Source organism: Pseudomonas sp. UMAB-08, from assembly GCF_900095225.1.
In the GTDB taxonomy this organism is placed as follows: Bacteria; Pseudomonadota; Gammaproteobacteria; order Pseudomonadales; family Pseudomonadaceae; genus Aquipseudomonas.
Genome location: NZ_LT607419.1, coordinates 256,552 through 351,492, shown reverse-complemented (window position 1 = coordinate 351,492; position 94,941 = coordinate 256,552). Strand labels below are relative to the sequence as shown.

The window sequence follows — 94,941 nt, the reverse complement described above, 5'->3', positions numbered from 1 at the left end:
TCCTCCCCCGATGATCAGTCGAGAACTATCGCTCGTTGAAAAGCGATAGTCGAGATACAAGGAGCTGACTCGTCAGCGAAGACCATTCAACGCGGTCTACCTGTCGCCCCTCGATCCAGATCATGGCTATAGGGTCAAACCCGAGCCTGTCGGAAGCCCGTGCCGGGCTTGTTCGCAGACAAGTCAGCTCCTACAAGGGATTAGTGCTTTTCTGATGTTGATAGGGCTGGCTCATAGCGTCAGATAACTCAACAAGCGGCTCAACAGGCCCAGACCAATCACTACGATCAGCACCACAGCAAGGAGCAGCCACGGCCTGAAAGGCCTGCGCTCGACGGTGTGCACGGGTGTTCGCAGGTACTCTTCGACGCGTTGTTGATCTTCAGGGTTCAGGCGGCTGGTCATTTGAGCCTCATTCGGTCGGTGAAAACACATGAATGGAAGTCTAGTCGTGAAAACCGGACTCTCTTGGCGTCAGGCACGAATGATCTAAAGGGGTTCGATGCACAGGGCGTCGTCCAGGCGAATGATCCCGCTTTGCAGCACCCGTGCAGTGATTCCGCCGTGGCCACGTAAGGCCTGGAAGGTGCCATGTCCCAAGCGCTGTTCAAGCCGGGCGCAGGGTTGGCACCAGCCGGTGGTTTCCAGAATCGCCTGGCCGACTTTGAAGCGCCGTCCCTTGAGGCTGAACAGATTGATGCCGCTGATCACCAGATTGCGCCGCAGGTCTTGCGGCACGATGGGGTTTTTCTCGGTGCGGCTCATTAACGAGCTGACCACCGCCAGATGTTCCCACTGGATCAGCGTCACCTGGCGTGCGTTACGCGGGCCTGGCCGCGAATGATCGCCCGTCAGGCCCGCCTCGCGGCGTGCTTCCACCGCTTCAAGCTCGATCATGTCGACACGGGATTCGGGGCGTACGCCGATCCAGCGTACCAAGCCCTGTTGAGGGACATCCGCCAGCAGTGCTTGCAGTGGGCTGGTCTGTAACGGGTTCATAAGCTGATTCCAACATCGAAAACGACACTGCGACCTAGATTGGTTCGCAGGAAATCCGGTGCATCCGGGTGCGCGAACAGTACGCGGGCGAAGGTCGGGCCGACCAATGATAACGAGCGCCAGCCTTGGCGCAGGTATTCCGTGGGCGGCGGAAAGTGACTGTTCAGGTCGAGCACTTCACGTTTGAGGCTGGCGAAAGCAATGATGTCCAGTTCGCCCAGATCCAACCCGCGTTCGCGGTAGTTGTGTGCTTTTTTACGCAAGGTGGGTGCAAGGCGCTGCAATAACTCATGGGCTGCGATGCGCTTGGGTTTCGCCTCACGCCGCACCAGTTGGCTCAACGAAAACGCACTGCGCCGTCGCTGTAACTCTTCGCGCCATTCGTCGTTAAGCCGACGGCCTTCATCGAGAACAAAAAACACTTCGAAACTCGCATCGCGAAACAGCACGTCTGGCGGTTCCTGCCCGGCCGGGGTGAAGTCTTCATTGCGGTGCGTGATATTCAGGCCTTGCAGCAAACGCTGGCAAACCCAACGCTCACGCTCCCACTTACGCGCATTGGAGAGGAACGTGTTGGCTTGTTCGGCCTGGATCGTAAGCAGGCGTAAATAATCTGAGTCATCCATGAACCAAGCTTAGCGTTCATTTAGGTCCTGAAAAATAGAGTCTTTCAGACTTTTTACTGAATAACCCCTACATGTGGCATCAGGTTCACGGCAAAGGTTTGAGGCTCATCCGCCTTCAGGGCCCGGATTCGGAGAGGTTGCTTGAGTGGATGGAGTGGAAAGTTGCATCTGTGAAATTTAAGTGGTAGTTTTTCATGAAATTATCAAATAATAATTTCACAGGCGCCTGCATGTTTCAGCAATCGACCCAGCACGTTGCCAGCTATTACGCACACAGTTGCGTTGATAGCCTGTCGACACGACCCGCGCTGGAAGGTGAACAAAGCACTGAGGTGCTGATCATTGGCGCCGGGTTCAGTGGTTTGCATACGGCCTTGCGCCTGGCCCTGGCGGGCAAGCGTGTGACGTTGCTGGAGGCCAGTCGGGTTGCCTGGGCGGCCTCGGGGCGCAATGGTGGTCAAGCGATTCTCGGTTGGTCCTGTGATATGCCGCCATTAGAGGCTGCGCTTGGCTATGAGCGTGCGCGGTGGCTGTGGGACAGCATGCGTTGGGCTGCGCAGGAGTTGCGTGAGTTACCCGCGCGCCATGACTTCGATTGCGATTACCGCGCTGGCCATTTGTGGACGTCGGTCCTGCCACGGCGGGTAAGCCTGCTGACCGAATGGCAGCGTGAGGCCAGCCACAAGTGGGGGCACGACGGTTTGCGATTCATTCCGCGAGCGGAGTTGTCGCAATGGGTCGCCAGCGAGCGTTATCAGGCGGGCTTGTTCGACCCCGAAGGCGGGCATCTGAATCCGCTGAAACTGGCGCTCGGTCTGGCCGCAGCCATAGAGCGTGCTGGCGGCTGCATCCATGAGCAAAGCAAAGCGTTGAGCTATCGCAAAGAAGGCAATCAGTACCTGGTGACCACTGAGCGCGGGCGCATTCGGGCGGATGTGCTGGTGCTGGCCTGCAATGCCTATCTCGATCAGCTTGATCCGCAGCTGGCCAGTCGTGTGTTGCCAGTAGGTACCTATCAGGTGGCCACCGTGCCGCTGACAGCGGAGCAGGCCACCGCGCTGTTACCGAGTAATGTCTGTGTCACCGATAACCAGTTCGTCCTCGATTATTTTCGTCGCACGCCGGATAACCGTCTGCTGTTCGGAGGTGGCTGCACCTATCTGGGCGGGATGCCGAAGGACATCGCAGCCGCGACCCGGCCTTATCTGCAGCGGGTCTTCCCGCAGCTTAAGGACGTCGGGTTGGAGTTTGCCTGGGGAGGGCATATTGACCTCACCCTCAAGCGCACCCCGGATATCGGACGGCGCGGTGACCTCTACTGGCTGCAGGGCTATTCAGGGCATGGTGTGCTCCCGACACTCGCAGGCGCCCGCGCCGTGTCCGACGCGATTCTTGGTCAGCCGGATGGCCTGGCCTTGTACCAAGGACTCAGTAATGGCAGCTTTCCCGGCGGTAAATACCTGGCAGCGCCCCTGGAGGCGATCGGCAAGGCCTGGTATCGACTGCGCGATAGCATTTGATGAGTCATTCTTTGGAGCGCCTGGCATGAACAAGCAAGAAGAAATCGCTGCCTTGGCGATCCTTATTCACGATTTACGCAAGCACAAGAAATACACCCTGAAAGAACTGGCAGACAAAATCGGCCGTTCCGTCGGCTTTCTCTCGCAAGTCGAGCGTGGTTTGTCACGGCCCACGGTGGCTGATTTGACGGCGATCAGTGAAACCTTAGGGGTACCGACCACCTATTTTTACAGTTTGCCAAAACTCAAGGAATTGCCTTGGGTTACCCGGCCGGATGAGCGACGCACGCTGTATTTCGCCAACGGGATTACCGACATTTTGGTCTCGCCGAAGATGAAGGCCGCCTTCTCCATGCTCGAAAGCCGACTGGAGGCGGGTGCCAGCAGTGGCGAGCGGCACTTGAGCGACAGCTCCGAGCAGGGTGGCTATGTCCTGGAAGGCGAATTGACGCTGTGGCTGAAGGATGAGGAGGAGCCGGTCACCTTGTACCCCGGCGACAGTTTTCAACTGGCCAGCCATGCCCATTGTCGCTACGGCAACCTCACGGATCAGCTCACCCGGGTTCTCTGGGTTTACACCTGACAACACCGACAAAAATCAAAGGAAGAACAACGATGGATGCTGCATGCTCTGATCTGCTGGCCGAGGTTCGTGCTTTTCGTCAACGCTACCCCGAGGTGCGTTACGTCGACCTGATTTCCCTGGACATTCCCGGGCATTTTTACGGCAAGCGATATCCGCTGGATATGCTTGAGAAAGTGGCTGCGGGCAGCGCCCTTAAACTGCCGCAGAACTGCGTGCTGCTGGGTGTCCAGGGCGGGCTGTTCAAGATTGGCGACTACTGCTTCAACGACGGCGACCCGGATGCCCGCCGCCGTCTGGTGCCCGGCACACTCAAGCCAGTGAGCTGGGAAGCACAACCCTTGGGGCAGATGTTGATTACCTCCGATGGCACCGAGGCGCCTATCGAGTTCGAACCGCGTGAAGTCCTGGCACAGGTGCTGGATCGCCTGCGCAGCAAGGGTATTCACCCTGTGGTGGCCTTCGAACTGGAGTTCTATTTGTTCGATAAACAGCTGCGCGATGGACAGCCACAGTTCCCACGCGATCTGTTGACGGACGATGCCGATGATCAGCCGAATATGCACATCGAACGCTTGTCGCGGTTTGCTCCGGTGCTCGATGACATGGTCGAGACGGCGCTGGCCCAGGGCATCGACACCACGGTGATCACGGCCGAGCTGGGGCCGGGTCAATTCGAGATCAATTTTGGTCACCTTGATGACGGTCTGCGTGCCGCCGACTGGGCGGCGCTGTTTTGCCGCAGCACTCGCGGTGTCGCCCTCAAGCATGGCTACCGCGCCAGCTTCATGGCCAAGCCGTATTTGCAGCACCCGGGCAGTGGCATGCACGTACATGTCAGCCTCTACGATGAGAAGGGCAATAACCTGCTGGCAGCCAACCAACAGCAAGCGCTGCGTCATGCGGTGGCCGGTTGCCTGGAGCTGCTACCCCATTGCATGCCGATCTTCGCACCTAACCAGAATGCCTTTCGCCGTCTGGGCGGCACAGTGAACGCAGCGACGCGGGCCAGCTGGGGTTTTGAGGATCGCGATGCCTGTGTGCGGATTCCCGAGTCGGACCCGCAGAACCTGCGAATCGAATACCGTCTGGCCAGCGCCGACGCCAACCCTTATCTGGTTCTGGCGGCGATCCTGATCGGGCTGGAGAACGGCTTGGCTAACGGCCATGAACCCATCGCGCCACTCAACGAAGACCGCAGCAGCGGCATCGACTTTCCGCTGGAAATACTCGACGCAGTGCGTGCCATGCAAGACGAACCACGGATCCGCGAGGGCCTGGGCGCGGAGTTTGTCGACGTCTACTGCGAGAATAAACGCCAGGACCACTTGGCCTTCATGCAAGAAATCAATGCGCGGGAATACCGCTGGTACCTGTAAACGACGGCTGACGGTTGTTGTGCGCTGACGGATAACTCTGCCGCCTGAAAGCCGGCAGGTTTTCAGCGGTTGCTCTTGTTGGCGAACGCCACCAACAGGTCTTCAACCAAACCAATATGACGGGGCAGGTGCAGCTACTCGAAGCCTGAGTACTTACTTGTGCCGTCCTATCAACTGCAGGAACTCTTGACGAGTCGTGCTGGACTCTCGGAATGCGCCCAGCATGACCGATGTGTTCATCACCGAGTTCTGCTTTTCCACCCCGCGCATCATCATGCACATGTGCTTGGCCTCGATCACCACCGCTACACCGGCGGCACGGGTGACCTCTTGAATGGCCTCGGCAATCTGCCGGGTCAGGTTTTCCTGGATCTGCAAACGCCGCGCATACATGTCAACGATGCGTGCGACTTTCGAGAGTCCCAGAACCTTGCCCGTGGGAATGTAGGCCACGTGTGCCTTGCCGATGAAAGGCAGTAGATGGTGCTCGCACAGCGAGTAGAGCTCGATGTCCTGGACGATCACCATTTCATCGCTTGAAGAACTGAAGAGTGCGCCGTTGACCACGGTCTCAAGGCTTTTGCCATAGCCGTTACACAGGTATTGCATGGCCTTGGCCGCACGCTTGGGGGTATCGCGCAAGCCTTCCCTCTCAGGGTTTTCGCCAATACTCGAGAGAATCTCGCGGTACTGATCAGGCAGTTGGTCATTCATTGAATGTAGTCCTTGCAGGCTTGGCCTTGGGTAAGCGTCTTTATAATGTTGAAAATTCATGAAGGGGGCTGGACTCGGAGGTGTCGGGGCTACGGTGGCGCCGCAGTCAGCGGGATGTTCGCTTGAGGTTGATGACAAGAGGAGGGCAGCGACGCAGTGCTGGGTACCTGACCAGTACGACACCTTGCCAACTGCCCTCTGGATAAAAACTTATACGAAAAATAGCACTACGTACAATTATTTGGCGTTAATCTCTCGATAATAGCGAATATACTTGTACATATTGATGGTTCGTTGATGGTCGTGTACAAGATTTTGCGGTGTGACAGTCGCGGTGCACCCCTGTGAATTATTGCCTGACGGCCTGTCGGTACAGATGAGGAGAGCTGTAATGAGGACTAAAGCATTTTGCGGGGCGCCGACTCTGCCACTGGCGCTCTATGTCGATGGGGATTGTCCGTTATGCGCTCGAGAGGTTGCCTGGCTGCGGCGTCATGCCGATCCGGCCCGGTTGATACTGATTGATATCAGCGCGCCTGAGTTCGACGCGAGCGGCCTTGATCGAGATGTAAACGCGTTGCGCAATCGGCTTCATGCGCGCACTGCCAACGGCACCTGGCTGACAGGTATCGACGCCACGTTATGGAGTTGGCGCGCCGCAGGCCTTGGTCGATGGGCTGCGCCCTTGGCCTGGCCTCTTTTGCGACCAGTACTTTTGATCGCCTATAAGCTATTCAGCGTATTGCGGCCACATCTTGCATGGTTACCTCACCCTGAAGGCGCCAGGCGCTGTAACTCCGCAGGTCAATGCAAAATACCTGACTGAGCGGTATGTTTGCGTTCAGGTCTACGAATGCATTGAGTTTGGCGCCACGGCGTCGGTGTAGACTGCGAGCAAGAATTAAACCGGTACCAGAGGAGAACGTCGGGTGAAATTTTGGCCAGTTTTAATGCTCTGTCTTTTGCCATTGGGTGCACAGGCGCTTGAAGTCGGGGAGCAGGTGGCCCCATGGACGCTGCTGGATCAGTTCGATCAGGCCTACACCTTGAATGACCAGGCGCAAACCTTGTTGGTTGCTCGGAGCATGGGCGCCGCCAAGCTGGTGAATGCCGCTTTGCAGGGCAAACCCAAGGGCTACTTGGAAGCGCGCAATACCGTGTTCGTTGCCGATATCGAGAAGATGCCAGCCTTGGTCGCCAAGCTGTTCGCGGTGCCCGCCATGCGCGCTTATTCCTACCGGGTCATGCTTGATCGCGAAGCGCGGGTCGTGCCGCGTTATACCGGTGACCCCGACAAAGTGCTGTGGCTGCAATTGCATAACGGGCGGCTGGTCAAAGAACAGCAATTCAGCACGGCTGATGAGTTGCGCAAGGCGCTTGATCAGCCATGATCAGCGCGCAGGTCCTGTCCACGGAAACCATGACCGTTGGCTGGCTACTCTATCTGCCTGTGCTGTTGTGGGCGGTATGGCGTTCGCCGTGGGTCGAGCTGTTTACCGACAGCCGCCGCCAACACCTGCTGTTCGGGACCGTCTTCGCGTTGTTTCTGCTATGGCTGGTGCGGCGTGATTTCGATACCGGTGTGTCGTACCACTTCATTGGCATGACTGCGGTGACCTTGCTGCTCGATTGGCCGCTGGCAATTGTCGGTGGGCTGGTGGCGCAACTGGGTTTGCTGGCGCTGGGGCGGCAGGATCTTGCGGCTCTGGGGGTGAATGGCCTGCTCCTGATTGTGTTGCCGGTGCTCGTGACCGAAACCTGCGCGGTAGTGGTGGAGCGGGCGCAACCGAAAAACCCTTTTGTGTACATCTTCTGCTCGGGTTTTTTTGCTGCGGCATTGTCGGCCTTGTTTTGCCTGCTGCTGGGGCTTGGTGTGCTGTGGTTCGACGGCCTGTTCGCCATGCCCGAGTGGCTGGAGGATTTTGCCGGCTACCTGTGGTTGATCATTTTCCCCGAGGCGTTCATCAACGGTATCGTGATCAGTGCGTTGGTTGTTTTTTGTCCCGAATGGCTCGAAACGTTCAATCGAACCCGTTACCTGCAAGCGCCGTGGAACGATGACGGGCCGCGCAAAGGCGACAGCTGATGGGGGTCATCAGCTGTCGCGCTTGATCAATGGTCGTGTGACGGCAAGTCGCCGGAAAACAGTTCGTCTTCGGCATCCGGGCTGACAGGGATCGCATTTTCTCCTGCAGCCCAAGCGCCCAGGTCGATCAGCTTGCAGCGATCAGAGCAGAAGGGGCGAAACGGGCTGGCAGTGCCCCATTCCACGGGCGCGCCGCAGGTTGGGCAGTCGATGGTCAAAGGTTTGCTCATGGTTGGCCTCCACGCAAGGTTAAATAAAAGTGATGCAGGCGCTCGACCTCGCTCTTCAGCCACGCGGGATCGCGGTCGTTGATCAGCACGTCATCGGCGTGACTCAGGCGCTGCTCGCGGCTGGCTTGAGCCTTGAGAATGGCTTGCACCTGTTCCTCGCTGGTGCTGTCGCGCTGCATCGTGCGCTGGATCTGCAACTGCTCCGGGGCATCAATGACCAGCACGCGCTGAGTCATCTTGTACTGACCAGACTCCACCAGCAGCGGTGACACCAGAATTGCATAGGGCGATTCGGCGCGTGCCAGGTAACTGATGATTTCCTGGCCTATCAGCGGATGGAGCAACGTTTCCAGCCAGCGGCGCTGCTCGGGGTCCTGAAAAATCAGCCTGCGCAATGCGCTGCGATCCAGCTCGCCATTGGCCTGCAGCACCTGGGCGCCGAAATGCTCGACGATCTTCGCCAGGGCTGGGCGGCCGGGTTCAACCACCCAGCGCGCGGCATTGTCGGCATCCACTAAATGAACGCCGAGGTCGATAAAGTGCTGCGCCGCAGCGCTTTTGCCGCTACCGATGCCGCCGGTAAGGCCAAGAATCCAGGGTTTGAAAGCAGGGTTGGTCATTTGAAACCGGCAAACTGCATGTAGGAGGCGGTTATTTGACCACCCCAGAGCAAAGCAATCCACCCTGCAATCGCCAGATAGGGACCAAAGGGGATCGGTGTGCTGGTCGTGGCATTGCGCAACCGCAGCATAATCAGGCCGAGCACCGCGCCCACCAGCGACGACAGGAGAATCGTCAACGGCAGAATCTGCCAGCCACCCCAGGCGCCCAGCATTGCCAGCAACTTGAAGTCACCGTAACCCATGCCTTCCTTGCCCGTGACCAGTTTGAACAGCCAAAACACCAGCCACAGGCTCATGTAACCGGCCACTGCGCCCCACAAGGCGTCATGCAGGCTTGTGAACAGCCCAAAGGCGTTCGCGATCAACCCCAGCCACAACAGCGGCAGCACCAGTGCATCGGGCAACAGTTGGTGATCCGCATCGATCAGGCTCATCGCCAGCAAGCCCCAGCTCAACACCAACATCGCCGCCGCCGGCCAGCCAAAGCCGAAATGCCAGGCGATAAACCCCGAGAGCACGCCACAGGTCAGCTCAACCAAGGGGTAACGCTTGCTGATCGGCGCCTTGCAGCCCGAGCATTTACCGCCCAAGAACAGATAGCTGATCACCGGCAGGTTTTCCCAGGCACGAATCGTGTGCGCGCACTGCGGGCACCGGGAGTGAGGCAGCATCAGGTTGAACGTTTCGCCGACGGGTTCCGCGGGTAACGCCAATACTTCCCGAGCCTGAATTTTCCAGTCGCGTTCGAGCATTTTTGGCAGGCGGTAGATGACGACGTTGAGAAAGCTACCGATCAGAAGGCCCAGAGTCAGGGTGGATAAAACAAAGGCCAGCGGTGAGCTGGCCAGGAAGTCGAGGAGGGGCATGTTTAGACCACAGAGCCGAGCTTGAAAATAGGAAGGTACATCGCGACGACCAGGCCGCCAACAACGACGCCGAGAACCACCATGATGAAGGGCTCCATCAGGCTGGTCATGTTGTCGACCATGTTGTCGACTTCCTCTTCGTAATAAGTCGCGACCTTGTCGAGCATGTTGTCCAGGGAGCCTGACTCTTCGCCGATAGCCGTCATCTGAATCGCCAAGGTGGGGAAAACGCCCGTGCTGCGCATGGAAAAATTCAATTGCATGCCCGTGGATACATCCTGTTTGACTTTGTTGACCGCGTTCTTGAATACAACATTACCTGTCGCGCCTGCGACTGAGTCCAGCGCTTCGACCAAGGGCACGCCAGCGGCAAATGTAGTGGACAGCGTGCGGGCGTATCGGGCGACCGACGATTTATAAATAAGTGGCCCAATGATCGGTAGTTTCAATAGGCCCCTGTCCAGCCCGTCGCGAAATTGCTGCGAGTGTTTAAAAGCATATTTGAAACCCAATATGGCTGCGACAACAGCGGCAATGACGATCCACCACCAATCCTGCAGGATCTGGGACAGGCCTATCACCATCAGAGTGAACGCCGGTAATTCTGCACCGAAACCAGCAAACACCGATTGAAACTGCGGCACCACTTTGATCAGTAGAATCGCCGATACCATCAAGGCTACGACCAATACTGCGATGGGGTAGGTCATGGCTTTTTTGATTTTGGCTTTCAGGGCTTCGGTTTTCTCTTTGTAGGTCGCGACCCTCTCCAACAAAGTCTCTAGCGCGCCTGCCTGCTCCCCTGCGTCAACAAGGCTGCAGTAAAGATCGTCGAAATATTGTGGTTTTTTGCGCAGCGCCGAGGCAAAACTGTTACCCGCAGCTACTTCCTGTTTCACCTCTTCCACCAGTTTTCGCATATTAGGGTTATCAAACCCCTCACCGATGATGTCGAAAGACTGCAGCAATGGAACACCGGCTTTCATCATGGTCGACATCTGTCGGGTAAACAGGGCGATATCCAGCGGTTTTATTTTTTTTCCGGCACTAAAAATCGAAGTGGATTTTTTGCGTACCTTGCTCGGGGTGATACCTTGTTTGCGCAATTGAGCCCTGATCAGCGCAGGGTTGTGCCCACTCAATTCGCCCTTCAGTTTGGTGCCTTTCCTGTCGATACCTTCCCAAGCGTAAACACTGACTTTGACTGCTGTTGTTGCCATGTTTAGTCCTTGGTCACGCGGTTGATTTCTTCAAGACTGGTGATGCCCTGCATGGCCTTCATCAGGCCGGAGGTGCGCAGATCATTAAAGCCATCTTTACGCATCTGGATTGCGATATCCATGGAGTTACCTTCCTCCATGATAATCCGTGACAGGGCTGGCGTGTTTTTAACCACTTCGTAAATCCCGATACGGCCCTTGTAACCGCCATTGCAGTGCTCGCAACCGACCGGTGCATAAATCTTGAAGCTGCCGATGCGTTCAGGAGGAAAGCCTTCCTTGATCAGGGTTTCACGCGGAATATCGATTTCTTTCTTGCAATGGGTACAGAGTTTACGGGCCAGGCGTTGAGCGATGATTAAGTTGATCGCGGTCGCGATATTGAACCCCGCTACACCCATATGCTGCAGGCGGGTCAGGGTTTCAGCTGCGCTGTTAGTGTGCAACGTGGACATGACCATGTGCCCGGTCTGCGAGGCCTTGATCGCAATTTCAGCCGTCTCTAGATCGCGGATTTCGCCGACCATGATCACGTCCGGGTCCTGACGCAGAAACGCACGCAACGCCTGGGCGAAATCCATCCCCTGTTTCGGGTTGACGTTGACCTGGTTGATGCCTTCCAGGTTGATCTCCACCGGGTCTTCCGCGGTGGAAATGTTGATGTCTTCGGTATTGAGGATGTTCAGACCGGTGTACAGCGAAACGGTTTTACCCGAGCCCGTGGGGCCAGTGACCAGAATCATGCCTTGTGGCTGTTTTAGCGCCTCCAGGTACAGTGCTTTTTGCTCGGGTTCGTAGCCAAGGGCGTCAATGCCCATTTGCGCGCTGGACGAGTCAAGGATTCGCATCACTACCTTTTCACCCCAGAGGGTCGGCAGGGTGTTGACCCGAAAGTCGATCGATTTGGTTTTTGAAATGCGCAGCTTGATCCGGCCATCCTGTGGCCTGCGCCGCTCGGAAATATCCAGCCCGGCCATCACCTTCAAGCGCGCTGCGATTCGGTTGGCCAAGTGGATCGGTGGCTTGGCCACTTCGTGGAGAATACCGTCGGTGCGCAGTCTTACCCGATAGGATTTTTCGTAGGGCTCGAAGTGCAAGTCTGATGAGCCCAGCTTGATGGCATCCAGCAGCATCTTATTGACGAAGCGCACCACGGGCGCATCGTCGGCATCTTGGCCTGCTATAGAGTCCTGCTTTTTATCGTCAGCAACCCCAACGTCTAATCCTTCGAGATCGACATCGGCCAGGTCGCTCATCCCGGAGGACTGGCTGTCAAAAAATTTGTCGATGGCGTCGGTGAGCTTGTTGTCTTCGACCAAAATGGCTTCGGTGGTCAGTCCGGTATTGAACTGAATGTCGGTGACGGCCTGGTGATTGGTCGGGTCGGATATCCCAATGAACAATTTATTGCCGCGACGCCACATCGGCAACACGTTGTGCTGCCGAATCAGCTTTTCGCTGACCAGGCCTTTGGGTAGGCTGTCTTTGTCCAGGCTGCTCAGGTCCAGGAACGGCACCCCAAATTGCTCGGAAGCGATCTCAGCCAGCACCAGGCTTTTTACCAGTTTGTTTTGGACCAGGTAGCTGACCAGCGAAACCTTGTCGCGTTGGGCTTGTTGATAAGCTTGTCGCGCAGTTTTTTCGTCGAGCAGATTGGTCAGCACTAATTGCTTGGCCAAACCGGTAAGGACAACATCAGTCATAAAACCACCAGACACAGACAGTGGGAGGTTTATAGCGCAGTCGGGCGGTGCTGCCAAATAGAGGGTGTGCTTGTGACGAAAATTGTCACTTTGTACCCGCTTAGGGACCACGATTGGATGGGCTGAGTGTCAATAGGCCTATCTTTAACGGATATTAGGCGTTGGCACGCGCTGTGCTTTTGGATAAATCAAGCAACACAAAATTGACGTAATGGAGAAGTACCCATGAAATTACAGAAAGGTTTTACGCTGATCGAGCTGATGATCGTCGTAGCGATCATTGGTATTTTGGCTGCAGTTGCACTGCCTGCCTACCAGAGCTACACAATGAAAGCCAAGTACTCCGAAGTTATATCGGTAGCAGACGGCTACAAGACCGCAGTCGGTGTCTGTGTACAGACGCTAGGCGCAGTCACCGACTGCGACATTGGAACGAACGGTATTCCTGCTACTGTTGGCACAAAGTACGTAAAAAGCGTCGGGGTTTCTGGCGGTGTTATCACCGTAACGCCGAATGCAGTAGAGAGTTTGCTTGAAGCGCAGACTTATGTATTGACTCCGGATGCTACTGGTACAAAATGGACCGTAAGCGGTGGTTGCTCGAGTGCAGTTCCTGCGCTGTGTAAAGCGGGCTGATAGCTTGTTTCAAAAAAGGCGCTTGATTCGCCTTTCTTAGGTTAAATTGGCATGCATCTGCTTGGTCTTGGCCTTATTATCGAGTCTGTATCGCCGAAATAGCTCAGTCCGGTAGAGCAGCGCACTCGTAACGCGAAGGTCGTAGGTTCGATTCCTATTTTCGGCACCAGCGTCAAAAAAAGCCCGATCACTGATCGGGCTTTTTCATGTTCTGGCAAAACGTCAGAGGCTCAAACGCATCGACAGGTCCACGGCTTTTACGTCCTTGGTCAGCGCACCAATGGAGATGTAGTCGACGCCGGTTTCGGCAATCGGCAGCAGAGTGGTGTCGTTGATGCCGCCGCTGGCTTCGAGTTTGGCGCGGCCGGCGGTGAGGCGGACGGCTTCGCGCATGTCGTCCAGGCTCAGTTCGTCGAGCATGATGATGTCAGCACCGGCAGCGAGGGCCTGGTTGAGTTCGTCGAGGCTTTCGACTTCGACTTCCACCGGCTTGCCGGGGGCGATTTTACGGGCGGCGCTGATGGCTTGGGCAATGCCGCCGCAGGCCGCGATGTGGTTTTCCTTGATCAGGAAGGCGTCGAACAGGCCAATGCGGTGGTTATGGCAGCCGCCGCAGGTGACGGCGTACTTTTGGGCCAGGCGCAGGCCCGGCAAGGTTTTACGGGTGTCCAGCAGCTTGACCTGGGTGTCGGCGACTTTGTCCGCGTAGAACTGGGCGCACGTCGCAACGCCGGACAGCATTTGCAGAAAGTTCAGCGCGCTGCGTTCGCCGGTGAGCAATGACCGCGCGGGGCCTTCGAGGTTGAACAACGTTTGGTTGGGCTTGACCCGATCACCATCGGTGACCTGCCAGTGCACGGCAACGCGGGGGTCCAGCTGACGAAAAACCGCATCCACCCACGCCGTGCCACTGATCACTGCGGCGTCGCGAGTGATGATGGTGGCTTTGGCGAGGCGTTCTGCGGGGATCAATTGGGCGGTGATATCGCCACTGCCAACGTCCTCAAGCAACGCACGGCGCACGTTGGCTTCGATTTCGGCAGTCAGGTGGGCGAGGCGTAGATTTGGCATAGCGGGCTCCACTTTCTAAGTGGCCGGAGTATAAGGCACCCCACCGCCGCAACCCACCCCGTGACACGCCCCTTGTCTAAAGCCTTGGCGTGCAGTTGGTCGGTTTTATCGACGGCTGTGCGATAGATGACGTTTTTGACGGTCTATTCAGCGCAGGTCATTTTCTGCGGGATGAAGAGTTCGCTGGCATAACAGACATCTTTTGCAAGATACTCCGCCTTGCAATTGACGTCATGGCTTTGACGTAAATCGAATTTAAAGGAAATCGCTTTACAGGCACGGCTTGTACGTCTTGTCTGTCAGAGGGGTTTTGACTGTATTCAAGAGGAAGCTTGCATGCAAAACGACGGAAAAGTGGTGCCGTTGAATAAGGTAACCCCTGAGCAAGCGGCGAGTTCGTCGCTGGCCAGGCTGCCCGTCGTGCTCTTGCAAGTCCGCGATAAAGCCGCGCAGCAACTCAAGGAAGCGCTGCAAACCTTGTTCGATAACGCTGACGACACGTTGTTCGAAATGGCGGATCGGGCGCACAACAACGCCGAACAGAATATTTTCTTCGAGGCCATGCGCGACCTGCGCCTCAAGCGCAAAAGCATCGAGCGCGGCTTTCTCGACAAGTTTTTCGAGGCATTCCTGCGTCTGGGGCAATACGAGGTCAACGAACCGGTCATTGCGCCGCCCGTGTCCTTCGACAAGCTGGCATTGGTGCACAACGACGATCTGGAAAGGACGGTTGCCGTAGAGGCGATGGTTTCCAAAGTGCTGAGCCGCGATGGCTTTGCCTTGGGCCAGTTGACCACGCGCTTGAACACCCTCATCCCCAAGCGTTTGAGCGACGAAGCCAACCCTATGGGACCGGCCTTGTTGTGCGATTTCTTTTTGCAGGCAGGGCGCAGCCTTGGCGTGGAAATCAAGGTCAAACTGATCATCTTCAAGCTGTTTGAAAAGTACGTACTGGCCGATGCTGATCAGCTGTACGCCGAAGCCAACCAGTTGTTGATCGACAACGGCATTCTTCCTGAACTCAAAGCCGCGCCTGCGCGTCGTGCCGCTGACCGTGCGACCGCCAGCGTGCGTTTGCCCCAGAGCACTGAAGAGGCTGTTTCGATACGCGCGAGTCAGAAACTCGAACAGGACGTGCAAGAGGTGTTTGCGGCATTGCAGGAGTTACTCTTGCTCGTGCGCGGCCGCGTCACGCCCCCGAATGAAGCCAACAGCGAAACCAAGCCGATTTCCAGTCAAGACCTGTTGCGCCTGTTGTCGCATATGCAACAGTACGTGCCGACCCCGGAAGCGCAGGATGATTTCGATCTGCGTAATCAGCTGGATCAGTTGCTGGCCCGGGTCAGTATGAGAAGCGGCAAGTTTCGTGTCGTGGCCGTGATGGATGAGGACGTGATCAATCTGATCGCGATGCTCTTCGAGTTCATCCTTGATGACCGCAATTTGCCGGATTCGCTCAAGGCTTTGATCGGGCGGCTACAAATCCCGATGCTCAAGGTCGCGGTACTCGACAAAAGTTTCTTCAGTCGCGGCACCCATCCGGCGCGGCGGCTGCTCAATGAAATCGCTTCAGCCGCGCTGGGCTGGGGCGGGCGTGACGATAATCTGCGCGACAGCTTATACCTGCGTGTCGAACACATCGTGCAACGCCTGCTGAATGATTTTGTCGATGATCCGGCGATTTTTTCGGAGTTGCTCGCGGACTTCTTGACGTTCACCAACGATGAACGTCGGCGCAGTGAATTATTGGAACAGCGTACCCGCGATGCTGAAGAGGGTCGCGCCAGGGCCGAGTTGGCTCGCCAGCGCGTCCAGCAGGAATTGAATCAGCGTCTGCTGGGCAAGACATTGCCCGAGGTGGTGGTGCGCCTGCTGGAGGAAGCCTGGAGCAAGGTGTTGTTGTTGACCTGCCTGAAGCACGGTGAGCAGTCAGCGGAGTGGAGTGCGGGCCTGGCGGCCATGGACGATCTGATCTGGAGCGTCGAGTTGCATTCGGAGGCCGATGCTCGCCAGCGCTTACTGGATCTGGTGCCCGGTTTACTCAAGTCGTTGCGTGACGGTCTGACCAGTGCCGCGTTCGATCCGTTTGCCACTGGCGAGTTTTTCAGTCAGCTGGAAGCCTTGCATGTGCAGGCCTTTCAGCACTTCGCACGTCAGCAGGAGCTTCAGGAAGATAACCTCGCAGCCCCTGAGCCAACGCCTGAAATGGTTCAGGTGGTTGAGGAGATCGTCCTGCTTGCGGCCGGTGAACAACCGGTCGGCGAGCCCTTGGTTCGCTTGGCGGATGACGATGTCGCGCTGCTTCAGGTCGACACGCTGCGGGTAGGCTGCTGGGTGGAGATGCAAGAAGATGACGATCAGGCAATGCGTTGCAAACTGGCGACCATCATTGAGCCCTCGGGCCGTTATATTTTTGTTAACCGCAGAGGCATGAAAGTCCTGGAAAAGACCCGCATGGGCCTGGCTGTGGAGTTTCGTCGTGGCGCTATCCGCCTGCTGGACGATGCGTTGCTGTTTGATCGTGCGCTGGAATCGGTGATCAGCAATTTGCGCCGGCTCAAGCGCGATTAACCTGTCTGCCTGACACAGGCCTTCTGTGCAGGCTGTGGGCGCGAACTCATTCGCGAGGCATGTTCAGACACTGAATATTGCTGCCCCACTTCCCCTTATCGAGGGCATACTTGTGCCCATCGATTCGTCTGTTCAGGGAACCCTTCATGCAGCTGGACTCCGCAAGCGGTTGGTGCCACGGCGCGCATCACTGCCCGTCGCCCAATTTCAATGCGCGACCCGACGCTGAAATTTCGCTGCTGGTGATCCACAACATCAGCTTGCCGCCCGCTCAGTTCAAAACCGGCAAAGTTCAGGCGTTTTTTCAGAATCAACTGGATGTCACAGAACACCCCTATTTTGCGGGTATTGCTGATTTGCGCGTGTCGGCGCATTTTTTGATCGAGCGAGACGGGGTGGTCACTCAGTTTGTTTCCTGTCTGGACCGCGCCTGGCATGCCGGTGTGTCCAGCTTCGAAGGGCGTGAGACGTGCAATGATTTTTCCATCGGGATCGAGCTGGAGGGCACCGATGATGTGCCGTTCACCGACGCCCAATATGCTGCGCTGATCGAGTTGACCCGGCAGTTGCAGACGACGTTTTCGAGCATCACCACGCAGCGAATCTGTGGCCATAGCGATATTGCCCCAGGGCGCAAGACCGATCCGGGCCCCTGTTTTGACTGGGCGCGTTATCGAGCTGCTTTGCAGGATTGAAGTGAGGGACAGGTAATGAGTTTTCTGGTGTTACTGCTGGCAGTCTGGATAGAGAAGTTTTCGGCCCTGCGTCAGCGCGTTCAGCGTGACGGCGTGTGGCTGCGGGAGTTGGCCAAAATGGAAGCCGGCCCACGCATGAGCACCCGGCCCTGGCTGATCCTGGCGTTGATGGTGCTGTTGCCGGTGTTGCTGCTGGCGCTGGTGTTGATTGTGCTGCAGTCGGTGGCGTATGGCTGGCTGGCGTTTCCGGTGCACCTGCTGGTGTTGATCTACAGCTTGGGGCGCGGCGACCTGTTGGCCGCATTGGGACCCTTTCGCGATGCCTGGCGCAGAGGCGACGAACAGGCTGGCAGCCATGTAGCGGAGCGCGACATGAGGGTGGTCGCTGATAACAGCGAGGAACTGCTCGAAGGCGTTCAGGGTTATTTGCTGTGGCAGGCCTATCAAAGCTTCTTTGCGGTGATCTTCTGGTATTTCCTGCTTGGCCCGGTTGCGGCCCTGAGCTATCGGCTGTTGGCCCTGGCCGCTGAACACGGGAAAACCCCTGCATTGATCGAGCGTGCCGGGCAATTGCGGCATGCTTTCGATTGGGTGCCGGTGCGTTTGCTGGCCGCCAGTTTTGCGTTGGTCGGCAACTTTGTCGCCGTCACCCGAGTGATGCTGCATGAGCTGCTCAACTGGAACATCAGTGCGGCCCAGTTGGTCACGAAAATCGGTCGGGTAGCGGGCGAAATACCCGCACCGGTGGTGGGCGCCGATGGCGTTGCCAGCCTCGATGCGCTCTGGGAACTGCTGCTGCGCTCAGCGATAGTCTGGTATGCAGGCTTTGCCTTGTGGACGTTGCTGGTCTGATCAACGACCAACATTTTGGGCGCAGTTCAAGGCGTGGGAGCTGACTTGTCTGCGAATAAGCCCGGCACGGGCTTCCGACAGGTTTGGGTTTGACCCTATAGTCATGATCTGGATCTAGGGGCGGCAGGTAGATCACGCCGTCTGGTCTGCGACGCCGCGCTGTCGCGTTTACCTTTAGTTACAAAACCCCCAGTCGATATCAGGTATACAGGTCATATCGCTAAATAGTGGCTTTGCGCTATTTGGATGACTCGCGGCACCCAATAAAAATAAAAGAAAAGGGAGACTTCTTGTGAAGAGCCTTTTGTACCCGGCAATCGCGTTGATGAACCGTCTGAGCTTCGCGATGAAGTTCACCCTCATCAGCATCCTGTTTTTCCTGCCCATGCTGGTCACCAATTTTTATCTGGTGCGTGATGCGTATCACGAGCTGGTCGGTACCCGTACCGAGCTGGAAAGCCTTGAGTTGCTGGGGACCAGTCTGTCCCTGCGCCGGGACCTGGAAACCCTGACCGATCTGGTCGAGATCAACGCCATTCTTGGCCAGTCCGTGCAAGCCGCGGAACTCGAGGCGCAGATCAGCGCCCTGGAAGCCACGCTGCTCAACACCTTGCAAAGCCTGACGCCGCTGACGACAGACGTCGTTCAGGTCGCTGCGTTCAACACTAAACGGGACGAACTGATCGCTGACTTCAAGGCGCAGCAGGGCGAGTCGTCGTTGCAAAACAAAAGCGCCTTGATGGAAAAACTGCTGAACAAGGCTCAGACCTTCAGCAAAGTCATTGCCAGCCAGGCTGGACTCAGCCAGGACGACAGCAGCGATGTGCGGCAACTGATCGAGCTGGTCACCAGTGTGACCCCGATGGTGACGCAGATGATTGGCGACGGTCGCGCCATGGGCTCGTATTCGTTGGGCCAGGGCGTGCTTAATTCATCGGCGAGTACCCGCTTCGATGAGCTGTTGCAGAATCTGGAAAAACTTCAGGCCGATTACGGTTTGAAACTGCAAGATGCCCTGGACGCCAGTCCTGCCGTGCGCAAGGCACTTGAGGCGTTGGCCAAGGCCAGCCTGGGAACACTCAAACAAAGCAGTGAGCTGTTCGAAGAACAGGTGGTCTCGGCCGATACGCTGGATATGCCGTGGCAGAAATTCTATCAGCACACCACCGGGCTGATGGCGCAAACCTATCAACTGAATGATGCCACCCTGGGGTTTCTCAATCAGGAACTGCAAGGGCGACTGGTGCAGAACCGCTCGCACATGATGTTGCTGGTGACCGCGCTGGCCGTGGTCTTTTTCCTGATCTTTTACCTGTACGGCGGTTTCTATGCGTCGACCCGGACGACGTTGAAACGACTGGGTGCCGTGATGGACAAAGTCGCTGCGGGCGACATGACCGCCAGTTTCAAGGCTGATAGCCGCGACGAGTTGGGCGAACTGGGCATGGTATTTAATGGCACCGTGATGAAAATTCATGACCTGATCGAGCGGGTGGGCCAAACCGTTGTCGAGGTCGAGCGTCAGGCCAGCCAGGTAGAGTCGGTATCGGCGGTCAGTAATCAGGCAGTGGCGGGGCAGCGCAGCCAGATCGAGCAGGTTGCCACCGCGATGAATCAGATGTCGGCGACCGCGCTGGAAGTCGCGCGCAGTGCGGCAGCGGCGGTGAGCAGTGCGCACAGTGTCAATCAGGAAACGGTGAGTGGCCGTGGCCTGGTCGAATCACAGCAGGGCAGCATTGCCCGGCTCGCCAGTGAGATTGATCAGTCGGTGCTGGTGATCAATCAGCTGGCCAATGACAGCGCGTCGATCAGCCGTGTGCTGGACGTGATCAAAAGCATTGCAGAACAAACCAACCTGCTGGCGCTCAACGCTGCCATCGAGGCTGCGCGTGCGGGTGAGCAAGGTCGAGGGTTTGCGGTGGTCGCCGATGAGGTGCGCACCCTCGCCAAACGCACCCAACAGTCCACCGAAGAAATTGAACAAATGATCGCCAGGTTGCAAGGTGGCGTGGGCGCGGCCGTCAAGGCCATGGGCGTCAGTCATGAGGTGGCCAACGGCACGGTGGGCCAATCGGAAAAGGTCCAGCGGGCGCTGGAAAATATCCTTGGCGCGGTGGGCATGATCGTCGATCAGAACCAGCAGATTGCGACAGCCGTTGAGCAGCAGACGGCGGTCGCCCACGACATTGATCGAAACATCGTCGAGATCAATCGCGCTGGCGAGCGTACGGCTGAGGGCGCGAATCAGACTGAGCACGCCAGCCGTCAACTGTCCGCGCAGGTGGTGGAGTTGAAACAGCTGATCAGCGCGTTTCGGGTCTGAGGGTATTCAGCCAGCAACGGGAGTCGCCGCTGATTCCCAGTTGAACAATTCGCACGCATTACGGGTGCTGGCGTCGGCCAGTTCGTCGGCGCGCACGCCCATCAATTCCGCGACCACCCGGCAAATATCGGGCAGGTGCTCCGGGCTGTTGCGCTGGTTCGGGTACATCGATGGGGGCATGTCCGGCGCGTCGGTTTCCAGCACCACACTGTCCAGCGGCAGGTCGGCGATGACCCGGTGCATGCGCAGTGCTTGCGGCCAGGTCGCGGCACCGCCCAGGCCAAGCTTGAACCCCAACTTGATGTATTCCCGTGCCTCTTCCCGACTGCCGGCAAAGGCGTGGATGATCCCGCTACGTTGCAATTTGTAGCGTTTGAGCGTGGCAATCACCTGTGCATGGCTGCGCCGCACATGCAGCAGGGCGGGCAGTTTGAAGTCGTCCGCCAGTTGCAGTTGCGCCTCGAAAAGGGCTTGCTGGCGCTCGCGGTCCAGGGTTTCGAGGTAATAATCCAGGCCGATTTCACCGACTGCGCAAACGTGTCGATGGCCCTTCAGGCGTGTCAGCCAGTCGCCCAGCTCCGTCAGGTGCTCGGGACGATGTTCATCGATGTACACAGGATGCAGGCCGAACGCGGCGTACAGTCCTGCATCGCTTTGCACCAGGTCCCACACGCGTTGCCAATTGCGCTGATACACGCCCAGCACCACCAACCGTTGCACACCCGTGGCCCGACAATTGGCCAGGACCGTCTGGCGATCCGCGTCGAAATCCGGGAAATCCAGGTGGGTGTGGGTGTCGATCAGCGTCATGCTCAGGCCTCGTGAATCCGCTGCTTGAATGTCCGCGCGATGGCATGGACGCCGGGTTGGTAGTCATCTTTCTCGATGGCCGCCAGCGCCAGGGCCAGTGCTTTCTCGGCGATCAGGTGATGCTGCTGGGCCATAGCGTTGACCGGCAGGGGTAAAAAATCCAGCAACTGCGTGTCGCCGAACGTGCCCAAGTGCAAGTGTGCGGGGTTGAGCGCGTGGTGTTGCAGCAGGTCGAAAACACCCTGCAACAGCACATATGAAGTGGTGACCAACGCATCGGGTAAATACCCGAGCCGTTCGAGCAAGTCGCCGGCCAGGCGCAGACCACAGGCACGGCTGAAGGCCTCGCCCTGTTCGAGCATCACCGCGCCCTTGAAGCCTTCGAGCGCGTGTTGAAAGCCCGAGGCGCGGGCGCGGCTGATACTGAGCTCAGGACGCGCACCGATCAGCGCAATGTGTCGTGGCAGCGGCTTGAGCAGGCTGCGCGTAAGTTGCAGGCTGGCCTCATGGTCGTCACTGACCACTGAGCAAAAGTGCGTGGCGTCCATTTCCCGGTCGATGGCGATGATCGGCAATCCGGCTTTCTGCAGTTCGCGGTAGCTGTCATTGCTGTCTGGCAGGCAGCTGGCGACGAACAGGGCATCGCAGCGCCGGGCGCGAAACAGCTGTAACAATTGCAGCTCGCTGGCAGGCGCATCATCGGAGCTGGCGATCAGCAGTTGATAGCCGTAGGCGCGGGCGCCTTGCTCCAGCGCTTTGGCGATGCAGGCGTAGCTGGGGTTTTCCAGGTCCGGCAGGATAAAGCCGAGGGTGCGGGTGTGGCGGCTGCGCAAACCGGCGGCCTGCGGGTTGGGGCGGAAGTCATGTTCCTCGACCACTTTGCGCACGCGCTCGACCGTAGCGCTGCTGATGCGCTGCTGTTCGGCCTTGCCGTTGATCACATAGCTGGCGGTCGTAACGGAAACACCGGCCAGACGGGCAATATCAGTGAGTTTCAAACCGAGAATTCCTTTCGTTGTTTGTGTGCGCGCCGATCTGTGTGGAAATTCTATATTGCCTGGTGAATGTTTTGCGTCTGGTAGGGCGCTTTCGCGAATTTATTCGCTCACGAGGTCATCACCCCTCATAAAGCCCCCCAGCTTTTTCAGGGGTGCCTTGAAAAAACTTCCGCCCACCATCTGACGGTTGGACTTCAACGACAGCAGATTATCGAGTAACGTGCCTGACTTGATAGATTAAACGATTCAGCAAGACAATTTTTCTGCCGTAATCTACAACACAGGACTGTCAGACAGTTATCCCTTCATCGCCTAAGCTGTCGTTCAATTCACCCAGTTCTTGTTCATCGGTTCCTAAAACAAGAAGCAAGCGCCCAACGGCGCTACAAAGGAGAAAGGCATGCTCGAACTCACCGTAGAGCAAATATCCATGGCCCAGACGGCTGTGGATAAGTCCGCCGCATTGCACCTGCTTGCCGGCAAGCTGGTTGCCGATGGACTGGTTGCCGAGGGCTACCTTGAGGGTTTGCAGGGCCGCGAAGCGCAAGGCTCGACCTTTCTGGGCCAGGGCATCGCCATTCCTCACGGTACTCCCGAAACCCGTGACCTGGTCTTCGCCACCGGCGTGCGCTTGCTGCAGTTCCCCGAGGGCGTGGACTGGGGCGACGGGCAGATGGTTTATCTGGCCATAGGTATAGCCGCCAAATCCGACGAGCATCTGCGTTTGCTGCAATTGCTCACGCGTGCATTGGGCGAAACCGATCTGGGCGAAGCGTTGCGTCGGGCGAAGAGCCCCGAGGCGTTGCTGAAATTACTTCAGGGTGCGCCACAGGAGTTGGCGCTCGATGCGCAGATGATCAGCCTCGGCGTGTCGGCGGATGACTTTGAAGAGCTGGTATGGCGTGGCGCGCGGCTGTTGCGCAAGGCTGATTGCGTCAGTAATGGCTTCGCGGCGGTGCTGCAACAGGTTGAAGCGCTGCCTCTAGGCGACGGTTTGTGGTGGCTGCACAGCGAGCAGACGGTCAAGCGTCCGGGGCTGGCGTTTGTCACGCCTGATAAACCGATTCGCTTTCTGGGTCAGCCACTCAATGGTTTGTTCTGTCTCGCCAGCCTGGGCGAGGCCCATCAGGCATTGCTTGAGCGTTTATGCGCGCTGCTGATCGAAGGCCGTGGCCACGAATTGGGCCACGCCACCAGCAGCCGTGCGGTGCTCGCGGTATTGGGGGGCGAACTGCCGCAGGATTGGCCGAGTGAGCGTATTGCGCTGGCTAACGCTCATGGCTTGCATGCACGCCCGGCGAAGAACCTCGCGCAATTGGCTAAAGGTTTTGAAGGCGAGATTCGGGTGCGCATCGTCGACAGCGATGAAGCCGCCGTCTCGGTCAAGAGCCTGAGCAAGCTGCTCAGCCTGGGGGCGCGCCGCGGTCAGGTGCTGGAGTTTATTGCTGAACCGAGCATCGCCGCCGATGCCTTGCCCGCGATACTCGCCGCCGTACGAGAAGGTCTTGGCGAAGACGTCGAGGCGTTGCCACAGGAAGCTCCGGCCGTTGAGGTTGATGTTGTCATCACCACCGTGCTGGAGGTCGACGCATGGGGGCCAAGTCTGGTTGCGCCCGCCGAAGGTAGCCTGATTCAGGCCATCGCAGCCGCCCCCGGTATCGCCATGGGGCCGGCGCACATTCAGGTGCCGCAGACCTTCGATTATCCGCTGCGCGGAGAGTCCTTCGCTGTCGAGCGTGAGCGTTTGCAGCGGGCGCTGGCTGAGGTCCGCCAGGATCTTGAAGGGCTGATCCAGCGCAGCCAGGCGAAAGCCATTCGCGAGATTTTCACCACCCACCAGGAAATGCTCGATGACCCAGGCCTGACCGATGAAGTCGGCAGCCGCCTGGAGCAGGGCGAAAGCGCGGAAGCGGCCTGGATTGGCGTGATTGACGCCGCCGCACGGCAACAGGAGCTGTTGCAGGATGCCCTGCTGGCCGAGCGCGCCGCAGATCTGCGTGACATAGGACGACGGGTACTGGCTCAGCTGTGTGGTGTCGAGACCCTGGTCGAGCCTGAACAACCCTACATTCTGGTGATGGAGGAAGTGGGCCCGTCGGACGTGGCACGCCTGGACCCGGCTCGAGTGGCGGGCATTCTGACAGCCCGGGGCGGCGCGACGGCGCACAGTGCGATTGTCGCCCGCGCCTTGGGCATTCCGGCGCTGGTAGGGGCGGGTGATGCGGTCTTGCTGATCAAACCGGGCACGTTGCTGCTGCTGGATGGTCAACGGGGACGCCTGAGTGTCGCACCGGATTCGACGGCCTTGCAGCGCGCCACGCAAGAACGTGACACCCGCGACCAACGTTTGCAGGCTGCGGCGGCGTTGCGTCTGGAGCCTGCGTTGACCCGGGACGGGCATGCCGTGGAGGTGTTCGCCAATATAGGCGACAGCGCGAGTACGGCCATTGCGGTCGAGCAAGGGGCCGAGGGCATTGGCCTGTTGCGCACCGAACTGATTTTCATGGCCCACACCCAGGCGCCGGACGAAGCGACCCAAGAAGTCGAATACCGCCGTGTGCTTGATGCGCTCGCCGGGCGGCCTTTGGTCGTTCGGACCCTGGACGTCGGCGGCGACAAGCCCCTGCCATACTGGCCGATCGATAAAGAGGAAAACCCTTTCCTCGGCGTGCGCGGGATTCGTCTGACCTTGCAACGCCCGCACATCATGGAAAGCCAGCTACGCGCTTTGTTGCGCGCAGCAGACAATCGCCCGCTGCGAATCATGTTTCCCATGGTTGGCACCGTCGAAGAATGGCGCCAGGCGCGGGACATGACGTTGCGGTTACGCGAAGAGATCCCGGTCGCAGATTTGCAGCTGGGCATCATGATCGAGGTGCCGTCGGCGGCACTCTTGGCCCCGGTGCTGGCCCGTGAGGTGGACTTCTTCAGCGTGGGCACCAATGACTTGACCCAATACACCCTGGCCATCGACCGGGGTCATCCGACGTTGTCGGGGCAGGCCGATGGCTTGCACCCGGCCGTCTTGCAATTGATCGATATCACCGTGCGGGCCGCCCACGCCCATGGCAAATGGGTGGGCGTGTGTGGCGAGCTGGCGGCGGACCCGTTGGCGGTGCCGATCCTGGTCGGCCTGGGCGTGGATGAGCTGAGTGTCGGCGCGCGCAGCATTGGCGAGGTCAAGGCCTGCGTGCGCGAGTGGAACCTGAGTACGACGCAGCAGTTGGCGCAGCAGGCGCTGACCCTGGGGACTGCTGGCGAAGTGCGCACAATGGTGGAAGCCATGTTCATGGAGGTCATGTAATGGCGAAAATTCTCACCCTGACCCTGAACCCGGCGCTGGACTTGACCGTGCAGCTGGATCAGTTGCAGGTCGGCCAGGTCAATCGCAGCAACGCCATGCTCAGCCATGCGGCAGGCAAGGGCCTGAATGTTGCCCAAGTGCTGGCTGACCTCGGGCATGACCTGACGGTGGCGGGCTTTCTGGGTGTCGATAACCAGCAGGCGTTCGAATCGCTGTTTGCGCATCGACAGTTCGTCGACGAGTTCATTCGCGTGGCCGGGGAAACCCGCAGCAACATCAAGCTGGCGGAAAGCAGTGGACGCATTACCGATCTGAATGGCCCAGGTCCGCTCGTCAGCGAAGAGGCGCAGCAGGCGTTGATGGCCCGTCTTGAGCAGATCGCTCCCGACTTCGACGTGGTGGTGGTGGCCGGCAGTTTGCCCCGTGGCGTCAGTCCTGAATGGTTGCACGCGCTGCTACTGCGCCTCAAAGCACTGGGCTTGAAAGTGGCGCTGGATACCAGCGGCATCGCACTGCGGGTTGGATTGTCGGCGGGCCCGTGGCTGATCAAACCCAACACCGAAGAGCTGGCCGACGCCCTGGATGCGCCGATCATTTCCATCGCGGCGCAGGCCGAGGTGGCGAGCCGCTTGCGGGCGCAGGGCGTCGAACATGTGGTGATCTCCCAAGGCTCGGAAGGTGTGCACTGGTTCAGTACCGGTGTGGCCCTGCAAGCCTTGCCGCCCAAGGTGGTGGTTGCCAGCACCGTGGGTGCCGGTGATTCGCTATTGGCCGGGATGGTTCACGGGTTGCTCAGCGGCCATCCGCCGCAACAGATTTTGCGCACGGCCACCGCCATTGCGGCGATGGCGGTGACACAGATTGGCTTTGGCATCAGCGATGTCGCACACCTGAAGCTGCTGGAAAAAGGCGTCAGCGTGCGCGCCCTGACAGAACAATAAGAGGGATTGTGATGAAGTTAGCCATTGTTACGGCCTGCCCGAACGGCAAGGTCAGCAGCGTGCTCAGCGCACGGTTGCTGGACGCGGCAGCGCAGCGTCAGGGTTGGAGCACCAACGTTGAAATCCATGATCCGCACACGCCTGGCAATCGTTTATCGCCCGAGGCCGTGGCGGCGGCGGATTGGGTATTGGTCGTCAATACCGGTCCGCTGGACCTGAGCCGGTTTGTCGGCAAGCGTCTGTTCCAGACGTCACCGGCCCAAGCGTTGCAGGATGTCGAAAGCTTTTTGCGCACGGCAGCCGAGCAGGCGACGGTCTATGTCGCCCCGCAAGTGGCGCCAGTGCAAACGGTCGCCAGCACTGGCGCGCAGCCAAAGCTGGTCGCGGTCACTGCTTGCCCGACCGGGGTTGCTCATACCTTTATGGCCGCCGAAGCCATCCAGCAAGCGGCCAAGCGCCTCGGCTACGATCTGCAGGTCGAAACCCAGGGTTCGGTCGGCGCGCGTAACCCACTCAGTGCCCAAGCCATTGCCGAGGCCGACGTGGTGTTGCTGGCGGCGGACATCGAGGTCAACACCGAGCGTTTCGCCGGTAAGCGCATTTATCGTTGCGGCACCGGCATTGCCCTCAAACAGGCTGAGGCCACGCTGAAAAAAGCCTTGGCTGAAGGGCAGGTGGAGTCCTCGGCCGCCGCCGGTCAAGTCGCCCCGAGGCAAGAGAAAACCGGGGTCTATAAGCACCTGCTGACCGGCGTATCGTTCATGCTGCCGATGGTGGTGGCGGGGGGCTTATTGATTGCGCTGTCGTTCGTTTTCGGCATTACCGCGTTCAAGGAACAGGGCACCCTGGCCGCTGCGCTGATGCAGATCGGCGGAGACGCTGCGTTCAAACTGATGGTGCCGTTGCTCGCCGGTTACATCGCCTATTCCATCGCCGACCGTCCAGGCCTGGCACCGGGGATGATCGGCGGGTTGCTCGCCAGCACCCTGGGTGCCGGTTTTATTGGCGGGATCATCGCCGGTTTCCTGGCCGGTTACAGCGCGTGGGCGATCAATCGTTATGCGCGCCTGCCGGCCAGTGTCGAGGCGCTCAAGCCGATTTTGATCATCCCGCTGCTGTCGAGTCTGTTCACCGGGCTGGTGATGATCTACGTGGTCGGCAAGCCGGTGGCGGGCATGCTCGAGGCCTTGACGCATTTCCTCGACAGCATGGGCACGACCAACGCGATCCTGCTCGGTGTGTTGCTCGGCGCGATGATGTGCGTCGACCTGGGCGGGCCGATCAACAAGGCGTCTTACGCGTTCTCGGTCGGGTTGTTGGCGTCGCAGAGTTATGCCCCGATGGCCGCCGCGATGGCGGCGGGCATGGTGCCGCCGATTGGCATGGGGATCGCCAGCTTCATCGCGCGGCACAAGTTTGCACAGAGTGAACGCGAAGCTGGCAAAGCTGCGCTGGTGTTGGGGTTGTGCTTCATCTCCGAAGGCGCGATACCTTTCGCGGCCAAGGACCCGCTGCGGGTGATTCCGGCGAGTGTCGCTGGCGGCGCGCTGACCGGTGCCTTGTCGATGTTTTTCGGCTGCAAACTGATGGCGCCTCACGGTGGCCTGTTTGTCATGCTGATCCCCAACGCGATCAACCATGCGCTGCTGTATTTAGTCGCCATCGTCGCAGGGAGTTTACTGACGGGCGTGGCGTATGCGGTTTTGAAACGGCCGGAAGGGGTGGAAATGGAAGGGGTGCCGGTGGTCTGACGGGTTGTCGATTTCATGTGGGAGATTCCGCCCCATCTTCAATGCACCGCTGTCGTGCAGTTCAAACTGTAGGAGCGCGCTTGCCCGCGATGACCGTAGCAGTCGTAAATCAGCGCGCTCGACTCTACCAGAGAGAACCGTATTCAGCGTTTTTGGACCGCTTCGCGCTCCATCGCGGGCAAGCGCGCTCCTACAAAACGCAAATTCCCTGCGGCTTTAGAACCCTGGCTGGCCTATCATTAGCCACCTAACGACAGGTCAGGGTTTTAACCGCATGCTGGGTATATTTTTTGAAACCCTGAACATCACCGCGCCCGTGTTTGCCATGCTGTTTCTGGGCGTGTTGCTCAAGCGGGTGGGCTGGATCAACGACAGTTTTATCCACACAGCCTCCGCGCTGGTGTTCAACGTCACCATGCCTGCGCTGTTGTTTCTCGGCATTATTCATGCGGATCTGCATGCGGCCTTTCAGCCCAGGCTGCTCGCTTATTTTGTCGTGGCGACGTTGCTGAGTTTTGCCTTGTCCTGGGGGTGGGCGATCTGGCGTTGTCCGCACGAAGATCGCGGGATTTATACCCAGGGCGCCTTTCGCGGGAACAATGGCGTCATCGGCCTGGCCCTGGCTGCCAGCATGTACGGCGACTATGGCATTTCCCTGGGGGCGATTCTCGCTGCGCTGGTGATCCTGTTTTACAACACGCTGTCGACCATCGTGTTGGCGGTCTATAGCCCGGTGATCAAGTCCGACCCGTGGAGTGTGTTCAAAAGCATCCTGTGCAACCCCTTGATCATCAGCGTGCTGGCTGCCGCGCCTTTTGCCTATTTCACTATTGGCTTACCGGGTTGGCTGGAAACGTCCGGCAAGTACTTGGCGCAGATGACTTTGCCGTTGGCATTGATCTGCATTGGCGGCACCTTGTCGCTGGCGGCATTGCGCAAGAGTGGTGACATGGCGGTCAGCGCCAGTCTGGTGAAGATGGTCTGGCTGCCAGTGTTCTGTACCTTGGGTGCCTGGCTGTGCGGTTTTCGCGGGGCGGAGCTGGGGATTCTGTTCCTGTACTTCGGCAGCCCGACCGCTGCGGCCAGCTTTGTCATGGCGCGCGCGGCCAATGGCAATCATGAGCTGGCTGCGGCGATCATCGTCATCACCACCCTGGCGGCGGCGGTGACGACTAACCTCGGCATTTTCATTCTGCAATGGGGCGGTTGGATCTAGTCCGCTTTTTGGTAGGTGTCGATCACTTCCTGCGCCGCGCGAAACGCATCGATCGCCGCCGGTACGCCGGCATACACCGCGCAATGCAGCAGCGCTTCGCGAATTTCTTCGACAGTACAGCCGTTGTTCAACGCGCCGCGCACATGGCCTTTGAGTTCTTGCGGGCATTTGAGCGCGGTGAGGGCGGCGAGGGTGATCAGGCTGCGGGTTTTCAGCGGCAGACCTTCACGGTTCCAGACGCTGCCCCACGCATGTTCGTTGACGAAATCCTGCAACGGTTGGGTGAAGTCGGTGGCGTTGTTCAGCGCCCGGTCGACGAACGCATCACCCATTACCTGGCGGCGCATGTTTACGCCGTTGTTATTGCTGTCAGTCATGGCAATCTCCTCAATGTTGGCGCCGCCAGGCTCGAACCGTGCTGAACGCAAGCAAGGCGGCAAGCAGGGGTAGCACGAAATGAATCATCAGTTTTTCAAGGGTGTCAGCCAGCGGCATGCCGGTGGTGAACGAAATGATATGCAGCCCATAGGCGCCATACAGGGCCAGGAGCAGCAAGCCTTCGGCACGGGTTACCCGCAGACCTGAATAGAACACCGGCAAGCAGAGCGCCGCGACGGCCAGCATGACCGGTATATCGAAATCCAGCGCGTTGGGCGATACCGATAATGGGGTCGGCGCGATCAAGGCGGTCAGGCCGAGGACCCCCAGCAGGTTGAACAGATTACTGCCGATCACGTTGCCGGCGGCAATGTCCCGCTCGCCACGCCACGCGGCGATCAGCGAGGTGGTCAGTGCCGGTAGCGAGGTGCTGACGGCGATCACGGTGAGTCCGATGATCCGTTCGGAGAGGCCCAGATTCTGGGCGATCACCACGGCGGCTTCCACCAGTAAACGTCCGCCGATCACCAGCAAGACCAGACCACAGGCCATTAGCGCCAGACTGCTGAGCCACGGAGCTTTCGTGGGAAGTGCCTCTGTCGGGGCACTGTTCTGCAGATGACTGTGGCGACCGCCTTGCGCGGATCGGCGCAGCAGGATCAACAGATAGATAAAAAGGGCAACCAGCAGGATCGAGCCGTCCAGCGCGCTGAGTTGGCCATTGTATGAGAGGCCGAAGACCAGCAGGCTGGCGCCGATCATCAGCGGAATATCCACGCGCACCAGTTGCCTGGCCACCCGCAGCGGAATGATCAGCGCCGAGAACCCCAGGGTGACCAGGATGTTGAAGATATTGCTGCCGATCACGCTGCCCACGGCGATGTCGGGGCTGTCGGAAAAGGCCGCTTGCAGGCTGACCGCCATCTGCGGGGCGCTGCTGCCCAGTGCGACCACGGTCAGGCCAATGATGAGCGGGCGGACCTTAAGGCTGGCGGCCAGGCGCACGGCGGCGCGTACCGACAGCTCGGCACCGATCACCAGCAGGAGCAAGCCACCAAACAGCTGAAGCAGGCTTGGCAGCGGAAGCGTCGATAGCTCGAGAATTCAGATCACCCTTCAGTCGCTCAAGGTTTGCACGCGCACCCGCGTTACACCGCTGTGCAGCATACCCAGTTGTGCAGCGGCTTTGCGTGACAAATCAATCAAGCGGCCCCGGGTATGCGGGCCACGGTCGTTGATGCGCACTACGACGGTCTTGTCGTTGTCCAGGTCGGTGACCAATACCCGCGTGCCGAAAGGCAGTTCGCGATGGGCGGCGGTCAGGGCGTTTTGATCGAAGCGTTCACCACTGGCGGTACGTTTGCCTTGATGTTTGGCGCCGTAATAGCTGGCGCCACCGACTTCGTTGTAACCGCGTGGGTCGATGTCATGGCTGGCGCAACCGGCCAGGAGAGTAAGCAGTGCACAAGCGCTGAAGAGCCGCCACATGGATTTGGGTCCTTCATGTTGAGCAGATTTGGGATCGACACAAACCCCCTGATACAGGAACTGACGCTTAGCAGACACGTCAGTTCCTGTCGGGGCCGATGTATCAGCCTTCGAGCTTGCTTTTGAGCAACTCGTTCACTTGTTGTGGGTTGGCTTTGCCCTTGGATACCTTCATTGCCTGACCGACGAAGAAACCGAACATTTTGCCGCGTTTGGCTTCATCCGCGGCGCGGTACTGTTCGACCTGTTCGGCGTTGGCGGCCAGCATCTCGTCCAGCATCGACTCAATGGCGCCGCTGTCAGTGACTTGTTTCAGGCCGCGTTGGGCAATAACCTCGTCAGCGCTGCCTTCACCGTTGGCCATGGCCTCGAACACCATTTTGGCGATTTTGCCGGAGATGGTGTTGTCGGTAATGCGCAGCAACATGCCGCCCAACTGCTCAGCACTGACCGGTGCCTGCTCGATTTCCAGGCCCAGTTTGTTCAACAGGCTGCCCAGTTCGACCATGACCCAGTTGGCCGCCAGCTTGGCGTCGCCGCCGATGCTGACTACTTTTTCGAAGTAATCGGCTTGCTCGCGGCTCGACGCCAGCACGCTCGCGTCATAGGCCGACAGACCGAATTGCGCCTGGAAGCGTTCGCGCTTTTGCGGCGGCAGTTCAGGCAGGGTGGCGCGCACCTCAACCAGGAACGCGTCCTCGATCACCACGGGCAGCAGGTCTGGATCGGGGAAGTAACGGTAGTCGTTGGCTTCTTCCTTGCTGCGCATGGAGCGGGTTTCGTCTTTGCTCGGGTCGTACAGGCGGGTTTGCTGGATGACCCGGCCGCCGTCTTCGATCAGCTCGATCTGGCGTTGCACTTCGGTGTTGATCGCCTTCTCGATGAAGCGGAACGAGTTGACGTTCTTGATCTCGCAACGCGTGCCGTATTCGACCTGGCCCATTGGCCGGATCGAGACGTTACAGTCGCAGCGCAGCGAACCTTCGGCCATGTTGCCATCGCAGATGCCCAGGTAACGAACCAGCGCGTGGATCGCCTTGACGTAAGCCACGGCTTCCTTGGCGGTACGCATGTCCGGCTCGGACACGATTTCCAGCAAGGGCGTGCCCGCGCGGTTGAGGTCGATCCCGGTCATGCCGCTGAAGTCTTCATGCAGGCTTTTGCCCGCATCTTCTTCCAGGTGCGCGCGGGTAATGCCTACCCGTTTAACCGTGCCGTCTTCCAGCGTGATGTCCAGGTGGCCCTTGCCGACGATCGGCAATTCCATCTGGCTGATCTGGTAGCCCTTGGGCAAGTCCGGGTAGAAGTAGTTCTTGCGCGAGAATACGTTGTGCTGACCGATCTCGGCATCAATCGCCAGACCGAACTTGACCGCCATGCGCACCGCTTCTTCGTTCAGCACCGGCAACACGCCTGGCATGCCCAGGTCGATCAGGCTGGCCTGGGTGTTGGGCTCAGAGCCGAACGTGGTGCTGCTGCCGGAGAAAATCTTCGATTGGGTGGCGAGCTGGGTATGAATCTCCAGCCCGATCACAACTTCCCATTGCATGTTCATTCCTCAAAAAATGCCAGGGAGATTTGAAAGTGTAGCGAGCGACGGTAAGACAAGGCGGAAACTGGCGAGCAAGCGGAGTTGACTGTAGTCAATGAGCATTGCGGGCCAGTTTTCAACGCAGTATTACCGAGCGCAGCAGCTTTCAAAATCCCTGGGGGGCGCGGGTGTGCCAGTCAGTGACTTGCTGGTACTGATGCGCGACGTTGAGCAGGCGGCCTTCCTGGAAATACGGGGCGAGCAGTTGCACGCCGACCGGCAGGCCCTCGACGAAACCGGCAGGCATGGACAAGCCCGGCAAGCCCGCGAGGTTGGCGGTAATGGTGTAGAAATCTTCCAGATAGGCAGAAATCGGGTCGTTGTTCTTGGCGCCGATTTTCCAGGCCGGGTTAGGCGTGGTCGGGCCGAGGATCACGTCGACTTCAGCAAACGCGCTCATGAAGTCGTTCTTGATCAGGCGTCGAATTTTCTGCGCTTGCAGGTAATAAGCGTCGTAGTAACCGGCCGACAGTGCGTAAGCACCGACCAGGATCCGCCGCTGAACTTCCGGGCCGAAGCCTTCGGCGCGTGAGCGCTTGTACAGATCGGTCAGGTCTTTCGGGTCTTCGCAGCGATAGCCAAACCGCACGCCGTCGAAGCGCGAGAGGTTGGAGGATGCTTCCGCCGGGGCGATCACGTAATAGGCCGGGATCCCGTGTTGCAGGTTCGGCAGGCTGACTTCCTTGACCACGGCACCGAGCTTTTCCAGCTCCTTGACGCTTTCAAGCACCAGCTCGGCGATGCGCGGGTCGAGACCCGCGCCGAAGTATTCTTTCGGGATGCCGATGCGCAGGCCTTGCAGCGAGGCATTGAGGCTGGCGGAGTAATCCGGCACAGGCTCGTCGATGCTGGTCGAGTCCTTTGGATCGAAACCGGCCATGCCTTGCAGGAGCAGGGCGCAGTCTTCCGCGTTACGAGCCAGCGGGCCTGCCTGATCGAGGCTGGAGGCATAAGCGATCATGCCCCAGCGCGAAACGCGACCGTACGTCGGTTTCAGGCCGGTGAGGTTGGTCAGTGCTGCCGGTTGGCGAATCGATCCGCCGGTGTCAGTGCCCGTTGCAGCAGGTATCAGACGAGCGGCAACGGCTGCTGCCGAACCACCGGACGAACCGCCGGGAACGTATTCGAGGTTCCACGGGTTTTTCACCGGGCCGTAGTAGCTCGATTCATTGGCAGAACCCATGGCGAATTCGTCCATGTTGGTCTTGCCCAGCGTGACAGTGCCGGCAGCCGCGAGCTTGGCAACAACGGTCGCGTCGTACGGCGATGTGAAGTTGTCGAGCATCTTCGAGCCGCAGCTGGTGCGTACGCCTTCAGTGCAAAACAGGTCTTTATGCGCCAGTGGCACGCCCAGCAGAGGGCCGTTCTCACCGGCTGCGCGACGGGCATCGGCGGCTTGCGCCTGGCTGATCGCCAGCACTTCGGTCTGCGTGATGAAGCTATTGAGCTGCGGGTCGAGCTGGGCTATACGCGCCAGCAGAACCCGGGTCAATTCTTCGGAAGAAAACTTTTTGTCGGCGAGTCCGCGGGCGATCTCGGCCAGAGTCAATTGATGCATTGCAGGCTCTTTCCCTTACTCGATGACTTTCGGAACCAGATACAGGCCTTTTTCGACCGCTGGTGCGATGGCTTGGTAAGTCTCGCGATTATTTCGCTCTGTCACGACGTCCGCGCGCAGACGTTGAGAGGCCTCCAGCGGGTGCGCAAGGGGCTCTATACCGCTGGTATCGACGGCCTGCATCTGGCTGACCAGTTCAAGGATACTATTAAGTGCTTCGGTAGTACGCGGGATATCGGCGTCATTGAGGCCCAGTCGAGCCAAATGAGCGATTTTTTCCACGTCGGAGCGTTCAAGCGCCATGGGATTCTCCAGTGGAAGGCAAACGGATGTCATCCGTGTGGTAGATTGTCGGAACACTATCGCATTTCTACGGTCATAAGGCCGCGAACGTCTAGGGTCGTGCTCGGAAAAACAGCCAATTTAACATATTGGCTCCTTGCCCAAAATCCCTGTCGTTGTTAGAGTTTGCCGCACTTTTTTACCCACGCGTTGCCTAGGGTCCCTTTCCCATGTTCAAGAAACTGCGTGGCATGTTTTCCAGCGATCTGTCTATCGACCTGGGCACTGCCAACACCCTTATTTACGTGCGTGAGCGCGGTATCGTTCTGAATGAACCGTCGGTTGTGGCCATTCGCACCCACGGCAACCAGAAGAGCGTCGTTGCTGTCGGGATGGAGGCCAAGCGTATGCTGGGCCGGACTCCAGGCAACATTGCAGCTATTCGCCCAATGAAAGACGGCGTTATTGCCGATTTCAGCGTGTGTGAAAAAATGCTGCAGTACTTCATCAACAAAGTTCACGAAAACAGCTTTCTGCAGCCCAGCCCTCGTGTGCTGATCTGCGTACCGTGCAAATCCACTCAGGTGGAGCGCCGGGCGATCCGTGAATCAGCCCTGGGTGCCGGTGCACGCGAAGTATTTCTGATCGAAGAGCCAATGGCTGCGGCAATCGGTGCAGGCCTGCCGGTTGAAGAAGCTCGCGGTTCGATGGTGGTCGATATCGGTGGTGGTACCACTGAAATCGCGCTGATCTCCCTCAACGGTGTGGTGTATGCCGAGTCCGTACGTGTGGGCGGCGACCGTTTCGACGAAGCGATCATCACCTATGTGCGTCGTAACTACGGCAGCCTGATCGGCGAATCGACTGCAGAGCGTATCAAGCAGGAAATCGGTACGGCCTACCCGGGCGGCGAAGTACGTGAAGTCGACGTACGTGGTCGTAACCTGGCCGAAGGCGTTCCACGTGCCTTCACCCTGAACTCCAACGAAGTGCTTGAAGCACTGCAGGAGTCCTTGGCGACTATCGTTCAGGCGGTAAAAAGCGCCCTGGAACAATCGCCGCCAGAACTGGCTTCCGATATCGCCGAGCGCGGTCTGGTACTGACCGGCGGTGGCGCGTTGCTGCGTGACCTGGACAAACTGCTGGCTCAGGAAACCGGTTTGCCGGTGATCGTTGCTGAAGACCCGCTGACCTGCGTTGCTCGTGGCGGTGGTCGCGCCCTGGAAATGATGGATAAGCACACCATGGATCTGCTCTCCAGCGAATAAGTTCGCCGGACGACTCTCCATGCGGCCCCGTTTACAGGTAGCACTCAGCAGTGCTACCTGTATGCGTTGGGCTGACGCCAACATTTGGTGTCCAACTTCTCAATCTGCGTCCAGGCCGGTTCCATGCCGAATAAGCACAACCCGATGAAGCTCAATCCAGCAAAAACATGCCTGGGAGGAGCGGCCTATTAAACCGCTTTTTGCAAAAGGTCCCTCTCTGGGCGTGCGCCTGTTGGTGCTGGTGGTGTTGTCGGTTGCGCTGATGGTGGTGGATGCCCGCTTCACGGTGCTCAAGCCCGTTCGCAGTCAGATGTCACTGGTGTTGATGCAGTCGTACTGGATCGCTGATCTACCACAGCGCCTGTACCAGGGTGTCGCCAGCCAGTTCGGCAGTCGTACCGAGCTGATCGCCGAAAACGAAAAACTCAAGACTGAAGCCTTGCTCCTGCAAGGGCGCCTGCAAAAACTGGCGGCCTTGACCGAGCAGAACGTACGTCTGCGCGAGTTGCTCAACTCTTCCGCACTGGTCAATGAAAAGGTCGAAGTGGCCGAGTTGATCGGCATGGACCCCAACCCCTTCACGCATCGCATTATCATCAACAAAGGCGAGCACGATGGTGTAGTCCTTGGTCAGCCGGTACTCGATGCCCGTGGCTTGATGGGGCAGGTGGTCGAACTGATGCCCTACACCTCGCGGGTTCTGCTGCTGACGGACACCACCCACAGCATTCCTGTGCAGGTCAATCGCAACGGCCTGCGTGCCATTGCCAGCGGCACCGGCAACCCGGAACGTCTGGAATTACGCCACGTTGCCGACACCGCTGATATCAAGGAAGGCGATTTGCTGGTGAGTTCCGGCCTCGGTCAGCGCTTCCCGGCAGGTTATCCGGTGGCGACGGTCAAAGAAGTGATTCATGACTCCGGTCAGCCGTTCGCCATCGTGCGTGCGGTGCCGACCGCTGCGCTGAATCGCAGCCGTTACCTGTTGCTGGTGTTCAGTGATAGCCGCTCGCCCGAGCAGCGCGCCGCTGACGCCGCGCAAGCCCAGGAAGCGATCGATCGGCAGGCAGCCGACCCTGCCGCAACCCCAGCCAATCCTGCCGCAGCCCATGCACCTGCTGCTGCGCCGACGACCCCGGCGACTACGCACGCAAATCCTGCGTCCGCTGTGCCGTCCCGTGTGCCTGCGACACCTGCACCCGCAGCGACTGCCACTCGTTCACCTGCAACCGCAGTGTCGAAACCGGTCGCCAAGCCCGCTACGTCCAAGCCACCGGCCGCCGCGCCTGCTACCCCTCGGGAGAGGCAATAATGGTTAATCTCGCCCGTGCAAAAAACGGCTGGGTGGTCTGGTTCACTTTCGCGGTCGGTTTGCTGCTGAGTGTTTCACCACTGCCGCAGTTCATGGAAATCTTTCGCCCGCTATGGCTGGCACTGCTGTTGGCTTTCTGGGCATTGGCGTTGCCGCACAAAATCGGCATGACCACCGCCTGGCTGCTCGGTCTGGCCGAGGACGTGCTGTACGGCACCTTGCTGGGGCAGAACGCGCTGATCCTGACCCTGATTACCTTCCTTGTGTTGTCGTTGCAGCAGCGCTTGCGCATGTTCCCGATGTGGCAACAAAGCCTGGTGATTCTGGTGATTTTCGGTCTGGCGCAGTTGGCTCAGCTCTGGCTCAGCGCGTTGACCGGCAATCGTCAGCCGACGCTTGCGCTGGTGTTGCCTGCGCTGGTCAGTGCGTTGTTGTGGCCGTGGGTGAGTTATGGCCTGCGAGGTTTGCGTAACCGCTTGAGTATCAATTAGGCGAATTCACATTCGCCTGACGTTTCGTCCCGCGGCATTTTTTGCATAGCGCGTATTGCAGAGTGGCAACGCCCACGATCACTGACAGGGAGATGTCCTTATGCCCCCGCTCTATCTGGCTTCTGGCTCGCCCCGTCGCCGTGAACTGCTGACGCAGATCGGCGTGCCTTTTACTTCGCTCAGTGCACAGATCGATGAGACCCCTTTGCCCGACGAGGGCCCGACGACCTATGTCGAACGGCTTGCGCGGGGCAAAGCCGAGGCCGGTCTGGCATTGCTGGCAGTCAGCGAAGAGGCTTCCAGCCCTTGCGTGATCGGTGCTGACACCGCCGTGGTGCTCGATGGGAAAATCCTTGGCAAGCCGGTCGACGAAGCCGATGCCCTGGCGATGTTGAGCGCCTTGTCCAACCGTGAACACGAAGTCTTGACCGCCATCGCTGTCATCAACAACCAGCGTTGCGAAACCCGTGTGGTCCGCAGCCTGGTGCGCTTTCGCTCGATTCAGATTGAGGAAGCCAAGGCCTACTGGGCCAGCGGTGAGCCACACGACAAAGCGGGCGGTTACGCGATTCAGGGGTTGGCGGCTATTTTTGTCGCTGATCTGCGCGGTAGCTATTCGGCGGTGGTCGGATTGCCGTTGTGCGAAACCGCAGAACTGCTCGGCCATTTCGGCATACCCTGTTGGCAACGCCTGGAAGGTAATAAGCCATGAGTGAAGAGATTCTTATCAACATCACGCCGATGGAGTCGCGCGTGGCCGTGGTTGAGAACGGTGTGCTGCAGGAGGTCCACGTCGAGCGGACCCAGCGTCGCGGCATCGTCGGCAATATTTACAAAGGCAAAGTCGTACGGGTGCTGCCCGGCATGCAAGCGGCCTTCATCAACATCGGTCTGGACCGTGCGGCGTTCATTCATGCGTCGGAAATTTCCATGCGCGAAGGTCCGGCCGTCGAAAGCATCAGCGCGCTGGTGCACGAAGGCCAGAGCCTGGTGGTGCAGGTCACCAAAGACCCGATTGGCAGCAAAGGCGCGCGTCTGACCACGCAATTGTCGATCCCGTCGCGCTATCTGGTGTACATGCCCAAAACCTCCCACGTCGGGATCTCCCTGAAAATCGAAAACGAAGCCGAGCGCGAGCGTCTTAAAAAGGTGGTCACCGATTGCGTTGCGCTGGAAGGCATCAAGGAGGCCGGTGGCTTTATCCTGCGCACAGCAGCTGAAGGCGCTGGCGCGGATGAAATCCTGATGGATATCCGCTATCTGCGCCGTCTTTGGGATCAGATCGGCGAGCAGATCAAGACCGTTGGCGCCCCCAGCGTTATTTATGAAGACCTGGGCCTGGCCCTGCGCACCCTGCGGGATTTGGTAAGCCCGCGCATCGAGAAGATCCGTATCGATTCACGCGAGACCTTCCAGCGGACCACCCAATTTGTCGCCGAGCTGATGCCGGAAATCGCTGATCGCCTGGAGCATTACCCGGGGGAACGGCCAATTTTCGACCTGTACGGTGTCGAAGATGAAATCCAGAAAGCCCTGGACCGCAAAGTGCCACTCAAATCCGGCGGGTATCTGGTCATCGATCCAGCCGAAGCGATGAGCACCATCGACGTGAATACCGGGGCGTTCGTCGGTCATCGAAACCTCGAAGAGACCATCTTCAAGACCAACCTGGAAGCGGCCACGGCGATTGCCCGTCAATTGCGCCTGCGCAATCTGGGCGGGATCATCATCATCGACTTCATCGACATGGAGGACGGCGAGCACCAACGCCAGGTTCTGCGTACGCTGGAGAAACAACTGGAGCGTGATCACGCCAAAACCAACATCATCGGTATTACCGAGTTGGGCCTGGTGCAGATGACCCGCAAGCGCACCCGCGAAAGCCTTGAACAAGTGCTGTGCGAGCCTTGCAGCAGTTGCCAGGGGCGCGGCAAGTTGAAGACGCCCGAGACGGTCTGTTACGAAATTTTCCGAGAAATATTGCGCGAAGCCCGCGCTTATCAAGCGGAAGGCTATCGTGTATTAGCCAATCAGAAAGTCGTGGACCGTTTGCTCGATGAAGAGTCGGGCAACGTTGCCGAGCTGGAAGGTTTTATCGGCCGCACCATTCGTTTTCAGGTCGAGACCATGTATTCCCAAGAGCAATACGACGTGGTGTTGCTCTAACCAGCCAACCATCCGTCAGCTTCAGTACTAATGGCAGGACGCCTTCTAATGAGAACTCTGCGTGGCAAATGAGCAATTCCTGGCCCCATCGATGACTGCACGGCCGCGCCGCCTGCACGCGCAGCCTTCAGCCTTGAGGGCCAGCTGACATGGAGCGTCTGACGCGTTTTCTCGCCGCCTTGACTCGCTGGAGTCTGGGCGTGTGCGCCTTGGGTTTAGTGTTGACGGCGCTGTACGTCAGCCTCGGCCGACAGCTGGTGCCCTTGGTGGCCGAGTACCGTGGCGAAGTTGAAACCGAGGCCCGCGCCGCGCTGAATATGCCGCTGAGTATTGGCAGCCTCGAAGGCCGCTGGCACGGTTTTACCCCAACACTGCTGGCCCACGATGTGATGGTGGGCGAGGGCGCCCGTGCCCTGCGTCTGGACAATGTGCGGGCTGTACCTGACATCTGGGCCAGTCTGTTGGCCCGCGAGGTGCGCATCGCTCACCTGGAGTTCAATGGCCTGCAACTGAGCCTCAAAGAAGACAAGGAGGGTCATTGGGCGCTTCAGGGCTTGCCGGTCCAGGACGATAAGCCCTTCGACCCGGAACACGTATTGACCCAGATGCAGGCGGTTGCCGAACTGTCGTTGCTCGACAGTCAGATCACCTTTCAGCCTTACGAACAGGCGCCGTCGACCCTCACATACGTCAGCTTCAGTTTGCGCACTGGGAGCAGCAGTCAACGCCTGGACGCGCGTTTGACCTTGCCTGATGGTCAGCCGATGGCGCTCAACCTGCGCTCACGGGTGCAGGCGGAAAACTGGCGTGATGGCGAGGCCGATGTCTACCTGAGCCTGCCGCAGAGTGACTGGGCGCGCTGGTTGCCGGCCAGCCTGACCCGGCAATGGACGGTCTCCACACTCAAGGCTGGCGGTGAATTCTGGCTGACCTGGGGCAAAGGCACGCTGCAAAGTGCTGTGGCGCGAGTCAATGCCCCGCTGTTGAAAGGGGTCTATGCCGCCCGCAAGGCGACGAAAATCGATAATCTGGCGCTCAACGCCTGGTTCCAGCGCGGTAACAATGGTTTCAGCCTGTCGTTCGAGTCATTGGCCATGAACCTTGGCGACAAACGTTGGGAAAGCCGCATCCAGCTCAAACAGCAGGATGCGACCCCGGACGTTGAAGAGCTTTGGCATGTGCAGGCCGATCGCCTGGACCTGACGCCGATCACCCCGATACTCGATTCCCTGGCGCCATTGCCGGACGCGCTCATGACGGTGCTCGACAACCTGAAAGTCACGGGTGGATTGCGCAACGTATTGCTCGATTACCGGCCACAAGCCGTGGGTGACAAACGTCTCAGCTTTGCGGCCAATCTGGACAAGGTCGGCTTCAATGCTTATCACGGCGCACCGGCGGCCGGCAATGTCAGCGGCAGCATCAGCGGTGATCTGGGGGAGGGCGAACTGCGCCTGGCCACGGATGACTTCATGCTGCATTTGTACCCGATCTTCACGCATCCCTGGCAATACCGAAAGGCTAACGCCCGGCTGACCTGGAAGCTGGATGAGCAGGGTTTCACCCTGATTGCCCCCTACATTCAGGTGTTGGGCGACGAAGGAAAAATCGCCAGCGACTTTCTGATCCGCCTGCATTTCGATCACACCCAGGAAGATTACATGGACCTGCGGGTCGGTATGGTCGAGGGCGACGGTCGTTACACCGCCAAGTACCTGCCTGCCGTGCTCAGCCCTGCGCTGGACGGATGGCTGCGCACCGCGATCCTGGGGGGCGCGGTGGATCAGGGGTTCTTCCAGTATCAAGGCTCGCTCAGAAGCGACGCAACGGACGCCGCGCGCAGCATCAGTCTGTTTTTCAAGGTGCACGACGCTTCGCTGGCCTTCCAGCCTGGCTGGCCGCAGCTCAATGGCGTGGACGGGGATGTATTCGTCGAGGACAGCGGCGTCCGCATCAAAGCGAGCAAGGGCAAGCTTCTGGATACCCAGGTCAGCAATGTTCTGGTCAATATTCCGCATGTGGCTAACGGGCAAGTCAGTCACTTGCTGGTCGACGGTGATTTCGTCGGTGGTTTGGGTGATGGCCTGAAGATTCTTCAGGAGGCTCCCATCGGCACGGCCGATATGTTCGCGGGCTGGCAAGGCGACGGTTCGTTGCAGGGCAAGCTGAAGCTGGACATACCCTTGGCCAAAGGCGAAGGGCAGAAAATTGCAGTGGACTTCAACACCGACGCTGCACGCTTGAAACTGAGCGAGCCGCCGCTGGAGTTGACGCAGCTCAAGGGGGCATTCCGTTTCGACAACGCCAAGGGCTTGAGCGGCAGCGGCATACGCGCCCAAGCGTTCGAACGGCCGATTACCGCACAGATTTATGCGGAAGGAAGGCCGGGGGCGATCACAACCCGGATCGTCGCCAATGGCCAGGTCGCGCTGAAGAAACTCACCGATTGGCTAGGCGAGACTCAGCCGTTGCCAGTGTTCGGTGATCTGCCGTATCAGGTGCAGGTCACCCTTGACGGGGCTGACAGTCAGCTGCGGGTCAACTCTAACCTCAAAGGGTTGGCCGTCGATCTGCCTGCGCCCTTTGGCAAGGCGGCGGGTGACGTGCGCGAGAGTGAGTTTCGCATGACCTTGCGTGGGTCTGACCGGCGTTACTGGGCCACTTACGACGCCTTGGCTAATCTGGCATTCGTGGCGCCAGGCGGCAATATCGCAGAAGGCCGGGGCGAGCTGTTTCTCGGCACGGACGCTGCGGTCCTGCCTGACCCTAAAGGTTTAAGAGTACGCGGGGCACTCTCCGAGCTGGACATCGCGCCATGGAAAACCATGGTCGAGCGCTATGCCGGCAATGATCCTGGCGGCAGCGCCAAGCAGTTACTGCGCAGCGCGAACCTGCAGATCGGAAAATTGAGTGCGCTGGGCGCCACGCTCGATCAGGTCGATGTGCAACTCAATCGAAAAGACGCCTCCTGGTCTTTGGCGGTCGACAGCGCCTTGCTCAAGGGCACGGCCAACCTGCCCGACGCAAAAACAGCCCCCATTGGTATCGACCTTCTCTACGTGCGTTTGCCTGCGCCTGATCCCAGTGCCGCGGTGGTAGAGAATGGCAAGGACCCACTGGTCGATGTCGATCCACGGCAAATTCCGGCGATGGATATCAAGGTCTCTCAGCTGTTCCAGGGCGATCAGTTGGTCGGAGCGTGGGCGCTCAAAGCCAGGCCAACCGCTACGGGTGTCCGGCTTTCCGATTTGAATCTGGGTCTCAAGGGGATGTTGTTACAGGGCGACGGTGGCTGGGAAGGCGCGCCGGGATCGACCAGCAGTTGGTACAAGGGCCGTGTCGGCGGCAAGAACCTTGCGGATGTATTGAAGGCCTGGGGGTTTGCACCGACCGTGACCAGCGATACGTTCGAGCTGAACGCCGACGGCCGTTGGCCCGGTTCGCCGGCCTGGATAGGGGTCAAGCGTTACTCGGGCAGCCTGGATGCGACGCTTCGTTCCGGTCAGTTCGTTGAAGTGGAAGGGGGCGCACAAGCGCTGAGGGTGTTCGGTCTGCTCAACTTCAACTCCATCGGCCGTCGTTTGCGCCTGGATTTCTCGGACTTGCTCGGCAAGGGCCTGAGTTACGACCGGGTCAAAGGGCTGTTGGTCTCCAGCGACGGGGTGTATGTGACCCGAAACCCGATCACCCTGACCGGGCCGTCGAGCAATCTTGAGCTCGAGGGCACGCTGGACATGGTCAACGACCGGGTCGATGCCAAGCTTCTGGTGACATTGCCGGTGACCAATAACTTGCCGATCGCGGCGTTACTCATTGGCGCACCGGCCATTGGTGGTGCCTTGTTCCTGGTCGACAAACTGCTGGGTGACCGCGTGGCGCGATTCGCCAGCGTGCAATACCGCGTTGAAGGCCCATGGAAAGAACCCAAGATCACCTTCGACAAACCCTTTGAAAAACCTCAATAGCGCGCCATGGAGTACAGTGGTGGCATGTCTTGTCCGGAGCGCGCCATGTCTTTTGCTGTAGTTCAAATGGTCAGCCAGAGCGATGTCCTGGCCAATCTGGCTCAGGCTCGCCGCTTGCTTGAACAGGCTGCCGAGTCCGGCGCGCGCCTTGCGGTGCTCCCGGAAAACTTTGCTGCCATGGGCCGTCGCGACGTTGCCGATATCGGTCGCGCCGAGGCTCAAGGCCAGGGTCCGATCCTGCCATGGTTGAAACTGACCGCTCGCGACCTCAAATTATGGATAGTGGCTGGCACGTTACCGCTACCACCGGCTGATCGGCCGCAGGGCAAAGTCACCGCGTGTTCATTGCTGATCGATGAGCACGGCGAGCAAGTGGCGCGCTATGACAAGCTGCATTTGTTCGATGTGGACGTGGCCGACAACCGGGGTCGTTATCGGGAATCGGATGATTACGCCTACGGTGACAACGTTGTGGTTGCCGATACGCCGGTGGGGCGTCTGGGTTTGAGCGTGTGTTACGACCTGCGTTTCCCTGAGTTGTATAGCGCGCTACGCGAAGCGGGCGCGCAATTGATCACTGCACCGTCGGCCTTCACTGCCGTCACCGGCGCCGCGCATTGGGACATTCTAATTCGGGCGCGTGCGATAGAGACCCAGTGCTATGTGCTGGCGGCGGCGCAAGGGGGTATGCACCCCGGCCCAAGGGAAACCTACGGGCATGCCGCGATCATCGATCCTTGGGGGCGCGTGCTGGCTGAGCAGGCCCAGGGCGAAGCGGTGCTGCTGGCCGAACGTGATAGCGATGAACAGGCGTCCATACGGGCGCGGATGCCGGTGTCTGATCACCGGCGATTTTTTTCGCGGGACGCATTGCGGCCTGCGCACACCTCGGAGTGAATATGAGCGACTTGTCCTCTGTCAGCGAACACCTTTTAGCGCCTGGCGGCCTGAGCCTCGACAGCTTGCAGTCGGTGCTGGGCGAGCTGGCTGGCCCCGGGATCGACGCGGCTGACCTGTATTTTCAAGGGCAGATTTCCGAGTCCTGGTCGTTGGAAGACGGCATCGTCAAGGAAGGCAGTTTCAACCTCGATCAGGGCGTCGGTGTACGGGCGCAATCGGGTGAGAAAACCGGATTTGCCTACAGCAATGCGATTACCCCTGAGGCATTGAGCCTTGCCGCACGCGCTGCCCGTTCGATTTCCCGCGCCGGGCAGGAAGGCCGGGTGCAAGCATTTACCACGCAGGATGTGGCCCAGTTGTATGCGCCGGACAACCCGCTGGACGTGATGACGCGCGCGGAAAAGGTCGAGCTGCTCAAGCGCGTCGACGTTGCCACGCGAGCATTGGATGCACGTATTCAGCAGGTCACGGTCAGCATGGCCGGGGTGTGGGAGCGGATTCTGATCGCGTCCACCGATGGCAGCCTGGCGGCGGATGTGCGTCCGCTGGTACGTTTTAATGTCAGCGTCATCGTCGAGCAGAATGGCCGACGCGAACGAGGCGGGCATGGCGGTGGCGGGCGCACCGATTACCGGTATTTCCTCACGGAGGACCGTGCCATGGGCTATGCCCGTGAAGCGTTACGTCAGGCGTTGGTGAATCTTGAAGCAATCCCTGCACCTGCTGGCACGTTGCCAGTGGTGCTTGGTTCCGGCTGGTCCGGCGTACTGTTGCACGAAGCGGTCGGCCATGGCCTTGAAGGCGATTTCAACCGCAAAGGCAGCTCGGCATATAGCGGGCGAATGGGTGAAATGGTGGCGTCCAAGCTGTGCACGATTGTCGATGACGGCACGTTGGCCGGTCGTCGAGGTTCGTTGACGGTGGACGATGAAGGCACGCCGACCCACTGCACCACGCTGATCGAAAACGGCGTGCTCAAGGGTTACATGCAGGACAAGCTCAACGCTCGATTGATGGGTGTGGCGCGTACCGGTAACGGTCGTCGCGAGTCCTATGCGCACCTGCCGATGCCCCGCATGACCAACACTTACATGCTGGCTGGGCAAAGCGACCCTGAGGAAATCATCGCGTCGGTGAAGAGGGGTATCTACTGCGCCAACCTCGGCGGCGGTCAGGTGGATATCACCAGCGGCAAATTCGTGTTTTCGACCAGTGAGGCCTATTTGATCGAAGACGGCAAAATCACTGCGCCGGTCAAAGGGGCGACCTTGATCGGTAACGGGCCTGAGGCCATGAGTCGGGTGTCGATGGTCGGTAACGACCTGGCGCTGGACAGCGGCGTGGGCACCTGCGGCAAGGACGGTCAGTCAGTGCCAGTAGGCGTCGGTCAGCCGACCTTGAAGATCGATGCGATCACGGTAGGCGGTACGGGTTCCTGAAAGACTGCACCGAATGAATCGCAGGGTGCGACTCATTCGGTACTTGAACACTAGCGCAGGCCGCGCTTCATGTCGTCCAGGTCGCGGATGTACTTGAACAGTTTGCGGCTGGCAGCAGGTGGCTTGCTTTGGGCAAGTTCGTGCTGGGCCTGGCGTATAAGCGAACGCAGTTGCTGACGATCCGCTTCCGGATAGTCGCCGACAAACTTCTCGAGTACGTCGTCGGTGCCTGTGATCAAGCGATCACGCCAGCGTTCCAGACCGTGAAAACGTTCGTTGTATTGGCGAGTGGAGGCATCAAGTTGATCAAGCAACACCAAAATGGCGTCCAGGTCTTGATCGCGCATCAGCTTGCCGATGAACAGGATATGCCGTTTACGCGCAATGTTTGCGGTGTGCTTGGGCGCTTCGGCCAAGGCCCGGCGCAACGCGTCGGTCAAGGGCAGTTTCGCCAGCAAGTCAGGCTTGAGTGTTGTCAGGCGCTCGCCAAGGTCAACCAGAGCATGAAGCTCGCGTTTGACCTGAGTTTTGCTTTTACCCTCATCGAGGGAGTCGTCGTAAGAATCAACCATGGGGGCAGTCCGCTAATAAACGCCGCCATGATAACCAGTCAGGGGCCACTTGTCCGGCCCGGTCGGTATTCGGCCTGTACCGAAAGCAGAATTTGATGGAGAAAGTCATGAGTACAGCTCAAAGCGTAGGCCCGCAAGCCTTGCCTGCACTGCAAGAACAGGTTGAGCAAATCATCGCCGAAGCCAAGCGTCAGGGCGCAAGCGCCTGTGAAGTGGCGGTATCCCTGGAGCAGGGCTTGTCGACCACGGTTCGCCAGCGTGAAGTGGAAACCGTCGAGTTCAACCGCGACCAGGGCTTTGGTATCACCCTGTATGTCGGTCAGCGCAAAGGCTCCGCCAGTACCTCCGCCAGCGGCGCTGACGCCATTCGCGAAACCGTAGCGGCTGCGTTGGCGATTGCCAAACACACCTCCGAAGATGAATGCTCCGGTCTCGCCGACGCTGCGCTGATGGCTAAAGAACAGCCAGACTTCGATCTGTTCCACGCGTGGGATATCACCCCGGAACAAGCCATTGAGCGTGCCTTGATCTGTGAAGCGGCGGCGTTCGATGCCGACAGCCGGATCAAGAATGCCGACGGCACCACGCTCAACACCCATCAAGGGTGTCGCGTGTATGGCAACAGCCACGGTTTTATTGGCGGCTCTGCCTCGACACGCCACAGCTTGAGCTGCGTGATGATCGCCGAGGGCGAAGGGCAGATGCAGCGCGACTACTGGTACGACGTGAGTCGCCAGGGCGAGTTGTTGGCGGACGCGCAAAGCATTGGCCGTCGTGCGGCACAGCGCGCGGCCAGCCGCTTGGGCGCGCGTCCGGTACCGACGTGTGAAGTTCCGGTGTTGTTCGCTGCGGAATTGGCGGGCAGTTTGTTCGGTCATCTTCTGTCCGCCATTTCCGGCGGCAATCTGTATCGTAAATCATCCTTTCTGGAAGGAGCGATGGGGCAGCGCCTGTTCCCTGAATGGCTGACCCTCGACGAACGGCCGCACCTGATGCGTGCCATGGGCAGCTCGGCGTTCGACGGTGATGGCCTGGCAACCTATGCCAAACCCTTCGTGGAGAACGGCGATTTGGTGTCCTACGTTCTGGGCACTTACTCAGGCCGCAAGCTGGGTCTGCCGAGCACAGCCAACTCAGGCGGCGTGCATAACCTGTTCGTCACCCACGGTGTGGAAGATCAGACAGCGCTGCTGCGTCGCATGGGCCGCGGCTTGCTGGTCACTGAGTTGATGGGCAGTGGTTTGAATATGGTCACCGGCGACTACTCTCGTGGCGCGGCAGGCTTTTGGGTCGAGAACGGCGAAATCCAGTTCCCGGTTCAGGAAGTCACCATTGCCGGCAACCTGCGTGACATGTTCAAACAGATCGTCGCGGTCGGCAGCGATCTCGAACTGCGCAGCAATATCCGCACAGGCTCTGTGCTGATCGAACGCATGACGGTTGCGGGTAGCTGATCCAGGAAACAAGAGCCTCATGCTTCCCGCATGAGGCTCTCCGTCTCGGCGGACAAAAAATCATACATATATTCCATTGAGGTTATACTCGATTGTCGGCATATTTCGCCCATGGATTGGGAAATTGAGTACACCGATGAGTTCGAGGGCTGGTGGGAAGATCTGAGCGAAGGCGAGCAGGTGTCGTTATCCGCGAGCGTTAAACTGTTGGAGCGGTTTGGGCCAGGGCTGCGTTTTCCGCACTGTAGCGGTATCAAGGGCTCTCGGCATGGCAACCTCCGTGAGTTGAGGGTGCAGCACGCTGGCCGTCCGTATAGGGTGCTGTATGCGTTTGATCCGCGCCGCTGCGTTCTGCTGTTGCTTGGCGGCGACAAGACCGGGCAAAACCGCTGGTACGAAGAGCACGTCCCATTGGCGGATCGCTTATATGACGAGCACTTGGAAACATTGCTCAAAGAGGGCCTGGATAATGGCTAAGAAATTCTCTGAACTCGAAGCGCGTATGGCACCTGAATCTCGTGCATGCGCGGAGACGCTTTATCAACAACACCTGAAGGAAATGCCCCTGAACGAGTTACGCCAGGCCAAGGCATTAAGCCAGGCAACACTGGCCGAAACGTTGCACGTCAATCAGGCGGCTATTTCAAAGATGGAGCGGCGCACGGATATGTACATTAGTACCCTGCGAAACTACATTCGCGCCATGGGAGGGGAGCTGGAAATTATCGCTACCTTCCCCGATGGCCAAGTGAGGATCGAAAACTTCGCTAATTGAACGAATCGACGATCTATCCTTCTTGTCTGGCGAGCATTTATTCGCCTTCATCAAACCGGTTGTTGATCAGCTCGATCAAGCCTTCGAGTGCTGCCTGATCGTCTTCACCTTCTGTGTGCAGGTGGATGTCGGTGCCTTTGCCTGCAGCCAGCATCATTACGGCCATGATGCTTTTGCCGTCGACCATGCTGTCGGGTGCGCGACCTACTCTGATCTGGCAGGGGAATCTTCCGGCGACGCCGACGAATTTAGCGGCGGCGCGCGCGTGCAAGCCAAGCTTGTTGATGATGGTGATTTGACGAACGGGCATCGCGATGAAGGTCCTTTCAGCTGAGGTCGCGGTGGCGGACCTGAACGTTCTTGAGAGATTGTTGCAAGACCTGACCCAGGCGCTCGGTCAGGTAGACGGATCGGTGGTGTCCGCCGGTGCAGCCAATGGCAATAGTCACGTAGGCACGGTTGCTGGCCGCAAAGCGCGGCAACCATTTGTTCAAGTAGGCGTAGATGTCCTGGAACATTTCTTCGACATCCGGCTGTGCCGCCAAATAATCGGCCACGGGCTGGTCGAGCCCGGACAGTTCGCGCAGCTCTGGCTTCCAGTAGGGGTTGGGCAGGCAGCGCACATCGAATACCAAGTCAGCATCTACTGGCATGCCACGCTTGAAACCAAACGATTCAACCAGAAACGCAGTGCCCGGCTCCGGCTTGTTCAGCAGGCGCAGTTTAAGCATGTCACGTAGCTGATAGAGGTTCAGGTGCGTGGTGTTGATTTTCAGGTCGGCCAGATCGATGATCGGTCCAAGCAGGTTGCTCTCGTCACGTATCGCTTCGGCAAGCGAGCGGTTGGCGCTGCTCAGGGGGTGGCGACGACGGGTTTCAGAGAAGCGTTTGAGCAGGGTTTCTTCATCGGCGTCGAGGTACAGCACATCGCACTGGATGTGGCGGCTGCGGACCTCTTCCAGCAATTCGGGAAAGCGCGACAGATGGCTCGGCAGGTTGCGCGCGTCGATGGAGACTGCGACCAGCGGCTGAGCCAGCTCAGTATGAATCAGGGCACGTTCGGCCAGCTCCGGGAGCAGGCCCGCAGGCAGGTTGTCGATGCAATAGAAGCCGTTGTCTTCCAGTACATCCAGTGCGGTGCTCTTGCCGGAGCCGGATCGGCCGCTGACGATGATCATGCGCATCATCAGTGGCCGTTCTGCACGTCCAGTACCACCTGATAAAGCGCTTCATCGCTTTGGGCACTGCGTAGGCGGTCACGCACATCGGCGCGGTCAAGCATGCTGGCGATCTGGCGCAGCAGCTCCAGGTGTTCATCGGTGGCAGCTTCCGGGACCAGAAGCACAAAAAGCAGGTCCACAGGCCTGCCGTCGATGGCGTCAAAGTCTACGGGGGTGTCGAGGTGTAAAAGGGCGCTGATGGGCATCGGACAGCCCGTCAGCCGGCAATGCGGAATAGCGATGCCATTACCGAAGCCGGTCGAGCCGAGTTTTTCGCGGGCGATAAGACTCGTGAGTACCAAATCCGAATCGAGCTCCGTTTCACGGCCGATCAGCTTGGCAATTTGCTCAAGAACATTTTTTTTACTGCTGCTCGGCACGTTCACGAGTGAACGGCCGGCAGTCAGGATATTTTCAAGTCGGATCATGGGTTGTGGGTGTTAGCGAGCTGTCGCACCCTTTAGGATGTTCTGCTGCTTTTCCTTATGCTTGAGCAATTGTCGGTCCAGCTTGTCAGTGAGTAGGTCGATTGCCGCATACATGTCGTCATGTTCTGCGTTAGCGACCACCTCTCCACCGTGGATGTGCAGCGTGGCTTCGATTTTCTGTTTCAGTTTCTCGACCGCCATCGTGACCTGCACATTGGTAATCTTGTCAAAGTGCCCTTCGAGCTTCTTGAGTTTGAGCTCGATGTATTCGCGCAGGGGCTTGGTCACTTCCAATTGGTGTCCACTGATGTTGACTTGCATACAGCGTCTCCTTCGTTGCCAGTACATAAAGAGGCAGGCCTGAATGCCTACCACTGGAACGCTACGGCGTACGGCCACCCTTACATCAATCGCTTGCGTTCGCTTGACGGTGCTATCCCAAGTGATTCGCGGTATTTAGCGACAGTGCGTCGGGCTACCTGAATGCCTTGTGCCTCCAGTAAACCAGCGATCTTGCTGTCACTCAACGGCTTTTTCTGATTTTCCGCGGCAACCAGTTTTTTGATGATCGCGCGGATGGCTGTGGACGAACACTCTCCGCCCTCCGAGGTGCTTACGTGACTGGAAAAGAAATATTTCAGTTCGTAAATACCGCGCGGGGTATGCATGAATTTTTGCGTGGTTACCCGTGAAATCGTTGATTCGTGCATGCCTACCGCTTCGGCGATGTCATGCAGAACCAAGGGTTTCATGGCTTCGTCGCCGTACTCAAGGAAGCCGCGCTGGTGCTCAACGATCTGTGTGGCCACTTTCATCAGCGTTTCGTTGCGGCTCTGCAGGCTCTTGATGAACCAGCGGGCCTCCTGCAACTGATTGCGCATGAAGGTGTTGTCAGCGCTGGTGTCGGCCCTGCGGACAAACCCTGCGTATTGCGGGTTGACCCGCAGGCGGGGCACGGACTCTTGATTGAGCTCTACCAGCCAGCGTTCATTGTCTTTGCGCACGATCACGTCGGGCACGACGTATTCGGCCTCACTGGACTCGATTTGCGAGCCGGGGCGCGGGTTAAGGCTTTGCACCAGTTCAATGACCTGGCGCAGCTCGTCTTCCTTGAGCTTCATGCGCCGCATCAACTGAGCGTAGTCGCGGCTGCCAAGCAGGTCGATGTAGTCTCCGACCAAGCGTTGTGCTTCGGCCAGCCAGCGCGTTTTCGCGGGGAGCTGACGCAATTGCAGCGACAGGCATTCGCTCAGGTTACGAGCGCCGATACCTGCGGGTTCGAATTGCTGGATACGGTGCAGTACCGCTTCGATTTCATCCAGCTCGACATCCATTTCCGGATCGAAGGCATCGAGGATTTCCTCAAGCGACTCGTCCAGGTAGCCCTGATTGTTGATGCAGTCGATCAGCGTGACAGCGATCAATCGATCAGTATCGGACATGGGTGCCAGATTCAATTGCCACAGCAGATGGCTTTGCAGGCTCTCGCCGGCCGATGTGCGAGTGGTGAAGTCCCATTCGTCATCATCGTTGTTGCTGCTGGGCAGGCTGCTGGCGCTGGTCTGATATACGTCATCCCAAGCGGTATCAACGGGCAGTTCGCTGGGGATGCGGTCGTTCCAGTCGCCTTCTTCCAGGTTGTCCACCGTCGGGGCGGGCTCCTGGTAGGTGGGTTCCTGTACGTCAGGATTGGGTTTCTCTATGTTGTCGGCCAGCGGATCGGCATTGTCGAAGTCGTCGCCTTCTTCCTGGCGTTCCAGCATAGGGTTCGACTCCAACGCTTCCTGGATTTCCTGTTGAAGGTCCAGGGTCGACAATTGGAGGAGGCGGATGGCCTGTTGCAGCTGCGGTGTCATCGTCAGCTGCTGGCCCATTCTCAGGACTAGCGATGGTTTCATGGCAGGGGCTTAACACCTTATTCGCCGGCGCACATGCGCCATCCACTACAGGGCGCCGAAGCGCCAGCTTAAGCAAATTATATGCCTGAAACCTAAGTGTTTGCCTAGGGTGTGATGACAATTAATGTTCTTGTCAGCACTGCACCCTAGCGTCCGTCGCCGATGAAGAGCGAAACACCGCAGAACTTACAGGCGGAATTCATGGCCGAGGTAAACCTCTTTAACCAGTTGGTTAGCCAGAATGGTTTCTGAATCACCCTCAGCGATCAGTTGCCCGTCGTTGACGATGTAAGCTGTTTCACAAATATCCAGGGTGTCACGTACGTTGTGATCGGTGATCAGTACGCCGATGCCCTTGGCTTTCAAGTGATAAATGATTTGTTTGATGTCGCCGACGGAAATGGGGTCGACACCGGCAAACGGTTCATCAAGCAGGATGAATTTTGGCGAAGTCGCCAAGGCGCGAGCGATTTCCACACGGCGGCGTTCACCACCGGACAGGCTCATGCCCAGGTTGTCGCGTATGTGGCTGATGTGGAACTCCTGCAGCAGGCTTTCCAGCTCCTTGCGACGTGCCGTGCGGTCGAGTTCCTTGCGGGTCTCGAGGATCGCCATGATGTTATCGGCAACCGACAGCTTGCGGAAAATCGAGGCTTCCTGCGGCAGGTAGCCGATCCCGGCGCGCGCGCGACCGTGCATGGGTTGGTGACTGACGTCTTGATCGTCGATCAAGACGCGACCCTGGTCGGCCTGGACCAACCCTACGATCATGTAGAAACAGGTGGTTTTGCCCGCGCCGTTAGGGCCCAGCAGTCCCACGATTTGCCCGCTCTCGATCGACAGGCTGACATCGCGCACAACCTGACGACCTTTATAGCTTTTAGCCAGATGCTGGGCTTTAAGCGTCGCCATTACGGAGCCTTCTGCGGTGCAGGTTTGTTTTTCGGCTGGATGACCATGTCGATTCGCGGACGTGGTGCCGTCACCTTGGCGCCGTTGGCGCGGCCGGCATTGACGATCTGTTTCACCGTGTCATAGACGATTTTCTCGCCTTCGGACGTATTGCCGTCGTTGATGACCTTGGCCTTGTCGATCAGGATGATCCGGTCGAGGGCGGCGAAGTACTGGATGGTCACGCCGTACGCTTGAACGATAGGCTTGTCGACGGCAGGTTTCTGTTCGTAGTAAGCAAGATTGCCGACGGCGGTGAATACGTCGACTTCACCGGTTGGTGTCCGGGTGATGGTCACGGTGTTGCCGGTGATCTTCATCGAGCCTTGGGTGATGATGACATTGCCTTTGTAGGTGGCAATGCCCTGCTTGTCATCGAGTTGCGCATCGTCAGACTGAATATGAATAGGCTGATCGCGGTCCGTCGGCAGAGCCCAGGCGCTCACGCTTCCCAGTGCTGCGCCCAAACCGAGCAAAAAAGGGAGGGTTTTAACGAGCCTCATACTGTCCTCTTACGTTGGACAGCAGGTGCATCCTGCCGTCGTTCAAATACGCTTTCATACCCGTGCCAGTGGATACACCGCCGAAACCATCGATTCTAACGGCTTGCTCGGTCTGCGCATATTGCTTCTGTGGGAATACAGTCATTCGACTGCTGGTAATAATCGTTGTCCGGTTTTTTTCGTCAGTGCGTGCGATACGTACCGAATCGATGAGCTCGACCTCCGTGCCGCCGGGCGAGACTTCTCCCTTCTTGCTCTGGACATGCCAGGGGAAGAGGGCGCCGCGATACAGTTGCAGGTCCGGATTGGTCAGCAGGGTGATGTCGGAAATCTGCACATGCTCGACCTTGTCGGCGGTCATGTCGTATTGAAGCTTGCCGTCCGGGAGGAACTGCACACTGTGAGCATTCATCGCATAAAAATCGATGGTGGCCGCGTCAACAGGTGCAGCCCGCTGCTCCAGAAAGGTTTCAGGGCTGATGTTCCAGTAGCCCGCCGCCGCCAGCATCAGCGCAAGCACACCCAGAATCAAAAACCGGCGAATCTTTTTACTCAGCATAAATGACTTCTATAAGTAGGCGGCATGGGCCGCTTCAAGGCTGCCTTGAGCGCTAAGGATCAACTCGCAAAACTCGCGAGCCGCGCCTTCGCCGCCGCGAGCCTGAGTAATACCGTGGGCATGTTGCCGGACAAAGCTGGCCGCATTGGCGACCGCCATGCCAAGGCCGACGCGCCGAATGACGGGCAAGTCTGGCAGGTCGTCACCCAGGTAAGCGACCTGTTCATAGCTTAGATTGAGTTGGGCAAGTAGTTCGTCAAGAACGACCAGTTTATCTTCGCGGCCTTGATACAGGTGCTGGATGCCCAGATTCTGCGCGCGGCGCTCGACCACCGGTGTGCGGCGCCCGCTGATGATAGCGGTGTGCACGCCCGAGGCGATCAGCATTTTGATGCCTTGACCGTCGAGCGTATTAAACGTTTTGAACTCACTGCCGTCTTCGAGAAAGTACAGGCGGCCGTCCGTTAGCACGCCATCGACGTCGAAAATGGCCAGTTTGATGTTCTTGCCGCGTTGCAGCAGGTCCTGCATCGTCACTTCGCTCATTACATAACCCCCGCGCGCAGCAGGTCTTGCAGGTTGAAGGCGCCAATAGGGTGGTCGTTCTTGTCGACCACGATCAAGGCTCCAATTTTGTGGTCCTCCATGATTTTCAACGCCTCGGCTGCAAGCATCTCGGGGCGAGCGGTCTTGCCATGGAGTGTCATCACTTCGTCTATGGTCGCTTTGCGAATATCGATGCTGCGGTCCAGGGTCCTGCGCAAATCGCCGTCGGTAAATATCCCGGCGAGGCGGCCATCGGCCTCCACAACGGCGGTCATGCCCAAGCCCTTGTGGGTCATTTCCATCAGTGCATCACGCAGCAGCGTGCCGCGCTGAACCTTCGGCAAGTCTTCCCCGATATGCATGACGTGCTCGACTTTGAGCAGTAACCGTCTGCCAAGCGCGCCGCCTGGATGGGAGAAGGCAAAGTCTTCTGCCGTAAATCCGCGCGCTTCGAGCAGGGCGACTGCCAGTGCATCACCCATCACCAGTGCGGCGGTGGTCGAGGACGTCGGGGCCAGGTTCAGCGGGCAGGCCTCTTGCGTGACGTAGACGTTGAGATTGATTTCCGCGGCCTTGGCCAGCGGCGAATCAGGGTTGCCGGTCAGGCTGATCATCTTGATGCCCAAGCGTTTGATCAGTGGCAGCAAGGTGACGATTTCGGCGGTCGAACCCGAGTTGGAGATCGCCAGAATGATGTCGTCGCGGGTGATCATGCCCATGTCACCGTGGCTTGCTTCAGCCGGGTGGACGAAGAATGCGGTGGTGCCCGTGCTTGCCAAGGTGGCGGCAATCTTGTTGCCGATGTGCCCGGACTTGCCCATGCCGACCACTACAACACGGCCTGTACCGGCCAGAATCATCTCGCAAGCGCGCACGAAATCCGCGTCGATATGGGCCAGCAAGCCTTCTACGGCTTCTATTTCGAGGCGGATGGTGCGTTGTGCTGTTTGAATCAGGTCGCTGGATTGGCTCATGTCAAAAATCGGTCAGCCTGATGAAAAGGCGGCGATTATAGCGGTAATGGCTCAATCCCTCACGCTTGATCGTCCGACTTTGTCGTGCGCCCAAAAATCAGGTCAGGTACACGTGGACTGATTGTGTCCTTTGTAGGACGTTTCGCAATTGTTCGAATTATCTGTCTCGCACCTTAACGAAAGAGGCTTCTACCGTGGGCCGCGCGCGCGGGCGGTGGTATAGTTCGCCGCCGGTTCTGCCCCCCGGACAGCCACAGCGCGTGTCTTGCGGCACGGACCTGGCGTCAGAGTGTGAGGCTGCATCGCAAGGAGTTTAGATGAGTGCCGATAACGCCTACGCGGTCGAGCTGAAGGGTGTCACCTTCATGCGCGGGACGCGCAGCATTTTCAATAATGTTGATATTCGTATTCCGCGGGGCAAGGTCACCGGCATCATGGGACCTTCCGGCTGTGGCAAGACGACCTTGCTGCGTTTGATGGGCGCGCAGTTGCGTCCCAGCAAAGGCGAGGTCTGGGTCAACGGCCAGAATCTGCCGGAATTGTCGCGCAGCGACCTGTTCGACGCACGCAAGCAAATGGGCGTGCTGTTTCAGAGTGGCGCCTTGTTCACGGATCTCGATGTGTTCGAGAACGTGGCCTTTCCGCTTCGCGTGCACACCGAGTTGCCGGAAGAAATGATCCGCGACATCGTCCTGCTCAAATTGCAGGCGGTTGGACTGCGCGGCGCCATCGAGCTGACGCCCGACGAGTTGTCTGGCGGCATGAAGCGTCGTGTGGCACTGGCTCGGGCGATTGCCCTTGATCCGCAGATCCTTATGTACGACGAACCCTTCGTGGGCCAGGACCCGATTGCCATGGGGGTGCTGGTGCGCTTGATTCGGTTGCTCAACGATGCGTTGGGGATCACCAGCATTGTGGTGTCCCACGATCTTGCCGAAACAGCGAGTATCGCTGACTACCTCTATGTAGTCGGCGACGGCCAGGTATTGGGGCAGGGGACCCCCGAGGAGTTGATGAACTCGGACAACCCTCGTATTCATCAATTCATGACTGGTGACCCTGACGGCCCTGTGCCGTTTCACTATCCGGCACCGGATTATCGCGAAGAACTTTTGGGGAAGCGCTGATGCGCAGAAAGTCACTACTGGAGCGGATTCGTCTGTTCGGGCACGCTGCGATCGATAGCATTACGGTGCTGGGGCGCTCCGGCATATTTCTGGTTCATGTGTTGTTCGGCCGCGGCGGCATTGGCGGCAGTTTTCAACTGCTGGTCAGGCAACTGCATTCAATCGGCGTCATGTCCCTGCTGATTATTGTGGTTTCGGGGGGCTTCATCGGCATGGTGTTGGCGCTCCAGGGCTTCAACATCCTGACTAAATATGGCTCGGAGCAGGCTGTCGGGCAGATGGTTGCGTTGACCCTGTTGCGTGAGTTGGGGCCTGTGGTTGCGGCTCTGCTGTTCGCCGGGCGCGCGGGTTCCGCGTTGACCGCTGAAATTGGCAACATGAAATCCACTGAGCAATTGTCCAGCCTGGAAATGATTGGCGTCGATCCGCTCAAGTACATCGTTGCGCCGCGTCTGTGGGCTGGATTCATCTCTCTGCCGTTGTTGGCGATGATCTTCAGTGTGGTCGGGATCTGGTGCGGCTCCTGGGTTGCGATCGACTGGCTGGGCGTTTACGAAGGCTCATTCTGGTCAAACATGCAAAACAGCGTGTCCTTCACGGATGATGTGCTCAATGGCGTTATTAAAAGCGTAATCTTTGCTTTTGTTGTTACCTGGATTGCCGTGTTTCAGGGTTACGACTGCGAGCCCACTTCGGAAGGGATCAGTCGTGCCACCACTAAAACAGTGGTGTATGCCTCGTTGGCCATCTTAGGCCTGGACTTTATTCTGACTGCCCTGATGTTTGGAGACTTTTGATGCAAAACCGCACCCTGGAAACCGGTGTCGGCCTATTCCTGCTGGCCGGGATCTTGGCTTTGCTGTTGCTGGCCTTGCGGGTCAGTGGTTTGAGCGTAAGCGCGACCAGCGACAGCTATAAACTTTATGCGTACTTCGACAATATTGCCGGTTTGACTGTCAGAGCCAAGGTGACCTTGGCGGGCGTGACAATCGGTAAGGTCACGGCTATCGATCTGGATCGCGACAGTTTTACCGGGCGGGTGACAATGGAGGTTGAAAAGCGGGTGAATAACCTGCCATCGGACTCCACGGCTTCCATCCTTACCGCCGGTTTGCTGGGTGAGAAATACATCGGTATCAGCGTGGGCGGGGAAGAGGCGCTGCTCAAAGACGGCAGCACGATTCACGATACCCAGTCTTCGTTGGTGCTGGAGGATCTGATCGGCAAATTCCTGCTCAATACCGTGAGTAAAGACGCCAAATGAGGAGCTTCTCTATGATCTCAATCTTGCGCCGTGGCCTGCTTGTGTTGCTGGCTGCGCTTCCATTGGTCGCGAATGCGGCGGCCGCGCCGTCCGCCCATGATCTGGTGGATCGCACGACCAAGGAATTGTTGAGCGATCTGGCCGCGCATAAAGAGCAATACAAAACCAATCCGAGCGCTTTTTACGATGCCTTGAACCGCATTGTCGGCCCGGTAGTGGATGCCGAGGGCATCTCGAAAAGCATCATGACGGTCAAGTACTCTCGCAAAGCGACACCTGAGCAAATGCTGCGCTTTCAGGATAATTTCAAGCGGAGCCTGATGCAGTTCTATGGCAACGCACTGCTTGAGTACAACAACCAGGGCATTACAGTCGCCGCAGCCAAAGATGAAAACGATACCCGGACCAGCGTCGATATGCAGGTCAAGGGCACCAACGGCACCCTGTATCCTGTGTCCTACACGCTCGAGAAAATCAACGGCGAGTGGAAAGTGCGTAACGTCATTATCAACGGCATCAACATTGGCAAGCTGTTCCGTGATCAGTTCGCTGACGCCATGCAACACAATGGCAATGACCTTGATAAAACCATCAACGGTTGGGCGGGCGAAGTTGCCAAGGCCAAGGGCACCATCGATCAAGCGGCCGAGAAACCTGTCAATGAGTGAGTCAGGTGTTCGTCTTGGCGCGGCAGGTGAGTTGTACCTGAGTGGCGTGCTCGACTTCCGCACCGGGCCGGCTTTGCGCAAGCAAGGCCAGGCCCTGATCAAGGCCTGCACTGCGCCGGCCTTGATTCTGGACTGCTCCGCTGTGGAGAAATCCAGCAGTGTCGGCCTGGCGTTGCTGCTCGCTTTCATGCGCGACGCCGATGCAGCCGGAAAAAGTGTCAGCGTTCAGTCGCTGCCGGACGATATGCGCCAAATCGCCCAAGTGTCCGGCTTGATTGAGTTGCTGGAACCGAATCAGCCGTCATAAAAGAAAGCTTTCCGTCCGAGTGTGTCATTCCGGGGTTCGCAGCGAGGGGGCTTTTTTGTATGATGGCCGACCCGCGCGCGTAGGGCGCCGATCGAGGTTAAGCATGCAGGCCGTAGAAGTTAAAAGCTTCCTTGAAGGAAAGCTGCCGGAAATCCAGGTAGAAGTTGAAGGTGAAGGCTGCAATTTTCAGCTGAATGTGATCAGTGACGAGATGGCGACCCTTAGCCCAGTCAAGCGTCAGCAGCAGATCTATGCCCATTTGAACCCCTGGATCGCTGATGGCAGCATCCATGCGATCACTATGAAATTTTTCAGCCGCGCTGCATGGGCCGAGCGCACCTGAGCCAATTGGCGTCGAGATTCTAATGGATAAACTGATTATTACTGGCGGCGTTCGTCTTGATGGCGAAATCCGCATTTCCGGGGCAAAGAACTCTGCCCTGCCGATTCTTGCTGCAACGTTGCTGGCCGATGGGCCGGTGACGGTGTGCAACCTGCCGCACCTGCACGACATCACCACCATGATCGAGCTGTTCGGGCGCATGGGCATCGAGCCTGTGATCGACGAAAAGCTCAGCGTTGAAATCGACGCACGCACCATCAAGACCCTGATCGCCCCGTACGAATTGGTGAAAACCATGCGTGCTTCGATCCTGGTGCTGGGTCCGATGGTTGCCCGTTTCGGCGAAGCAGAAGTGGCGTTGCCTGGCGGTTGCGCCATCGGTTCACGTCCGGTCGATTTGCACATCCGTGGCCTTGAAGCCATGGGCGCGACCATCGACGTTGAAGGCGGCTACATCAAAGCGAAGGCGCCAGAAGGCGGCCTGCGTGGCGCGAACTTCTTCTTCGATACCGTCAGCGTGACCGGTACCGAAAACATCATGATGGCAGCCAGTCTGGCCAACGGCCGTAGCGTGTTGCAAAACGCTGCCCGTGAACCGGAAGTGGTCGACCTCGCCAACTGCCTGATCGCCATGGGTGCGAACATCACCGGCGCGGGCACTGACACCATCACCATCGATGGCGTTAAGCGTTTGCACGGTGCCACCTATAAAGTGATGCCCGACCGCATCGAGACCGGCACTTACCTGGTAGCGGCGGCGGCCACTGGCGGTCGCGTCAAGCTCAAGGATACCGATCCAACCATTCTGGAAGCTGTGTTGCTCAAGCTCCAGGAAGCAGGCGCTGAAGTCACTACTGGCGCTGACTGGATCGAACTGAACATGCACGGCAAGCGGCCTAAAGCCGTGAACCTGCGCACCGCCCCCTACCCGGCGTTCCCGACCGATATGCAGGCGCAGTTCGTCGCGCTGAACGCTATCGCCGAAGGCACCGGTGCCGTGATTGAAACGGTCTTCGAAAACCGCTTCATGCACGTCTATGAGATGCAGCGCATGGGCGCACAGATCCTGGTTGAAGGTAATACCGCGGTCGTGACCGGTGTTGATTTGCTCAAAGGCGCGCCCGTCATGGCGACCGACCTGCGTGCGTCGGCCAGCTTGGTGATCGCAGCGCTGGTTGCTCAGGGCGACACGTTGATCGATCGCATTTACCACATTGACCGTGGTTATGAATGCATCGAAGAAAAACTGCAGATGCTGGGCGCCAAGATCCGTCGCGTTCCGGGCTAGGGCCTGCGTACTGATCGTTCTGCACTAATGTCCTGGACCTGAATTCGTTCAGCACAGGACACGTGAGGCACACGGATGTGCCCGATTGCTAAGGACCTACGTTTCCCATGTTAACCATCGCACTGTCCAAGGGCCGCATTCTTGACGACACCCTGCCGCTTCTCGCTGAAGCAGGCATTGTGCCGACCGAGAATCCGGACAAAAGCCGCAAGCTGATTATCCCCACGACTCAGGCAGATGTACGCCTGCTGATCGTGCGCGCCACCGATGTGCCAACGTATGTCGAACATGGCGCCGCCGACCTGGGCGTTGCCGGTAAAGATGTGCTGATGGAATACGGCGGTCAGGGCCTGTACGAACCACTGGACCTGCAAATTGCCCAGTGCCGTCTGATGACTGCCGGCGCCATTGGCGCGGTGGAGCCAAAGGGCCGTCTGCGTGTGGCGACCAAGTTCGTCAACGTTGCCAAGCGTTACTACGCCGAGCAAGGCCGTCAGGTCGATATCATCAAGCTCTATGGCTCGATGGAACTCGCTCCCCTGATCGGTTTGGCCGACAAAATCATCGACGTGGTCGACACTGGCAACACGCTGCGTGCCAACGGCCTCGAGCCCCAGGAGCTGATTGCAACTATCAGTTCGCGTCTGGTGGTGAACAAGGCTTCGATGAAGATGCAACATGCGCGCATTCAGGCGCTGATCGATACGCTGCGTAAAGCAGTTGAGTCGCGACACCGCGGCTGATCCACCTGCGCGACGTTAAGTCGCGCCCATCTATCCGTGTCATAGCCAAATTTCTCAGGTGCCCGCGCGGATGGCTTGGTAGCTTAGGGCGATCATGCCCACCCGGCACCTGAGCAAATCGCCAATTATTGAGGCCTCGCTATGACCGCTTCCACTGCAATACGCCGACTTGATGCTGCTGACTCAGACTTTGCACGCCATCTGGATCATCTGCTGAGCTGGGAAAGTGTGTCTGACGACTCAGTCAATGAGCGCGTACTCGACATCATCAAGGCTGTGCGTGAGCGCGGCGACGCTGCATTGGTGGAATTCACTCAGCGTTTCGACGGGCTTGAAGTCGCCTCCATGGCAGAGCTGATCCTGCCCCGAGAGCGTCTGGAACTGGCCCTGACCCGCATCACTGCTGCGCAACGCGAAGCGCTGGAAAAAGCCGCCGACCGCGTGCGCATCTACCACGAAAAGCAAAAACAGGACTCCTGGACCTACACCGAAGCCGACGGCACGGTGCTGGGCCAGAAAGTCACGCCTTTGGACCGTGCGGGCCTGTACGTGCCCGGTGGCAAGGCGTCTTACCCGTCATCGGTATTGATGAATGCGATTCCGGCCAAAGTGGCTGGCGTGGCCGAAGTGGTCATGGTCGTGCCAACGCCTCGTGGCGAAATCAATGAGCTGGTACTCGCGGCGGCTTGCATTGCGGGCGTTGATCGCGTGTTCACCATTGGCGGCGCTCAGGCAGTGGCCGCGCTGGCCTACGGCACCGAAAGCGTACCCAAGGTCGATAAAGTCGTCGGCCCTGGCAACATCTATGTTGCCACCGCCAAGCGTCACGTCTTCGGCCAGGTCGGTATTGACATGATCGCCGGTCCGTCAGAAATTCTGGTGGTGTGCGATGGCCTGACAGATCCGGACTGGATCGCCATGGACCTGTTCTCCCAAGCCGAGCACGACGAAGACGCTCAGGCGATTCTGGTCAGCCCGGATGCCGAGTTCCTCGACAAGGTGGCGGCGAGCATCGCCAGGTTAATGCCGACCATGGAGCGCGCCGAGATCATCAAGACCTCGATCACCAGCCGTGGGGCCCTGATCAAAGTGGCCGACATGCAGCAAGCCATTGAAGTGGCCAACCGTATTGCACCGGAACACCTTGAGTTGTCGGTGGCCGACCCTGAAGCCTGGTTGCCGCAGATTCGCCATGCTGGCGCGATCTTCATGGGGCGTCACACCAGCGAAGCGCTGGGCGATTATTGCGCCGGTCCGAACCACGTGTTGCCGACCTCCGGCACCGCGCGTTTCTCGTCGCCGCTGGGTGTGTATGACTTCCAGAAGCGCTCGTCGATCATTTATTGCTCAGAGCAAGGTGCTTCCGAGTTGGGCAAAACGGCCTCGGTGTTGGCGCGTGGTGAGTCCCTGACCGCCCATGCCCGTAGCGCCGAATACCGGATCGTCGACAATAAAGAGCCCGCAGCTGGCAATGAGGCGAAATAACATGAGCAAATTCTGGAGTCCTTTCGTCAGCGGTCTGGTGCCTTATGTGCCGGGCGAGCAGCCGAAGCTGACCAAGCTGACCAAGCTCAATACCAACGAAAACCCGTATGGGCCATCGCCAAAAGCATTGGCGGCGATGCGCGCCGAGCTCTCCGACGACCTGCGCCTGTACCCGGACCCGAACAGCGACCTGCTTAAGCAGGCGGTTGCCAGGTATTACGGCGTGCAGGGCAATCAAGTGTTTCTCGGCAATGGCTCCGATGAAGTGCTTGCTCACGCCTTCAACGCGTTTTTCAAGCACGATCTACCCCTGCTTTTTCCGGATATCAGCTACAGCTTCTATCCGGTGTATTGCGGTTTATACGGGATTGATTTCACCGCAGTGCCGCTGGACGAGCACTTCCAGATTCGTCTCGAGGATTACGCGCAGCCTAACAGCGGCGTCATTTTCCCCAATCCGAATGCGCCAACCGGTTGCCTGCTGGCGCTGGACGCCATTGAGCAGTTGCTCAAGGCCAATACCGAATCGGTAGTGGTGGTGGACGAGGCATACATCGACTTTGGCGGCGAAACCGCGATCAGTCTGGTGGACCGTTACCCGAATCTGCTGGTCACGCAAACCCTGTCCAAGTCGCGTTCGCTGGCGGGGCTGCGGGTAGGTTTGGCGGTGGGGCATCCGGACCTGATCGAGGCGTTGGAGCGGGTCAAGAACAGCTTCAACTCTTATCCACTGGATCGTCTGGCGATTGTCGGTGCGGCAGCTGCGTTTGAAGACCGTGAGTATTTCGACGCCACCTGCAAGGCAGTTATCGACAGCCGTGACGCGTTGGTCGAGCAGTTGAAGGGCAAGGGTTTCGACGTATTGCCTTCAGCGGCCAACTTCATCTTTGCACGTCACCCGCAGCATGACGCAGCGGGGCTGGCGGCCAAGTTGAGGGAGCAGGGCGTTATCGTTAGGCACTTTAAACAGGAACGCATCGCGCAGTTCCTGCGGATCAGCATTGGCACGCCAGAGCAGAATCAGGCGTTGCTGGACGGCTTGGGCGAGCTCTGATTTATAAGGCTTGCCAGAAAAACCGTGGGCGCGAACTCATTCGTTCCCACGGCCTGCCTGATGTACCGTGTTATTCCTCTGTTGCTGGCTTCGTAAGCGGCGGCGGACGCAAGCCGACCTCAGCGGTCAGCTTGAGATCCTTGCCGTTGCGCATAACCTCAATGTCGACTTTGTCGCTGGGCTTGGTGCGCGCTACCTGATTCATCGAGCGCCGCCCATCGCCGGCAGGTTCGCCGTTAATGCTCAGAATCACGTCGCCCAGTTGCAGGCCGGCTTTTTGCGCCGGACCGTCCTGGAAAATACCGGCTACCACGATGCCGGGGCGGTCTTTCAAGCCGAAAGACTCAGCCAGATCCTGGGTCAGTGGCTGAACTTCAATCCCTAGCCAGCCGCGAATCACCTGGCCGTGCTCAATGATTGCTTTCATTACCTCCAGCGCCAGTTTGGTCGGAATCGCAAAGCCGATGCCTTGCGAGCCACCGGACTTGGAGAAAATTGCCGTGTTGATCCCGGTCAGATTGCCGGTGGCATCCACCAGCGCACCGCCGGAGTTGCCGGGGTTGATCGCCGCATCGGTCTGAATGAAATCTTCGTACGTATTGAGGCCCAGTTGATTGCGCCCGGTGGCACTGATGATGCCCATGGTCACTGTCTGGCCGACCCCGAACGGGTTGCCGATGGCCAGCGCTACGTCGCCGATACGGATGTTGTCGGAGAGGGCGATGGTGATCGCGGGCAGATTCTTCAGGTCGATTTTCAGGACCGCCAGATCGGTCTCAGGGTCGCTGCCAATTACTCGGGCCAATGTTTCACGGCCGTCCTTGAGTGCCACGACGATCTGATCAGCGCCCGCGGTCACGTGGTTGTTGGTCAGCAGGTAGCCTTCCGGGCTCATGATCACGGCTGAACCGAGGCTCGACTCCATGCGCCGCTGTTTGGGCAGGTTGTCGCCGAAAAAGCGTCTGAACTGCGGGTCTTCGAACAGCGGGTGACTTGATTTGTTGACCACTTTGGTCGTGTACAGGTTGGCCACGGCAGGTGCGGCGATGCTGACCGCATCGGCATAGGACACCGGACCCTTCTGCACCGTAGACGACTGCGGCGCCTGTTGCAGGTTCACGTCTTGGCTGGGCAGCCCCACCCATTGCGGGTAGCGCTGAATAACCAGCAGAGCGATGAGCACGCCGGCCAGCAACGGCCAGCCGAAGAAACGCAGTGCCTTGAGCATTGAGCAAAGTCCTGATGATTGCCAAGCGCAGCAGCTTTTTGCCTGAGCTGCGCCATAATGGCGGGCATTATACGAGTACCGAGCAGCGCTGAACTGCATATTTAGGAGTCTTTTATGGCTGTTGCCCTGAGCACCCTGGTCGAGGAAGCGGACCGCTATCTGAATAGCTCGCGGATCCAGGATTATTGCCCCAACGGATTACAAATCGAGGGCCGCCCGCAAGTGATGAGGATCGTCAGCGGTGTCACTGCCAGCCAGGCCTTGCTCGATGCCGCGGTCGAGGCTCAGGCGGATTTGATCCTGGTGCATCACGGCTACTTCTGGAAGGGCGAGAATCCTTGCATCACCGGCATCAAGCAGCGTCGCCTGAAAACATTACTCAAGCATGACATTAGTCTGTTGGCTTACCACTTGCCGCTGGACCTGCACCCAGAAGTCGGGAATAACGTGCAACTGGCTCGTCAGCTGGACATCACCGTCGAAGGGCCGCTGGACCCGGACAATCCGCGCATCGTCGGGCTGGTCGGTTCGTTGGCCGAGCCCGTGACGCCCCGTGACTTCGCCCGGCGCGTGCAGGACGCGCTGGGTCGAGAGCCGCTGCTGATCGAAGGCAGCAAAATGATTCGTCGGGTCGGGTGGTGCACCGGGGGTGGTCAGGGTTATATCGATCAGGGTGTACTGGCCGGTGTCGATCTGTACCTCAGTGGCGAGGCATCCGAGCAGACGTTCCATAGTGCGCGGGAAAACGACATCAGTTTTATCGCCGCCGGTCACCACGCCACCGAGCGCTATGGTGTTCAAGCGCTGGGGGATTACCTGGCGCGACGCTTTGCGCTGGAGCATCTGTTCATCGATTGTCCCAATCCGATTTGATGACCCAAACGAGGCGATCTATTCATAGAACGTTTCGATCTAGCTCGCCCCCTGAATAGAAGCAGGCGCTGTGCTAGAGTGCCCGGCTCGAACACGGCCCGCTGGCCGTCCATCCGTACGTTTTCGTGAGTAGCTATGGTCGACAAACTGACGCATCTGAAACAGCTGGAGGCGGAAAGCATCCACATCATCCGCGAGGTCGCCGCCGAGTTTGATAACCCGGTGATGCTGTACTCCGTCGGTAAAGATTCCGCCGTAATGCTGCACTTGGCGCGTAAAGCGTTCTTCCCGGGCAAATTGCCGTTTCCGGTGATGCATGTCGATACCCGGTGGAAGTTCAAGGAAATGTACAGCTTCCGCGACCGCATGGTCGAAGAGCTGGGCCTGGATCTGATCGTGCACGTCAATCCAGACGGCGTGGCGCAGGGCATCAGCCCCCTGACTCACGGCAGCTCCAAACACACCGATATCATGAAGACCGAAGGCCTCAAGCAGGCCCTCGACAAATACGGCTTCGATGCCGCGTTTGGTGGTGCTCGCCGCGATGAAGAAAAGTCCCGCGCCAAAGAGCGTGTGTATTCCTTCCGTGACAGCAAGCACCGTTGGGACCCGAAGAATCAGCGTCCCGAGTTGTGGAACGTGTACAACGGCAAGGTCAACAAGGGCGAGTCGATCCGGGTATTCCCGCTGTCGAACTGGACCGAGTTGGATATCTGGCAGTACATCTACCTCGAAGGCATCCCGATCGTACCGCTGTATTTTGCGGCCGAGCGTGATGTGATCGAGATGAATGGCACCCTGGTCATGATCGACGACGAGCGTCTCCTGAATCACCTCAGCGATGAGGACAAGGCGCGTATCGTCAAGAAGAAAGTGCGTTTCCGTACACTTGGCGACTACCCGTTAACGGGCGCGGTTGAGTCCGAGGCGACCAGCCTCACGGACATCATTCAGGAAATGCTCCTGACGCGAACGTCCGAACGCCAGGGCCGAGTCATCGATCACGATGGCGCCGGTTCCATGGAAGACAAGAAACGTCAGGGCTATTTCTAAACAGGGTGTCTCACATGTCGCATCAATCAGAATTGATCAGCGAGGACATCCTCGCCTATCTGGGCCAGCACGAACGTAAAGAACTGCTGCGCTTTCTCACCTGCGGTAACGTCGACGACGGCAAAAGCACGCTGATCGGCCGCCTGCTGCATGACTCCAAGATGATCTACGAAGATCACCTGGAAGCCATTACCCGCGACTCGAAAAAAGTCGGCACCACCGGCGACGATATCGACCTGGCGTTGCTGGTAGACGGCCTGCAGGCCGAGCGTGAGCAGGGCATCACCATCGATGTCGCGTATCGCTATTTCTCCACCGCCAAACGCAAATTCATCATTGCCGATACCCCGGGCCATGAGCAGTACACCCGCAACATGGCCACCGGTGCGTCGACCTGTGACCTGGCGATCATTCTGGTGGACGCCCGTTACGGCGTGCAGACCCAGACCCGCCGCCACAGCTTCATCGCTTCGCTGTTGGGCATCAAACACATCGTCGTCGCCATCAACAAGATGGACCTGAAGAACTTCGATGAAGGTGTTTTCGAGTCGATCAAGGCCGATTACCTGAAGTTTGCCGATGGCATCGCGCTCAAGCCGACCACCATGCATTTCGTCCCGATGTCCGCGCTGAAGGGCGACAACGTGGTCAATCACAGCGAGCGTTCGCCGTGGTACACCGGCCAGACGTTGATGGAGATTCTCGAGACCGTAGAGTTTGCGGCTGATCGCAACTTCACCGACCTGCGTTTCCCGGTGCAGTACGTTAACCGTCCAAACCTGAACTTCCGTGGTTTCGCCGGTACCCTGGCCAGCGGCATCGTGCACAAAGGCGATGAAATCATCGTGTTGCCGTCCGGCAAGACCAGCCGGGTCAAATCCATCGTCACCTTTGATGGCGAGCTGGAACACGCCGGTCCAGGCCAGGCAGTGACCCTGACCATGGAAGACGAAGTCGACATCTCCCGTGGCGACTTGCTGGTGCATGCCGACAGCATTCCGCAGATCACTGACACCTTCGATGCGATGATGGTGTGGATGGCTGAAGAGCCGATGCTGCCGGGCAAGAAGTACGACATCAAGCGCGCCACCAGCTACGTGCAGGGCTCTGTTGCCAGCATCGCCTACAGGGTCGACGTCAACACGTTGGCCGAAGGCCCGGCCAGCGCATTGCAGCTGAACGAAATCGGTCGGGTCAAGATCAGCCTCGACAGCGCGATTGCGCTGGATGGTTATGACAGCAACCGCACCACGGGTTCTTTCATCGTCATCGATCGGTTGACCAACGGCACCGTTGCCGCGGGCATGATCATCGCCCGCCCAGTCGTTGTCGGTGGTAGCCACCACGACCACAAGGCTCACGTTGCCACTGAAGAACGTGCGCGGCGTTTCGGTCAGCAGCCTGCCACGGTATTGTTCAGCGGCTTGTCCGGCGCTGGCAAAAGCACCCTGGCCTATGCCGTTGAACGCAAACTGTTCGACATGGGCCGTGCGGTCTACGTGCTTGACGGCCAGAACCTGCGCCATGACCTGAACAAGGGTCTACCGCAGGACCGTGCCGGGCGTACCGAAAACTGGCGACGTGCCGCGCACGTGGCGCGTCAGTTCAACGAAGCGGGCCTGCTGACACTGGCGGCATTCGTTGCGCCGGACGCCGAAGGTCGCGAACAGGCTAAATCGCTGATTGGCGATGATCGTCTGATCACCGTTTACGTCCAGGCTTCGCCAGCGGTCTGCCGCGAGCGTGATCCGCAGGGTCTGTATGCCGCCAATGGCGACAACATTCCGGGTGAATCCTTCGCGTATGACGTGCCGTTGAATGCCGATCTGGTGATCGACACTCAATCGCTGTCACTCGACGACAGCGTCAAGCAAGTCCTGGAACTGCTACGCAGCCGCGGCGCGATCTGATCGCTGTTCGCTGACAAAAGACCCTGCGAAGGAGTGATTCTTCGCAGGGTTTTTTATTGCGTGTAAGTTGTACGTTAGATGATGTTTTGTGTGTGTCGGAGCGCAAAATAATAGTCTGGGTTGTCTATATATACGTATGGCGTGAGCGAGGTATTAATCTGATCGAGTGGGTACTCAATTATTGTTTGTAGAGGCAAGTATGAGTATTCAGTATGTTCCGTTTCAGGGGAGTGGTTTCTCGGTATTACCACCCAATCAGGTTATGTCACCAGGGCAATTTCTTGTATCTCCGAATGGGCGCTTCCGATTGGAGTTGCAAGGCGATGGAAATTTGGTGATCAAGGATCACGGCGTGGTTGCCTGGGTTGCCGACACTAGCCAGCCTTATAGCAAGACTCTGTCCTCTCGAAAGAAAATGGTTGGGGCTCCGCGCTTTGTTGTGAGCAACAGTGGCTTCTTGTATGACAGCCTCCGGAGCCGCACCTGGATTGCCGAGAGCAGCCATGCGCGTGACAAGTCAGTCTGGTATAACAGCTATTTGGCCTTGCAGGATGACGGGAATATGGTCATCTACGACAACCGAACAGGGGCCTTATGCTGGGCTCGCTTTGGGTTTGTACCCGGCCGCCTCCCATGGCCAAAAATGTATAAAGTCTTGTTTCAGTCAGATGAGCGACCCATCTGGAAGTTTGATATCTGGTGATTTTTCAAGGGCATGATACTAGACGCCACTGTCAGGCGTTCTCGGCGTGCGGCACACTCAGGTAAATCAGGGTTCATGTCGCATTTGAAATTGAGATCGGGGAAGCAGCGGCGATAGCAGTCTTCCGATATGCAGCCTGAAACTAGTATGCAGGTGACGATCGTTACGATTGTTTTCATATGTCCTCCGAATTTCGGAAGAGCATAATTTCAGGTCGAGATGTTATATAGACTCCGCAGTCCGAAAGTGATGTAGGAAAAATCTATATCGAATTGCTGTCACTCGACGACAGCGTCAAGCAAGTCCTGGAACTGCTACGCAGCCGCGGCGCGATCTGATGGGGATGAGGCGGTGTGTCTGACACACCGCCATCGCGGGCAAGCGCTTCTACAGGTTTGCTGCACATAAAACCCTGTGGGCCTGTTTGCAACTACGCGTCCCGCCCAAATAAAAAAACCGCCGCTCGGTCAGAGCGGCGGTTTTTTGTGTTTGGAGCTCAGTTTATTTTTTCAAACCGTAATGCTCATCGAGCATGCCGGGGGCATTCGGTGTTTTGGGCGCGTAATCCTTCGGCGCTTCTGTGGTGCGGGGTGGGGTCAGGCGGTCGCGAGGCGCTTGTGCTGCATCGGCGTGCAGGCTGGCCAGCAAACGTTGACGTGTCACTTCATCCAGCGCCAGGCGGTTGGCACCATCGGAGAGATGGTCCTGTACTTCCTGGAAATTCTGCGAAAGCTTGTTCACCAGGGTTGCCGTGCTGTTGAAGTGGGTAACCACCTCGTTCTGATAACTGTTGAAGCGCTCCTGAACATCATCCAGCTGACGCTGCGTGCTGTTAGGGGCGGCGCCGGGTAGCAGACGTGCGACCAGGAAACCAACGACGACGCCGACAACCAGGGCAAGCGTCGGCAACAACCAAACTAAGAGCGAGAGTTCCACGAGTCCTTCCTCTATAAACGGCTTTGCTTTACGTTAACGGCTCGAACCTGCGCTGTATACCGTGGCACGCTCACGGGTATGCAAGTCACAGACTATCAGCTAGACGAGTCGACCCATTTCGAGGTCACGGAGTTCATTCTTGCTCATCCGCGAAACCCCTGTATTGATTGATGGCCCGGTAGGCCAGCTTGAAGCCCTTTACCTCGATCTTGAGGACGCACGCGGCATGGCGCTGATCTGCCATCCTAACCCGGTGCAGGGTGGAACCATGCTCAATAAAGTCGTGTCGACGTTGCAGCGCACTGCTCGCGACGCCGGTTTGATCACCTTGCGCTTCAATTATCGCGGGGTTGGCGCCAGCGCTGGCGCACACGATATGGGCTCTGGCGAAATCGACGACGCCGAAGCCGCAGCACAATGGTTGCGCGAGCAGCATCCCGATCTGCCGATCACGCTGTTCGGGTTTTCCTTCGGCGGCTTTGTCGCGGCCAGCCTGGGCGGACGCCTGGAAGCCAAGGGTGAGCAGTTGAGTCATCTGTTCATGGTGGCGGCGGCGGTGGCGCGTCTGGGTAATGAGCATGTACTGCCGCAGAACTGCCCGCTGACCCTGATTCAGCCCGAAGCTGACGAGGTGGTCGACCCGCAAGCGGTTTACGCGTGGTCCGACGCCCTTGAACGCCCCCATGAGCTACTGAAAGTGGCAGAATGTGGGCACTTTTTTCATGGCAAGCTGACCGAACTCAAAGAGCTGGTCCTGCCGCGCCTTTCGAATTGATTGCAGCCACAAGCGCCTGACTCCATAGGCGCCTAACCCTATAAGCGACTAGCCATGACCACTCGTATCCTGACCGGTATTACCACCTCCGGCACGCCACACCTTGGCAACTACGCCGGCGCCATCCGTCCGGCCATCGTCGCCAGCCGCCAGAGCGGTGCCGATTCGTTCTATTTCCTGGCCGACTACCACGCGCTGATCAAATGCGATGACCCGCTGCGCATTCAGCGCTCGCGTCTGGAAATCGCGGCGACCTGGCTGGCTGCTGGCCTTGACGTGAATCGGGTCACTTTTTATCGCCAGTCGGATATCCCGGAAATCCCTGAGCTGACCTGGCTGCTGACCTGCGTCGCGGCCAAGGGCTTGCTCAATCGTGCGCATGCCTACAAGGCCTCGGTGGATAAAAACGTCGAAGCTGGCGAAGACCCGGACGCAGGGATCACCATGGGCTTGTACAGCTACCCGGTGCTGATGGCCGCCGACATCCTGATGTTCAACGCGCATAAAGTGCCGGTCGGTCGTGACCAGATTCAGCACGTCGAAATGGCCCGCGACATCGGTCAGCGTTTTAACCATCTGTTCGGCAAGGGCAAGGAATTCTTTGTCATGCCCGAAGCCTTGATTGAGGAGAGCGTCGCCACGCTGCCGGGTCTGGACGGGCGCAAAATGTCCAAAAGCTACGACAACACCATCCCGTTGTTCAGTAGCCCCAAGGACATGAAAGAGGCGATTTCGCGCATCGTTACTGACTCACGTGCGCCGGGTGAAGCCAAGGATCCTGATAATTCGCACCTGTTTACGCTCTATCAGGCCTTCGCAACGCCCGAGCAAGGCGCTGAGTTCCGTTCTGAGCTGTTGCAGGGCCTGGGTTGGGGCGAGGCCAAGCAGCGCTTGTTCCAGCTGCTTGAGGGCGAGCTGAGCGAGGCGCGTGAGCGCTACCACGGGTTTATGGAGCGTCCGGCCGATCTGGAAGACATTCTTCTGGCCGGTGCGGAAAAAGCACGCAGCGTTGCAACGCCGTTTCTCGGTGAGTTGCGTGAGGCCGTCGGCCTGCGTTCTTTCCGTAGCGTCGTCCAAAGCGCGGATAGCGGTAAGAAAAAAGCAGTGAAGGGCGCGCGTTTCGTCAGCTTCCGTGAAGACGACGGCAGTTTCCGTTTCCGGTTGCTGGCTGCCGATGGCGAGCAATTGCTGCTGTCGCGCAATTTTGCCGACGGCAAGACGGCGGGTGCCGTCAGCAAGCAGTTGCAGCAAGGCGGCGAACTGGACCTGCGCAGTGAGGATGACCGTTTTAGCGTATGGCTGGAGGGGGCTTGTGTGGCAGACAGTCCGCTGTTTTCCGACAGCGTTGCGCGTGACGCGGCCATCGAAAACCTGAAAACGGCACTGACACCGCAATAGGTCTGATTGCCATTTTCAAGGGCCGTCGCTACAGTGGCGGCCCGTTTTTGTTGCCTTGCTAACGAATATGACTCCCCTAGAACGATATCAAGCTGATCTGAAAAACCCTGACTTCTTCCATGATGCCGCGCAGGAAAACGCTGTGCGCCATTTGCAGCGCCTGTACGACGATCTGGTCGCCGCGCAGCAGAACAAGCCAGGGATGTTCGGCAAACTGTTCGGCAAAAAAGAACAGGTGCCCGTCAAGGGCGTGTACTTCTGGGGTGGCGTTGGCCGGGGCAAGACGTACCTGGTCGATACCTTCTTCGAAGCCTTGCCGTTCAAGGCAAAGGTGCGCACTCACTTCCACCGCTTCATGAAGCGTGTGCACGAAGAGATGAGGACTCTCAGCGGCGAGAAGAACCCGCTGGTCCTGATCGCCAAGCGTTTTTCCGATGAGGCGCGGGTGATCTGTTTCGATGAGTTTTTCGTTTCGGACATCACCGACGCGATGATTCTCGGCACCTTGATGGAAGAGTTGTTCAAAAACGGCGTTACTCTGGTCGCTACGTCGAACATCGTGCCGGACGGTCTGTACAAGGACGGTCTGCAGCGCGCGCGCTTCTTGCCTGCCATCGCCCTGATCAAGCAGCACACCGAAATCGTTAACGTCGACAGCGGCGTGGATTATCGTCTGCGCCATCTGGAGCAAGCCGAGCTTTTCCATTTTCCGCTCGATGCTGCCGCCGAGGAGAGCCTGCGCAAGAGTTTCCGTGCGCTGACCCCGGACTGCGCCCAGGCGACCAAAGACGACGTGCTGATGATCGAGAATCGTGAGATTCGCGCGCTGCTGACGTGCGATGACGTGGCCTGGTTCGATTTTCGTGAGCTGTGCGACGGCCCGCGCAGCCAGAACGACTACATTGAACTCGGAAAAATCTTCCACGCCGTGTTGATCAGCGGCGTCGAGCAGATGAGTGTGACCACTGACGATATCGCTCGACGCTTTATCAACATGGTCGACGAGTTCTACGACCGCAACGTCAAGCTGATCATTTCCGCCGAGGTTGAGCTAAAAGACTTGTACACCGGTGGGCGCCTGAACTTCGAGTTCCAGCGCACGCTCAGCCGTCTGCTGGAAATGCAGTCCCACGAGTTCCTGTCGCGGGCACACAAGCCGTAGGGCTGGATGCACAGCCTTCGTAGGGTGTGCCCATTCAACTCAAGCTGCTTGCAGAAACTGTTGTCGATACTGATTCGGTGACAGTTCGGTGTGCTGGCGAAAGAGCCGGGCAAAGAAGCTGGCATCGTCGTAGCCGACTTCGTAGCTGATGGTCTTGATGCTTTTGCGGGTGCCGGAAAGCAGGCCCTTGGCGGTTTCGATGCGCAGCCGTTGCAGGTAATGCAGGGGCTTGTCTCCCGTGGCGGTCTGGAAGCGGCGCATGAAGTTGCGGATGCTCATGCTGTGTTCGCGGGCGACATCTTCGAAGCGAAACTTGTCAGCAAAATGCTCTTCGAGCCATTGCTGTATCTGCAGAATGATCACGTCCTGATGCAGTTTTTGCCCGCCGAAACCCATTCGTCCCGGCGAATAATTGCGCTGCACCTCGTAAAGAATGTCGCGGGCTACGGCTTGCGCGACATTGGCCCCGCAGAAGCGCTCGATCAGGTAGATGTACAGGTCACAGGCTGACGTCGTGCCGCCCGCGCAATACACATTGTCCGCGTCGGTCAGGTGCTTTTCCTGATTGAGGAGTACTGCGGGGAAGCGTTCGCCAAACTCGCTGAAGAATCGCCAATAAGTGGTCGCCTCCTTGCCATCGAGCAGGCCTGCCTGCGCCAGCCAGAAAACGCCGCTGGCTTCGCCGCACAGCACGGCGCCCTTGGCGTGTTGCTCGCGCAGCCATGGCAAAACCTGGGGGTAGCGCAGGCACAGTGCATCGAAGTCATCCCAGAACGCGGGCAGGATGATCACGTCGCTCTGTTCCAGGCCGCCATCCACGGGCAGGATCACATCGCTGAAGCTGCGCACCGGGAGCCCGTCAGGGCTGACGATCCGGGTTTCGAAGGTCGTCTTGAGGCCCTGGCCCAGCTGTTTGCCGTAGCGCAGGCTGGCGAGATGGAAAAAATCTTTGGCTTGCATCAGGGTTGAAGCGAACACCCCTTCAATGGCCAGGATGCTGACGCGCCGCAGGGGTGCGGAGTGTTGGGTAGACATAATTCTTTTGTTCTTATATGGGAAAGTGGTCAAACAACGGCTGGATCGTCTTATTTTTTGGCGGATGTGTCCAGTGTCCTCGCGCAGGTCATCGGCTTAGGCTCTGCATGCCAATCCGGGCTTACCCACTTTCGCAGGTGCCGCATGATCCCTAGAACCCTGTTCAGCTCCGAGCACGAACTTTTCCGTAGCAGCGTGCGTAAATTTCTCGAACAGGAGGCCGTGCCTTTTCATGCTCAATGGGAAAAACAGGGCTACATCGACCGTGCGCTCTGGAACAAGGCGGGGGAGCAGGGGATGCTGTGCTCGCACCTGCCCGAGGAATATGGCGGCATGGCGGCTGACTTCCTTTACAGCACCGTGGTGATCGAGGAGGTCGGTCGGTTGGGTTTGACCGGCATTGGTTTTTCCCTGCACTCGGACATCGTTGCGCCGTACATCCTGCATTACGGCAGCGAAGCGTTGAAGCTCAAGTACCTGCCTAAACTGGTGTCGGGCGAGATGGTGACCGCGATTGCGATGACCGAGCCGGGCGCAGGCTCGGACCTGCAAGGGGTGAAAACAACCGCCGTGCTGGACGGTGACGAGTATGTGATCAACGGCTCGAAAACGTTTATCACCAACGGATTTCTGGCCGATTTGGTCATTGTGGTGGCGAAAACCGACCCCAAGGCGGGCGCCAAAGGCACCAGTTTGTTCCTGGTTGAAGCCGATACACCGGGCTTCGCCAAGGGTAAGCGTCTGGAAAAGGTCGGGATGAAGGCGCAAGACACGTCTGAACTGTTCTTCCAGGACGTGCGTGTGCCCAAGGAGAACCTCTTGGGGCAGGCAGGCATGGGGTTCGCGTACTTGATGCAGGAATTGCCGCAGGAGCGCCTCACCGTCGCTATAGGGGCCTTGGCATCGGCTGAGGCGGCGTTGGCGTGGACGTTGGCGTACACCCGTGAGCGTAAAGCGTTCGGCAAGGCGATTGCCGAGTTCCAGAACACCCGCTTCAAACTCGCCGAAATCGCGACCGAAGTGCAGATCGGCCGCGTATTCGTTGATCGTTGCCTGGAGCTTCATTTGCAAGGCAAGCTGGACGTGCCGACGGCCGCGATGGCGAAATATTGGTGCACGGACCTGCAATGCAAGGTGCTCGACGAGTGCGTGCAACTGCATGGCGGCTACGGCTTCATGTGGGAATACCCGATTGCCCGGGCCTGGGCAGATGCTCGGGTACAGCGAATTTACGCCGGGACCAACGAAATCATGAAAGAGATCATCGCCCGGGCGTTGTAACGCAGGTTGGCGCCGTACTACGGCGCCGGGTTTGGGTGGTCCTTGTGAATCGCTTCGATGCCCGCCAGCACTTCGTCGGAAAGATTCAGCTCGAAACTGGCGATGTTGCTGTCCAGTTGTTCGAGGGTGGTCGCGCCGATGATGTTGCTGGTGACGAACGGCTGGCGAGTGACGAAAGCCAGGGCCATTTGCGCCGGGTCCAGGCCGTGCTCACGCGCCAACGCGACGTAACGGCTGCAGGCGGCTTCCGATTGCGGGTTGAAGTAGCGGCTGAAGCGGCTGTAAAGGCTCAGGCGGCCTTTGGGTGGTCGTGCGCCGTTTTCGTACTTTCCTGACAGCACGCCGAACGCCAGTGGTGAGTAAGCCAGCAGGCCGCATTGCTCGCGAATGGCGACCTCTGCAAGGCCGATCTCGAACGTCCGATTGAGCAGGTTGTAAGGGTTCTGGATCGACACTGCACGCGGCCAGCCGCGGCTTTGCGCCAACTCCAGAAATTTCATCGTGCCCCACGGCGTTTCGTTGGACAGGCCTATGTGGCGGATTTTGCCAGCCTTGACCTGCGCGTCGAGTGCTTCGAGGGTGTCTTCCAGGGGTGTGAACTCGCCTTCCTTGTGCGTGTAGCCCAACTGGCCAAAGAAGTTGGTGCTGCGCTCGGGCCAGTGCAGCTGGTACAGGTCGATGTAGTCAGTCTGCAGGCGCTTGAGGCTGGCATCCACGGCGGCAACGATGTGCTCGCGATTGTGTTTGAGGCTGCCGTCACGGATGTAATCAATGGTGTTGCCAGGCCCGGCGATCTTGCTGGCCAGAATCCAGTCGGCTCGATCGCCTCGGGTTTTGAAATAATTACCGATGAACCGCTCAGTGGTAGCGTAGGTGTCGGCTTTGGGCGGTACGGGGTACATTTCCGCCGTATCAATGAAGTTGATCCCGGCAGCCTTGGCTCTCTCGATCTGCTCAAAGGCCTCTGGCTCGCTGTTCTGCTCGCCCCAGGTCATGGTGCCCAGGCACAGGGCGCTGACGTTCAGGTCGGTTCGGCCGAGTCGGCGGTAATCCATATTTTTCTCCTTTAATTGAGGGGAATCATAAAAGCAGGTTGAAATTTTTTTCGCAATCTGCATAATTCCGCAGCTCTTTGCAGTGGAAGTGATGCGCCGTCTGCCGAAGAATCTTGCCGTATTACGGACGCGCCGACCCGAGCCCCCGACAGCGTCTGTTTCCGGCTGCCTTTGACCTTGTCAAAGTACGCACTATTCAGTAAGATCCGCCGTCTAATTTATCAGGGCGGCCCCTGAGGCTATTAAAGAATGAAGACTTTTACTGCTAAACCGGAAACAGTTCAGCGCGACTGGTTCGTCGTCGACGCTGCTGGTCAGACTCTGGGTCGTCTGGCGACCGAGATCGCGAGCCGTCTGCGTGGCAAGCACAAACCGGAATACACTCCGCACGTCGATACTGGCGATTACATCGTCGTTATCAACGCTGAGCAAATCCGCGTTACCGGTGCTAAAGCCACCGACAAGATCTACTACTCACACTCCGGTTTTCCGGGCGGGATCAAGTCGATCAACTTTGAAAAGCTGATCGCCAAAGCTCCTGAGCGCGTGATCGAGACCGCGGTTAAAGGCATGCTGCCTAAAAACCCGCTGGGTCGCGACATGTATCGTAAGCTGAAAGTCTATGCGGGCACTGCACACCCTCATACTGCTCAGCAGCCCCAAGAACTGAAGTTTTAACGGAATAGTTCATTATGTCGGCGACTCAAAATTACGGCACTGGCCGTCGCAAGACCGCAACCGCTCGCGTTTTCCTGCGTCCAGGTACCGGTAACATCTCCATCAACAACCGTACCCTCGACGGGTTCTTCGGTCGCGAAACTGCCCGTATGGTAGTTCGTCAGCCGTTGGAACTGACCGAGATGACCGAGAAGTTCGACATCTACGTCACCGTTATCGGTGGCGGTGTAAGTGGTCAAGCTGGCGCAATCCGCCACGGTATCACTCGCGCTCTGATGCAGTACGACGAAACCCTGCGCGGCGCTCTGCGCAAAGCAGGCTTCGTAACTCGCGATGCTCGTGAAGTTGAACGTAAGAAAGTTGGCCTGCGTAAAGCGCGTAAGCGTCCGCAGTACTCGAAGCGTTAATTCGCTGCTTCGTTCAAAAGCGCCCAGTTTCCTTTCGGAGCTGGGCGTTTTTTATGGGCGTTCATTTTAGGTGTGACAACTTGCCACATCAGCGGGCGCCGCGTGTTATAAGGCTTCAAGCCGTTTCAGGATGGTAATTACCTTGTCAACTAAGGGGCTTTTCATTACCATTCGGCAAAATTTTTACACAGTTCAGATTTTTACTTAGTAGATGCCTGGTTTAACAGGTCACAGAGCTGATGGGAGAGGAACGGAATGAGCAATGACGGCGTGAATGCAGGCCGGCGTCGCTTCCTCGTAGCAGCCACGTCCGTCGTGGGTGCTGCAGGAGCGGTGGGGGCTGCGGTCCCGTTCGTGGGGTCATGGTTTCCCAGTGCCAAGGCGAAAGCCGCAGGTGCACCGGTAAAGGTGAATGTCAGCAAGATCGAAGCAGGTCAGCAGATGATTGCTGAGTGGCGAGGTCAGCCGGTGTTCATCGTTCGTCGTACCGAGGAAATATTGGGAAACCTGAAGAAGATCGAAGGGCAACTCTCCGATCCGAACTCCAAGAACTCAATACAACCGACCTACGTCGACCCAGAGACACGTTCGATCAAGCCAGAGATCCTTCTGTTGGTCGGAATTTGCACCCACTTAGGCTGTTCTCCGACGTTTCGTCCTGAAGTCGCACCCGTTGATCTGGGTAAAGACTGGGTGGGCGGATACTTCTGTCCATGCCACGGCTCTCACTACGATCTGGCAGGCCGCGTCTACAAATCGCAACCAGCCCCTTTGAATTTGCCAGTGCCGCCGCATTCCTATGAGTCGGACAATGTTATTGTCATTGGCGTCGATCCGGAGAAAGCGTGATGAGCAAGTTCATGGACTGGGTTGATGCGCGCTTTCCCGCCACAAAAATGTGGGAAGACCATCTCAGCAAATATTACGCACCAAAAAACTTCAACTTCTTCTACTTCTTCGGCTCGCTGGCTTTGCTGGTGCTGGTCAATCAGATCGTTACGGGTGTCTGGCTGACCATGAGTTACACGCCGTCGGCTGAAGAGGCGTTTGCTTCTGTCGAATACATCATGCGTGACGTGGAATACGGCTCGATCCTGCGCCTGCTCCACTCCACCGGGGCTTCTGCCTTCTTTATCGTGGTTTATCTGCATATGTTCCGTGGCTTGCTCTACGGTTCCTACCAGAAGCCACGCGAGTTGGTATGGGTCTTCGGGATGCTGATCTACCTGGCGCTGATGGCTGAAGCCTTCATGGGTTACCTGCTGCCTTGGGGCCAGATGTCCTACTGGGGCGCACAGGTGATCATCTCGCTGTTCGGTGCGATCCCGGTGATTGGCGGCGACCTGACGCAATGGATTCGTGGTGACTACCTGATTTCCGGGATTACCCTGAACCGCTTCTTTGCCCTCCATGTGGTCGCGTTGCCGATCGTCATTCTGGGTCTGGTGGTGTTGCACGTTCTGGCGCTGCATGAAGTCGGTTCGAACAACCCTGATGGCGTCGACATCAAGAAGCACAAAGACGAAAACGGTATACCGCTGGACGGCATTGCCTTCCACCCGTACTACACCGTGAAAGATATCGTCGGCGTGGTGGTGTTCCTGTTCATCTTCTGCTCGATCGTGTTCTTCTTCCCTGAGATGGGTGGCTACTTCCTCGAGAAGCCTAACTTCGAAGTGGCGAACGCCTTCAAGACTCCATTGCACATTGCTCCTGTTTGGTACTTCACGCCGTTCTACGCGATCCTGCGTGCGATTCCGGACAAGCTCATGGGCGTTATCGCCATGGGTGCTGCGATTGCCGTGCTGTTCGTGTTGCCATGGCTCGACCGTAGTCCGGTCAAGTCCATGCGCTACAAAGGCTGGCTGAGCAAGGGCTGGTTGGTAGTGTTCTGCGTGGCCTTCGTGATTCTGGGTGTGTTGGGCGTTCTGCCGCCAACCCCTGAGCGCACGATCTTGTCGCAGGTCTGTACATTCCTGTACTTCGCCTACTTCATTCTGATGCCGTTCTATACCCGGCTCGAGAAGACCAAACCGGTTCCAGAAAGGGTGACTGGCTGATGAAAAAGCTATTTGCTGTATTGATGTTTGCGCTTCTGCCTACCTTGTCCTTTGCAAACGCAGAGGGTCCTGAGCTGGAGAAGGTCGATATCGACGTGTCTGACAAGGCCGCGATGCAGGATGGGGCGCGTACCTTCGCCAACTACTGCATGGGCTGTCACAGTGCCAAGTTCCAGCGCTATGAACGCGTTGCGGACGATTTGGGCATCCCTCACGATCTGATGCAGGAAAAACTGATATTCACCGGCGCCAAAATTGGCGACCACATGAGTATCGGCATGCAGCCTTCTGACGCGAAAGCCTGGTTCGGCGCGGCACCGCCCGATCTGACCCTGGTGGCCCGTGTTCGTGGTACTGACTGGCTCTACAGCTACTTGCGTTCGTTCTACGAAGATCCGACGCGTCCTTGGGGCGTGAACAACACGATTTTCCCGAACGTCGGCATGCCAAATGTTCTGGTCGGCCTGCAAGGTCGTCAGGTGATCGGTTGCAAGCAAGTGCAAGTGGTTGAGGGCGGCAAGAAGCAATATGATCCGTTGACCGGTACTCCGCTGACTCATGAAGCGTGCGATCAACTGACCGTGTTGCCGAAAACCGGTGCGCTGAACGAAGAGCAGTTCGATGAGAAGGTCAAGAATCTCGTGACCTTCCTGGCCTACTCGGCAAACCCGGTGAAGCTGGAACATCAGCGCATCGGTACGTATGTATTGCTCTACCTGGCGTTCTTCTTCGTATTCGCTTACCTGCTGAAGCGCGAATACTGGAAAGATGTCCATTGATCAAGTTGTAATCCCTGCTGTTAACGATGCGCGCCCTAGGGCGTCTCTTTAAAGATAACGAGCGTGGGGCAGGTAGGGCGAAGGCGGTCAGGTTGGGTCATTCATGTTTGATGGATGAGCCGCCGGGTCGCTTTCAACGGCCACCTGTTTCTGCGCGGTCGATATCGGAGGCGCCCTTTGGGCGCGCTCGTTTTTCTGCTTCTGAAAACTTTAACAAGCGAGGAGGACCGCCATGGGCGTGACCAATCGGTTGGCCTGTTACTCCGACCCCGCCGACCACTATTCCCACCGCGTGCGCATTGTGCTCGCAGAGAAAGGTGTCAGCGCTGAGATCATTGATGTAGTGGCGGGTCGTCATCCGCCAAAGCTGATCGAGGTGAATCCGTACGGCAGCGTGCCAACACTGGTCGATCGTGACCTGGCGCTGTACGAGTCGACAGTGATAATGGAATATCTGGATGAGCGTTACCCGCATCCACCTCTGCTGCCGGTCTATCCGGTCGCGCGTGCCAATAGCCGTCTGCTGATTCATCGCATTCAGCGTGATTGGTGTGGTCTGGTGGATTTGATTCTGGATTCGCGCAGCAAAGAGCCAGCTCGTGTTCAGGCGCGTAAAGAGCTGCGTGAAAGCCTTACCGGCGTTTCTCCGCTGTTCGCTGATAAACCTTTTTTCCTCAGTGAAGATCAAAGTCTGGTCGACTGTTGTCTATTGCCCATACTCTGGCGTCTCCCGATCCTGGGTATAGAATTGCCGCGGCCAGCCAAGCCGCTGCTTGATTACATGGAGCGCCAATTTGCGCGTGAAGCTTTCCAGACAAGTCTGTCCGGTGCTGAACGCGATATGCGCTAAGGCTTAAGGAGCCGTTGATGAACTCCAGTCGCCCTTATTTGATTCGCGGTTTGTATGAGTGGATTGTCGATAACGATTGCACCCCGCACATGCTGGTCAATGCGGAGTACCCGTCGGTACAGGTCCCTCAGGGCTTTGCCAATGACGGTCAGATTGTTTTGAATGTGTCGCCCAGTGCTGTGCGTCATCTGCACATGGATAACGACGCCGTCAGCTTCGAAGGCCGCTTCGGTGGCGTGCCGCATACGTTGTACGTCCCTATAGCCGCGATCCTGGGCATTTATGCTCGTGAGAATGGCCAGGGTATGGTTTTCGATCTGGAGCCTCCTCTGGAAGAGGATGACGTGATCGAGCCGGATGATGACAGTCCGCCACCGGGTAGCGAACCACCGCGACCTACCGGCAGGCCCAGTCTGAAAGTGGTCAAGTAACCTGAAGCAAAGAGTCAAAAAAAAGGCGATCCCCAAGGATCGCCTTTTTTGATTCGCGGTTTTTGTCGTTAAGACAAAACCGGCGTGTTGCTGTTAATCAATGTACTCAAACAGCTTGACGATTTTCTGCACGCCCGACACGCCCTGCACCAGGTTGGTTGCGCGGGTGGCTTCCTGTTGAGTCACCAGACCCAGCAGGTAGACGATGCCATTTTCCGTCACGACTTTGATGCGCGAGCCTGGAATGGTGTTGTCAGTCAGCATTTGCGTCTTGATCTTGGTGGTCAGCCAGGCGTCGTTGTTGCGCGCCAGCAGCGAGGAGGGTGCGATGACTTGAAGTTCGTTGTTGACCTTCTTGACGCGTTGCACGGAGCTGGCGGCTTGCTCTGCGAGGGCTTTCAGGTCGGCGCGTGGTGTCTGGCCCGCGAGCAATACGATGCCGTTAAAGCTGCTCACGACGATATGCGAGCCTTCGTCGAGATCGGGGTTGGCCTTGGCAACGTTGACCGCGACCTTGGTTTCGATCAGGGAGTCATCGATCTTGCTACCGAAAGTCCGGGTACCACGATCATCCTCGATGGGCTTGTCGCGGGTTGCGGTCAGGACCGAGCTGCATCCGCTGATGCTGAGGCACAGTGTCAAAGCCAGTAGGCTAAGGCGATTAGGGGTCATTCTTCACTCCCGAACAGTTGGCTGTCGATCAAATCGCATAGGCAATGGATCGTCAGCAGATGGACTTCTTGAATCCGTGCGGTGACTTTGGCCGGGACACGTATCTCCACGTCCTCGGGCAGTAGCAACGAGGCCATGTCGCCACCGTCGCGACCCGTCAATGCTACGACAATCATTTCGCGATCATGTGCGGCCTGGATGGCTTGAATAATGTTCGCCGAGTTGCCGCTGGTGGAAATCGCCAGCAGGACATCGCCCGGTTGACCCAGTGCGCGGATCTGTTTGGAGAAGATTTCGTTATAGCTGTAGTCGTTGGCGATGGAGGTGATGGTCGAGCTGTCGGTGGTCAGCGCAATCGCGGGCAGGCTTGGGCGCTCACGCTCGAAGCGATTGAGCAGCTCCGAGGAGAAGTGCTGTGCGTCACCGGCCGAGCCGCCATTGCCACAGGAAAGCATTTTGCCCTCGTTGAGCAGGGCATTCACCATGACCTGGCTGGCTTGCTCAATGTAGGGGGCAAGCACTTCCATCGCCTGCTGCTTGGTATCGATGCTGGCCTGGAAAAGCTGGCGAACTCGGGATTGCATGTCCATCGGGTGACCTTAAGTAGGGCGGCTGCTCCAGGCACAAGAAAGTGCAGCCTGCAAAGCAAAGAGCGAAATCGGTGTGTGGGCTTTCTATACGTCAGGGCTTGAAACGCGCCGTCCAAAGGGTCAGTCGGGCGCTTTGAATCAGCTATCAAATGCGTTCTTCACCCAGTCCAGCGGAGGTGCGCTGCCGGGGTCGCCATTAATGGCCACCACATCGAAACGGCATGGGGAATCTGCCCAGTGCGACTCTTTTTGGAGAAAAAACTGTGCGGCGAGTATGAGCTTTCCACGCTTGCGGACATCGACGCTTTCCAGCGCTCCGCCCCAGCCTGCGTGACGTCGATAGCGAACCTCGACGAATACTACTGTATCGCCGTCGAGCATGACCAGATCGAGCTCGCCTCGTTTACATAACCAGTTCTGCGTAATCAGGCGCAGGCCCTGTTGTTGCAAATGTTGCAGGGCGTAGGCTTCAGCCTCGCGCCCTGCTTGTTGCCGAGGGGTGCTCGGCATTAACGCGGAGTGTCCGGCAGATGCTGAACCTTGCCGCCGACAAACTGGGCCCATGGCAATTGACGCTCGACACGTTGACCCGAACCCATGCTCAGGCTGCCGGTCAGGCCGTCGATGCGGCTGTCTGGCAGGGTTTTGAGCTGTGCCAGGCGCGGTGCCAGACGATAAGCGTCGATCCCCATGGCGTACAGTCGGCCAAGGCTGCCTGCCGCTTGTGGCCATTGCACGGTTACTTGCTGGCGCAGTGGATCGTTGGTGTTGAGCAGCCACGGCGTTTCACAGAAGCGAATGCCTTCCAGGTCCAGATACTGCGCCTGGTCGCCGCTGTTGGTGAACAGGTGTGAAGTCGCGTACACCGGAACATCGCCTGCGTACTGGAACACCAGCGTGGGCTTGATCTGCTGCGCTTGCTGAGGCGTTACTGCGAGGAAGATGAAGTCGATGTCCTGGCGACGTGTCGGTTGTGCCGCTACTTGTGTGCCGACGGTGCTTTGCAGGCTCTTGGCGCGAGCTTCGCTGTTCCGGAGCTGGAACATGTCAGCGATTTGCTGGGCCAGGGCGACAGGCTGGTCGACATGTTCAGCAACGATAAACGTGCCGCCGGCCGCTTGCCAGCTCTGGCGGAAGGCATCCAGGACGCGGTCGCCCCATTCGCCTTTAGGGACCATGGCTGCGGCACTGCGCTTGCCATCGGCCCAGGCGCGACGTGCGACTTCGCGGGCTTCGTCTTCAGCAGCGAGGCCGAACTGGAACAGTTGTGGTGGTCCGTCCCGGCCTGCGTCGCTGTAGTTCAGTGCCAGTGTGGTGATAGGCAATTGCGGGCGGCTGCTCAGTTGTTTGACCAGCGGCTTTTCCAGTGGACCGATGACCAGTTGCACGCCTGATGCTTTGGCCTGGCGGTAGAAGTCATCGAGAGAGGTCAGGTGGGAGCTGTCGAACACTTCGATGGCTGGCGGCTTTTGGCCTGCTTGCTGCGCCTGGTAGTGCGCCGCCATAAAGCCTTCGCGCAATGCGCGGGCAACAGACGCGAGCGGGCCGTCTTGCGGCAGCAGCAGGGCGATTTTGGTCAGTGGTTCGCTGGTCAGCGCCTTGAGTTGGGCCAGTGGGGCTGGCAGTTGCAGGGCGGCCGGGTGTTGTGGGTTTTGCGCTTTCCAGGCATCGATGGCCGCCTGTTGTTGCTCCAGGGTGCCGCCGCCTTTGACTGCGCGGGCCAGGCTCAGCCAGCCACTCAGGTCATTGTTGCTGGTGCTTTGCAGTTGCTCGGCGGGCAAGCCGGCAACCAGTGCCCAGATTGCTTCATGGTTAGCGCTGGCTTGAGCGCCCTTGAGCAATGGCGCAATAAATACTCGCTCGCTGGCAGCAGGCATGATCTGCCCGTCAGCTTCCAGGGCGCGTGCCTGGACCAGCCCGGTGCGTATCTGCTGCTCGACCGGCAGCTCACCCAGTCGTTGCAGGCTAGGGTGGCTCAGGGCTGTCAGCGCGGCCTTGGGCTGGTTGCGGCCCAGCGCCAGTTCAGCGGATAGCGTGCTGGCATACACCTGTTGCGCAGGCTTGAGCTGATCAAGAGGCACCTGCTCGAGAATCCGCGCGGCGCGACCTGGGTCATTTTGCCGATTGGCCTGATCGGCTGCACTGAGTCTCAGCAGTGCAGCTTTATCGGGCGACTTGGCGGCAGCGGCTTGTTCGAGCAATTGCTCGATGCTGGCGTCCGGAGTGCGTGGAAGCTCGCCAAGACTTGACGAGGGCGAGCTGGCGCAAGCTGCCAACAGGGCAGCAAGAAAGAGGGCAGAGAACAGCCGCAGGCAAGCGATCATGTAAGTGTTCCTGATACTCGAGCAAATTAGCGGGGAATTGTACCCAAGCACTGGCCGGGGCGCGATGTTAGTGGCGTTAAAGCGGTCATATTGGTCGTTGGGCCGGGAAATAAGGATGAATCCAGCCTTTTTTCATGCTGTTCATCCTCTGTTGCAACGAAAGCAAACGCTTTTTTCATTCTTTTTTAAGTGCTGACCTTGGCCGGCTACCCATTGGCTCATGCCGTAATCTGTACAATGCGTTTTTTTCACCAACACAAGAGGTGTGCGCTTTGACTGCTCCAGGTGCTTTGAATTCCGCTGCTGGCTCGCTTTATGTCGTGGCCACGCCTATCGGTAACCTGGATGACATGAGCGTGCGCGCATTAAAAGTGTTGCGAGAGGTTGCGCTGATTGCCGCTGAAGATACTCGCCACTCGTTACGTCTGATGCAGCATTTCGGTATTTCCACGCCCTTGGCTGCCTGTCACGAGCACAACGAGCGGGAGGAGGGGAGTCGATTCATTACACGGCTGCTCGCGGGCGATGACATCGCACTGATCTCTGATGCCGGGACGCCGCTTATCTCTGATCCCGGTTATCACCTGGTGCGACAGGCGCGTGCCGCTGGCATCGCGGTGGTTCCAGTGCCAGGTGCATGTGCGCTGATCGCGGCCTTGTCAGCGGCCGGCTTGCCCTCGGACCGGTTTATTTTCGAAGGCTTCTTGCCAGCCAAAGCGGTAGGGCGGCGGGCGCGACTTGAACTGCTGAAAGAAGAGCCGCGCACCTTGATCTTCTATGAGGCGCCACACCGCATCCTTGAGTGCCTGCAAGACCTGGAACTGGTGTTCGGCCCTGAGCGTCCGGCGTTGTTGGCGCGCGAGCTGACTAAAACCTTCGAAACCCTCAAAGGTCTACCCTTGGCGGAGCTTCGTGCGTTCGTCGAAGGGGACAGTAATCAGCAGCGCGGTGAATGCGTGGTGCTGGTGGCAGGCTGGACCTTGCCCGAAGATGAGGACGTCATCGGTACCGAAGCTCGGCGTATCCTGGATTTGCTGCTGGAGGAGATGCCTCTCAAACGCGCGGCGGCCTTGGCGGCGGAAATCACCGGGGTGCGCAAGAATTTGCTTTACCAGGTAGCGCTGGAGAAACAAAAAGATGCATAAAAGATCCTTCTTGGCCTGACAGTCAAAATGCGCGGAACTTATTAAAGCTTGTTCTTGAGCGTCCGTGCCGCTAACCTTGGCGGCGGAGAGTCGATTGGACAGTCGCTGCCTTCTATTGTTCCGCAATAGGGGGGGGAGGAAAGTCCGGGCTCCATAGGGCAGAGTGCCAGGTAACGCCTGGGAGGCGCGAGCCTACGGAAAGTGCCACAGAAAATAACCGCCTAAGCACTTCGGTGCCGGTAAGGGTGAAAAGGTGCGGTAAGAGCGCACCGCACGTCTGGCAACAGTTCGTGGCAAGGTAAACCCCACTCGGAGCAAGACCAAATAGGGTTCCAAGGCGTGGCCCGCGCTGGAACCGGGTAGGTTGCTAAAGGCGTCCAGTGATGGCCGTCGTAGAGGAATGACTGTCCTCGACAGAACCCGGCTTACAGATCGACTCTCCACCTTTTCCCCCTCTCTGCTTTTTCGTAGCAGAAGCGCTTTTGTAATATCAAAAAAATCTTACTCTTGATAAATCACTTTAACTTCGAGCCACAGTGCTTTGAGTCAATTCAGGTTTATTCGTCAAAACAATTGAGAAATTGTTCCTTCACCTGTTTTTCCCCTCCTAAATCTCCGATCTGTAAGGGTTTTCCTTAGGACCGCGCCTTGACGGTGTGGTGGGCGCATTCCTATAGTGTGCACAAGTGGCGAGAAGTGGCATGAAGTGGGTTTTTTCGCCGTAAAAAGTTAATATTCGGAGATCGCGGTTGTGTTTCGTGGTGCTAATGCAATCAATCTCGATGCAAAGGGCCGTCTCGCTATGCCGAGCCGGTACCGCGACGAGCTGGATTCGCTTAGCGCCGGGCAGTTGATCGTGACAATTGATGCTGCCAGCCCCTGCTTATGTTTGTACCCATTGTCCGAATGGGAATTGATTGAAGCCAAATTGCGTGATTTGCCGACATTTCGTGAAGAGAACCGTCGCTTGCAACGGTTATTGATCGGGAATGCGGTTGATTTAGAGCTCGATGGTAGCGGCCGTTTTCTGGTCCCGCCGCGCCTTCGCGATTATGCCAAGTTGGATAAGCGCGTGATGTTAGTTGGCCAGCTTAATAAGTTTCAACTGTGGGACGAGGACGCCTGGAACGCTCTTGCTGAAGCGGATCTGGCGGCCATTCAACAACCGGGCGCTATGCCTGATGAACTGCGTGATTTGATCTTGTGACTATGAATAGCGGCTTTACCCACATCACCGTACTGCTTGATGAAGCTGTAGAGGCTCTCGCGGTGCGTGCCGATGGCTGCTACCTGGATGGCACGTTTGGGCGTGGCGGACACAGCCGTTTGATATTGCAGCACCTGGGTCCGGGCGGTCGCTTGCTGGGATTCGATAAAGACCCCCAGGCAATTGCCACCGGGCAAGCGCTGGCGGCCGAAGACGGCCGCTTTGTCATTGTGCAGCGCAGCTTTGCCGAGCTGGGTTCTGAACTCGAAAGTCGCGGTCTTGCGGGCAAGGTCAGCGGCGTTTTGCTCGACCTTGGCGTGTCCTCTCCGCAGCTGGACGACCCTGAACGCGGTTTCAGCTTCATGAACGACGGTCCGCTGGACATGCGCATGGACCCGAGTCGTGGCATCAGCGCTGCCGATTTTATCGCCACTGCATCAGCAGAAGAAATCGCCCGTGTGTTCAAGGAATACGGCGAAGAGCGCTTTGCCAAGCGCATGGCAAATGCCGTGGTTCAACGCCGTGAGACCCAGCGCTTCGAACGCACGGGCGATCTGGCTGAAGTGCTCAAGGTTGCCAACCCTGCATGGGAAAAAGGCAAGAATCCAGCGACCCGTGCGTTCCAGGGATTGCGTATCCACGTCAACAACGAGCTGGGCGATCTTGAAGCCGGGCTTGAGGCTGCACTCGAAGCGCTGGAAATCGGTGGCCGTCTGGTTGTGATCAGCTTCCACTCGCTGGAAGATCGCATCGTCAAACTGTTCATGCGCAAGCTCGCCAAGGGCGAAGCCGACAAAATGCCCCGCGACCTGCCGATTCGTTTTCAGGCGTTTGATCCAAAAATCAAAATCCTGGGCAAGGCGCAATTCGCCTCCGAGACTGAAACCAAAGCCAATCCACGTTCGCGTAGCGCTGTCATGCGTGTGGCGGAGAAGCTCCGGTGAGCCGGCTTTTCCTCAAGCCTCTGCCTGGCGGCAGTTTCATTATGTTGCTGCTGTTCGTTGCCGTGCTCGTTTCGGCGATCGGCGTGGCTTACAGCGCGCACTGGAACCGGCAGTTACTTAACTCCCTGTACTCCGAGCTGAGCGTGCGCGACAAAGCGCAGGCAGAGTGGGGGCGCCTGATTCTCGAGCAAAGCACCTGGACCGCCCACAGCCGGATTGAAACGCTGGCCAGCGAACAGCTGAAAATGCGTATCCCCAGCGCTGCTGAAGTGCGGATGGTGGCGCCATGATGAAGCTCGAGGGCGCCCTCTATCCTTGGCGCTTTCGCGTGGTGGTGGGGCTGCTTGGGATCATGGTGGGCGCGATCTGCTGGCGCATCATCGATCTGCAGGTGATTGACCATGACTTCCTGAAAGGTCAGGGCGATGCTCGCAGCGTACGGCACATCCCTATCCCGGCTCACCGTGGCTTGATCACCGACCGCAACGGCGAGCCGTTGGCGGTCAGTACGCCCGTGACGACGCTGTGGGCCAACCCGAAAGAAATGCAACTGGCCAAAGAAAAATGGCCTGCGCTTGCCGCCGCTCTGGGCCAGGACGCAAAACTGCTCGGCGACCGTCTTGAGGCTCAGGCCGGTAAAGAATTCATCTACCTGGTTCGCGGCCTGACGCCGGAGCAGGGTCAAGTCGTGCTCGACCTGAAAGTCCCTGGCGTCTATGGCATTGAAGAGTTCCGGCGTTTCTACCCGGCGGGCGATGTCACTGCGCACATGGTCGGCTTCACCGACCTGGACGACCACGGTCGTGAAGGGGTCGAACTGGCGTACGACGACTGGCTTGCCGGTGTCCCGGGTAAGCGACAGGTCATCAAGGATCGGCGCGGACGACTTATCAAGGATGTCCAGGTTACAAAAAACGCCAAGGCCGGGAAGACCTTGGCTTTGTCTATTGATCTGCGCCTGCAATACCTGGCCACTCGCGAGTTGCGCAACGCCATTCAGGAAAACGACGCCAAAGCTGGCAGCCTGGTGATCATGGATGTGAAGACTGGCGAAGTATTGGCCATGGTCAACTCGCCGACCTACAACCCCAACAACCGTCGCACCATGGTGCCGGCGGCGATGCGTAACCGCGCCATCATCGACGTGTTCGAGCCCGGCTCGACCATGAAGCCGATCTCCATGACCGCCGCTCTGGACAGTGGCCGCTGGAAACCTACCGACAAAGTCGAGGTTTACCCAGGCACGCTGCAGATCGGCAAATACACCATTCGTGACGTTACCAAGACCGAGGGCCCGATCCTCGATTTGACCGGGATCCTGATCAACTCCAGTAACGTCGGTATGAGCAAGGTGGCTTTCGACGTCGGCGGCGAAGCGATTTTCCGTGCGATGCAACGAGTCGGGCTGGGCCAATACACTGGCCTGGGTTTCCCGGGCGAGCGCGTTGGCAATTTGCCCAACTACCGTGAGTGGCGCAAAGCAGAAACCGCGACCTTGTCCTACGGCTACGGTCTGTCGGTCACCGCGTTGCAACTGGTGCACGCCTATTCCGCGCTGGCCAACAATGGCCGTATCGTGCCGCTGACCATCCTGAAAACCGATACGCCACCGGAGGCTACCCAGGCGATTCCGGAGGCCACCGCAAAAACCGTACAAGGCATGTTGCAGCAAGTGATCGAAGACCCGCGTGGTGTATTCCGCGCCCGGGTGCCGTCCTACCATGTGGCCGGCAAAAGCGGTACCGCACGTAAAACAGCGGTGGGCACCAAGGGTTACGCCGAAAACTCCTATCGCTCTTTGTTCGCAGGCTTTGGTCCTATGAGCAACCCGCGGTACGCGGTAGTCGTGGTCATCGACGAACCTGGCAAAGCGGGCTACTACGGTGGTCTGGTGTCGGCGCCAGTATTTAGCAAGGTCATGTCCGGCACGTTGCGACTGATGAACGTCACCCCGGATAACCTGGCCCCTATTCCCACGCAGGAACAAGTCAATGCTGCGCCTGTTGTTAAAGGAGGGCGTGGTTAATGCCTGTTAGCCTGAACAAGATTTTTGCCCATGCCGAGCGCGATCTGTTGATCCGCGAGTTGACCCTCGACAGCCGTAATGTGCGGGCTGGCGATCTGTTTCTGGCGGTGCCGGGCGGCAAGCTCGATGGTCGTGCGCATATCGCCGATGCACTCAAGCGGGGCGCCGCGGCAGTTGCTTATGAAGTTGAAGGCGCAACCGTTTTGCCCATCACTGATGCGCCGTTGATTCCGGTCAAGGGCTTGGCGGCACAACTGTCCGACATCGCCGGGCGCTTTTATGGTGACCCGAGCCGCAGTCTGAATCTGGTGGGCGTCACTGGCACCAACGGTAAAACCAGTGTCACCCAGTTGGTCGCGCAAGCGCTGGATCAGCTTGGGCAGCATTGTGGGATTGTTGGCACCCTGGGCACAGGGTTTTACGGCGCGCTGCAAAGCGGCCGTCATACCACGCCTGATCCGATAGCCGTGCAAGCGATGCTGGCCGATTTGAAGAAAGCCGGCGCGCGTGCGGTGGCGATGGAAGTGTCTTCCCACGGTCTGGATCAGGGACGTGCGACTGCATTGGCGTTCGACGTCGCGGTGCTGACCAACCTGTCCCGTGATCATCTGGACTACCACGGCACGATGGAAGCCTACGCAGCCGCCAAGGCGAAATTGTTTGCCTGGCCAAATCTGCATTGCCGGGTGATCAATCTGGATGACGATTTCGGTCGGCAACTGGTCAAAGAAAAACACGAATCGCGGCTGATCAGCTACAGCCTTGATGATCCTCGCGCAGACCTGTACTGCCGTGATGCGCACTTCGATGACGATGGCGTACGCGCCATGCTGGTCACAGCGCAAGGCGAGCACAATCTGCAAAGTAGCTTGCTGGGTCGTTTCAATCTGAGCAACGTGCTGGCTGCGGTCGGCGCGCTGATGGGCCTGGACTACGCGCTGGATGAAATTTTAAGCGTGCTGCCGAAACTGGAAGGTCCGGTCGGTCGCATGCAGCGCTTGGGCGGCGGCACCCAGCCGTTGGTCGTGGTCGATTACGCACACACCCCCGACGCGCTGGAAAAAGTCCTCGAAGCACTGCGCCCGCACGCCAGGGGCCGGCTGATGTGCCTGTTCGGTTGTGGCGGGGATCGAGATCGCGGCAAGCGTCCGTTGATGGCTGAAGTGGTTGAACGGCTGGCGGATACGGTCGTGGTCACCGATGACAATCCACGGACAGAAGTGCCTGCGCAGATTTTCGATGACATCCGCCAAGGGTTTGTTGCCGTCGATAAAGTCAGCTTTGTTGCCGGTCGCGGTCAGGCCATTGCCCAATTGATTGCCAGTGCCAGCGCGGCGGACGTGATCGTGCTGGCAGGCAAAGGTCATGAGGACTACCAGGAAATCGAGGGCGAGCGCCATGCGTTCTCCGATCTGGAAGAAGCCGGCAAAGCGTTGACTGCATGGGAGGTGGCACATGCTTAAGCCGCTGACGTTCAGTCAACTGATCGGGCCACTTGCTGGCCGTCAGGTCAATGCAGATTGCAGCTTTACCGGTGTCAGCATCGACAGCCGCGCCATTGTTCCGGGCCAGCTGTTTATAGCGCTGACCGGTCCACGTTTCGACGGCCATGATTATCTTGATGACGTCGCGAGCAAAGGCGCGGTCGGTGCGTTGGTCGAGCGTGAGGTTGCAGGCTCCGTTCTGCCGCAACTGGTGGTCGAAGATACCCGTCAGGCGCTGGCGCAGCTCGGTGCCCTGAACCGTAATGCGTTCGACAAGCCGCTTGCCGCGATCACCGGCTCCAGCGGTAAAACCACGGTCAAGGAAATCCTCGCGAGCATCTTGCGCACGCGCGGGCCGGTACTGGCCACGCGCGGTAATTTGAACAACGACCTGGGGGTTCCGCTGACCCTGCTCGAGCTGGCGCCTGAACACACGGCAGCAGTGATCGAGCTGGGCGCTTCACGTGTCGGCGAAATTGCCTACACCGTCAGCCTGGCCAAACCCCATGTCGCACTGATCACCAATGCCGGAACTGCCCACGTGGGTGAGTTCGGCGGCCCGGAAAAAATTGTCCAGGCCAAGGGTGAAATTATCGATGGCCTCGACGCAACCGGTATCGCGGTACTCAATCGTGATGACAAGGCCTTCGCCATCTGGCAAGCACGGGCGAATGGACGCCAGGTCGTGAGCTTTGCCTTGAGCGATGACGCTGCTGACTTCTACTCGCGTGATCTGACCCGCGATGTTCGCGGGTGCCCGAGTTTCACATTGCACGGTCCGTCCGGCGCGGCGTCTGTCCAGCTCAATCTGCTGGGCACGCACAACGTCACCAATGCCCTGGCGGCGGCTGCGGCGGCGCATGCGTTGGGTGTTTCGCTGGAAGGCATCGTTGCAGGGGTGAATGCGGTACAGCCAGTCAAAGGTCGTGCGGTTGCGCAATTGGCCACTAATGGTATTCGCGTAATCGACGACACGTATAACGCTAACCCCACCTCAATGTGCGCTGCCGTTGATATACTCGCCGGCTTTTCTGGGCGCACCGTTCTGGTGCTCGGGGATATTGGCGAGTTGGGCGAGTGGGCGGAAGAAGGCCATCGTCAGGTCGGCGCATACGCTGCGGGCAAGGTGTCGGCGTTATATGCGGTGGGGCCTTTTATGACCTATGCCGTGAACGCTTTTGGCCAGCACGCTCGCCACTTCACCAACCAGACCGACCTGAT

Annotated in this window: 95 protein-coding genes, 1 tRNA gene, 1 other RNA gene and 1 pseudogene (1 of these 98 only partly in view); 61 read left to right on the top strand and 37 right to left on the bottom strand. The window is 58.3% G+C overall.

Going from position 1 to position 94,941, the window contains the following annotated elements:
* Positions 1 to 231 precede the first annotated feature (231 nt).
* From K0F75_RS13450 to K0F75_RS13440, 3 genes are all read right to left on the bottom strand, one after another.
* The gene (locus tag K0F75_RS13450) at positions 232 to 405 is read right to left on the bottom strand and encodes a DUF3094 family protein (protein WP_219062345.1); all 174 of its coding nucleotides are present in this window, start codon (positions 403 to 405) and stop codon (positions 232 to 234) included.
* 84 nt (positions 406 to 489) lie between these two features.
* Positions 490 to 999, bottom strand: a complete 510-nt coding sequence (locus K0F75_RS13445; protein WP_219062344.1) for an MOSC domain-containing protein — start codon at positions 997 to 999, stop codon at positions 490 to 492.
* Positions 996 to 1,625: a DUF1780 domain-containing protein gene (locus K0F75_RS13440; protein WP_219062343.1), complete on the bottom strand. Its 630-nt coding sequence runs from the start codon at positions 1,623 to 1,625 to the stop codon at positions 996 to 998. Before K0F75_RS13440 ends, K0F75_RS13445 begins: the two co-directional genes overlap by 4 nt.
* 230 nt (positions 1,626 to 1,855) lie before the next feature.
* Here K0F75_RS13440 and K0F75_RS13435 point away from each other — a divergent pair, with 230 nt between their 5' ends.
* The 3 genes from K0F75_RS13435 to K0F75_RS13425 are packed head-to-tail and all read left to right on the top strand — an operon-like array spanning position 1,856 to position 5,107.
* Positions 1,856 to 3,145, top strand: a complete 1,290-nt coding sequence (locus K0F75_RS13435) for an FAD-binding oxidoreductase (protein ID WP_219062342.1) — start codon at positions 1,856 to 1,858, stop codon at positions 3,143 to 3,145.
* Positions 3,146 to 3,170: 25 nt separating this feature from the next.
* Positions 3,171 to 3,728: a helix-turn-helix domain-containing protein gene (locus K0F75_RS13430; protein ID WP_219062341.1), complete on the top strand. Its 558-nt coding sequence runs from the start codon at positions 3,171 to 3,173 to the stop codon at positions 3,726 to 3,728.
* A gap of 32 nt (positions 3,729 to 3,760) precedes the next feature.
* Positions 3,761 to 5,107: a glutamine synthetase family protein gene (locus K0F75_RS13425; protein ID WP_219062340.1), complete on the top strand. Its 1,347-nt coding sequence runs from the start codon at positions 3,761 to 3,763 to the stop codon at positions 5,105 to 5,107.
* 153 nt (positions 5,108 to 5,260) lie between these two features.
* Here the strand turns inward: K0F75_RS13425 and folE are convergent, their stop codons facing one another.
* Entirely contained in the window at positions 5,261 to 5,821 is a 561-nt protein-coding gene (gene folE / locus K0F75_RS13420; RefSeq protein ID WP_219062339.1) for a GTP cyclohydrolase I FolE, read from the bottom strand.
* Positions 5,822 to 6,212: 391 nt separating this feature from the next.
* On the opposite strand from folE, the gene K0F75_RS13415 reads away from it, so the two are divergent.
* The 3 genes from K0F75_RS13415 to K0F75_RS13405 all read left to right on the top strand — a co-directional run bounded on the left by K0F75_RS13415 (position 6,213) and on the right by K0F75_RS13405 (position 7,907).
* On the top strand, positions 6,213 to 6,647 hold the full coding sequence (locus K0F75_RS13415) for a thiol-disulfide oxidoreductase DCC family protein (RefSeq protein WP_219062338.1): 435 nt from the start codon (positions 6,213 to 6,215) through the stop codon (positions 6,645 to 6,647).
* A gap of 103 nt (positions 6,648 to 6,750) precedes the next feature.
* Positions 6,751 to 7,212, top strand: coding sequence for a hypothetical protein (locus K0F75_RS13410; RefSeq protein ID WP_219062337.1), 462 nt, complete (start codon positions 6,751 to 6,753; stop codon positions 7,210 to 7,212).
* Positions 7,209 to 7,907: an energy-coupling factor ABC transporter permease gene (locus tag K0F75_RS13405; RefSeq protein WP_219062336.1), complete on the top strand. Its 699-nt coding sequence runs from the start codon at positions 7,209 to 7,211 to the stop codon at positions 7,905 to 7,907. Before K0F75_RS13410 ends, K0F75_RS13405 begins: the two co-directional genes overlap by 4 nt.
* A gap of 26 nt (positions 7,908 to 7,933) precedes the next feature.
* Here K0F75_RS13405 and yacG read toward each other — a convergent pair whose 3' ends face one another.
* The 5 genes from yacG to pilB are packed head-to-tail and all read right to left on the bottom strand — an operon-like array spanning position 7,934 to position 12,549.
* Positions 7,934 to 8,137 carry a DNA gyrase inhibitor YacG gene (gene yacG / locus K0F75_RS13400; RefSeq protein ID WP_219062335.1) on the bottom strand — a complete coding sequence of 68 codons (204 nt, stop codon included), beginning with the start codon at positions 8,135 to 8,137 and terminating at the stop codon, positions 7,934 to 7,936.
* The gene (gene coaE / locus K0F75_RS13395; protein WP_219062334.1) at positions 8,134 to 8,757 is read right to left on the bottom strand and encodes a dephospho-CoA kinase; all 624 of its coding nucleotides are present in this window, start codon (positions 8,755 to 8,757) and stop codon (positions 8,134 to 8,136) included. Before coaE ends, yacG begins: the two co-directional genes overlap by 4 nt.
* The gene (locus K0F75_RS13390) at positions 8,754 to 9,626 is read right to left on the bottom strand and encodes an A24 family peptidase (protein WP_219062333.1); all 873 of its coding nucleotides are present in this window, start codon (positions 9,624 to 9,626) and stop codon (positions 8,754 to 8,756) included. The genes coaE and K0F75_RS13390 overlap by 4 nt, the downstream gene beginning before the upstream one ends.
* Positions 9,627 to 9,628: 2 nt before the next feature.
* The gene (locus K0F75_RS13385; RefSeq protein WP_219062332.1) at positions 9,629 to 10,846 is read right to left on the bottom strand and encodes a type II secretion system F family protein; all 1,218 of its coding nucleotides are present in this window, start codon (positions 10,844 to 10,846) and stop codon (positions 9,629 to 9,631) included.
* Between the two features lie 2 nt (positions 10,847 to 10,848).
* Positions 10,849 to 12,549: a type IV-A pilus assembly ATPase PilB gene (gene pilB, locus K0F75_RS13380; RefSeq protein ID WP_219062331.1), complete on the bottom strand. Its 1,701-nt coding sequence runs from the start codon at positions 12,547 to 12,549 to the stop codon at positions 10,849 to 10,851.
* A 225-nt stretch (positions 12,550 to 12,774) separates the two neighbouring features.
* Between pilB and K0F75_RS13375 the strand changes: the two genes are divergently transcribed.
* Positions 12,775 to 13,185, top strand: coding sequence for a prepilin-type N-terminal cleavage/methylation domain-containing protein (locus K0F75_RS13375; RefSeq protein WP_219062330.1), 411 nt, complete (start codon positions 12,775 to 12,777; stop codon positions 13,183 to 13,185).
* Positions 13,186 to 13,277: 92 nt separating this feature from the next.
* A tRNA-Thr gene (locus K0F75_RS13370) sits at positions 13,278 to 13,354 on the top strand.
* 53 nt (positions 13,355 to 13,407) lie between these two features.
* Here K0F75_RS13370 and nadC read toward each other — a convergent pair.
* Positions 13,408 to 14,256, bottom strand: a complete 849-nt coding sequence (gene nadC, locus K0F75_RS13365; protein ID WP_219062329.1) for a carboxylating nicotinate-nucleotide diphosphorylase — start codon at positions 14,254 to 14,256, stop codon at positions 13,408 to 13,410.
* A 336-nt stretch (positions 14,257 to 14,592) separates the two neighbouring features.
* Between nadC and K0F75_RS13360 the strand changes: the two genes are divergently transcribed.
* The 5 genes and pseudogenes from K0F75_RS13360 to K0F75_RS26265 all read left to right on the top strand — a co-directional run bounded on the left by K0F75_RS13360 (position 14,593) and on the right by K0F75_RS26265 (position 20,697).
* Positions 14,593 to 16,827: a DUF1631 domain-containing protein gene (locus K0F75_RS13360; protein ID WP_219062328.1), complete on the top strand. Its 2,235-nt coding sequence runs from the start codon at positions 14,593 to 14,595 to the stop codon at positions 16,825 to 16,827.
* Positions 16,828 to 16,973: 146 nt separating this feature from the next.
* Entirely contained in the window at positions 16,974 to 17,522 is a 549-nt protein-coding gene (ampD, locus tag K0F75_RS13355) for a 1,6-anhydro-N-acetylmuramyl-L-alanine amidase AmpD (protein ID WP_219062327.1), read from the top strand.
* 15 nt (positions 17,523 to 17,537) lie between these two features.
* Positions 17,538 to 18,374 (top strand): regulatory signaling modulator protein AmpE, encoded by an 837-nt coding sequence (ampE, locus tag K0F75_RS13350; RefSeq protein ID WP_219062326.1) that lies wholly within the window; start codon positions 17,538 to 17,540, stop codon positions 18,372 to 18,374.
* Positions 18,375 to 18,699: 325 nt separating this feature from the next.
* Positions 18,700 to 19,791: pseudogene (locus K0F75_RS26270) on the top strand (methyl-accepting chemotaxis protein); the annotation flags it as partial.
* The gene (locus K0F75_RS26265) at positions 19,768 to 20,697 is read left to right on the top strand and encodes a methyl-accepting chemotaxis protein (RefSeq protein ID WP_374028648.1); all 930 of its coding nucleotides are present in this window, start codon (positions 19,768 to 19,770) and stop codon (positions 20,695 to 20,697) included. The pseudogene K0F75_RS26270 and the gene K0F75_RS26265, both read left to right, overlap by 24 nt.
* Before the next feature lie 6 nt (positions 20,698 to 20,703).
* On the opposite strand, the gene K0F75_RS13340 is transcribed toward K0F75_RS26265, so the two are convergent.
* Both K0F75_RS13340 and cra read right to left on the bottom strand, forming a co-directional pair.
* On the bottom strand, positions 20,704 to 21,507 hold the full coding sequence (locus tag K0F75_RS13340; protein WP_219062324.1) for a TatD family hydrolase: 804 nt from the start codon (positions 21,505 to 21,507) through the stop codon (positions 20,704 to 20,706).
* A 2-nt stretch (positions 21,508 to 21,509) separates the two neighbouring features.
* On the bottom strand, positions 21,510 to 22,505 hold the full coding sequence (gene cra / locus K0F75_RS13335) for a catabolite repressor/activator (RefSeq protein WP_219062323.1): 996 nt from the start codon (positions 22,503 to 22,505) through the stop codon (positions 21,510 to 21,512).
* Positions 22,506 to 22,905: 400 nt separating this feature from the next.
* On the opposite strand from cra, the gene ptsP reads away from it, so the two are divergent.
* The 4 genes from ptsP to K0F75_RS13315 all read left to right on the top strand — a co-directional run bounded on the left by ptsP (position 22,906) and on the right by K0F75_RS13315 (position 29,717).
* On the top strand, positions 22,906 to 25,809 hold the full coding sequence (gene ptsP / locus K0F75_RS13330; protein WP_219062322.1) for a phosphoenolpyruvate--protein phosphotransferase: 2,904 nt from the start codon (positions 22,906 to 22,908) through the stop codon (positions 25,807 to 25,809).
* Positions 25,809 to 26,750 (top strand): 1-phosphofructokinase, encoded by a 942-nt coding sequence (gene pfkB / locus K0F75_RS13325; RefSeq protein ID WP_219062321.1) that lies wholly within the window; start codon positions 25,809 to 25,811, stop codon positions 26,748 to 26,750. Before ptsP ends, pfkB begins: the two co-directional genes overlap by 1 nt.
* A gap of 11 nt (positions 26,751 to 26,761) precedes the next feature.
* Positions 26,762 to 28,501 (top strand): PTS fructose-like transporter subunit IIB, encoded by a 1,740-nt coding sequence (locus K0F75_RS13320; RefSeq protein WP_219062320.1) that lies wholly within the window; start codon positions 26,762 to 26,764, stop codon positions 28,499 to 28,501.
* 274 nt (positions 28,502 to 28,775) lie between these two features.
* A complete protein-coding gene (locus K0F75_RS13315) occupies positions 28,776 to 29,717 on the top strand; it encodes an AEC family transporter (protein ID WP_219062319.1) in 942 nt (313 codons plus the stop codon).
* Here K0F75_RS13315 and K0F75_RS13310 read toward each other — a convergent pair.
* The 6 genes from K0F75_RS13310 to gatC form a co-directional block, all read right to left on the bottom strand.
* A complete protein-coding gene (locus tag K0F75_RS13310; RefSeq protein ID WP_219062318.1) occupies positions 29,714 to 30,094 on the bottom strand; it encodes a carboxymuconolactone decarboxylase family protein in 381 nt (126 codons plus the stop codon). The genes K0F75_RS13315 and K0F75_RS13310 overlap by 4 nt on opposite strands.
* Before the next feature lie 10 nt (positions 30,095 to 30,104).
* The gene (locus K0F75_RS13305) at positions 30,105 to 31,166 is read right to left on the bottom strand and encodes a calcium/sodium antiporter (protein WP_219062364.1); all 1,062 of its coding nucleotides are present in this window, start codon (positions 31,164 to 31,166) and stop codon (positions 30,105 to 30,107) included.
* Positions 31,167 to 31,211: 45 nt separating this feature from the next.
* Entirely contained in the window at positions 31,212 to 31,583 is a 372-nt protein-coding gene (locus tag K0F75_RS13300) for a septal ring lytic transglycosylase RlpA family protein (protein ID WP_219062317.1), read from the bottom strand.
* Positions 31,584 to 31,686: 103 nt separating this feature from the next.
* Entirely contained in the window at positions 31,687 to 33,132 is a 1,446-nt protein-coding gene (gatB, locus tag K0F75_RS13295; RefSeq protein WP_219062316.1) for an Asp-tRNA(Asn)/Glu-tRNA(Gln) amidotransferase subunit GatB, read from the bottom strand.
* A gap of 148 nt (positions 33,133 to 33,280) precedes the next feature.
* Entirely contained in the window at positions 33,281 to 34,732 is a 1,452-nt protein-coding gene (gene gatA / locus K0F75_RS13290) for an Asp-tRNA(Asn)/Glu-tRNA(Gln) amidotransferase subunit GatA (RefSeq protein WP_219062315.1), read from the bottom strand.
* A 15-nt stretch (positions 34,733 to 34,747) separates the two neighbouring features.
* Positions 34,748 to 35,035 (bottom strand): Asp-tRNA(Asn)/Glu-tRNA(Gln) amidotransferase subunit GatC, encoded by a 288-nt coding sequence (gatC, locus tag K0F75_RS13285; RefSeq protein ID WP_219062314.1) that lies wholly within the window; start codon positions 35,033 to 35,035, stop codon positions 34,748 to 34,750.
* 209 nt (positions 35,036 to 35,244) lie between these two features.
* On the opposite strand from gatC, the gene mreB reads away from it, so the two are divergent.
* From mreB to tldD, 8 genes are all read left to right on the top strand, one after another.
* Positions 35,245 to 36,282 carry a rod shape-determining protein MreB gene (gene mreB / locus K0F75_RS13280; RefSeq protein ID WP_020292894.1) on the top strand — a complete coding sequence of 346 codons (1,038 nt, stop codon included), beginning with the start codon at positions 35,245 to 35,247 and terminating at the stop codon, positions 36,280 to 36,282.
* A gap of 235 nt (positions 36,283 to 36,517) precedes the next feature.
* Positions 36,518 to 37,594 (top strand): rod shape-determining protein MreC, encoded by a 1,077-nt coding sequence (gene mreC / locus K0F75_RS13275; protein ID WP_374028647.1) that lies wholly within the window; start codon positions 36,518 to 36,520, stop codon positions 37,592 to 37,594.
* Positions 37,594 to 38,085 carry a rod shape-determining protein MreD gene (mreD, locus tag K0F75_RS13270; RefSeq protein ID WP_219062313.1) on the top strand — a complete coding sequence of 164 codons (492 nt, stop codon included), beginning with the start codon at positions 37,594 to 37,596 and terminating at the stop codon, positions 38,083 to 38,085. The genes mreC and mreD overlap by 1 nt, the downstream gene beginning before the upstream one ends.
* Before the next feature lie 100 nt (positions 38,086 to 38,185).
* Positions 38,186 to 38,797: a nucleoside triphosphate pyrophosphatase gene (locus K0F75_RS13265; RefSeq protein WP_219062312.1), complete on the top strand. Its 612-nt coding sequence runs from the start codon at positions 38,186 to 38,188 to the stop codon at positions 38,795 to 38,797.
* Positions 38,794 to 40,251: a ribonuclease G gene (gene rng, locus K0F75_RS13260; RefSeq protein ID WP_219062311.1), complete on the top strand. Its 1,458-nt coding sequence runs from the start codon at positions 38,794 to 38,796 to the stop codon at positions 40,249 to 40,251. Before K0F75_RS13265 ends, rng begins: the two co-directional genes overlap by 4 nt.
* Before the next feature lie 149 nt (positions 40,252 to 40,400).
* The gene (locus K0F75_RS13255) at positions 40,401 to 44,216 is read left to right on the top strand and encodes a YhdP family protein (RefSeq protein ID WP_219062310.1); all 3,816 of its coding nucleotides are present in this window, start codon (positions 40,401 to 40,403) and stop codon (positions 44,214 to 44,216) included.
* Between the two features lie 45 nt (positions 44,217 to 44,261).
* The gene (locus K0F75_RS13250) at positions 44,262 to 45,113 is read left to right on the top strand and encodes a carbon-nitrogen hydrolase family protein (RefSeq protein ID WP_219062309.1); all 852 of its coding nucleotides are present in this window, start codon (positions 44,262 to 44,264) and stop codon (positions 45,111 to 45,113) included.
* 2 nt (positions 45,114 to 45,115) lie between these two features.
* On the top strand, positions 45,116 to 46,555 hold the full coding sequence (tldD, locus tag K0F75_RS13245; protein WP_219062308.1) for a metalloprotease TldD: 1,440 nt from the start codon (positions 45,116 to 45,118) through the stop codon (positions 46,553 to 46,555).
* 50 nt (positions 46,556 to 46,605) lie between these two features.
* Here the strand turns inward: tldD and yjgA are convergent, their stop codons facing one another.
* A complete protein-coding gene (yjgA, locus tag K0F75_RS13240) occupies positions 46,606 to 47,127 on the bottom strand; it encodes a ribosome biogenesis factor YjgA (RefSeq protein ID WP_219062307.1) in 522 nt (173 codons plus the stop codon).
* 107 nt (positions 47,128 to 47,234) lie between these two features.
* Here yjgA and pmbA point away from each other — a divergent pair, with 107 nt between their 5' ends.
* The 3 genes from pmbA (at position 47,235) to K0F75_RS13225 (ending at position 49,356) form a co-directional block, all read left to right on the top strand.
* A complete protein-coding gene (pmbA, locus tag K0F75_RS13235; protein WP_219062306.1) occupies positions 47,235 to 48,581 on the top strand; it encodes a metalloprotease PmbA in 1,347 nt (448 codons plus the stop codon).
* 111 nt (positions 48,582 to 48,692) lie between these two features.
* Complete coding sequence (locus tag K0F75_RS13230) at positions 48,693 to 49,058, top strand: type II toxin-antitoxin system RelE/ParE family toxin (protein ID WP_219062305.1); 366 nt, start codon at positions 48,693 to 48,695, stop codon at positions 49,056 to 49,058.
* Positions 49,051 to 49,356: an XRE family transcriptional regulator gene (locus K0F75_RS13225; protein ID WP_219062304.1), complete on the top strand. Its 306-nt coding sequence runs from the start codon at positions 49,051 to 49,053 to the stop codon at positions 49,354 to 49,356. Before K0F75_RS13230 ends, K0F75_RS13225 begins: the two co-directional genes overlap by 8 nt.
* Before the next feature lie 37 nt (positions 49,357 to 49,393).
* On the opposite strand, the gene K0F75_RS13220 is transcribed toward K0F75_RS13225, so the two are convergent.
* From K0F75_RS13220 to K0F75_RS13175, 10 genes are all read right to left on the bottom strand, one after another.
* Positions 49,394 to 49,666: an HPr family phosphocarrier protein gene (locus tag K0F75_RS13220; RefSeq protein ID WP_219062303.1), complete on the bottom strand. Its 273-nt coding sequence runs from the start codon at positions 49,664 to 49,666 to the stop codon at positions 49,394 to 49,396.
* Positions 49,667 to 49,682: 16 nt separating this feature from the next.
* Positions 49,683 to 50,540, bottom strand: a complete 858-nt coding sequence (gene rapZ, locus K0F75_RS13215) for an RNase adapter RapZ (RefSeq protein ID WP_219062362.1) — start codon at positions 50,538 to 50,540, stop codon at positions 49,683 to 49,685.
* A 2-nt stretch (positions 50,541 to 50,542) separates the two neighbouring features.
* Complete coding sequence (gene ptsN / locus K0F75_RS13210; RefSeq protein ID WP_219062302.1) at positions 50,543 to 51,004, bottom strand: PTS IIA-like nitrogen regulatory protein PtsN; 462 nt, start codon at positions 51,002 to 51,004, stop codon at positions 50,543 to 50,545.
* Positions 51,005 to 51,016: 12 nt separating this feature from the next.
* A complete protein-coding gene (gene hpf / locus K0F75_RS13205) occupies positions 51,017 to 51,325 on the bottom strand; it encodes a ribosome hibernation-promoting factor, HPF/YfiA family (RefSeq protein ID WP_065832888.1) in 309 nt (102 codons plus the stop codon).
* Positions 51,326 to 51,405: 80 nt separating this feature from the next.
* Positions 51,406 to 52,902 (bottom strand): RNA polymerase factor sigma-54, encoded by a 1,497-nt coding sequence (locus K0F75_RS13200; protein WP_219062301.1) that lies wholly within the window; start codon positions 52,900 to 52,902, stop codon positions 51,406 to 51,408.
* A gap of 186 nt (positions 52,903 to 53,088) precedes the next feature.
* Positions 53,089 to 53,814 carry an LPS export ABC transporter ATP-binding protein gene (gene lptB, locus K0F75_RS13195; RefSeq protein ID WP_219062300.1) on the bottom strand — a complete coding sequence of 242 codons (726 nt, stop codon included), beginning with the start codon at positions 53,812 to 53,814 and terminating at the stop codon, positions 53,089 to 53,091.
* Positions 53,814 to 54,356 (bottom strand): lipopolysaccharide transport periplasmic protein LptA, encoded by a 543-nt coding sequence (gene lptA / locus K0F75_RS13190; RefSeq protein WP_219062299.1) that lies wholly within the window; start codon positions 54,354 to 54,356, stop codon positions 53,814 to 53,816. The genes lptB and lptA overlap by 1 nt, the downstream gene beginning before the upstream one ends.
* On the bottom strand, positions 54,343 to 54,915 hold the full coding sequence (gene lptC / locus K0F75_RS13185) for an LPS export ABC transporter periplasmic protein LptC (protein WP_219062298.1): 573 nt from the start codon (positions 54,913 to 54,915) through the stop codon (positions 54,343 to 54,345). Before lptC ends, lptA begins: the two co-directional genes overlap by 14 nt.
* Before the next feature lie 9 nt (positions 54,916 to 54,924).
* On the bottom strand, positions 54,925 to 55,461 hold the full coding sequence (gene kdsC / locus K0F75_RS13180; RefSeq protein WP_219062297.1) for a 3-deoxy-manno-octulosonate-8-phosphatase KdsC: 537 nt from the start codon (positions 55,459 to 55,461) through the stop codon (positions 54,925 to 54,927).
* Entirely contained in the window at positions 55,461 to 56,435 is a 975-nt protein-coding gene (locus K0F75_RS13175; RefSeq protein ID WP_219062296.1) for a KpsF/GutQ family sugar-phosphate isomerase, read from the bottom strand. Before K0F75_RS13175 ends, kdsC begins: the two co-directional genes overlap by 1 nt.
* Positions 56,436 to 56,752: 317 nt before the next feature.
* Here K0F75_RS13175 and K0F75_RS13170 point away from each other — a divergent pair, with 317 nt between their 5' ends.
* The 10 genes from K0F75_RS13170 (at position 56,753) to hisC (ending at position 64,714) form a co-directional block, all read left to right on the top strand.
* The gene (locus tag K0F75_RS13170; RefSeq protein ID WP_219062295.1) at positions 56,753 to 57,562 is read left to right on the top strand and encodes an ATP-binding cassette domain-containing protein; all 810 of its coding nucleotides are present in this window, start codon (positions 56,753 to 56,755) and stop codon (positions 57,560 to 57,562) included.
* Positions 57,562 to 58,359, top strand: a complete 798-nt coding sequence (gene mlaE / locus K0F75_RS13165; protein ID WP_219062294.1) for a lipid asymmetry maintenance ABC transporter permease subunit MlaE — start codon at positions 57,562 to 57,564, stop codon at positions 58,357 to 58,359. Before K0F75_RS13170 ends, mlaE begins: the two co-directional genes overlap by 1 nt.
* On the top strand, positions 58,359 to 58,826 hold the full coding sequence (gene mlaD / locus K0F75_RS13160; protein WP_219062293.1) for an outer membrane lipid asymmetry maintenance protein MlaD: 468 nt from the start codon (positions 58,359 to 58,361) through the stop codon (positions 58,824 to 58,826). Before mlaE ends, mlaD begins: the two co-directional genes overlap by 1 nt.
* Positions 58,827 to 58,837: 11 nt before the next feature.
* Positions 58,838 to 59,494, top strand: a complete 657-nt coding sequence (locus tag K0F75_RS13155; RefSeq protein WP_219062292.1) for a phospholipid-binding protein MlaC — start codon at positions 58,838 to 58,840, stop codon at positions 59,492 to 59,494.
* Entirely contained in the window at positions 59,487 to 59,801 is a 315-nt protein-coding gene (locus tag K0F75_RS13150) for a lipid asymmetry maintenance protein MlaB (protein WP_219062291.1), read from the top strand. Before K0F75_RS13155 ends, K0F75_RS13150 begins: the two co-directional genes overlap by 8 nt.
* Before the next feature lie 103 nt (positions 59,802 to 59,904).
* Positions 59,905 to 60,144 carry a BolA family protein gene (locus tag K0F75_RS13145; protein ID WP_219062290.1) on the top strand — a complete coding sequence of 80 codons (240 nt, stop codon included), beginning with the start codon at positions 59,905 to 59,907 and terminating at the stop codon, positions 60,142 to 60,144.
* A 22-nt stretch (positions 60,145 to 60,166) separates the two neighbouring features.
* Positions 60,167 to 61,432 carry a UDP-N-acetylglucosamine 1-carboxyvinyltransferase gene (murA, locus tag K0F75_RS13140; protein WP_219062289.1) on the top strand — a complete coding sequence of 422 codons (1,266 nt, stop codon included), beginning with the start codon at positions 60,167 to 60,169 and terminating at the stop codon, positions 61,430 to 61,432.
* A 107-nt stretch (positions 61,433 to 61,539) separates the two neighbouring features.
* Positions 61,540 to 62,175 carry an ATP phosphoribosyltransferase gene (gene hisG, locus K0F75_RS13135; protein ID WP_219062288.1) on the top strand — a complete coding sequence of 212 codons (636 nt, stop codon included), beginning with the start codon at positions 61,540 to 61,542 and terminating at the stop codon, positions 62,173 to 62,175.
* A gap of 141 nt (positions 62,176 to 62,316) precedes the next feature.
* Positions 62,317 to 63,660 (top strand): histidinol dehydrogenase, encoded by a 1,344-nt coding sequence (gene hisD / locus K0F75_RS13130; RefSeq protein WP_219062287.1) that lies wholly within the window; start codon positions 62,317 to 62,319, stop codon positions 63,658 to 63,660.
* 1 nt (position 63,661) lies between these two features.
* Complete coding sequence (hisC, locus tag K0F75_RS13125; RefSeq protein ID WP_219062286.1) at positions 63,662 to 64,714, top strand: histidinol-phosphate transaminase; 1,053 nt, start codon at positions 63,662 to 63,664, stop codon at positions 64,712 to 64,714.
* 70 nt (positions 64,715 to 64,784) lie between these two features.
* Here the strand turns inward: hisC and algW are convergent, their stop codons facing one another.
* Positions 64,785 to 65,942: a Do family serine endopeptidase AlgW gene (gene algW, locus K0F75_RS13120; protein ID WP_219062285.1), complete on the bottom strand. Its 1,158-nt coding sequence runs from the start codon at positions 65,940 to 65,942 to the stop codon at positions 64,785 to 64,787.
* 114 nt (positions 65,943 to 66,056) lie between these two features.
* Here algW and K0F75_RS13115 point away from each other — a divergent pair, with 114 nt between their 5' ends.
* The 4 genes from K0F75_RS13115 (at position 66,057) to K0F75_RS13100 (ending at position 70,481) form a co-directional block, all read left to right on the top strand.
* Positions 66,057 to 66,815 (top strand): Nif3-like dinuclear metal center hexameric protein, encoded by a 759-nt coding sequence (locus K0F75_RS13115; RefSeq protein WP_219062284.1) that lies wholly within the window; start codon positions 66,057 to 66,059, stop codon positions 66,813 to 66,815.
* 135 nt (positions 66,816 to 66,950) lie between these two features.
* Complete coding sequence (gene cysD, locus K0F75_RS13110) at positions 66,951 to 67,868, top strand: sulfate adenylyltransferase subunit CysD (RefSeq protein ID WP_219062283.1); 918 nt, start codon at positions 66,951 to 66,953, stop codon at positions 67,866 to 67,868.
* Positions 67,869 to 67,882: 14 nt separating this feature from the next.
* Complete coding sequence (cysN, locus tag K0F75_RS13105; protein ID WP_219062282.1) at positions 67,883 to 69,778, top strand: sulfate adenylyltransferase subunit CysN; 1,896 nt, start codon at positions 67,883 to 67,885, stop codon at positions 69,776 to 69,778.
* Positions 69,779 to 69,977: 199 nt separating this feature from the next.
* Positions 69,978 to 70,481 (top strand): hypothetical protein, encoded by a 504-nt coding sequence (locus K0F75_RS13100; RefSeq protein WP_219062281.1) that lies wholly within the window; start codon positions 69,978 to 69,980, stop codon positions 70,479 to 70,481.
* A gap of 501 nt (positions 70,482 to 70,982) precedes the next feature.
* Here K0F75_RS13100 and K0F75_RS13095 read toward each other — a convergent pair.
* Entirely contained in the window at positions 70,983 to 71,417 is a 435-nt protein-coding gene (locus K0F75_RS13095; RefSeq protein ID WP_219062280.1) for a YhcB family protein, read from the bottom strand.
* A gap of 139 nt (positions 71,418 to 71,556) precedes the next feature.
* Here K0F75_RS13095 and K0F75_RS13090 point away from each other — a divergent pair, with 139 nt between their 5' ends.
* The 3 genes from K0F75_RS13090 to zapE all read left to right on the top strand — a co-directional run bounded on the left by K0F75_RS13090 (position 71,557) and on the right by zapE (position 74,752).
* Positions 71,557 to 72,192, top strand: coding sequence for an alpha/beta hydrolase (locus tag K0F75_RS13090; protein WP_219062279.1), 636 nt, complete (start codon positions 71,557 to 71,559; stop codon positions 72,190 to 72,192).
* A 54-nt stretch (positions 72,193 to 72,246) separates the two neighbouring features.
* Positions 72,247 to 73,590 (top strand): tryptophan--tRNA ligase, encoded by a 1,344-nt coding sequence (locus K0F75_RS13085; RefSeq protein WP_219062278.1) that lies wholly within the window; start codon positions 72,247 to 72,249, stop codon positions 73,588 to 73,590.
* Between the two features lie 67 nt (positions 73,591 to 73,657).
* Positions 73,658 to 74,752 carry a cell division protein ZapE gene (gene zapE, locus K0F75_RS13080; RefSeq protein WP_219062277.1) on the top strand — a complete coding sequence of 365 codons (1,095 nt, stop codon included), beginning with the start codon at positions 73,658 to 73,660 and terminating at the stop codon, positions 74,750 to 74,752.
* A 39-nt stretch (positions 74,753 to 74,791) separates the two neighbouring features.
* On the opposite strand, the gene K0F75_RS13075 is transcribed toward zapE, so the two are convergent.
* The gene (locus K0F75_RS13075) at positions 74,792 to 75,712 is read right to left on the bottom strand and encodes a GlxA family transcriptional regulator (protein WP_219062361.1); all 921 of its coding nucleotides are present in this window, start codon (positions 75,710 to 75,712) and stop codon (positions 74,792 to 74,794) included.
* Between the two features lie 219 nt (positions 75,713 to 75,931).
* Between K0F75_RS13075 and K0F75_RS13070 the strand changes: the two genes are divergently transcribed.
* The gene (locus K0F75_RS13070; protein WP_219062276.1) at positions 75,932 to 77,068 is read left to right on the top strand and encodes an acyl-CoA dehydrogenase family protein; all 1,137 of its coding nucleotides are present in this window, start codon (positions 75,932 to 75,934) and stop codon (positions 77,066 to 77,068) included.
* 17 nt (positions 77,069 to 77,085) lie between these two features.
* On the opposite strand, the gene K0F75_RS13065 is transcribed toward K0F75_RS13070, so the two are convergent.
* A complete protein-coding gene (locus K0F75_RS13065; protein ID WP_219062275.1) occupies positions 77,086 to 78,123 on the bottom strand; it encodes an NADP(H)-dependent aldo-keto reductase in 1,038 nt (345 codons plus the stop codon).
* Positions 78,124 to 78,372: 249 nt separating this feature from the next.
* On the opposite strand from K0F75_RS13065, the gene rplM reads away from it, so the two are divergent.
* The 7 genes from rplM to K0F75_RS13030 all read left to right on the top strand — a co-directional run bounded on the left by rplM (position 78,373) and on the right by K0F75_RS13030 (position 83,328).
* Positions 78,373 to 78,801 (top strand): 50S ribosomal protein L13, encoded by a 429-nt coding sequence (gene rplM, locus K0F75_RS13060; protein ID WP_219062274.1) that lies wholly within the window; start codon positions 78,373 to 78,375, stop codon positions 78,799 to 78,801.
* Between the two features lie 14 nt (positions 78,802 to 78,815).
* A complete protein-coding gene (gene rpsI, locus K0F75_RS13055; RefSeq protein WP_219062273.1) occupies positions 78,816 to 79,208 on the top strand; it encodes a 30S ribosomal protein S9 in 393 nt (130 codons plus the stop codon).
* A 255-nt stretch (positions 79,209 to 79,463) separates the two neighbouring features.
* Positions 79,464 to 80,057: a ubiquinol-cytochrome c reductase iron-sulfur subunit gene (gene petA, locus K0F75_RS13050; protein WP_219062272.1), complete on the top strand. Its 594-nt coding sequence runs from the start codon at positions 79,464 to 79,466 to the stop codon at positions 80,055 to 80,057.
* Positions 80,057 to 81,268, top strand: coding sequence for a cytochrome bc complex cytochrome b subunit (locus tag K0F75_RS13045; RefSeq protein ID WP_219062271.1), 1,212 nt, complete (start codon positions 80,057 to 80,059; stop codon positions 81,266 to 81,268). Before petA ends, K0F75_RS13045 begins: the two co-directional genes overlap by 1 nt.
* Complete coding sequence (locus K0F75_RS13040; protein WP_219062270.1) at positions 81,268 to 82,047, top strand: cytochrome c1; 780 nt, start codon at positions 81,268 to 81,270, stop codon at positions 82,045 to 82,047. The genes K0F75_RS13045 and K0F75_RS13040 overlap by 1 nt, the downstream gene beginning before the upstream one ends.
* A gap of 232 nt (positions 82,048 to 82,279) precedes the next feature.
* Positions 82,280 to 82,897, top strand: a complete 618-nt coding sequence (locus K0F75_RS13035) for a glutathione S-transferase N-terminal domain-containing protein (protein WP_219062269.1) — start codon at positions 82,280 to 82,282, stop codon at positions 82,895 to 82,897.
* Between the two features lie 17 nt (positions 82,898 to 82,914).
* Positions 82,915 to 83,328 (top strand): ClpXP protease specificity-enhancing factor, encoded by a 414-nt coding sequence (locus K0F75_RS13030; protein WP_219062268.1) that lies wholly within the window; start codon positions 82,915 to 82,917, stop codon positions 83,326 to 83,328.
* A gap of 93 nt (positions 83,329 to 83,421) precedes the next feature.
* Here the strand turns inward: K0F75_RS13030 and K0F75_RS13025 are convergent, their stop codons facing one another.
* The 4 genes from K0F75_RS13025 to K0F75_RS13010 form a co-directional block, all read right to left on the bottom strand.
* On the bottom strand, positions 83,422 to 84,000 hold the full coding sequence (locus K0F75_RS13025; protein ID WP_219062267.1) for a BON domain-containing protein: 579 nt from the start codon (positions 83,998 to 84,000) through the stop codon (positions 83,422 to 83,424).
* The gene (locus K0F75_RS13020; protein WP_219062266.1) at positions 83,997 to 84,590 is read right to left on the bottom strand and encodes a phosphoheptose isomerase; all 594 of its coding nucleotides are present in this window, start codon (positions 84,588 to 84,590) and stop codon (positions 83,997 to 83,999) included. Before K0F75_RS13020 ends, K0F75_RS13025 begins: the two co-directional genes overlap by 4 nt.
* Positions 84,591 to 84,728: 138 nt before the next feature.
* A complete protein-coding gene (locus K0F75_RS13015; protein WP_219062265.1) occupies positions 84,729 to 85,100 on the bottom strand; it encodes a YraN family protein in 372 nt (123 codons plus the stop codon).
* The gene (locus K0F75_RS13010; protein ID WP_219062264.1) at positions 85,100 to 86,914 is read right to left on the bottom strand and encodes a penicillin-binding protein activator; all 1,815 of its coding nucleotides are present in this window, start codon (positions 86,912 to 86,914) and stop codon (positions 85,100 to 85,102) included. The genes K0F75_RS13015 and K0F75_RS13010 overlap by 1 nt, the downstream gene beginning before the upstream one ends.
* 272 nt (positions 86,915 to 87,186) lie before the next feature.
* Here K0F75_RS13010 and rsmI point away from each other — a divergent pair, with 272 nt between their 5' ends.
* The 8 genes from rsmI to murF all read left to right on the top strand — a co-directional run.
* Positions 87,187 to 88,059, top strand: coding sequence for a 16S rRNA (cytidine(1402)-2'-O)-methyltransferase (gene rsmI, locus K0F75_RS13005; RefSeq protein ID WP_219062263.1), 873 nt, complete (start codon positions 87,187 to 87,189; stop codon positions 88,057 to 88,059).
* 86 nt (positions 88,060 to 88,145) lie between these two features.
* Positions 88,146 to 88,503: RNase P RNA component class A (gene rnpB, locus K0F75_RS13000), an RNA gene on the top strand.
* Between the two features lie 307 nt (positions 88,504 to 88,810).
* Complete coding sequence (gene mraZ, locus K0F75_RS12995; RefSeq protein WP_219062262.1) at positions 88,811 to 89,266, top strand: division/cell wall cluster transcriptional repressor MraZ; 456 nt, start codon at positions 88,811 to 88,813, stop codon at positions 89,264 to 89,266.
* A 2-nt stretch (positions 89,267 to 89,268) separates the two neighbouring features.
* Positions 89,269 to 90,210, top strand: coding sequence for a 16S rRNA (cytosine(1402)-N(4))-methyltransferase RsmH (rsmH, locus tag K0F75_RS12990; RefSeq protein WP_219062360.1), 942 nt, complete (start codon positions 89,269 to 89,271; stop codon positions 90,208 to 90,210).
* Positions 90,207 to 90,500 carry a cell division protein FtsL gene (gene ftsL / locus K0F75_RS12985; RefSeq protein ID WP_219062261.1) on the top strand — a complete coding sequence of 98 codons (294 nt, stop codon included), beginning with the start codon at positions 90,207 to 90,209 and terminating at the stop codon, positions 90,498 to 90,500. Before rsmH ends, ftsL begins: the two co-directional genes overlap by 4 nt.
* The gene (locus tag K0F75_RS12980) at positions 90,500 to 92,236 is read left to right on the top strand and encodes a penicillin-binding protein 2 (RefSeq protein WP_219062359.1); all 1,737 of its coding nucleotides are present in this window, start codon (positions 90,500 to 90,502) and stop codon (positions 92,234 to 92,236) included. Before ftsL ends, K0F75_RS12980 begins: the two co-directional genes overlap by 1 nt.
* Positions 92,236 to 93,699 carry a UDP-N-acetylmuramoyl-L-alanyl-D-glutamate--2,6-diaminopimelate ligase gene (locus K0F75_RS12975; RefSeq protein WP_219062260.1) on the top strand — a complete coding sequence of 488 codons (1,464 nt, stop codon included), beginning with the start codon at positions 92,236 to 92,238 and terminating at the stop codon, positions 93,697 to 93,699. The genes K0F75_RS12980 and K0F75_RS12975 overlap by 1 nt, the downstream gene beginning before the upstream one ends.
* A protein-coding gene (gene murF, locus K0F75_RS12970; protein ID WP_219062259.1) for a UDP-N-acetylmuramoyl-tripeptide--D-alanyl-D-alanine ligase crosses the window boundary here: on the top strand, positions 93,692 to 94,941 show its 5' portion. 118 nt of this gene lie beyond the right edge of the window; only the first 1,250 of its 1,368 coding nucleotides appear in the window; it begins with the start codon at positions 93,692 to 93,694; its stop codon lies off the right edge, out of view. Before K0F75_RS12975 ends, murF begins: the two co-directional genes overlap by 8 nt.

Coding starts and splice junctions, on each gene's coding strand:
- K0F75_RS13450 (WP_219062345.1), bottom strand. CDS start 405: ATGACCAGCCGCCTGAACCCTGAAGATCAACAACGCGTCGAAGAGTAC.
- K0F75_RS13445 (WP_219062344.1), bottom strand. CDS start 999: ATGAACCCGTTACAGACCAGCCCACTGCAAGCACTGCTGGCGGATGTC.
- K0F75_RS13440 (WP_219062343.1), bottom strand. CDS start 1,625: ATGGATGACTCAGATTATTTACGCCTGCTTACGATCCAGGCCGAACAA.
- K0F75_RS13435 (WP_219062342.1), top strand. CDS start 1,856: ATGTTTCAGCAATCGACCCAGCACGTTGCCAGCTATTACGCACACAGT.
- K0F75_RS13430 (WP_219062341.1), top strand. CDS start 3,171: ATGAACAAGCAAGAAGAAATCGCTGCCTTGGCGATCCTTATTCACGAT.
- K0F75_RS13425 (WP_219062340.1), top strand. CDS start 3,761: ATGGATGCTGCATGCTCTGATCTGCTGGCCGAGGTTCGTGCTTTTCGT.
- folE (WP_219062339.1), bottom strand. CDS start 5,821: ATGAATGACCAACTGCCTGATCAGTACCGCGAGATTCTCTCGAGTATT.
- K0F75_RS13415 (WP_219062338.1), top strand. CDS start 6,213: ATGAGGACTAAAGCATTTTGCGGGGCGCCGACTCTGCCACTGGCGCTC.
- K0F75_RS13405 (WP_219062336.1), top strand. CDS start 7,209: ATGATCAGCGCGCAGGTCCTGTCCACGGAAACCATGACCGTTGGCTGG.
- yacG (WP_219062335.1), bottom strand. CDS start 8,137: ATGAGCAAACCTTTGACCATCGACTGCCCAACCTGCGGCGCGCCCGTG.
- coaE (WP_219062334.1), bottom strand. CDS start 8,757: ATGACCAACCCTGCTTTCAAACCCTGGATTCTTGGCCTTACCGGCGGC.
- K0F75_RS13390 (WP_219062333.1), bottom strand. CDS start 9,626: ATGCCCCTCCTCGACTTCCTGGCCAGCTCACCGCTGGCCTTTGTTTTA.
- K0F75_RS13385 (WP_219062332.1), bottom strand. CDS start 10,846: ATGGCAACAACAGCAGTCAAAGTCAGTGTTTACGCTTGGGAAGGTATC.
- pilB (WP_219062331.1), bottom strand. CDS start 12,549: ATGACTGATGTTGTCCTTACCGGTTTGGCCAAGCAATTAGTGCTGACC.
- K0F75_RS13375 (WP_219062330.1), top strand. CDS start 12,775: ATGAAATTACAGAAAGGTTTTACGCTGATCGAGCTGATGATCGTCGTA.
- nadC (WP_219062329.1), bottom strand. CDS start 14,256: ATGCCAAATCTACGCCTCGCCCACCTGACTGCCGAAATCGAAGCCAAC.
- K0F75_RS13360 (WP_219062328.1), top strand. CDS start 14,593: ATGCAAAACGACGGAAAAGTGGTGCCGTTGAATAAGGTAACCCCTGAG.
- ampD (WP_219062327.1), top strand. CDS start 16,974: ATGCAGCTGGACTCCGCAAGCGGTTGGTGCCACGGCGCGCATCACTGC.
- ampE (WP_219062326.1), top strand. CDS start 17,538: ATGAGTTTTCTGGTGTTACTGCTGGCAGTCTGGATAGAGAAGTTTTCG.
- K0F75_RS26265 (WP_374028648.1), top strand. CDS start 19,768: ATGACCGCCAGTTTCAAGGCTGATAGCCGCGACGAGTTGGGCGAACTG.
- K0F75_RS13340 (WP_219062324.1), bottom strand. CDS start 21,507: ATGACGCTGATCGACACCCACACCCACCTGGATTTCCCGGATTTCGAC.
- ptsP (WP_219062322.1), top strand. CDS start 22,906: ATGCTCGAACTCACCGTAGAGCAAATATCCATGGCCCAGACGGCTGTG.
- pfkB (WP_219062321.1), top strand. CDS start 25,809: ATGGCGAAAATTCTCACCCTGACCCTGAACCCGGCGCTGGACTTGACC.
- K0F75_RS13320 (WP_219062320.1), top strand. CDS start 26,762: ATGAAGTTAGCCATTGTTACGGCCTGCCCGAACGGCAAGGTCAGCAGC.
- K0F75_RS13315 (WP_219062319.1), top strand. CDS start 28,776: ATGCTGGGTATATTTTTTGAAACCCTGAACATCACCGCGCCCGTGTTT.
- K0F75_RS13310 (WP_219062318.1), bottom strand. CDS start 30,094: ATGACTGACAGCAATAACAACGGCGTAAACATGCGCCGCCAGGTAATG.
- K0F75_RS13300 (WP_219062317.1), bottom strand. CDS start 31,583: ATGTGGCGGCTCTTCAGCGCTTGTGCACTGCTTACTCTCCTGGCCGGT.
- gatB (WP_219062316.1), bottom strand. CDS start 33,132: ATGCAATGGGAAGTTGTGATCGGGCTGGAGATTCATACCCAGCTCGCC.
- gatA (WP_219062315.1), bottom strand. CDS start 34,732: ATGCATCAATTGACTCTGGCCGAGATCGCCCGCGGACTCGCCGACAAA.
- gatC (WP_219062314.1), bottom strand. CDS start 35,035: ATGGCGCTTGAACGCTCCGACGTGGAAAAAATCGCTCATTTGGCTCGA.
- mreB (WP_020292894.1), top strand. CDS start 35,245: ATGTTCAAGAAACTGCGTGGCATGTTTTCCAGCGATCTGTCTATCGAC.
- mreD (WP_219062313.1), top strand. CDS start 37,594: ATGGTTAATCTCGCCCGTGCAAAAAACGGCTGGGTGGTCTGGTTCACT.
- K0F75_RS13265 (WP_219062312.1), top strand. CDS start 38,186: ATGCCCCCGCTCTATCTGGCTTCTGGCTCGCCCCGTCGCCGTGAACTG.
- rng (WP_219062311.1), top strand. CDS start 38,794: ATGAGTGAAGAGATTCTTATCAACATCACGCCGATGGAGTCGCGCGTG.
- K0F75_RS13255 (WP_219062310.1), top strand. CDS start 40,401: ATGGAGCGTCTGACGCGTTTTCTCGCCGCCTTGACTCGCTGGAGTCTG.
- K0F75_RS13250 (WP_219062309.1), top strand. CDS start 44,262: ATGTCTTTTGCTGTAGTTCAAATGGTCAGCCAGAGCGATGTCCTGGCC.
- tldD (WP_219062308.1), top strand. CDS start 45,116: ATGAGCGACTTGTCCTCTGTCAGCGAACACCTTTTAGCGCCTGGCGGC.
- yjgA (WP_219062307.1), bottom strand. CDS start 47,127: ATGGTTGATTCTTACGACGACTCCCTCGATGAGGGTAAAAGCAAAACT.
- pmbA (WP_219062306.1), top strand. CDS start 47,235: ATGAGTACAGCTCAAAGCGTAGGCCCGCAAGCCTTGCCTGCACTGCAA.
- K0F75_RS13230 (WP_219062305.1), top strand. CDS start 48,693: ATGGATTGGGAAATTGAGTACACCGATGAGTTCGAGGGCTGGTGGGAA.
- K0F75_RS13225 (WP_219062304.1), top strand. CDS start 49,051: ATGGCTAAGAAATTCTCTGAACTCGAAGCGCGTATGGCACCTGAATCT.
- K0F75_RS13220 (WP_219062303.1), bottom strand. CDS start 49,666: ATGCCCGTTCGTCAAATCACCATCATCAACAAGCTTGGCTTGCACGCG.
- rapZ (WP_219062362.1), bottom strand. CDS start 50,540: ATGCGCATGATCATCGTCAGCGGCCGATCCGGCTCCGGCAAGAGCACC.
- ptsN (WP_219062302.1), bottom strand. CDS start 51,004: ATGATCCGACTTGAAAATATCCTGACTGCCGGCCGTTCACTCGTGAAC.
- hpf (WP_065832888.1), bottom strand. CDS start 51,325: ATGCAAGTCAACATCAGTGGACACCAATTGGAAGTGACCAAGCCCCTG.
- K0F75_RS13200 (WP_219062301.1), bottom strand. CDS start 52,902: ATGAAACCATCGCTAGTCCTGAGAATGGGCCAGCAGCTGACGATGACA.
- lptB (WP_219062300.1), bottom strand. CDS start 53,814: ATGGCGACGCTTAAAGCCCAGCATCTGGCTAAAAGCTATAAAGGTCGT.
- lptA (WP_219062299.1), bottom strand. CDS start 54,356: ATGAGGCTCGTTAAAACCCTCCCTTTTTTGCTCGGTTTGGGCGCAGCA.
- lptC (WP_219062298.1), bottom strand. CDS start 54,915: ATGCTGAGTAAAAAGATTCGCCGGTTTTTGATTCTGGGTGTGCTTGCG.
- kdsC (WP_219062297.1), bottom strand. CDS start 55,461: ATGAGCGAAGTGACGATGCAGGACCTGCTGCAACGCGGCAAGAACATC.
- K0F75_RS13175 (WP_219062296.1), bottom strand. CDS start 56,435: ATGAGCCAATCCAGCGACCTGATTCAAACAGCACAACGCACCATCCGC.
- K0F75_RS13170 (WP_219062295.1), top strand. CDS start 56,753: ATGAGTGCCGATAACGCCTACGCGGTCGAGCTGAAGGGTGTCACCTTC.
- mlaE (WP_219062294.1), top strand. CDS start 57,562: ATGCGCAGAAAGTCACTACTGGAGCGGATTCGTCTGTTCGGGCACGCT.
- mlaD (WP_219062293.1), top strand. CDS start 58,359: ATGCAAAACCGCACCCTGGAAACCGGTGTCGGCCTATTCCTGCTGGCC.
- K0F75_RS13155 (WP_219062292.1), top strand. CDS start 58,838: ATGATCTCAATCTTGCGCCGTGGCCTGCTTGTGTTGCTGGCTGCGCTT.
- K0F75_RS13150 (WP_219062291.1), top strand. CDS start 59,487: ATGAGTGAGTCAGGTGTTCGTCTTGGCGCGGCAGGTGAGTTGTACCTG.
- K0F75_RS13145 (WP_219062290.1), top strand. CDS start 59,905: ATGCAGGCCGTAGAAGTTAAAAGCTTCCTTGAAGGAAAGCTGCCGGAA.
- murA (WP_219062289.1), top strand. CDS start 60,167: ATGGATAAACTGATTATTACTGGCGGCGTTCGTCTTGATGGCGAAATC.
- hisG (WP_219062288.1), top strand. CDS start 61,540: ATGTTAACCATCGCACTGTCCAAGGGCCGCATTCTTGACGACACCCTG.
- hisD (WP_219062287.1), top strand. CDS start 62,317: ATGACCGCTTCCACTGCAATACGCCGACTTGATGCTGCTGACTCAGAC.
- hisC (WP_219062286.1), top strand. CDS start 63,662: ATGAGCAAATTCTGGAGTCCTTTCGTCAGCGGTCTGGTGCCTTATGTG.
- algW (WP_219062285.1), bottom strand. CDS start 65,942: ATGCTCAAGGCACTGCGTTTCTTCGGCTGGCCGTTGCTGGCCGGCGTG.
- K0F75_RS13115 (WP_219062284.1), top strand. CDS start 66,057: ATGGCTGTTGCCCTGAGCACCCTGGTCGAGGAAGCGGACCGCTATCTG.
- cysD (WP_219062283.1), top strand. CDS start 66,951: ATGGTCGACAAACTGACGCATCTGAAACAGCTGGAGGCGGAAAGCATC.
- cysN (WP_219062282.1), top strand. CDS start 67,883: ATGTCGCATCAATCAGAATTGATCAGCGAGGACATCCTCGCCTATCTG.
- K0F75_RS13100 (WP_219062281.1), top strand. CDS start 69,978: ATGAGTATTCAGTATGTTCCGTTTCAGGGGAGTGGTTTCTCGGTATTA.
- K0F75_RS13085 (WP_219062278.1), top strand. CDS start 72,247: ATGACCACTCGTATCCTGACCGGTATTACCACCTCCGGCACGCCACAC.
- zapE (WP_219062277.1), top strand. CDS start 73,658: ATGACTCCCCTAGAACGATATCAAGCTGATCTGAAAAACCCTGACTTC.
- K0F75_RS13075 (WP_219062361.1), bottom strand. CDS start 75,712: ATGCAAGCCAAAGATTTTTTCCATCTCGCCAGCCTGCGCTACGGCAAA.
- K0F75_RS13070 (WP_219062276.1), top strand. CDS start 75,932: ATGATCCCTAGAACCCTGTTCAGCTCCGAGCACGAACTTTTCCGTAGC.
- K0F75_RS13065 (WP_219062275.1), bottom strand. CDS start 78,123: ATGGATTACCGCCGACTCGGCCGAACCGACCTGAACGTCAGCGCCCTG.
- rplM (WP_219062274.1), top strand. CDS start 78,373: ATGAAGACTTTTACTGCTAAACCGGAAACAGTTCAGCGCGACTGGTTC.
- rpsI (WP_219062273.1), top strand. CDS start 78,816: ATGTCGGCGACTCAAAATTACGGCACTGGCCGTCGCAAGACCGCAACC.
- petA (WP_219062272.1), top strand. CDS start 79,464: ATGAGCAATGACGGCGTGAATGCAGGCCGGCGTCGCTTCCTCGTAGCA.
- K0F75_RS13045 (WP_219062271.1), top strand. CDS start 80,057: ATGAGCAAGTTCATGGACTGGGTTGATGCGCGCTTTCCCGCCACAAAA.
- K0F75_RS13040 (WP_219062270.1), top strand. CDS start 81,268: ATGAAAAAGCTATTTGCTGTATTGATGTTTGCGCTTCTGCCTACCTTG.
- K0F75_RS13035 (WP_219062269.1), top strand. CDS start 82,280: ATGGGCGTGACCAATCGGTTGGCCTGTTACTCCGACCCCGCCGACCAC.
- K0F75_RS13030 (WP_219062268.1), top strand. CDS start 82,915: ATGAACTCCAGTCGCCCTTATTTGATTCGCGGTTTGTATGAGTGGATT.
- K0F75_RS13025 (WP_219062267.1), bottom strand. CDS start 84,000: ATGACCCCTAATCGCCTTAGCCTACTGGCTTTGACACTGTGCCTCAGC.
- K0F75_RS13020 (WP_219062266.1), bottom strand. CDS start 84,590: ATGGACATGCAATCCCGAGTTCGCCAGCTTTTCCAGGCCAGCATCGAT.
- K0F75_RS13015 (WP_219062265.1), bottom strand. CDS start 85,100: ATGCCGAGCACCCCTCGGCAACAAGCAGGGCGCGAGGCTGAAGCCTAC.
- K0F75_RS13010 (WP_219062264.1), bottom strand. CDS start 86,914: ATGATCGCTTGCCTGCGGCTGTTCTCTGCCCTCTTTCTTGCTGCCCTG.
- rsmH (WP_219062360.1), top strand. CDS start 89,269: ATGAATAGCGGCTTTACCCACATCACCGTACTGCTTGATGAAGCTGTA.
- K0F75_RS12980 (WP_219062359.1), top strand. CDS start 90,500: ATGAAGCTCGAGGGCGCCCTCTATCCTTGGCGCTTTCGCGTGGTGGTG.
- K0F75_RS12975 (WP_219062260.1), top strand. CDS start 92,236: ATGCCTGTTAGCCTGAACAAGATTTTTGCCCATGCCGAGCGCGATCTG.